Genomic DNA, 97,626 nt, shown 5'->3' on the forward strand with positions numbered 1-97,626 from the left:
AGCGCATCCCCGCCGGTCGCTGGGGCCGACCCGAGGATATCGCCGGAACCGCCGTCTACCTCTGCTCAAACGCCGCAGCCTATGTCCACGGCGCTGTCCTCAATGTCGATGGCGGATGGATGGCGCGTTAAATTATCATACGACTTGTATGATAACTATTGACGACTCATCCTGCTGCCGCATATTGGTCATGCCATCCCCGATGTGAAGGAACCTGAGATGACCCCCGACCAGCTGAAATCTGCCCTTGGCTCTGGCCTGCTGTCCTTCCCCGTCACGCACTTTGATGCCGAGGGGCGCTTTGCGGCGGACAGCTATCGGGCGCATGTGGAGTGGCTGGCGGGCTACAAGGCGCCGGTGCTATTCGCGGCGGGTGGCACGGGTGAATTCTTTTCGCTGACCCCGGCCGAGATCCCCGGCATCGTCGCGGCCGCGAAAGAGGTTTCGGGCGAAACTGCCATCGTCTCGGGCTGCGGATACGGCACTGACATTGCGATCGAGATTGCGCAGTCGGTCGAGAAAGTGGGGGCGGAGGGCATCCTGCTGCTTCCCCACTATCTGATCGATGCGCCGCAGGAAGGGCTTTATGCCCATATCAAGAAGATCTGCCAGTCCGTCGGCTTTGGCGTCATGGTCTACAACCGCGACAATGCCGTGCTGCAGGCCGATACGCTTGCGCGCCTCTGCGATGAATGCCCCAACCTGATTGGCTTCAAGGATGGGACCGGCGATATCGGGCTGGTGCGTCAAATTACAGCCAAGATGGGCGACCGGCTGATGTATCTGGGTGGCATGCCCACGGCCGAGTTGTTCGCAGAGGCCTATCTGGGAGCGGGCTTTACCACCTACTCCAGCGCGGTGTTCAACTTTGTGCCGAGTCTGGCCAATGAATTCTACGCAGCCCTGCGCGGCGGTGACCGGGCCACCTGCGAGCAGATCCTGAATGACTTCTTCTATCCGTTCATGGAGATCCGCAACCGCGCCAAGGGCTATGCCGTCTCGGCCATCAAGGCGGGCGTGCGCCTGCAGGGGTTTGCCGCCGGTCCCGTCCGCTCGCCGTTGAAGGATCTGACCGGGCCTGAGGAAGAGATGCTGGCCGCCCTGATCGCCCCTTACCGTCGCTGAGGTTGCCCATGAAGATCACCGCCGTCCGCACCCACCTGCTTGAACACCGGCTTGAGGTTCCGTTTGAAAGCGCCTCGATGCGGTTCGACCGGCGCGCGCATGTGCTGGTCGAGGTGGAATGCAGCGATGGCACTGTCGGCTGGGGTGAATGCCTTGGTCCTGCGCGCCCCAATGCGGCGGTGGTCGCGGCCTATGCCGGCTGGCTGATCGGGCAGAACCCGCTTGAGACCGAACGCCACTGGGCGACGCTTTATAACGCGTTGCGCGATCAGGGGCAGCGCGGGCTGACCGTCACGGCGCTTTCGGGCATCGACATGGCCTTGTGGGATATCAAGGGCAAGGTGCTCGGGCAACCGGTCTCTGTCCTGCTGGGGGGGCGCTGGCGCGAGTCTGTGCGCGCCTACGCCACCGGCAGTTTCAAGCGTGACGGCGTGGACCGGGTTTCGGACAACGCGCAGGAAATGTCGCAGCGCCGGGCCGAAGGGTTTCACGCCTGCAAGATCAAGATCGGATTTGGTTTGGCCGAGGATCTTGCCGTCATCCGCGCCGTACGCGAGGCGATCGGGTCTGACATGCGCCTTATGATCGATGCAAACCACGGCTATACCGTGACCGAGGCGATCCGGCTGGGCCGTGCCGCGGCCGACTATGACATCGACTGGTTTGAAGAACCCGTCGTGCCGGAACAGCTTTCGGCCTATGCGCAGGTCCGCGTGGGGCAGCCCATTCCGGTTGCCGGCGGCGAAACCTGGCACACCCGCTGGGGTCACTGGCAGGCCATTCAGGCCGGGGCCGTCGATATTCTGCAACCTGATATCGCGGGCTGCGGTGGTCTGTCCGAAGCCGTCAAAATCGCGTCGCTTGCCACCCTGCACGGGGTACGTATCGTGCCGCATGTCTGGGGAACCGGCGTTCACATCGCGGCCGCGCTGCAGTTCATGGCGGCCATGGTGCCCGATCCGGTCCGTGTGAACCCCATCGAGCCGATCATGGAGTTCGACCGTACCCACAATCCGTTCCGGCAGGCTGTTCTGACGCGCCCGATCGAGGCGGTGGACGGCGTGGTTGCCATTCCAGACGGCCCCGGCCTTGGCATCGAGGTCAATCGCGATGCGCTGGCCGAATTCCGCATGGGGGATGCCTGATGCTGGTCCGGCAGCTTTCTGGCGATGCACCGGTGCCGCCCTTTCCCAAGGGTGCCACCGATTGCCAGATGCATATGTATCTGCCGGAATTCCCATCTGCCCCCGGTAGCATCCCGCTGCCACCCGGCGCCTTGCCAACCCCGTCAGACTATCGCCGCGTGATGGCATGGCTTGGGCTTGAGCGGGTGGTGATCACCCAGGGCAATGCCCATGGACGCGACAACGCCAACCTATCGGCCTGCCTTGCCGTGATGGGCGACTGCGCGCGCGGTGTTGCCGTGATCGATGGCACGACGTCCGAGTCCGAGATTGAACGGCTCTCACAGGCGGGGGTCGTCGGCGCGCGGATCATGGATCTGCCGGGCGGCGCTGTCGGCCTGTCGGAACTGGAAGAGGTTGATGCGCGCGCCCATGCTGCTGACTGGATGTTGGCGGTGCAGTTTGACGGATCTGACCTGCTGACCCATCTGCCGCGCCTCGCGAGTCTGAAATCCCGCTGGGTGCTGGATCACCACGGCAAGTTCTTTCGCGGCACGACGCCCGACGCCCCCGAGGTTGAGGCGCTTTTGCGTCTGATTGACGGCGGGCGCTGCTGGTTCAAGTTTGCCGGGGCCTATGAAAGCTCGCGCATGGGCTGGCCATTTGAGGATGTCGCGGCGCCCTCGCGCCGGATCGCCGCGCATGCGCCCGAACGGATCGTCTGGGGAACCAACTGGCCGCATAACCTGATGCGGGCCACCGCCGACTATCCAGATGACGCAAGGCTTGCCGAGCTGACGCTGGGCTGGCTGCCCGAGGGCGCACGCGACCGCGTGCTGACCCAAAACCCATCCGAACTATACGGATTTCCGCCGTCCTAGGCGGCATCAACAGGGGCCGTGGAGGGCCCCGAACAGTGGAGGAAAGACAATGAAAATGATGACGTCACTGCTGGTCTCTGGCGCGGTTCTGGCGGGAACGGCCGCGGGCGCCTGTGAGATCACGCTGCGTTCGGCCGATACCCATCCGGCTGGCTATCCCACCGTCGAGGCGGTGAAGTGGATGGGCGAGCAGGTCAAGGAAAAGTCAGGCGGCCGGATCTGCATCGAGGTCTTCCCGGCGTCTGAGCTGGGCGAGGAGAAGGACGCGATCGAACAGACGCAGTTCGGCGTCATTGACATGGTCCGCGCATCTTTCGGCCCGTTCAACAACCTCGTTCCGGAAACGCAGGTCGTGTCGCTGCCCTACATCTTCCGGTCGTCCGAACACATGCACAAGGTGATGGATGGCCCCATCGGCGAGGAAATCGCCAAGGGTTTTGAGGCACATGACCTTGTCGTTCTGGGCTATTACGACGGCGGTGCGCGCAGCTTCTACAACAAGGAAAAGCCGATCACCAAGATCGAGGATCTGGCCGGCATGAAGTTCCGCGTCATGCAATCGGATGTGTTCGTGGACATGATGTCGGCGCTTGGCGCAAATGCCACGCCCATGCCCTATGGCGAGGTCTATTCCTCGATCGAAACTGGCGTCATTGACGGGGCTGAAAACAACCCGCCGTCCTATGATACCTCGGGCCATTTCGAGGTCGCGAAGTACTACACGCTCGACGAACATCTGATCATGCCCGAGGTGCTGGCACTGTCGAAGATCACCTGGGACAAGCTGAGCCCCGAGGATCAGGCGCTGCTGCAAGAGGTAGGCAAGGCATCGGTCCCGGTGATGCGGGAACTCTGGGCCGCCAAGGTCAAGGAATCCGAGGCCAAGGTCGAGGCCGCCGGCGCGCAGATCGTCCGCGACATCGACAAGGCCCCCTTCATCGCCGCGATGGAGCCGGTCTATGCGAAATATGTGACCACGCCTGAACTGCAGGATCTGGTCGCCCGCATCAAGGCAACCGAGTGATCTGACCGCCGCGGCCCGCAATGGCCGCGGCCCTTTCTTTCGGGGAACCCCAATGCGTGACTTCCTGCTCGCGGCAGAGCGGCTGACAAGCCGGCTCGCCACCGCCGCGCTATACATCGCGGGCGCGGGACTTGTGCTGATGACGGTCATCGTCTTTGCCCAGGTCTTTGTGCGCTACATCCTGAACAACAGCCTGCACTGGGCTGAACCGCTGGCCGTACTGATCATGGGCTGGTTCATTTTCCTCGGCGCCGCCGTGGGCATCCGCGAGGGATCGCACCTGTCGTTCGACGTGGCGCTGCACTATGCGCCGGGATGGATGAAATCGGTGTTCCATACGCTGTCCGACATTGCCATCGGGGCCTTTGGCTTCGGGATGGTCTGGTATGGCTGGCTGCTGGCGGAAAAGGCAGCCTCGAACGTCATTCCCGGCATCGGCCTGTCGCGGGCCTTCGACTTCGCGCCGATCATCGGTGGCGGGGTGATCCTTGTCCTGTTCACGCTGGAGCGGATCCTGCGGCGGGCGGTCGGACTGCAGACGCTGCGCTTTGGCGATCTGGTCGAGGAGTAAGAGATGGAACTGTTTATCCTTTTTGGCTCTTTCGTCGGCCTGCTGCTGATCGGAACGCCGGTCGCCTTCTGTCTGGGCATCGCGAGCTTTGCGACGGTGCTGTATCTCGGCCTGCCACCGGTCGTGGTTTTTCAGCGGCTGAACTCAGGCGTTTCGGTCTATGCGCTGATGGCAATCCCGTTCTTCATTTATGCGGGCGACCTGATGGTGCGGGGCGATATCGCGCGGCGTCTGGTTGCTTTGGCCGGGGCGCTGGTGGGGCATCTGCGCGGGGGCCTTGGGCAGGTGAACATCCTGACCTCGGTCATGTTCGGGGGGGTGTCGGGGTCGGCCACGGCGGACGCCTCGGCCGTGGGCGGCATCATGGTGCCGCAGATGAAGGCCCGCGGCTATGACGTGGACTATGCGGTGAACGTGACCGTGACCGGGGCGATCATCGCGCTGATGATCCCGCCGTCGCACAACATGATCATCTATTCGATCGCGGCGGGCGGAAAGCTTTCGATTGCCGATCTGTTCACCGCCGGCATCCTGCCCGGCCTTCTGCTCGCGCTCAGCCTGATGGTTGCCGCGTGGTGGGTCGCCCGCAAACGTGGCTACCCGACAGAGCCTTTCCCCGGTTTCGCTGTTCTGGGGCAGATGTTTATTTCGGCGGTTCCGGGGTTGATCTTGATTGCGATCATCTTTGGCGGCGTGCGCTCGGGCGTCTTCACCGCCTCGGAAAGCTCGAACATCGCCGTGGTCTATGCGCTTCTGGTCACGCTTCTGGTCTATCGCACGCTCAGCTTTTCGGAGTTTGTCGAGGCCACCTTTGGCGCGGTGCGAACGACGGCGATGGTGCTGATGGTGATCGGCTCTGCCGCCTGTTTCGGCTGGCTTCTGGCCTATCTGCGGGTGCCGACCCAGATGATTGCCTTCCTGCAAGAGGTGTCGACAAACCCGTTCGTGATCCTGCTTCTGATCAACATCACCCTGCTGATCCTTGGCACGTTCATGGACATGTCGCCCCTGATCGTGATCACCACGCCGATCTTCCTGCCGGTTGCGCAGGCCTTCGGTGTCGATCCCGTGCATTTCGGGGTCATCATGATCCTGAACCTCGGGATCGGGCTCTGCACACCGCCCGTGGGGTCGGTCCTCTTCGTGGGCTGCGCCGTGGGGCGGATCGGCATCGGTCAGGTGATGCGGACGATCTGGCCCTTCTATGGCGCCTGCTTTGTCACGCTGATGCTGGTGACCTACATCCCGGCTCTGTCGCTTTGGCTTCCGGCCGCGTTCAAATGATCGCCTGAGGCCCCTGCGGGGGCCTCATTCCCGTTCCAGCATGGCGGCCTGTTCCGGCTCATCCAGCCGCATCAGTCCGCCATGTCTGCTTTTCTCGACCCGACGCAGATGGTCGCGGGGGGAAAGGCCAAGGGTGCGCTTGAACATCCGCGAAAAGTAGTAGGGGTCAACATAGCCCACCTCTGCCGCCGTGGCCGAGACAGACATGCCCGATTCCAGATGGTGCATCGCGCGCTCCATTCGCTTGAATTCCTGATACTTGCGGGGCGTCCGGCCCACTTTCTTCTGGAACTCACGCAGAAAATAGTCCGGGTTATAGGGTGCCGCGGCAACGGCCTGGGCTGCAATGTCAGGTAGGGTGGGGTTGGCCGAGATCATGGTGGCGGCCTTCATCACGGCCAGATCCAGCGCATCGGCGCCTTCGGGCTGATAGGCGGCTGCACCACGCCAGCCCAGAAATGCATCCTCGATAAAGGCGATCAGCAGCACCATGAACAGATGGTGCTGGCCAAGCGTCACGGATTCGGGCGGCGCGCTCTGCCGGTAGTGGCGCACCAGCGGCTCCAGCAGCGGCCAGCGGCCAAGGCGCAGATGCGGGCGCAGCTCCATCTGGCTGATCAGGTCATGACGGCCAAAGATCTCAAGCGTGAAATGCTGCGCCACGCCGCGATAGACCGCAGGCCCGTCATTCCATCCCTGAAAACGCTGGCCGCGGGTAATCAGCATGGCGTCACCCGGTAACATGGTGCGCGGCACGCCATCGATCAGGTAGCGACCCTCACCCTCGATGCAGATCACAAGGTCATCGACCGGGTTCGACTTGTCGATCGCCCAGGTCTGCGAATGTTCCATCCGGATCGCCGATCGCGTCAGCGTCAGGTTCAGCGCAGCCGGGGGGATCGCTGACAGGATGCCACCTTCGATTTCGTCCATCTTTTTCCCCCTGTTTGTCAATTCATAGTGGCGCCGAATTCCGGTTAAGTCATCGTCATACACGCAGACGCGAACCGCAATTCGAGGGAGGAGTTCGGGACGTCGCCGCGCGGTGTGATCGCCGCGAGGGGGCGCCCGGACCGGGAGCTTCACTTGACCATGAACCTGACACGACGGCCCGCGCGGCGCGTCCCCGGATGGGGGTGCGCATGAAGGGCCAACGCTTTCTCGGGCTGGCTTATCTGGCCCCCTACATCATCGGCCTGCTGGTCTTTACCGCCGTGCCGTTTCTGGCATCGCTGTATCTGAGCTTCACCGACTATGACCTATTGTCGGCGCCCGAATGGGTGGGCTGGGACAATTTCAAGAAGCTGTTCACGCGCGATCGGACCTTCTGGAAATCGCTGAACGTGACGCTGCTTTATGTCTTCATCACGGTGCCGCTGAAGCTGGCCTTCGCGCTGTTCATCGCGGCCATCCTGAACTACCGGCTGCGCTTCATCAACTTCTTCCGCACGGCGTTCTATGTGCCCTCCATCCTGGGCGGTTCGATCGCCATTGCGGTGCTGTGGCGCTACATGTTCGCGTCCGAGGGGCTGGTGAACATGGCGCTTGGCACCGTGGGGCTGGTGCCGGTCGACTGGTTCGGTGATCCCGGCAATGCGCTGTTCACGATCACGCTTCTGCGCTGCTGGCAGTTCGGGTCCGCGATGGTGATCTTCCTTGCGGCGCTGCAATCGATCGACAAGTCGCTTTATGAGGCCGCGGCGATCGACGGCGCATCCAAGACGCGGATCTTCTTCTACATCACCCTGCCCCTGCTGACGCCTGTGATCTTCTTCAACCTGATCATGCAGATGGTGCAGGCGTTCCAAGAGTTCAACGGCCCCTACATCATCACCCAGGGCGGGCCGCTCAAATCGACCTACCTGCTGCCGCTCTACATCTATGACGAGGCCTTCAAGAAGTTCGACATGGGCTATGCCTCGGCCATCGCATGGGTGCTGTTCGTCATCATCATGGTCCTGACCCTGATCGCCTTCTGGTCATCGAAGAAGTGGGTCTATTACGCAGGCGACAAGCGGAGCTGAGCCATGGACATGCAAGCCTTCAACGATGCTCAGGCCGCCCGTCGTGCCCGCCTGATGATGCTGCAACAGTCGATCCGCTATGTGCTTCTGTTCGCGGTCGGTCTGGTCATGCTTTACCCGCTGATCTGGCTGGTTGGTGCCAGCTTCAAGACCAATTCCGAGATCTTTGCCGGGGCAGGGTTCCTGCCACGCAATCCCACGCTCGATGGCTATATCCACGGCTGGCAGACCTCGACGCCCTATACCTTTGGCCGGTTCTTCTGGAACTCGTTCCTGATTATCCTGCCCAAGGTGATCGGCACGGCGATTTCCTGCACGCTGGCGGCCTATGCCTTTGCACGGTTCGACTTTCCGTTGAAAAAGGTGTTCTTCGTCAGCGTGATCGCGATCCTTCTGCTGCCCAACGTGGTGACGCGCATCCCGCAGTACATCCTGTTCCGCGACTTTGGCTGGCTGGATACCTTCCTGCCGCTCTGGGTTCCCTCGGCACTGGCAGGCGATGCCTTCTTCGTCTTCATGCTGGTGCAATTCCTGCGCTCGCTTCCCTCTGACATGGAAGAGGCGGCCCGCGTGGACGGGGCAAACAGCCTGCAGACGCTTCTCTACATCGTGGTGCCGATGCTGGCGCCCGCGCTGATCTCGGTCTGCCTGTTCCAGTTCATGTGGACCATGAACGATTTCCTCGGGCCGCTGATCTACCTGTCGTCCGTCGACAAATACCCGGTGAGCCTCGCGCTCAAACTTTCCATCGACACAACCGAAGCCTTCGAATGGAACCGCATCCTTGCCATGTCGGTTCTGACCATCGCGCCCGCGCTGATCATCTTCTTCGCGGCCCAGCGGTACTTCATCGAAGGCATCTCCGCAGGGGGGGTGAAAGGCTAATGGCACGCGTTCAACTGAATAACCTGGAAAAGATCTATGGCGGCGGGGTCAAGGCCGTGCATGGCATCGACCTTGATATCGAAGATGGCGAGTTCATGGTTTTCGTCGGCCCCTCGGGCTGCGCCAAATCGACCACCCTGCGCATGGTGGCAGGGCTGGAAGAGATCACTGGTGGCGAGGTCATCATCGGTCAGACCCGCGTGAACGACCTGCCGCCGGGCAAACGTTCGATCGCGATGGTCTTCCAGAACTATGCGCTGTATCCGCATATGAAGGTGCGGGGGAACCTCGCCTTCGGGCTGAAGATCGCCGGCAAATCAAAGCCCGAGATCGAGACGGCCATTGACGATGTGGCCCGCATTCTTGAGATCGAGCCGCTGCTCGACCGCCTGCCCAAGCAACTTTCAGGCGGTCAGGCGCAGCGGGTGGCCCTGGGCCGGGCGCTGATCAAGAAGCCGGGCGTCTTTCTGTTCGATGAACCGCTGTCGAACCTCGATGCCAAGCTCAGGGCCAGCATGCGGGTGCGGATCACCGACCTGCACCGTCGCCTCAAGGCCGAGGGCCTGTCCTCGACCGTCATCTACGTCACCCACGACCAGACCGAGGCGATGACCATGGGCGACCGAATCTGCGTGATGCAGGCCGGGCGCATCATGCAGGTGGCCACGCCGAAAGAGCTCTATAACCACCCGGCCAACCTCTTTGTCGCGGGCTTCATCGGCAGCCCCGAGATGAACCTGCTGGAAGGCCATCTCGACGGCTCCGACTTCGTGATCGGCGCGCAGCGCCTGACGCTGGGTGCCGAAGTGCAGGCCCGACTCGCATCCCGTCCGGCGGATGCCGTTCTCGGGGTCCGCCCCCAGCATCTGACCATCGCCGACGACGGGCTTGAGGCGCGGCTCACCCATGCTGAGTTCATGGGCCATGAGGTCTATCTGCACGCCGCTCTGGAAGGGCAGAAGATCGTGGCCGTCGTGGGCGCGGCTGAATACGAGGCGCTTGGCCGGGCCGAGGTGATCCGTCTGCGGCCAGACACCCAACACCTTCACGTCTTTGACAAAACCGATGGCCGCAACGTCTCGCTGCGAGGGGGCAGCGCCACGGCCTGAACCCAGAAAGAGGAGGAATACCCATGAAACGGAAACTGATTGGTGCGGCCCTTGCGGGCACCATGCTGGCCCAGATCTCGCCCGCCGGTGCTGACGAGTTGCGCATGGCATGGTGGGGTGGCGACAGCCGCCATGTGGCCACGCAAAAGGCGCTGGAGTTGTGCGGCGCGAAGCATGGCCACGTCATCAAGGGCGAATTCACCGGCTTTGACGGATATCTGGAAAAGCTGACCACCCAGATGGCGGGCAGCACCGAGGCCGACATCATGCAGGTGAACTGGCCCTGGTTGCCGCTCTTTTCAAAGGATGGCACGGGCTTTGCCGATCTGCGGAACCTCAAGCCGCTGGATCTGACGCAATGGTCCGAGGAAGATCTCGCCGCGGGGTCGATGAGCGGTGTGTTGCAGGGCCTGCCGGTGTCAACGACCGGGCGGGCGTTCTTCTTCAACACCACCACCTTTGAAAAAGCGGGCGTGCCGATCCCCACCACCTGGACCGAGTTTTTCGAGGCGACTGCATCAGTCAAGGAAAAGCTGGGTGCCGATTACTACACCTTCAACGCGGTGAAAGAGACCGCGCAGCTTCTGGTCACGCTCGCCGTGGTTCAGAAGACTGGCAAGGATCTGGTCGACCCGGCGACCAACCGCGTCGCATGGACGCCCGAGGAGCTGGCCGAGGGCATCAGCTTCCTTGGCAAGCTGGTCGAAACCGGCGCGATCCGCTCGCAAAAGCAAGAAGCTGCGGATGGCAACGTGAACCTCTTTGAAAAGCCCGATTGGGCAGCGGGCAAGATCGCCGGGTCTTATGAGTGGGATTCGACCTATTCCAAGTACGCCGATCCGCTGGCCGAAGGGCAGGTCCTGAAACCCGTTCCGATGCTGAAGCTCGATGGTGCCGTGACCGACGGGGTCTACCGCAAACCCTCGATGGTCTTTGCGATCTCGAAGAACTCGAAGAACCCCGAGGCCGCAGCGCAGATCCTGAACTGCCTGCTCAATGAACCCGAAGGGATCGACGCGCTTGGCACTTCGCGCGGGTTGCCCGCATCCAAGGCCGCCGCGACCCGCTTGGCGAATGAAGGTGAGCCCGAGGTGCGCGCCGCCAACGAGATCGTTATGGCGGCTTCTGGGCCGCTGGTCTCGCCGTTCAACGAGCACCCCGAAATCCGCGGCCTGTTCATCGATACGCTGGAAGAATTTGCCTACGGCCAGATCGATGCGATGGCAGCGGCAGAGCAGATCATCGACGGCACCAACGACGTGCTGGCCGATTTCGACTGACAGACCGTCGCCGCGCCGGGCGCTGTCGGGCGCGGCTTCCCCAGGAAAGACTGATGATGCCTCCGATCCTCCTTGCCGCAACCGCGCGCATGGCCGCCCTCCTGCTGCCTGTGCCCGGCGCGAAGTATGACCTGCCCATGGCGCTGGACTGGCGCCTGACGTCTGCGGGCAGTGAACGTCTTGGCCGTGTAGCAGAGGCCGTGCTTGTGCTGCATGACCTTCTCCCTTCATGCGCCTATCGGCTGGAGGTTGAAGGGATGGGCGAGGTCACGTTCACAACGGCTGCCTGCGCCGGTGTCGTGTGCCCGGAAGGCCTGCTGGAGGGAGCTGACGTGGCGGATGCGGGGGCCGCACGTTCCAATGCTGCGGCTTTTGCTGCGGCGATTGCCGCAGTTCCGCCGGGTGGTACGTTGATGCTTCCGGCTGGCATCTGGGTCACGCTGCCGGTGTCGCTGCGCAGCGACATGACCCTGCATCTGTCTGAAGGCGCCGTGCTGCAGGCACCGTCCGTGCGTGAGGGCTGGCCGATCCTGCCGGCGCGCGATGCAACCGGCCAGATGCTTGGCAGTTGGGAGGGGGTGCCCGAGCCCTGTTTTGCGGCCCCCCTTCATGCCATCGGCGCGACCCGTCTGATCATCGAAGGCGCAGGGGTGATCGACGGCGCGGGCGCGCTTGGCGACTGGTGGACCTGGCCCAAGGGCACGCGGGATGGTCCCCGGCGTCCACGCGGGCTGCATCTGGTCAACTGCCGCGATGTGACGCTGATCGGGTTCGGGGTCCGCAACGCGGCCTCATGGACAGTCCATCCCCAGGGCTGCGACGGGCTGCGCGCCATCGGGTTGCGGATCGAGGCCCCGGCGGACAGCCCGAATACCGATGGCTTCAACCCCGAAATGTGTCGCGATGTTGACATCACCGGGGTTCGCTTCTCGGTCGGCGACGACTGCATCGCGGTGAAGGCGGGCAAGCGTGGCCCGGCGGGCGAGGCCGATCACCTGCGCGAAACGCGCGGCATCCGCGTGCGGCACTGCCTGATGGAGCGCGGCCATGGCGGGCTGGTCATCGGCTCGGAAATGTCAGGGGGCGTGCACGACGTCTCCATCGAGGATTGCCAGATGCGCGGCACCGACCGTGGCCTCAGGCTGAAGACCCGGCGCGGGCGCGGGGGCGCGATCACCGGTATCACGATGCGGCGCGTGCTGATGGAGCGGGTGCAGACCGCCATATCTGCCAACGCCCATTATCATTGCGACGCCGATGGCCATGACGCCTGGGTGCAGAGCCGTGCCCCCGCAGCAATCGGCGCAGGCACGCCTGCAATTGACGGGATCACTGTCGAGGATGTCACCATCGACGGCCTCTCGCACGCGGCAGGCTGTTTTCTCGGGCTGCCCGAGGCGCCCATTCGCAACGTCGTGATCCGCAACCTTCACATCCGTTGGCTCGACCCCGAGGCGCATCCCACGCCGCCCGTCATGGCCGACTGCATCCGGCCGATGCGTCACGAGATGATCGTGGCCGAGCACGCCGAAATTGACTGCGACGCGCCGGGACTTTTGTCCGCCGCACCGGTCACCCTTCCAGACGATGAGCACGCCATGACCCTGATAGCCTATTTTGACCGCTACTGCGACGACTACCGCCCCTACAAGGGCGGGGCATGGTGCTATGAGGATGGATGCATCTATCGTGGCCTCATGCTGCTGTCAGAGGCGACGGGTGATCCGCGCTGGAAGTCCCATCTTCATCGATTGGCCGATGCCCAGATCGGGGCAGATGGGCAGCTTGCGGGCTATGACGCCAAAGAGTTCAACATCGACAACGTCCTGTCTGGGCGCATCCTGCTGCCGCTTGCGCGCGAGACCGCCGACCCGCGCTATTGGGCGGCGGCAGAGCGGCTGATCGGGCAGCTCGACAGCCATCCGCGCATTCGGGCGGGCAACTACTGGCACAAGCTGCGCTATCCGCATCAGGTGTGGCTCGACGGGCTCTACATGGCCCTGCCGTTCCAGATCGAGTATGGGCTTGCGGCTGGCGAGGCCGCGCGCATTTCAGATGCGTTGTCTCAGTTTTCCACGGCGCTTGCGCTGACCGAGACGACGGGCGATCTGCATGTGCATGGCTATGACGAAAGCCGCGCTCAACGCTGGGCTGATCCGGTCACGGGCCGGTCCCCCGCCGTCTGGGCGCGCGCGATGGGCTGGCTTGCCATGGCGCTGGTGGATGCGCTGGTGCTTCTGCCCGAAGATGCCGCGACCAGACCCCTGCGTGCCCGCACCCGCACGATCCTTTCGGCCCTGGCGCGCCGGCAGGCACCCTCGGGCCTTTGGCCGCAGGTTCTGGATGCTGACGCACTGGAGGGCAATTACGAGGAGAGCTCGGCCTCGGCGATGTTCTCCTACGCCTTGCTCCGGGCCGCGCGCCTCGGTCTTGGTGAGGGGGAAGAGGCTGCACACTGGCGCGCGGCGGGGCAGCGTGCCCTTGATGCCCTGACATCAACCCGTCTGGCCGAGGTGGACGGCACCCTGCGCATGACGGGGATCTGTCATGTCGCGGGCCTGGGCGCGCTTTCTGGGCCCTATCGCGACGGATCACCGGGTTACTATCTGACCGAACAGATTGTTTCCGATGACGCCAAAGGGGTTGGCCCCTTGATGATGGCCTATGCCGAGGCGATTCGTCTGTAAACGCGCCGCCCAGTTTGCATCGGGCCGCCCATCGTGGCGGCCCGTTTGGCGTTCCAGTTGCCATGCAGGATCGCCAATATTCCCACTTTGCGCCCTATTGTTGCCGATTTCTGCCGGGAAAAAGGCGTTGGTTAATAATGTTCTGTTTGGCGCTTTTGCCGTTTGTGGGGTCGCCCGTCGCGCCCGTTTGGTCGCGTGCGGAAAAGGTGGAGTTCGAAAATGGTCCAGGCCGGGTATACCGAGGACGCCGACATGTTCGGGCAGGCGCTTGATGAACTGCCGCCCGGCACGCCATTGCTTCACGGCCAATACACGATTGCGCGGTTCATCAACAGCGGTGGCTTCGGCATCACCTATCTTGCCAAGGACAGTCTCGACCGCGACGTGGTCATCAAGGAATGCTACGTCGATGCATTCTGTCGCCGCACCAGAACCATTGTCAGTGCCCGGTCACGTGCCCACCAGAACGAGATGAAGTCGATCATTCGTCACTTCATCCAGGAGGCGCGCAGCCTGTCCAAACTGCGGCATCCGAACATCGTCGGCGTGCATCAGGTGTTTGAGGACAACGACACGGCCTATATGGCGATCGATTTTGTGAACGGTCGCGATCTGGCGGATATCATCGACGATCCTGCGACCAGTCTGCCGCCCGGTCAGGTCGTGATGATGACGCGCAAGCTCTTGTCGGCGGTGGGATATGTGCACGAGCATGGCCTGCTTCACCGCGATATCTCGCCTGACAATATCCTTCTGAATGCTGAAGGCGAGCCGGTGCTGATCGACTTTGGCGCCGCACGCGAACATGTGCCTGAGAGCGGTCGCAAACATTCGGCACTGCGCGTTGTCAAAGATGGCTACTCGCCACAGGAATTCTACATCGCAGGCAGTGAGCAAGGACCGTGGAGCGACCTCTACGCCCTTGCTGCCACGCTCTACCACCTGATCAAGGGCGAGGCGCCGGTCAATGGGCAAGAGCGTCTTGCCGCCATCGCCGATCAGCGCCCTGATCCCTATGCCCCGCTCACGGGGAAGATCGAGGGCTATCCCGCAGGCTTCCTCGAAGCCATCGATCAGGCGATGAACACCAAGCCTTCGCGCCGCCTGCAATCTGCGGCCGAGTGGCTGGACATGATCGATGGCAAGGCGGCACCGGCGCCTGAAAAGGTCGTGGCATTTGCGCCGTTGATTGATCATGAAGAGCCGGTCGCGGCGCCCACCCAAGGGAAGGGCCGTGGGAAGCTTGCAGGGATTCTGGCCGTTGCAGCGGTCGCGGTCGCCGGTGGTGTGGGCTACGTCATGTTGGGCTCGGGCGATGTACCGCCAGTGCCGGGGCAGAACGCCAAGGTGGTTGCCGTGGCCCCTGCCGCGCCAGCGCCCAAGCCCGCATCGACGGCGCCTGCTGTCGCACCCGCTTTGACCGAGCCCCCGGCTGTGCCGAAACCGGCAGCGGTCGCCGTGCCCGCCGAACCAAAGGCTGCATCCGGCACACCCGAAGCCGCGCCGGCCAGCGCAGCCAAGACAGAGACCGCCGCGGCTGCTGCGCCGACGGCGTTGCCCGAACTGGCCGCCACCCCCGTTGCGTTGCCTGCGGGCACCCCGGCTCCTGCGGCACCTGTCGCCGCCGTCGAGCCGACCCCCGTGCCGGTGGCAGAGCCCGCCCCCCCGAAGGCGCCCGAGGCTGTTGCCGAGACGGCGCCCGTGGTTTCGCTGCCCGCGCCGCCGCTTGGCCCGGTACTTGAACAACAGATCACGCTGGCGCTGTGGGATATCGCACTTCCCTTCGACTATGTTGAAACAACCGAGGACAGTGCCACTGTGGCGATGATCAGCGCTGTTCATTCCGGTATCGACCAGGCGGTGGTCGGCCGATGGCTCGCTGAGGGCGTGGAGATCGACGCCGTGAACGGAACCGCGCTGTCGCCGGAAGAGCCGTTCTCGACCCAGATCCTGAACGCCATGAAGATTGATCCCGATGGCTATACCCGCGTCGGCGTTCGCTACAAGGCGCCCGGCGCCGCGATGCCGGAACTCGGCCTGCTTGCGGTGCCGGTGGTTCAGCGCCTTGGCCTTGCCGATGGCACCATGCTGGAGGCACGTCGCGATGGTGCAGGCACCGCGCTTGTCGTGACGGATGCGGCACCCTCGGAGACTGGCTTGCGGACGGGTGACGTGCTGCGCAGCGAAGCTGACACCGGCATCATGATTGAGGGATCCGAGACGCTGGAGGAGGTGCTGAACAGCCTTGTCGCCAAAAACATCGGCACCGCCCGGTTCGAGGTGACGCGCGATGGCGCGCCCGCGATTGCCACCTATTCACTCGCGCGGCGCGGATGACACCTGCCCGCTGCGGCGCGGGTCATCGGTGCCATCCTGCAAGACGTCAACTGATTTGGCCCGCTGATGCGAGCCTGACAAGAATCGACTGAAAGGACCAACGGATGCGGCTTTACGCGAAGATCTCGGGCATTGCGGCGGGGCTCATCTGTGCCTCAACCCTCGCCTCTCAGGCACAGGTCGCCTGCGAGCAGTATCGCGCCACGGTCGGCGATACCCTGTTGGGAATCGCGATGAAGGCCTATGGCACCAAGGAGTATCAAAAGATCTACGGTGCCAACCGCGAGGCAATCGGCTCAAACCCTGACCTTCTGCGTGTGGGGACGCTGATAACAATTCCATGCGCCGACGGCAGTCTGCCTGCGACGGCCGAACAGAAGGCGCCTGATGCCGAGACCATCGCCGCGCAGGCCGCCCGTGTGGCAGAGCAGACCAAGGCGCAGGAGGCAATGCCGATCACGCTGATCACCGGCAACGGATTTCTGCCCTTTACCGACGAACGCCTGCCGGGGCGGGGCTTGTTCACCGAACTGGTCGAGACCTCTGTCCTGCGCGCGGATGCCAAACAGAAGCTCAACGTGATCTTCATCAACGACTGGGCCTCGCATCTGGATACGCTTCTGCCGCTGATGGCCTTTGACGGCTCGTTCCCCTGGACGAAGCCCGATTGCAGCCAGCCTGCCGCACTCTCTGCCGATGATCGGTATCGCTGCGAAAACTACAACTTCTCTGAGCCCTTCTATGAGGTGGTTGACGGGCTCTTCTCGCGCAAGGGCAGCGGCTTTGCCGAAGCGCTGAGCCATGATGAGCTGAAGGGCACCCGCATTTGCCGTCCCGAAGGTCTGTCGACCGCCCATCTTGCCTCGGTCGGTCTGGCAGAGCCTGATGTCACCTTCCTGCGTCCTGAGCGCGTTGCCACTTGTTTCGAGGCTCTGATGGCGGGGCAGGTCGATATCGTTGCCGTGGAATCCCAGCAGGCGACAGGCACCATCACCATGATGAAACTGCAGGACGAGGTTGTTGAAAACCCGAACCTCGGCGAGGTGAATGCGCTTCATGTCGTCGTGCACAAGCAGAACCCGCGCGGGCGCGAAGTGCTGGATGTTCTGAACGCGGGCCTCGGCAATATGCTCGAAAGCGGCGAGTGGTATGACATCGTTTCGGGTGCGTTGAAACGGCAGGATGCGCTGCGCGTCAACTGATCGACGCAGACCGGGCATTGCCGAAATCAAAAGGCCCCGCGAGGGGCCTTTTCATTTGTCAGAGGGTGAAGATCCGTCGCCAGGCGGCGTGGATTGCGGCACAGTCCTCGGGCGCGTGCACAAAGATTGCAAACTCATCATTCGCCCATGCGGCCGAGACAGAGCCTTCATCGGCCAGTGCCTTTTCCAGAATGATCAATCGCGGGGCCTCGCCCGACTGGTCGGCGCTGCGATAGGCACTTTGCATGCGCTGGCGCTGTGCCTCGGCGATCGGGCGCAGGCGGGCGAGCAAGGCCTGATCGTCGGCATGGCCGATCCAGGCCCCGCCCGACCAGAACAGGCACGCCGAATACTGCGGCTCACAGGCTTCGATGAACATCTGCACCGGGCTTGATGCGCGGTCGACCATAAGCATCTCGGCCAGCGCCTCACCCGAGATGCCGACACTTGCGGCAGACACCGATGCATCGGGATGGCTGCAGTCGACCGTCAGAACCCGCTCAGGCGCGCACAGCGCCACCAGCGCTTCAGCCAGCGCCTCGAAGGCGTTGCTGTCATCGGGTGAGAGCGGCTGGCCCAGCGGTGCCCCTGCAGCCACCAGATCGGGAGAGGCAGAGGTCAGCAGCAAGATCCGGCGCCCCGCCACCGTCATGACGAGACGACTGTCGCCCGTCTGAAACTCAAGCTGGCGTTTCAGGATCGTTGTATCCACTTCGGCCAGAAGGGCTGCCAAGGGCGGTGGGTAGACCCCGTTTGACAAGACCCGAAGGCCCTCGCGAAAGATCGGGCGCTCGGCTCCGAGGACGCTGAGTTTGCGAAGGATCGAGCCGATGTCTGTCATTTCCGGAACACTTCAAGGTCAGAGAAGGGGGATCAGTCTGCCGCAGCAAGACGGCTTAGGGTGGCCTGCGCCGCAGCACGAAACGCTGGCAGATCGAGCGAGGGGTTACAGATGCAGATCAGCACGTCATCGGGGTGTTTGTCGGCACGCAGGATCACACGGATCTCGTCTGCCGTGCAAATCATGGCCGCCTGCGGAGAGAGGCCACCCTGCGCTGCAAGCGTTGCGGCAGCGTCGGCGCACAGGCGGTTCAGCGCATGCTGTTCCAGTGCGGCATCCGAATTCGTGACCAGCACCATGCCCGCGCCGATGTCGGCGAAGGCAAGCGTCGTGCAGTCGGGGAATTGCCGCTGCAACAGATCCAGGTCTTCCGAAGGCATCAGGGCATGTCCCGCCACAGCATCCGCAGAAGACGGGCTTAGCGCAAAAAACCCTTTTTGCATAGCCTCTTGCGGGTGTTGACGCGGGGCGACCATCGCAGTTTACCGGAACAGTCGGCGGATCAGGTCGCCTGCCCCGGACGCGGGCTTTGGTTCGATGCGATCGACAGGTGTCGTCAGCACCAGCGCCGGGCGTTCCTCGCGAATGGGGCGTGGGGTCTGCGGTGGGCCAACCGGCTTCACGCGGCGGGGTACGATGCGACGGGGCATTGTATCCACCGCATCATGCGTGGCACTGACGGGTGCGACTGCCGCGGGACGGCGCAGCACGATGGTATTGCCTGCGCGCGCGGGCGGCTCGAGTGTTGCAGTGCGGGGAGGTGCCTCCGCCTGCCACTCGCGCTGCCGGGAGATGGGTGCAGCCTCTGCCATGGCCGAGGGTGCATCATGACCGGCGCGGGCGATGATATCCATCAGCGCGCCAGAGAAGGCCTCGGCGCCGCACGCCTGCCATTGATCCGCGTCGGTCGCCTCGATCGCCTGGATCAGCGAGATCGGGCAGGTCTCGGCAAAGAGCCCCGCCGTTTCGCGCGCCAGACGGGCGCAGACGCGGGCGCGGTCATTCTCGGTTGTCAGCTTGTCAAAGCGGGTCACCAGCAACAGGCTGTTCTTGCGGACGTCGTCGGTGATCCGCTCCCACACGGCCGCTTCCGACTGGCGCCAGGCTTGCGTGGCATGGGTGCACCACAGCACGCCATCCACCTCTCCCAGCATCCTTTCCCAGACCTCGGACGCCATGTTCGGGTCTGAGATCCCAGGAAAATCGATCAGGTCGCACTGGTCAAGGATCTCGGCATCGAAGGCGAGCTTGACGTAGAGGGTATCCTCCAGCGGAACCTCCTCCAGCCGATCCAGAGAGACCGGATGCTCTGTCCCGTCGATCGCCACCCGATAGGGCTCGGCATCGCCCGCGCTGATCCAGACCGGGGGCAGGCGCGTGGCCGTTACCTTCTCGGGCAGGGCGCGACGACCGAGCAGCAGGTTGGAGAGCGTGCTCTTGCCTGCGCTGAACTCGCCCATGATGGCGATGCGGGGTTTGCGTCCGTTGGGGTGGGCATCTTTCATGCCGCAGTTCCTTCGCGCGTGGTCAATTCTTCTGCTTCGATGTCGGCGTCTTCGGCCCAGGACAGCTCGTCATAGAGCAGGTCCAAGAGCCCGGCCCGTTCGGCTTGCGACGAGATGCCGAAAAGCGAGCGCAGGTCGTGCATGCTCAGATGAGCCTTGTCGACAAAGTCCATCAGGATGGCGCGCTGCTCGGCCAGAAAGTCGGCCAACCGGGCGATTGCGGCCTGCCGTATCTCGGCGGCTTGCCGGTCTTTCAACTCGGCGATGATCGGGGCGGTTTCGGCTGCGATCAGGTCGTGAAAGCCACTGGCGTAGGCACGGTAGCCACGCCGCTTGCGCCACCAGCTTTGCCAGAGCGAGGTTTGCAGATCGAGCACGATGGTCGCACCCAGCGAAACCGGAGCGGGAACTTCAACAGGGCCGGGCGGTGTGACGGTGAAGCCGTCAACCTCTACCGCAACCGCCTGACGATAGGCCTGTGCCAGACGATTGGCCGTGGCGCCATAGACAGCCACGCACGTGCTGCCGAGGTTCTTGCGCAGGACCTGATGGCTGGTGCGCAACAGCATGCGCAAACCATCGGGGCTGTATTTCCAGACCTGATCCTCGCCCTTTTGCTCCAGATGTTGCAGCAGGGATTCGAGGGCACGATCCAGAAAGCGCGCATGCGACTGCTCGACCCGTGCGGCAAAGGCAGCAAACACGCGATCCAACTCGGCATTCAGGTGCTGGTGCGCCTCTGCCTCAACCTGATCAAGAAGGGCGGCGAGCGGGCCAGGCGCCATCACGTCGATCGCGTTCCCATCGAGGCGCATCGAGGCGACGCTGGTGGTGGCGCGCAGCCCCGAGACAATATTGCGCGCACGCTTGCGGATATGGGCGAGGAAGCGGGTTCCCGTATCCTCGGCAATCCGCTCGGACAGACATTCCAATAGCGCGGGCATGCCGGACATCTGCCAGATGACATCGCGCCGCGTAGGGTCCGCCCCTTGCAGGCCCGGTGTAACCGCAGCGAAGGCGCGCAGCGTCTCGGCGCTGTCGCGGGCCATGGCGCCAAACCCGCCGCCAAGGGCCATGTTGGCCCAGTAGGCACTGCCAAAGACGATAGCGGGGTCTTTAGGCCCGTTCAGCCGTTCAAACGTCGTGAGGATGCTGTTGCGGATATCGGGAAGCTGGCTTGCCGGGTCAGAAAGCTCGTCAATGCGGTTGACGAAGATCACGATCCCCTTCGACTTCAGTGTCGAGATCAGCCGGATCAAACCCATGTCGACCGAGCTCAGTGCTTGCGATGCCGACAGCACCACAACGCACAGCCGGCTGTCGCGCAGCGATTTGATCGTGATCTGTTCGCGCATCAGGAAGGTGTCGTTCACGCCGGGCGTGTCGCGCAAACAAAGTGGCACTGGCAGCGAAGGCACCTTCAGGTAAAGGTCGGCCGATTTGGTGATATCGGCAAAGCGGCCCTGCTGATCGGTCTGGCCGTATCCATCGAAGTCATCGCCGAGACAGACATAGCGCTGCACAAGATCATCATCGAGATGTCCGTAATCGTGCCGTTGGCCCAGAAGCAGTTCGAACCGGCGGCCAAGGCGCGCGCGTGTTTTCTCCCGCATCTCGGCAATCTGGTCGTGGATCTTCTGCAGCTCTTCGTTGGCGCCCGCGCGGGCGGAAAGCTCGCCAATGCGCCCGCCGTACGACACCAGATGATCCCATTCATCGCCGTTGAAGAACTGGAACGATGCAACCGGCGCACCTTCGGCCTGCCGTTCGTTCACATGCAGCGAGGTCACGACAGAGGTCCAGGGGTTCACGTCTGCCGGCAGCAGTCCCGGCCGCCCCACCATTGCATTGACGAGCGAGGTTTTGCCCGACTTGATCTGCCCAACCATCGTGATGCTTGGGGCATGCGCATCGAGCTCGGCGATCAGACGCGCGACCTGCCGTTCCGTGGCGGGATCGCAGAGCATGCCCAGATCGCCCAGCGTTTCGCGCAGCTCGGCCATCTCGTGCCGAAGCGCAACAAGCCTGCCAAGGCCAGACTGCATGAGATCCGCAATTTCGGCACGCGGTGCGCCCGGTATTTCCGAATTGACGTTCATGTCTGTCTCCTAGTCCTTCAACAAGGCGTTGCCGCGGGCTGGGCCTTTGGCATGACGCGGGACCGCAATGGGCACTGTTACAATCACAAGGTCGAACGCGGGGCCGTATGACCCCGCGCGGGGTTCAGGTCTGGGCCATAGGGGCGCCAAATCTGGCTGCGGGCGTAAAGGCTGCGGGGATGGCCACCTCTGACCGCGCCAAGGCTGTCTCGATTTCGTGCTTCAGCTGGATGAGAAGGCTCAGGCTTTCGCCAAGTGTGGCAGGTCCGCCTTCCAGCTGCATCAACTGCACCAGATCGGCTGCGTCAAAGGCCGCCTCGCGCAACTCTACAAGGCCGGGCGCGCCCGAGGGGGCACCATCCAGATGGTCGCTGATCCATTGCACAAGTGCTGCGGTATCTTCCGCCAGACGGGCGAGCCCTGAGGCGCCTGCAGCCCGCATCGTCGCATCGGCCTCGCGACCGTGCCGTGCGATGCGCCCGAGGGCAGGCTCGCAAATCTCGCGCAGCGCCGTCCCCTTTTGCGGAACCACTGGCCGAGCGGGAACAACAGGCTGCGGCGTGTGGGTTGCTGTGGCGGGTCTGGGCGACGGGCGGCGGGGCTGCACGATCTTTGGTGCCGGGGAGGCAAGCGGCTCTGTCAGGATCAGCGGCGCGGGCTTTGGCGCGGGGGCGACAACGGCCGCTGCCGAGGGGGCGGCGACCTTCGCCTGCACCGGCTGGCCAAACTGATGCAGCACAAGCTCGGCCCTGTCGCGCGCGGCATCGCGCCCCATGTCGATATCGCGCATGATGGCGGCAATCAGCGCGCGGCCACCACTGCGTGTCAGCTGCTCCCGGTCGATGCTGCCATCGGCGCGGCGTGCGGCAATAGCCTCGGTTGTGGCAATCGCCAACACATGACGGAACTGATCGGCGCCCGCGCGCAATTGCGCTAAGGTCGGATCAAGCGTGCCATTCGCAACCAGCGTGTCTGCCTTGGTCAGCAGAAGATAGGCGTGATCCTGCATCGCCTCATCCACGCCGGACCAGACGAGCCGCTCGCCCGCGCCAAACCGCTGCGTGCACCACAGTGCGATGTCGGTACGGCCGACAGCCCAGGACAAGGCGCGCTCGACCTCGGCCTGTTCGGACGGCAGGGCAAGTTCCATGACGCTGATCTTGCGCAGGGCCGGAAGCGGAAGCTCGATCCGCACAAAACGCGGCGAGAGCGAGGCGACCGTGGCGGCATCAAAGGCAGCCATCCGGCGCTCGCGGCCATCGGGCAGGGTGCAGATGCAGCAGGCGGTGTCCCCCCACACGACCTCGATCGTCGGAAGATTGCGCACCGGTGCAAGGGCCGAGGCCCCGATCAACAGGTTGACCAGCGTCGACTTGCCTGACCCGGGCGGGCCCATCACCGTCAGCCGAACAGGCTGGGTCAACTGCCGCACCAGCGTCTCGACATGGGGCGCCTGCGCCGGGGGAATGGTCCCTTCGGCGAGATGCGCACCCAGGGACTGGGCCAACTGTTGAAGCGCCTCTTCAGCCACGGCTTGCCCCCCCGGCAACACGACGGAAGAACACGGCCTTGCCGTCTTCGGTGCCAACGGCCTGTTCGCGCGCGGCGGGCTGTTGCAAGCCGCCGCCAAGCGGCACGATGCGCGTGGCACCTGCGCCGGTTTGATCGATCAGATCGGTCGGCTTCTTGCGGATCGCCTGCGCAATCGGCTTGATGTGATTGAGCTTGATGACAGCGAAGGAAATGTTGTCCTGATCCGGGCAGTCAAGTTCGTGCAGTGCCGCGAGCAGATGCTCGGCGATTTCCGCGCTTTTGCGGCGACGATACTTGTAGAGGATCTTTTCGATCTTCCCGTCTTCAAGGTACTGCAGCCCGTCGCTGGAGACCACGACGATATCGCCGACTTCAAGCGTCAGCGGCTTGACCGGGCAATCGGTGCGCGCAATCCGGTCGCCGTAGATGACCGAGGTCAGGCAGTTCCGGTCCGGGTGGTTGCGGGCTGTTTCGGGGTCAATCATGCCCTGGCGCATCATGTGGTCGATTTGCGGCGCCATGGAATGGTCTTCGTTCACTTGCCGCAGCTTGCCGCCGCGCATGTGATAGAGCGGCGAGTCCCCGATCGACATCCAGTACATCCGGTTCTCGACCATCACGAGCGCGACCAGTGTCGCACCCATGCCGCGCGTGCACGGGTTGTCCGAGACATAGTCGCGAACACAGATGTTGGCGTTCATCGCGGCGGCCGCGAGGTATTTCGGGATCTCGCCCTCCAGTTCGCAGAAGTTCGCACTCTCGAACTTCAGGTCGCTGAAGACTTCGGTCACCACGATCTTCGAGGCGACGTCACCGGCGGCATGGCCACCCATGCCATCGGCCAGCACCGCCAGCCCGATATCGGTGCCGGTGGGAAAGTCGGTGACGATGGCGTCTTCCTGGTAGTCTCGGCCGCCCTGGCAGATTGCCGAGGCCACGTCAAAACGCGGCTCAGGCGATCTCCACATTCTCGGACTCCCCTTGCGCGTCGTCAGACCAGTTGAAGCTTGCGTCGCACAGTCCGACAAAGCGCAGAGTTGTTTCGCCCAGGCGGATCAGGTCGCCGTTCTTCAGAACTTCGTTGCTGATCACCGGCTTGTCGTTCAGGCGAACGATGTTCGACTTGCCACCATGGCCCAGATAGAACTGGAAGCTTTCGGGATCATAGACGATCGCGGCATGGTTGCTGCGCGAGATCGAGCTGTCGCCGAAGTCGAGACTGATGGCCTGATCCTCGCCGCGACCGATCTGCGACATCCCAGCCTGAAGCGTGAAGGATTCGCCGCGGCCCGGCCCCTTGACCACCACGATCCAGCCAACCGGAAAACGGGTGCCTGCCGAGGGGGCATCGACGGGATTGCTGAACAGATCGACCACACGGCCGTCGGATTTGTCAAAACCCAGCAGCCGCGTCTTGGCGCGGGTCTTGCGCACGGGGCCTGCCAGCACACGACCAGACGTCTCAGCCGTATCGGTAGGGGCAGGGATCGCAGGAGCTGCGTCCATATCCCAGATGCTAGCTGGCGCGGCTGGCGCCTCCTGGGGCTCGGCCGAGGGTTCGGGCCAGCTTGAATTCAATTGCACCTGACGGGTCAGCACGGACTGATCCGGGGTTGGTTCGGACTTGGATGCGAGGTCATTGCCCTGCCGCTTTGCGTCAGACCCGCCCCGCCCGAGAAGCTTTCCAAATACACTCATAGTCAACGACCTCCAATTGCATCTGTTGGGAAAGACTCGCGCCAGATCTGTGTCGATTGTATCTTGTCACCATGCCAATCTGTCCAAATCATGGCATTAGTTGGAAGGTTTGCGACCGGCCTTCCCCGCCCGCCAGCACACCGGGCCGCAGAACACCGTGCCCCGCAACAGCGAGGTTGGCGCAGGGGCATTCGAGGCGCATCAGGCTGTGAACAGCCCCCCACGCCGTGCGGCAGGGGGGCTGCCCGGATCAGTTGCTCAGCTTGTTATAATCAGAGAGCGAGGTCGCCACGATGTCGTACCATTCGCCGGTCTTGCGCATCTCGGTCAGGCCCTTGTTCAGCATGGCGATATAGATACGGCCGCGCGGATTGAACTTGGACGTCACCAGACGGAACGAGACGATCTCTGACAGGTTCGGGTTGGCCACGACCTTGTCCATCGCGTTCAGCTTGGTGAAGTTGTCTGTCGCGGTTTCAAGTTCGATCGAATAGATGTCCACCTCGCCCGCCAGCAGCATTTCGGCGCATTCGTTGGGGGTCTTGGGGCGCACGAACTTGACAAAAGGCTCTTTGATGCCGCGCAGTTCCAGCTTGTCGAAGGGCCAGTCGGCTGGGCGGCAGAAGCGCGAGTCCTTGAAGTCCTCATAGGTTTCGGCGGCGGCGTATTTGTTGTCAGGCAGCGTCATGAAGCTTTCGGCAACTTCATAGACCGGCAGCGAGTACTCGAAATCCGTGCAGCGCTTCTGGCCATCAGGCGGCAGGGCGCTGACATTCGAGCAATCGGTCTCGGCCCATGCCACCGAGATGTCATAGGCGCCCGAGGGCAGCAGCGTTTCGATGTGCGAGCCCCAGTCATCAACCCAGGACACTGTGCTTTCGCGGTTGTTGCCGCCGCGCTGCAGGGCGGTGGTGGCGATGCGCACCAGCATGCCCCCGCCATTCAGTGTCTCGTCGGTGAAGGGCTTCCACTCGTTGCCGCTGACAAATTTGAGCGGCGGTTCATAGACATTGCTCTTCTTGGCGGTCGCGGCCTGCTTGGCCTCTTCGGCCTCGATGATCGATGAAAGCTCGGCATCGGCGGACAGACGACCGTCCTTGCAGGGCAGCTTCAGCTCAAGCCCGGCCTTAAGGTTGTTGGGGTTGCCTGCCAGCACCTCGCGGTTCGCGTTGAAGATGATCTGGTAGTCGAAGGTGCCGTAGGCCGCCTGGGCGATGGAGCCGAGGCTGTCGCCATCGCGCACGGTGTAGGGGGCGCAGGCCTCTTGCGCCTGGGCCGCGAACGGTGCGGCAATGGCCATGACGGCACAGGTCACAAACGGGTGCACAGATTTGGAAAAGGTCTTCATGGGGCTGATTCCTCTCGGCGCTCCAGGGATCGTTCCCTGCTATGCCTTCGACCTTCGCTGAAAAATTGTCTAAAGATTGGCGACATTGGGGGAGGAACGGGACATTCATCGCCGAAACCCCGAAACAGCAGCAGAATCTGGGCGCGTCCAATGGATTTGGGGCGCCAAAGGCACAAGTCCCAAGGGTTGTGCTGCCTAATTGATGATCATCCGTGCGATGCGCAGGGTGCAATGATCCGGGCCGCTGCCCTGGCGACTGGTTAATTGATCACAGATTCGCAGCAGTTGTTCGCCTAGATCGGGATTGCGTCGCCATGGCATGAAAAGGCCCGCCCGGACGTGCCGGGCGGGCCAAGGTTCAAAAAGAGGTCGATCAGGCCAGATCGAACCGGTCGGCGTTCATCACCTTGGTCCAGGCGGCGACAAAGTCGCGGACCAGCTTTTCCTTGCTGTCATCCTGGGCATAGACCTCGGCATAGGCGCGCAGGATCGAGTTCGAACCGAACACCAGATCCACGCGGGTCGCCGTCCACTTCACCGCGCCCGACTTGCGGTCGACGATGTCATAGAGGTTCTGGCCCTTCGGCACCCATTTGAACGCCATATCGGTCAGGTTGACGAAGAAGTCGTTCGTCAGCGCACCGACGCGATCGGTAAAGACGCCATGCGCCGTGCCGCCGTGGTTGGTCCCCAGAACCCGCATGCCGCCGATCAGTGCGGTCATCTCGGGTGCGGTCAGGCCCATCAGCTGGGCACGGTCCAGAAGCAGCTCTTCGGCGCTGACAACGTAGTCTTTCTTCATCCAGTTGCGGAACCCGTCTGCCAGAGGCTCCAGCACGTCGAAGGAGGCGGCATCGGTCTGTTCGGCGCTGGCGTCGCCCCGGCCGGGTGCGAAGGGTACGGTGATGTCAACGCCCGCGGCCTTGGCCGCCTGTTCCACACCAAGGTTGCCGGCCAGCACGATCACGTCCGCAAGGCTTGCGCCGGTCGCATCGGCAATCGGCTGCAGGACCGACAGCACACGCGCCAGACGGGCAGGCTCGTTGCCTTCCCAGTCCTTCTGCGGGGCCAGACGGATGCGCGCACCATTGGCGCCGCCGCGCATGTCGGACCCGCGGAAGGTGCGGGCGCTGTCCCAGGCGGTCGTCACCATATCCGAGAGCGACAGGCCCGAGGCCGCGATCTTCGCCTTGACGGCGGCCACATCATAGTCGGTGCGACCTGCGGGGATCGGATCTTGCCAGATCAGATCCTCGGTCGGGACATCGGGGCCGATGTAGCGCGATTTCGGCCCCATGTCGCGGTGCAGAAGCTTGAACCACGCCCGGGCAAAGACATCCGAGAAATAGGCCTGGTCGTCTTTGAACTTCAGCGAGATCTCGCGGTAGATCGGGTCGACCCGCAGCGCCATGTCGGCGTCGGTCATCATCGGGTTGGTGCGGATCGAAGGGTCCTCGACATCGGCAGGCTTGTCGGCCTCGGCGATCGAGATAGGCTCCCATTGGGTCGCACCGGCGGGCGACTTCACCAGATGCCATTCATGGTCGAACAGCATCTTGAAGAAGCCGTTGTCCCATTGCGTCGGATGCGTCGTCCACGCGCCCTCAAGCCCGCTGACCACGGTGTTGCGGCCTATGCCGCGGCCCTTGGTGTTGAACCAGCCAAGGCCCTGATACTCGGGCGCGGCGCCCTCGGGATCGGCGCTCAGGTCGCCTGCGTTGCCGTTGCCGTGGCATTTGCCAACGGTGTGGCCGCCTGCGGTCAGCGCGACGGTTTCCTCATCGTCCATGCCCATGCGGGCAAAGGTCTCGCGCATCTGCGCGGCGGTCGCCAGCGGGTCGGACTTGCCGTTCACGCCCTCGGGGTTCACGTAGATCAGGCCCATCTGAACGGCGGCCAGCGGGTTTTCCAGCGTGTCGGGCTTGGTCACGTCGCCATAACGGCCATCACTGGGGGCCAGCCATTGCTTCTCGCTACCCCAGTAGATGTCCTTTTCCGGGTGCCAGATATCTTCGCGACCAAAGGCGAAGCCAAAGGTCTTCAGCCCGGCTTGTTCGTAGGCGATGGTCCCTGCGAGCATGATCAGGTCAGCCCAGCTGATCTTGTTGCCGTACTTCTTCTTGATCGGCCACAGCAGGCGGCGGCCCTTGTCGGTGTTCACGTTATCGGGCCACGAGTTCAGCGGCGCAAAGCGCTGGTTGCCGGTTGCGCCACCACCACGGCCATCCGTCACGCGATAAGAGCCTGCGGCGTGCCATGCGGTGCGGGCGAACATGCCCACATAGCTGCCCCAGTCCGCCGGCCACCAGTCCTGACTGTCGGTTATCAGGGCACGCACATCGGCCTTCAGCGCCTCGACGTCCAGCGACTTGAGCTCTTCGCGGTAGTTCACATGACCCAGCGGGTTGGTCTTGCTGTCATGCTGGTGCAGGATGTCGAGGTTCAGCGCATTGGGCCACCAATCCATCACCGAGTTGCCTGCGGCGGTGTTCGCGCCATGCATGACGGGGCATTTGCCCGCTGGTTTCAGGTCATTTCCATCCATGTCTCTCTCCGGATCTGGCATTGGTTGCTTGAATGCGACGACGCGAGAAGGACCTCGCTCGCATCCCGCAGAAACCTCCGCAGGCTACGGCATCGGCCAATCGAGAACGGTTCTAACATGCGGGTTCAATAAATGGAATTTGCATTTTCCAATCATTGCGATATGAAAAATTTATGAATGCAATCACAATGCGGCATCTGCGCTATTTTGAGGCCCTGGCCCAGCACGGCCACTTTGGTCGGGCGGCGGAAGCCTGCGCGATCTCGCAGCCTGCGCTCTCGTTGCAGATGAAAGAACTGGAAGAGATCCTCGGTGCCGGGCTGATCGAGCGTGGCGCGCGGCAGATCCGGCTGACCCGACTGGGTGAGGAGTTTGCGCAGCGCACGCGCGAGATCTTGCGCGCAGTAGATGAGCTGGGCGCGCTGGCGCGGGCGACGTCTGGACCGCTTTCCGGGCGGCTCCGCCTTGGGGTGATTCCGACCGTCGCCCCCTATGTGCTTCCGGCGGTCATCCAGCATCTGGCCGCCAGCTTTCCGCTTCTGGACCTGCGCCCGCGTGAGGCGGTGACCCAGCGATTGCTGGACGATCTGACCGAAGGCAAGCTTGATGCGGCGATTATGGCCTTGCCCGCGTCAGGGAGCGCGTTAACCGAATACCCGTTGCTTGAGGAAGAGTTCGTGCTGGTCCGCCCGGTCGCCGACCGCGATAAGCCGGTTCCAAAGCCCGAACATCTGCGCGAAATGCGGCTGCTGCTTCTGGAGGAGGGGCACTGCTTTCGCGAACAGGCGCTGTCGTTTTGCCGGTTGTCCTCTGCCGTGCCGCGTGACCTGATGGAGGGCAGCACCTTGTCCACACTGGTTCAAATGGTCGGCGCGGGGATCGGTGTCACGCTGATCCCGCAGATGGCAGTGGGGATAGAGGCGCGCTCAGCCCCCGTATCGGTTGCCCAACTGCCCCAACCCCGGCCGACGCGGCGCATTGGCATGGTATGGCGACGCACCAACCCGCTTGCCGAACAGTTGGGCGTGATCGCCGGCCACCTGCAGGGGGCCATCGCCCGCGCGGCGGGGCAGGGCTGATCGCCCGAAAGGTTCAGCTTTGGCTTCACCGTCAACGGCAGTCACGGTTCTGTCCTTGGCGGGCACCAAGGAAAGAACCGCGCTGAAGGTGATGGGGTCAGACCTGTTCGGGCGCCCAGTTCAGGAACAGGCCAACGTCGCCGGGCATGCCGTCGGGAAAGTTGATGATCGTGGCCTTCAGGCGAAAGCCCTGGGGCTTGGCGACCTCAAGGTAGCGGTCGTAGAGTTCCTTGGCCTTGCCCTGCAGGGTATCGGGCCATCCCGGCTCGCGGTTGTTGATCGCCCTGCCCGAGTCGGTGCAAAGCTCTGAAGGGAAGGTATAGACCATTGCCTCGAACTTTCCGTTGTTGACCGCGCTCATCACCAGCTTGCGGATCACGGCACGTTCATCCTCGCTGATCTGATCGTGGAGAAAGCTCTCGGTAAACTCGTGCAGCTGCTTTTCCTTGTCGGCCTTCAGCTTTTCAGCCTTGTTGATCTCGTCCAGTTCCTTTTGCAGGATTGCGCGACGCAGCTCGCTTGCGCTGACCACCGGCGATTTATCTTCGCTCATCTCAGTCTCCTTCGATTGAATTCGGTACGGACGCGCGCTTTTCCAGAGATAAGCGCATCGAGACACATGATGTAAAGAATTCCGCACGTGGTTGCGTGTGACATCGGGTGACACGCACCCTCTTGGATCCCGCCCCTCGTCCAGTATCAGAGCGTAGGTTGTTTGCCACATGGCGCAGCCTCGCCTGTCAGAGCCTGCGCCAATCCGTCGCGGTCCATCGAGGCCGCCCACAGGTGCGCGACGGGCAGCCGCGCTATCCCGCACCCTTGGGCACTGGCAGACTGCCCGCGCGATAGGCCGACCAGTCGGTGATATCGGGATAATGCTGACGCCGCCATGCTCTGACCCGAGGGTTCATCAAACGTCGCCAGAGTGGCGGCACCATGGCGAGCGCGGTCATCGGCGGATAGCCTGTCGGCAGTTGGGGAGACAGATCGTCATGCGTCTGCAGCAGCGGAAAGCGCCGCATCGGGTGCAGGTGGTGATCGGCATGGCGCTGCAGGTTGATCAGCAGAAGGTTTGACACCCGATGCGTCGAATCCCAGCTGTGCTGCGGGCCGACCGGCTCGTACCGACCCGCTCCCAGATGGCGTCGGGTCAGCCCGTAGTGCTCGACGTAATTTGTCAGTTCAAGCTGCCAGACCGCGACGAAAGCCTGAAAGGCAAACAGCCCGACCCCGGCCCATCCGCCAAGGCCAAAGGCCAGCCCGAGCGCCCCCGCCTGCAGCGCCCCATAGCGCCAGAAGGGATTGCGCCGGTGCCAGGCCGGCAGGCCGCGCCTCGCCAGCATCGCTCGCTCGGCCCGCCATGCCGATCCCGGACCGCGCCACAGGACGCGGGCAAAGAAGCGATGAAACCCCTCATTGTAGCGCGCGGTCACGGTATCTCGTGGGGTGCCGACATGGGGGTGATGGACCAGCAGATGCTCGGTCCGGAAGTGAGAGTAGAGCACCATCGCCATCAGCAGATCGCCCAGCCAGCGCTCGGCCCGGCTTGGCTTGTGGAAAAGCTCGTGCGCGTAAACGATGCCCACTGTTCCGGTGGTGACGCCGATCCCGAACATGACCGCAAGTTTCTCATGCCAGGGAAAGTCTGCCAGATGGGTCAGATACCAAATCCCGCCATAGACGAGCAGGGCTTGGATCGGAAACCAAGCCCAGGTCAGAGCGCGAAACCAGAAAAGCTCGGTATCGGCCGTATCGGGATCAGGGTTGGTCAGATCACGCCCAAGGATCAGGTCAAAGATCGGCATGGCAACCCAGCCCCACAGGGGAATTGCGGCAATCCACCAGCCGCCATGGGCTATGGCCATCAGCACCAGAGGCACGAAAGTCAGCGTGATCCAATAGGGCCATGCGGCCGGGGGCGGGGTGCGGCTCATCGGGGTGTGCTCTCGCGCGGGGTGAGGGAAAGCCAGACGCCGTCGCGCCCGCGCACCGTCAACTGGGCGACCGGCATGGGCAGACGGTCCTCCACCAGCGCGACGCGGAAACTGCGCAGGATCATCGACAGGATCAATGTACCCTCTGTCATGGCAAAGGCTGCGCCGGGGCAGACCCGCGGACCGGCCGAGAACGGGATATAGGCCTTGCGCGCGGCCTCGCGTCCCTCGGGACACTCCCAGCGGGAAGGATCAAATCCGTCAGGGTCCTGCCAGATGCGTTCGTGGCGGTGCAGGTGCCACGGGCTGATGACGACCTGCGCGCCCTTTGGGACCGGGCGGGCACGGAAAGTCGCAGGCTGTGCCGCCTCACGCAGATACATGGGCACGGGCGGATAGAGCCGCATCGTTTCGCGGAATACCGCGCGCGATGCTTTCAGTTGCGCGACCATCGAGAAATGGATGCGTTCCGGATTGATGACGTCCAGTGCCTCGGCCGCCACGCGATCCTGCCACTCGGGCGCCAGCGCCATCAGATACAGCGCCCAGCCAAGCGCCGCGGCACTGGTCTCGTGGCCCGCCAGCAGGAAGATGCCCACCTGATCGGCCATTTCAGCGGGTGTGAACCGGCTGCCGTCCTGCGGGTCAGGGGTCGTCATGATGCGCGTGGCAAGATCATCGGGCGCGGTGCCTGCGGCAACCTCTGCCGCGCGCCGGTCAACCAGACTGCGGATCAGCGTCCGGATCTGTTGCGCCGTTTGTCGGGTGGCGCGCGACCGCCACCGTGGCACCCACCGTGGCACCCACCGGGGCAGCGGCAGCAGCGAGCCCGAGTTGACCAGCGGGCGCGATGCCTGATGGGCGCGGAAGGCATGGAACACCGCCGTTGCCGTCGTATCCTCGACCGGGATGGAAAAGAGCGCACGGAAGATCACGTCCAGCGCGACATGGCTGGTCAGAGGCTCGACATCTAGCGGGCGACCATCGGCGAGCGGTACCAAACGGCGCACAGCAGCCACGGACGCTTCCCAGATCGCAGGAAAGACCTCTCGCAGGCGGCCGCTCTCGAACGCCGGGTCGATGATGCGGCGCTGGCGCTGCCATTCCGCGCCATTGGTGATGAAGATCGATTGGCCCAGAAGCGGCGACAGCCCCTCGTGCAGACGGCGGGACTTGGGGAAGGTCTCGGGCTCTTGTACCAGCACCCGGTCAACCAGATCGGGGTCATTGCACAGGAACGAGGTGAAGAACGGCGTCCGATACTCAGCCATCCATGCCCGGTAGAGCCGCGCAGGTTGCGCCGAGAGGACGTCGCGCCTGAACATCCGGAGATAGCAAAGAAGGGACACCCGCTCGGGTCTCGGAGCAGGCTTTACTGGCCTTGGCGCGGCATGTGGACATGCCGGCCGGCGATCGGTGGCAGGGCCAAGGTCCTTCACCTGTGTTCCATCACCTTGCAACTGCATCCCATGGCGTCGGCACCTCTTGCGGTACGGGTTTGGTCTTTGGCACCCCTGCCCCTACAGGGCGCGACGAAAAGCTTGCGGCGATTTTCAGGGGAAGACAATCGGCAACGCGAAGTGCGAATACGCCTCGCGGCGGGTCGCTTTATAGCCTGACTGTCAGCCCAGGACCTTTCGGCCCCTGCATACATGGCAATTGCCGGAAGGAAAGGTTAAGGTTGATAACTGGCTGACGCCGCAATCCCAAGAATTCGTTACGGAAACCGACATGAAAGCAGAGTATGCCGCCCTTGTCAGACGCTCGCTTCTGCTGTCCTCGGCGCCCGAGCCCGTCGTCAACACCATGCTGGATGAGGCGCGCGTCCGCAATTTCTCGCGTGGTGCAACCATCTTTCTGCAGGGTGAGCGTGCGAGCGCGATCTATCTTGTGGCCGATGGTTGGGTAAAGCTCTACCGCATCGCGCCAAATGGGGCCGAGGCGGTCGTGGGCGTCTTCACCAAGGGCTCGTCCTTTGGCGAGGCAGTGGCATTCCGGCACGACACTTACCCGGTCGCCGCCGAAGCCGTGACGGATTGCACCCTTATCCGCATCGAGGCCGACAGCTTCTTGCGCCAGATCCGCGACAACCCCGAGGTTGCAATTGCGGTTCTGGCCTCGACGTTTGTGCATCTGCACAGCCTCGTCGCGCAGATCGAGCAGTTGAAAGCGCAGACAGGCGCGCAGCGGGTGGCCGAGTTCCTGCTGGAACTTGCCCCGTGCGAGAGCGGTGCCTGTGAGGTGACGCTGCCCTACGACAAGGTGCTCATCGCCGGTCGTCTGGGCATGAAGCCCGAAAGCCTGAGCCGGGCGTTCGGGCGGCTGAAGGATCATGGGGTGGTCATCCGGCAGAACGTGGCGCAAATCTCGGATATCGCGCAGCTGCGCGATTATGTCGAGGAAGACCCCGCGCTGGCCTGGTCACGCTGAGGGCAGGATTGAAAGTCCGATCAGAAGGGCGATGAACAGCCCGAGCACCAGCGAGAAGCCGCGCGCGATTTCAGGCGCCAGTGCGAGCTGCAGGTAGTAGTTCAGGATGACGTGTCCCTTGAGCCCTGCCAGGGGCAGGACGGCCGCCGCCAGCCAGCGCCCATCCAATCCGCTGGCCGCGACGAGCGTGGAAAGTGCGGAGAGCCCGACGAGGATGATCCAGGCGCGTGTAACGGTCATAGCAGATAGACCACCGGAAAAAGCAAGACCCAGACCAGATCAACCATGTGCCAGAAAGCGGCGCCGGTCTCGACCGCGCGTGGCCGGGCGAGGATGCCGACCAGCGCCAGCAAGACGATACCCGCCAGCACATGGGCCGCATGAAACCCGGTCAGCAAGATGTGGAATGTGAAGAAGGCGTGGGTTTCAAAGCTGATGCCCGCGGCGGCAAGGTCCGCGTATTCTGATGCCTTTAGCACCAGAAAGACCATGCCGAGTGCCGCTGCCGGCGCGAGCAGGGTGCGCATGCGGGCAATCCGCCCGGCCTCAACCGCTTGCACCGCAAGCGCGGCAAGCCAGCCGGACGTGACCAGAGCAATGGTGTTGATGCCGGCGCCTACGCGATGCAGATGCGACTGCGCCTCGGCAAATCCTGTCGGATCGGTGATGCGCAGGGCCAGAAAGGCGACCAGACCGGCCCCGAAGACCAGAAGCTCGGACACGATCAGGACCCACATCATGAACTCGCCCGGCAGCTTGTCGAAGGGGTCAGGGCGGTCGGGCGCTTGTGCGGATGGCGAGGCCGGGGGCGCGTCGCCCCCCGGACCCCCCGAGGATACTTGGGAAAAGGAGAGAGAGTGGAGTGCGGTCATCCGACCACCAATTGCCGGTAGATTGAGGGCAGGGCCTGGGTCAGCTTTTCAGGGTCGGGGATCAACGCAAAGCCGCCTTGCCCGAAGATGCGCGGGAACCAGCTTTTGCCGTCACGGTCTACGGTAATGCCGAAGACCGCGTGGCCGGTGCGGCGGGCCTCTCTCACCGCCATCATGCTGTCCTCGATGCCGTGGCGCCCCTCGTAGTGATCCAGGTCGTTTGGCTTGCCATCGGTGATCACGAGCAGCAGGCGCCGCTTGCGCGCCTGGTCGGCCAGCCCGCGCGAGACGTGGCGGATCGCGGCGCCGAGGCGGGTGTAGTGACCGGGGCGAAGGGCCGCGATGCGAGCCTCGACCTCTGGCCCCATCGGCTCGCCAAAGCCCTTGGCCTCTTGCACGAAGACGCGCTGGCGCTTCAGCGAGGAAAAGGCGTGGATCGCAAAATCGTCGCCGGTGGCATCAAGCCCCCAGGCCAGCGCGGCCAGCGCTTCGCGTTCCACGTCGATGACGCTGCGCCCGCCGTGACCGTGGCCGGGAATCGCGCTTTCCGTTGAACGTGAGACATCGAGCAGGATCGAGACGGCGAGGTCTCGGCGTTCGGGTCGGGTCTGGCGCCAGACTTTGTCAGTTCCCTCACCGCAGGCATAAAGATCGACCCGCGCGCGGACTGCACGCTCCGTATCCAGTTCGTCGCCGTCCGGGTGGCCAGGGGTCGAGACGAGGCTGGGACGCAAGGCCTCGAACTGGCGGCGGACGGCACGGATGCGTGCGCTGGCACGCGGGTCGTCCTGAAACGGGGGCGTGGCGGTGCTTGCGTCAATCCGGCTGTGCAGAACCCTGGCATGGGCAGGAAGATAGCTTGCAGTGCGCACATCCCATTCAGGATAGGTGGCAATGCCTGAAAGCGCCTCGCGATCCACGTCTTCGGGAGCGAGGTCGAGGTGCAGCTTCAGGCGGGTGGCGGGGGCCTTCGAGATCTGGCCGAGGCCGATCTCGTCCATGTCGTCGGCGGCCTTCTTGGCATCTTCGGAATCGTCATCCTCGATGCGTCGGTTGAGGTTGGCGAAATCGGCCCAGGACAGGATGGCCTCGAACTTGTGCAGGATAAAGCTGTCGTTGCGCTCGGCCTGATCGGACTTGCGGCGACGGGCGCGGCGGGTCTTGCTGCCTTCGCCCTCTTCGGGGGTGCCTTCGGTCTCGCGCGTCTCTACCGCGCTGGCAGCCGAGCGGACCTGCGTCCGCAGGTCGGGCCAGAGTGCGACGCCCCGGAAGGGCCGATAGCCGCGCGGTGCACGCGGAATGGTGCGGAACTCGCCCGTGGTGATGGCCTCGCGCAGAAGTCTTGCGCGGCTGGACAGGGGGGCGGGATCGCCCAGCAGGTTCCGGATGACCGCCTCGAGCGTCGCCTCGGCCTGCGGCAGGCGAGGTGTGCGGCGGATGGCCAGCATCGCCGCACAGAGATCGGCATAGAGCGCGCGAAATCCGGGCGCGTCCTGCAGCGTGTCGCGCACCATGGCCTGTCCGGCGGCAAGTGCGGCCAGATCGGCGCGCAGCGGGTCGGCTTCGTCGGGGATGGGGCCGGCATGGGCGGCGATCGCCGCAAGCCAGATATAGAGCGCGGTATTCGCCTCGGGCGCGGGGAAGACCGCTAGGCTTTCGGGCAGGCGCAGCGCGGCACCATCAAAGCTGGCGCGCGGCGTGTCTTCGGCCCAGGTACCTAACCGGCGCAGAAGAGACAGCCGGTGGTGGCTGGTCTCGTCGGCGGCGGGCTTGATCTCGACCGCCGGATCCCCGCCAAGACCGCGGAAAAGGACTGCCAGCCGTCCGCCCACCTGCGAGAGGTGGACGCGGGCTCCTTCGTGGACGGGATCAGCGTCCAGACGGCTGGCAAAGGCGTGCCACAGTTTCCCGACGGTTTCTTCGGGTTCCCATGGCTCGAATTCGATCCGTGACATGGCCGGCCTCACCCGAAAACGGCGGTCACAAGATCGCGGAGCCCGGCCTTCACATCCGCATCATCCGTCAGGGGCTCGATCATCGCGGCGCGAATGGCGCGTTCGACCGGCATGCCCCCGGCGATCAGGGTTGCGGCATAGACGACAAGACGGGTAGAGACGCCCTCCTCAAGATCCTGGCCCTTCATGGCGCGCAGCTTGCCCGCAAGGCGGACCAGCGGCTGGACGCGATCTTCTGCAAGGCCGGATTCGCGGGCAACGACCGGGATTTCATGTTCCGGTCGCGGGAAGCTGAACTCCAGCGAGACAAAGCGCTGCCGGGTCGAGGGCTTCAACGTTTTCAGGATGTTCTGGTAGCCGGGGTTGTAGGAGGCCACGAGCAGGAAATCGGGATGGGCTACAAGCTCTTCGCCGGTGCGGTCCACCGGCAGGATGCGACGGTCGTCGGTCAGCGGGTGCAGCACCACGGTCACGTCCTTGCGCGCCTCGACCACCTCGTCGAGGTAACATATCGCGCCTTCGCGCACCGCGCGGGTCAGGGGGCCATCGATCCAGATCGTTTCACCGCCCTTGAGCAGGTAGCGACCGATCAGATCGGCGGCGGAAAGGTCATCATGGCAGGCCACGGTATAGAGTGGCCGGCCAAGCCGTGCCGCCATATGGGCGACAAAGCGGGTCTTGCCGCAGCCGGTGGGGCCCTTCAGCAGCACAGGCAGGCGATGGGCAGCGGCGGCGGCGAAGACATCGCATTCGTCGCCCTGGGCCAGATAGAAGGGGGCATCGGCCCCCCCCTTTGCGTTGAAGGTTCCATCCATCTGCATCACTCCGCAGGGGTTTCAAGGCCGCGCTCGATGACTTCCTTGCGGGGCATCGTCACGGCGTAGATGAAGAGGATCGCGCCCAAGACCACCGCCACGCCCGAGCCGAAGCGCATCGCGTAGAAGATCCAGAGCTGGTCCTGCACGTCCATGTAGGCCTCGCCGTTCACGCGCTGCAGGTGGGTCTGCACGGTGCCCGCAAAGGTCAGCGTGAAGGTCATGAACACCACGCCGCCCGACATCAGCCAGAACGACGCCATGTTCAGCACCTGATTGTACGGGTCACGCCCGCGCAGCACCGGCATCGCATAGCTGATGATCGCAAGGTTGAGGCAGACATAGGCACCATAGAAGGCAAGGTGTCCGTGGGCTGCGGTGATCTGCGTGCCGTGGGTGTAGTAGTTCACCCCGTGCAGCGTGTGCAGAAAACCCCAGACCCCTGCGCCAAAGAAGGCAAGCGTCCCGCAACCGAGGCTCCACAGCAAGGCCGCCTTGTTCGGGTGGTCGCGGCGGCCCTTCCAGACCATGACGAAGGCAAACGACATCATGGCGAAGAAGGGAACGACCTCCATCGTCGAGAAGATCGAGCCGATCCACTGCCAGTAGCCCGGCGTGCCGATCCACAGGTAGTGGTGGCCGGTGCCCAGGATGCCCGAGAAGAGCGCGAGCGCGGCGATGACGTAGAGCCACTTTTCAACCACCTCGCGGTCAACGCCCGTCAGCTTCAGCATCAGGAAGGCGAGGATCGAGGCCATCACCAGCTCCCACGTGCCTTCCACCCACAGGTGCACGATGTACCACCAGTACATCTTGTCCAGCGCAAGGTTGTCGGGGTTGACGAAGGCAAAGAGGAACAGCAGCGACAGGATCCACAGACCCAGAAGCAGGATGTTGGTGATCGCGGTCTTCTTGCCTGCCAGCACCGTCATCGAGATGTTGTAGAGGAAGATCAGCGCGGCGACGACGATGCCCACCTTGACCCAGCGGGGCTGTTCGATGAACTCGCGCCCCTCGTTGCCCAGCACAAAGTTGCCGTCAAAGAGGTTGAAGAGGTAGGTCACGACCACGCCTGCGGTGCCCAGCACGAAGATGGCCAGTTGCAGATAGGCCAACATCGGCGAGTGGATCTCGCGCTCGGATTCCTCGGGGATCAGATAGTAGGCGGCCCCGAAGAAGCCCAGCAGCAGCCAGACGACGAGGCTGTTGGTATGCAACATGCGGCCCACGTTGAAGGGCAGGATCTCGGCCAGGAAGTTGGGCGAAATGTAGATATAGCCTAGAACGAGGCCCATTGTGACCTGCACGGCAAACAGCGCCATGGCAACGGCGAAATAGGCCAGCGCGATCTTTTGCGTTTGGTATTTCATGGTGGTTCTCCTCAGCCCGCGTCATTCGGCGGCCAGTCCTGCGCGCGGATCGTGTTCGTCCACAGCAGGAAATCGGCGATTTCGCGGTATTCGTCGTCCGTCAGTCCGAAATTCGGCATCTGGCGGCGGCCTTCGATGCCTGTTGGCATCGCGTCCATCCAACCCTTCAGCGCGGTGAACGCCCCTTCATGATCGCCCGGCTCGATGCCCCAACGGGTCATCACATTAGCGAGCTCTGGTGCGAAATAGGCGCCTTCGCCGAGAATTGTGTGGCAGTTGATGCAGGCGTGCTTTTCCCAAAGCGCCTTACCCTTCGCGACGCTTTCGGTCAGCGTGGCGCGGTCGGTCGAGGTGTTGACGATATAGAGGTGCGAATGGGCTGTCAGACCCACGAAGATAAGAATGAAGAACAGTGACCCGCCGTAGAAGATGTTCCGGGCCATGCTCTTGGTCATGACTTCGCGCATGGCGATTGGTCCTTCCCTGAGCGGTTTCAGTCACTCTTCTGTGAAGAACTGGCCAGAGTCGGGCCTTAACAAAAGTCAACCTTGCGACGTGGAATTGCCGCATGCCACCTCGAGCCGGGAATCGGGAAAGCGCGCCAGCGTGCTCTCGATGCCGGCGCGGTCGAGCAGGCAGAATGCGGTGGACAGCGCGTCAGCCAGAGCGGCCTGTGGGGCCGAGACCGAAACCGTGGTCCAGCGGGCGGTTTCGCCCTGTGGCCCAAGAATATGGGGATGGCCTGCCCCGATCATGGTGCCCATGGGCGAAGAGGTCGAAAGCGCGCGGTCCGTCAGTGCGGCAAGGTCAATCCGCCTTCCCTCCGGGTCGGTGATGGCGGCGGTCCAGGCGCGTCCGTCCGGGTGCTGGCCGAGGGCTGCGATCTCGCCCATGTCGATCAGCGCGCGATCAAACCCTTCGCTGCGCAGGATGACCGCGATCCGGTCGGCTGCCCAACCCTGGGCAATGCCATTCAGCGTCAGCGCCTGTCCCCGGTCGAGCCGGATTTCGCTGGCGGATACCTGCACCCGGCCAAACCCGATGACCGAACGCGCCGCCGAGATGTCCCCCCCGCCTGCCAGCGCACGATAGAGCGGCTGCACCGTTGGATCAAAGACGCCCCCCGTTGCCCGATGAACAGCTGCCGACAGATGCAGCACCTGCAGCAGATCGTCCTGCGGAAAGGTCAGCCGGCCATCCCGGTTCAGGCGGGTCAGTGCCGAGTCGCGGTGCAGGCTGAAGATCGCGTCCAGCCGGGAAAGCTCGGCCTTTACCCGACGCAGGGCGTGGGCGGACTGCGCGGTGGTCGCGCCCACCAGCCGCAATCCCAGGGACGCGCCGAATCCCGTCCCGTTCCAGACCGTCTCGGCGGCTTGGACGGGTGCGGCCAGGACGGCGGCGGTGATCGCCATGAAACGACGGCGGTTCATCATGGGGGGCTCCCGATTGGCGCGCGCGGCACGCGGGGCCCCCACCAGACGTGCCAGAGGTCCACAAGGTATAGCGCAAACGCCGCGATCCAAAGCGCACCTGCGATCAGAACGGTCGGATCATGCAATCCCGGCAAGGCTGAACCCAGAAACCGGGTCAGTGCGGCGAGTGGCACCAGCGCATAGGCCAGCGCAACCCGACGCGATGCGACAAGCGGGCGCCCGGTATGCCCGAGGCTGGCCCGCGACATGACGGCGAGCGTCATGCCGCCGACCGCGCCGATACCGAGAACATGCAGTGCTGCGATCTCGGTCCCCAATCCAAGGTTTGCAAGACCCAGCAACAGAAGCCCAAGCGCGTTGATCGCGTACGACAGATGCAACGTCCACAGGATCGGTTTACCCAGGGTCCAGACCCCTTTCCAAAGCGCGACCCGGATAAGGCCGGCCACCCCGGCGACGACGGCGACCGCACCGATGATGTGGTCAGGCAAGCTGACAAGGTAGGTCATCGGCAGCGCCATCGCTGCGGCAATGGAAACTGCCGCCAATGGCATCGGGTTCTGGGGCAGGTGGGTCTCGCGCCCTGATTGCACCATTGCATTTCGAGTGAAGCCGGGAGTCACGCGCCCACCCAGGACCATGATCATGCAGCAAAGTGTTACCAGTCCCATCCGGAGCCCAGCCCATGCCGTATCCGTATGGCCCAGCCACTCCAGATGCACCATCAGGTTTGCGATCCAGAATGCCGCAAGGAGGGCCAGAAAGATCATCTGCTGCGGCTTGGGTTTGCGGATGAGCTGGCCGAGGATCTGTGCCCCAAGGAAGGGCGCAAAGGCCAGATCGGCTGCGGCCACCGAGATCAGAGGCACATGACCAGACATCCAGACCGCGAGGCGCCCGGCAAGCCAGATGGACCAGACCGCCGCGATGTAGCGATGTGGCGCCCCCTTCGCCCCGGTCCAGTTTGGAACAGCGGTCAGGAAAAACCCTGCCAGAGCCGCGCCACCGTAGCCAAAGATCATCTCATGCGCATGCCACAGATGTGGGGCAGGCGCCGCAGGCAGATCCAGAGATCCGCCCGCGGCCTGAACGGCAAGCCATGCTTCCCACACGCCCATTGCGATGACGGCATAGAGACCGGCAGCCAGAAAGAAGACCCGGAACCCTTCGGAAAAGAGGCGTTCTAGCGCAGTCATTGTTGGACTCCATCCATGGTCCTCGCACGGCGCTTCAGCACGGGGCACTGCGTGCCATCATTCATGATGACCTGGCAGCGCAGGCAAAGGACACATTCGTTCACATTGATCCGCCCGATCGCGTCAATCGCGCCGACGGTGCACTTCGTTTCGCACATCCGGCATTCGCGGCCGCATTGCGGGCGGCGTTTCAGCCAGTCAAAGATCTTGAGCTTCGCGGGAATTGCGAGGCCAGCCCCCAAGGGGCATAGGTAGCGGCAATAGAACCGCTCTATGAAAAGCCCCGCACAGAGAATGGCCGCGACGAACAGAAGAAATGGCCATGCACGGACAAAGCGCAGGCTGATCGCGGTCTTGAAGGGCTCGACTTCGGCCAAGACCAGCGCGTGGTGCATCGAGTAGAATGACAGTGCAAGGATTGCGACAAACAGCGTGTACTTGATCGCCCAAAGCCGTTCATGCAGGGCTTGCGGCACGGTGATCTGCCGCACCCCCAACCGCACTGCGACGGCATTCGTCAGTTCCTGCAGGGCACCGAACGGACACAGCCAGCCGCAATAGACGCCGCGCCCCCAGAACAGCAGGCCAAGCGCCACAAAGGACCACAGCAGAAAGATGACGGGCTCGATCAGGAAGGTTTCCCAGCGAAAGCCCGTCAGCAACGCATGGATGAAGGCCACCACCTGCACGACCGAAAGCTGACCGTTCAGCCCCATGCCGAGAACCAGAAAGCTGCCGGTCAGGAAGATCAGCCGACCGGCCCGCCACAGTGCGGGGCGGCGGGTGATCCACTCCTGTGCGAAAAGGATCACCGTCAGGGCCACCAGCATCACGACAACCATCCCCGCCTGCAAGCGCTTTTCGGCCCAGATCAACTGCCAGAGCGGCTCGGGTGCCAGTGCAGCCGGCACGAAGGCCTGCGGCAGCGCGACGGAAAGGGTGGTGTCCATGGTGACGGTTGTGCCGTTCGTCGTGGGTCGTCGCGACTGCACGTCGACGGCGAAGGGTCGGCTCGGATCGATGGTGGCGGGCAGCGCAAAGACGCTGATCTCTTTCATCGTGGGGGCATCGGGCAGGGCCAGGCGCTTGACCATGTGATAGCTCTCGGCGGTGGGTTGCCACCGGGTTTCGCCCTGCACGATTGTCAGTCGGTCGAACAGGCCGCTCTGCCGCCAGTCGGTGCCCCGATGCGATTGAACACCCATAGACATCACGATCAGGGCCGCCTCGCCCGAGCCGAGCGCACCAATCACACGGGTGAATTCCTTCTGACCCAAGAGGTTCTGTCCGATCGTGGGTGGATCCAGGATACCGGCCCAAAGGTGCAGGAAATCGCCCGGACCCGGGGGAACGGGAACCTTGGCGCCCGCCAGCGCCCGCGCGGCCTCGTCCATCGTGACGCGCGCCTCGGCAAGCGCGCCCATATCCATCAGGCCGCCCCAGTCGAGAGGCGTGAAGGTCAGCCGGCCAATCCCCTGGGCAGCCAGGATGCCACGCCCTGCTGCCAGCGTGCGGGCGGTGCGCAGGATGCCGTCGCGGATGACCCCGGTCGAGACGGTCGCGCGGCTGATGACGTCGGGCGCATCAGGTGTCGCTGCCTTGGGCGATGCAAGCTCCAGCCCTTCAAAGCCACTGACATAGGCTGCGATATCCTCATCCGAAATTCCCAGCGTCAGTACCGGTTCGTTGTGCTGGACCAGTTGTGCGCCACTGATCCGTCCGGATGGCGTGATGGCGATCAACACGTCGAGCGGTAGCCCGGAATAGCCGACAGATCCGGCGATCTCCCACGTCGAGCCAATGTACGCGACCACCTGACCGTCACGGACCACGTCCCACCCCGGAACACCGGAGTCGATACGACGGATCTGCACAGGGGCAGAAACGCCGGCCAGTTCGGCTGCCTGTGCCTGCGTGGGTGGCGTTATGCCCCGCTCGGCGACCAGGCCCCCGCCGCCGGCCAGAGCGATCCGCACCGATATCAGCAATGTCAGCAGAATGAGGGCGAGTGCGCGCATCGGAATCCCATCGGGCAGCCGGGGCAATCTGCCGGACGGGAACCTTTCGATCCTTAACAAAAGTCAAAGCCTGCCCCGACCTATCACGCGAATGTGTGCGCAGCCTCACCAGCTGAACGGAGAGATACCCATGACACGCCAAGCCCCCAAAGCCAGGACGATCCTGTGGGGCAGTGCCGCCTTGGCCCTTGGACTGCTGACTGCGCCGCTTCATGCGCAGGACAAGCCAAAGGAACATGCCGACGGCCCCGCCGCCGCCTATGAGCCCTCGATGACCACGCTGGGCCAGTTGCAGGTCGAGATCCCGGGCCGCAAGCCCGACGATCCGGTCATGACCCAGGAAGAGTTCCAGAAGGCCACCCAGATCTACTTCGAGCGCTGCGCAGGCTGCCATGGTGTGCTGCGCAAAGGTGCGACGGGCAAGCCTCTGACCACCGATATTACCCGCGTCAATGGCTATGAGTACCTGCAGAGCTTCATCACCTACGGCTCACCTGCCGGGATGCCGAACTGGGGCACCTCGGGAGAGCTGAACGAGGCCGATGTCGACCTGATGGCCCGCTATCTGCTGCTTGAGCCGCCAGCCCCCCCGGAATGGGGCATGCCTGAGATGAAGAACAGCTGGAAGGTCGTGGTCAAGCCCGAGGACCGCCCGACCAAGCAGATGAACAGCCTCGATCTGGAAAACATCATGTCCGTCACGCTGCGTGACGCGGGGCAGGTCGCACTGATCGACGGAAACACGCATGAGATCGTATCGGTCATCGATACAGGCTATGCGGTGCATATCAGCCGTATCTCGGCCTCCGGGCGCTATCTCTTCGTGATCGGCCGCGATGGTCTGGTCAACATGATCGACCTGTGGATGGAAAAGCCCGACACCGTCGCCTCGATCAAGATCGGCATCGAGGCCCGCTCTGTTGAAACGTCAAAGTTCGAGGGCTGGGAAGACAAGCTCGCCATCGCCGGCGCCTACTGGCCCCCGCAATACGTGATCATGGACGGCGCCACGCTCGAGCCGCTGAAGATCGTCTCGACCCGCGGCAATATCTATGACGAGCAGGTCTATCACCCCGAGCCGCGTGTGGCCTCTATCCTGGCCTCGCACTACAAGCCCGAGTTCATCGTGAACGTGAAGGAGACGGGCAAGATCCTGTTCGTCGACTACACCGACCTCAAGAACCTCAAGACGGTCGAGATCGAGGCAGAGCGTTTCCTGCATGACGGCGGCTTTGACAGTACGCACCGCTACTTCCTTGTGGCCGCAAACCAGCGCGGCAAGATCGCGGTGGTGGACACCAAAGAGGACAAGCTGACCGCGCTGATCGAGACGGGCGGCCAGACCCCGCATCCGGGGCGTGGCGCAAACTTCACCCATCCGGTCTTTGGTCCTGTCTGGGCAACCTCGCACCTCGGCGATGAAAGCGTGGCGCTGATCGGCACCGATCCCGAAGGGCATCCCGATCAGGCCTGGAAGATCGTCGACAACTTTTATGCCTTGGGTGGCGGTTCGCTCTTCATCAAGACCCATCCGAACAGCCAGCATCTCTATGTCGATGCGGCGCTGAACCCGGATGCGGAAGTGTCCTCCAGCGTGGCGGTCTTCGACATCTCGACCATGACCGGCGACACTGAGACCGACCCCGAGTTCAAGACCCTGCCGATCGGCGAATGGGCGGGTATCGCAGAAGGTCAGCCGCGCGTCGTGCAGCCCGAGTTCAACAAGGACGGCACCGAGGTCTGGTTCTCGGTCTGGAACGCCAAGGACAAGGAAAGCGCCATCGTCGTTGTGGACGACAAGACGCTTGAGTTGAAGAAGGTGATCAAGGACCAGCGCCTGATCACCCCGACGGGCAAGTTCAACGTCCTCAACACCCAGAAGGACATCTACTGATCCCTGATCTGCCCTCGGGCGGTGCGCCGCCCGAGGGGTCTTTCAAGGTATTCTTTCAGCAAGTCGGGACAGCTAGCCATGAATGACCTTTCCCATGACCGCAGCAAGGGGTGCGTGCATCTGATCGGTGCGGGGCCGGGGGCAGCGGATCTGTTGACGTTGCGGGCGCTGCGGCTGATCCAGTCGGCCGATGTCGTGGTGCACGACCGGCTCGTTAGCCCCGAGATCATGTCGCTGGTGCCCGAAAGCTGCCGACGTCTTGATGTCGGCAAGACCTCGGGCTTTCACGCGGTGCCGCAAGAGCAGATCAACGCCATTCTCGTGGACCTCGCGCAGCAGGGACTGCGCGTTGCGCGGTTGAAGGGGGGTGATCCCCTGATCTTTGGTCGTGGCAGCGAAGAGGCCGAGGCCTGCCGTATCGCGGGCGTGCCCTTCGACTATACGCCCGGCATCACCTCGGCCCAGGGGGCCGCTTCCTCGACCGGTGTGCCGCTGACCCATCGGGGTCTTGCCAGCGGGCTGCGCTATGTGACTGGTCATCGTGCGCGCGACGCCGAGCTTGATCTCGACTGGGCCTCGCTTGCCAGCACGGACACGACGCTCGTCGTATACATGGGCGTGGCGAACATTGCCGAGATCGCGCGGCAGTTGATGGCCCATGGTCTGCCCGCTGACTTGCCGGTGCTGGCCGTCGCCTCGGCCACCACCCCGCGCGAGATGCGGGTGCTCTCCACGCTTGCGACCATCGCCGCTGATACGTCGGATGCCCGGCCCGAAGCGCCTGTGCTGTTCATCATCGGCCATGTCGTGTCGCTTTACCGGCCCGAGGCGGTGGCCCAGACGGGCCAAGGGATCATGGTCCATGCCTAGCGCATTTCTCCTGATGCTCGTGCTTTCCTGCGCCCCGGCCATGGCAGATGTGCCGCCCGAGCGCGCGGTCGCGCTGAAGCATATGGTGACGCAGGACTGCGGGTCATGCCACGGGCTGACGCTGAAGGGCGGGCTTGGGCGCCCCCTGACCGCCGAGGCGCTGGCCCATGCCGAGCCCGACGGTCTGGCCACAATCATCCTCGACGGCATCCCCGGCACCGCCATGCCGCCGTGGCGCCCGCTTCTGACCGACGACGAGGCGCTGTGGATTGCCCAATACCTCCTCAAGGCCAAGGACCCTACGCAATGAAATGCGCGCTTGCCGCCCTTATGATGTTCTGCCTGCCCTTTGGCGTAATGGCCCAGACGACCGGGGGTATGGCCACGGGTGATCTGGGCCTCGTGATCGAACGCGCAAGCGGAAGCCTCGTCGTTATCGACCGCTCTGATCGTGCGGCCATCGGCCGGATCGAGGGGCTGGGCGATCTGTCGCATGCCTCGCTGACCTATGGGCCGGATGAGCGCTTCGCCTATGTCTTTGGTCGCGATGGCGGTCTCTCCAAGGTCGACATCCTTGAGCGCAAGGTGGTGGCCCGCACCATTCAGGCCGGAAACTCCATCGGCGGGGCGATCTCGGATGATGGCCGTCTGATTGCGGTATCGAACTATGAACCCGGCGGGATCAAGGTGTTCGATGCGGACACGCTGGAGCTGGTCGCCGACATTCCCGCCGCAGGCAAGACCGTGGGCTTGGTCGATGTGCCCGGACGCCGCTTCGCCTGGGCGGTCTGGAACACGGGCGAGGTGTTTCTGGGCGACTTCTCGGGCGCAAAGCCCGTAGTGCGCATGATCGGCAACGCGGGCGCCAACCCGTTCGACGCGGTGCTGACCGACGATGCGCACACCTTTCTGGTGGGGCTGTTCGGCGAAAAGGGCGTGACAGCCTTTGACCTGTGGTCCGATGCGCCGGAGCCGCAAAAGTTCCTGACTGACTACGGCAAGACGGGTGAGGACATGCCGGTCTACAAGATGCCGCATCTGCAAAGCTGGGCCTTTACCGAAGGGCAATACGCGCTGCCCGCCGTGGGCCGACATGAGGTGCTGTGGGTCGATCGTGAAACGCAGGCGCAGGTCGCAAGCACGCCGGTGCATGGCCAGCCGGTGTTCATCATTGCACAGCCCGCCTCGCCCTTCGTCTGGGTTAACTTCGCCACGCCCCTGAACGACGTGGTGCAGGTGATCGATTCCCGCAGTCATCAGGTTGTTGCCACCCTGAACCCCGGCAAGGCGATCCTTCACATGGAGTTCGCCCCGCGCGGGGCCGAGGTCTGGATCAGCTCGCGCGACGACAACCAGGTGCTGATCTACGACACGCGCACCCGAATGAAACTGGCCGAGGTTCCGGCCGCCGCGCCCTCGGGGATCTTCTTTACCGCGCGCGCGCATCAGACGGGGCTTTAGGCCATGATCGGATTTGACCCTATCGACACGCGTCTTCTGGATGAATTCCAGCGCGGCTTCCCACTGGACACGCGCCCCTTTGCGCGGATCGGCGTTGATCTGGGACTTAATGAGACCGACGTGATCGACCGGCTTGCGTGCCTTGCTGCGGCAGGTGCCGTGGCCCGCGTGGGGGCGACAGTTCGGCCAAACACGGCGGGGGCCTCAACCCTCGCGGCTCTCGCTGTGCCCGACGGCCGGATCGATGAGGTTGCAGCCCTTGTGGGCGCCGAGTCAGGCGTGAACCATTCCTACCAGCGGGAGGCAGACTGGAACCTGTGGTTCGTGGCAACCGCCGGAGATGAGCGCGCATTGGCGCAGTCACTGGCGCGCATCCGTAAGGCCACTGGACTGCGACTTCTGGATCTGCGGCTTGAGCGGGCGTTCAACATCGACCTGGGATTCCGCCTGTCGGGTCAGCAGGTGGCGATGGGGCTGCCTCACACGGCGCGACCAGAGGTGTTGCTGCCGGATGACCGGCCGCTTCTACATGCGCTGTCACAGGGGCTCGATCTGGTGCCTTCGCCCTATGCCGCACTTGCCCTTCGCCTTGGGCGCAGCGAGGCTCAGGTGCTGAACCGGATCGGCCGCCTGATTTCGGCGGGCATCATTTCCCGCATGGGCGTGATCGTCCGTCACCGCCCCCTTGGCTGGACGGCCAATGCGATGGTGGTCTGGGATCTGCCCGAGGCGCGGATCGATGCGGCCGGGCACGCGCTGGCCGGACATGCGGGCGTGACGCTGTGCTATCGCCGCCGCCGCGTGCCGGGCGTCTGGCCCTATGCACTTTATTGCATGATCCACGGAAGAAGCCGCTCCGCAACGCTTGAGGTGCTGGAGGCCGCCCGGCATTTGCCCGCCTTGCAGGGCGCGGCCCACCGCGTTCTCTTCTCCACACGCTGCTTCAAGCAATCTGGTGCCCGCCTGTCGGAGGCCGCATGAAACGCGCACCCCTCCCCCCAGGCTCTCTCGACAACACGGACTGCAGGGTTCTGAACGCATTGCAGGATCGCCTGCCCATAGACCACAGCCCCTTTGCCGAGGTGGCCGGACCACTTGGCCTGACAGTGGACGAGCTGATCGCGCGCATCGCGCGACTGCGCGAGCTCGGTGCGATCACCCGTTTTGGGCCGTTTCTTGATGCAGCCGCGATGGGGGGGGCCTTCTGCCTCTGTGCGATCTCGGTGCCCGAGGCCCGATTTGATGAGGTCATGACTTTGGTCAATGCCCATCCCGAGGTCGCCCATAACTATGAACGCCAGCATCACCTGAACATGTGGTTCGTCCTGGCTTGCGAAAAGCCCGAAGGAATCGCCCGGGTGGCCAAGCGGATCGAGGCTGAGACAGGTCTTCACGTCCATCTCTTTCCGAAACTGAAAGAGTTCTTTATCGGCTTCCGGGTCACCGCATGAGTATCGACGCCATCGACCGCAAGATCATCGCCGCGACGGCAAGTGGGCTGCCGCTGGTGCCCCATCCTTTTGCCGAGGTCGCAAGCTGGATCGGGTTGCAGGAAAACGAGGTGATCGCGCGAATGACGCGCATGCAAGACGTCGGCATCATTCGCCGTATCGCGGTGGCGCCCAACCACTATGCACTTGGCATGGTCGCCAACGGCATGAGTGTCTGGGACGTCGATGACAGTGATGCCGAGAGGCTCGGCGCGCGTGTCGGCGCGCTTGAGTGTGTCAGCCACTGTTACCTGCGCCCGCGCAGCCTGCCCCAATGGCCCTATAACCTGTTTGCCATGATTCACGGCCAGACCCGAGACGAGGTCGAACGCAAGCGGGCCGGGATTGCCGACTTGCTCGGCTCATCCTGCCGCGGTTCGGACGTGCTTTACTCCACGCGCATCCTGAAAAAGACCGGCATGCGCCTTTCCGAGGGAGGTTGAGACATGTTCCGCCTGACCCAGTACATGCGCGAGCTGGTGGCGCCCACGCCGGCGCGCCTTCGCGCCGTCGCCAGGGGCGTGAAGCCCGTGGTGATCTGGAACCTCACGCGCCGCTGCAACCTGCGTTGCCGGCATTGCTATACCACCAGCGCCGATGTGCCCTTTCCGGGCGAGTTGACCCATGAACAGGCGATGGCGGTGGTGGATGATCTGCAGAGCTTTGGCATCCCCGCCCTGATCCTGTCGGGGGGCGAGCCGCTGAGCCGGTTCGATTTCTTCGAGATTGCCGCCCGCGCGCGCGATCTGGGCTTCCGCCACCTGTCACTTTCCACCAACGGGACCAAGGTGGCCGCACATATCGACCGTATTGCAGAACTCGGCTTCGACTATGTCGGCATCTCGCTCGACGGGATCGGGGCGATGAATGACTGGTTCCGCGGTGTCGATGGGGCCTACTTCGAGGCGCTGCAAGGTGTGCGGGCCTGCAAGGCGCGTGGCGTGAAGGTGGGCCTGCGCTTCACCATCACCGAGGACAACGCCTCGATGCTGCCCGCGATGCTTGACCTGTGCGACAATGAGGGGGTGGACAAGTTCTACCTCAGTCACCTTGTCTATGCCGGGCGCGGCGACAAGCACAGGGGAGAAGATACCGCCCACCGGTGCACGCGCGACGCAATGGATCTGCTGATCGACCGCGCATGGTCTGCCGTTTCGCAGGACCAGCCGCTGGAGATTGTGACCGGCAATAACGACGCCGATGCCGTCTATTTCCTGCAATGGGTCGAGCGGAACTTCGATGCCGATCGTGCCGCCCATGTGCAGACGCATCTGGCTGCCTGGGGCGGAAACTCCTCGGGGCTGGGCGTCGCCAATATCGACCCACAGGGCAAGGTGCACCCCGACACCTACTGGTCCGACTATACGGTGGGTTCGGTCAAACAGGTGCCGTTCAGCGCGCTCTGGACCGGCGATGACCGAATGCTCGCCACACTGCGCCAGCGCCCCCGCCCGCTGAAGGGCCGGTGTGGTAGCTGCGCGTTCAAGGAGATCTGCGGCGGCAACACACGCATCCGCGCGCTGCAGGTCTCGGGCGACCCTTGGGCCGAGGACCCGGCCTGCTACATGACCAATGCCGAAATCGGGGTGGATGAGGCCGCACGGCTGGTTGTCACCCCCTTCCGTGGAAAGAGCCATGATCCGGTGCACCAGTTCTCATAACCTGCGCCTGACCGGTGCAGCGCTTGTCCTGATGGCCTGCTCAGCGGCGGCCGGGGCTGCGCCGGACGGGGCGATGATCTTTTCCGACCTTTGCGCCGCATGCCATTCTGAGACACGACTGGGCGGGACCGGGCCTGCGCTCATCCCTGAAAGTCTTGGCCGGCTGAAGGGCGAAAAGCTGCAAGCCGTGATCGCCAAGGGTCGCCCGATGACGCAGATGCCGGGCTTTGCGCAGACGCTGTCTGTGTCAGAGATCGCGGCGGTGGCAGACTATGTGTCCGCGCCGCTCGCGAAGGCGCCAGTCTGGGGAGTAGCCGAGATCGAGGCCACGCGTAGCCTGCGCGACGACTATACCCCCACCACGGCCCCGGTTTTCATGGCCGATCCGATGAACGTGACACTGGCGGTCGAAACCGGCGACAGCCATATCTCGGTGCTGGATGGCGATACATTTGCCGTGCTCGACCGGTTCGAGACACCCTTCGCCGTACATGGTGGCCCGAAGTTCAGCCCCGACGGGCGCTACGTCTTTGTGATGTCGCGCGATGGATGGGTGCAGAAATACGACATCTGGTCGCTGCACGAAGTGGGCCGTGCGCGCGCGGGGCTGAACAGCCGCAATATCGCGATGAGCCACGATGGCAAATGGCTGGCAGTGGCCAACTATCTACCAAAGACGCTGACCATTCTGTCGACGTCGGATCTGTCGGTCGCAAAAGTCATCGAGGTTGAAGGGCGCGACGGCACAGCATCGCGAGTGTCGGCAGTGTATCAGGCGCCAGAGCGCAAGTCTTTTGTCCTCGCGCTCAAGGACGTGCCAGAGATCTGGGAAGTTGCAACCGATCCCGAAGCCGGACCATTTCACGATGGGTTCGTCCACAGCCACGAGGCCGGGATGGAGGAAGCGCTCGGGGCCGAAAAGGGGCTGTTCGCCCGCCGCAGGATCGCAGTGACCGCTCCGCTGGACGACTTCTTCTTCGACCCTGGCTACCGCAACCTGATCGGCGCGAACCGTGAAGGGGAAACCGGCGTCGTGGTAAACCTCGACGTCGGGCGCGAGATCGCAACTCTGCCCTTGCCGGGGATGCCTCATCTGGGATCTGGCATCTCGTGGATGCGCGACGGTCGGCGGGTCATGGCGGTGCCGCACCTGAATGAAGGCCGCATCAGCATCATCGACATGACGGACTGGAGCCTTGTGAAACGCGTGGAAACCAGCGGGCCGGGGTTCTTTTTGCGCAGTCACGAGGGCACGCCCTACCTTTGGGCCGATGTGTTTACCGGCCCCCACAAGGGCGAGATGCACCTGATCGACAAAGAGACACTCGAGGTGGTCAAGGTGATCACACCCGAGCCGGGCAAGACCGTGGCCCATACCGAATTCACCAGGGACGGCAGCCGGGCGCTGGTATCCATATGGGAAGATGACGGTGCGGTCATCGTCTTTGACACCAAAACGCAGACTGAATTGATGCGACTGCCGATGCGCAAGCCTTCGGGGAAATACAATGTCTGGAACAAGATCACCTTCGAAGATGGCACCAGCCACTGAATCGCTATTGAAGCTTGGATTAATCCTTTGGCCCTTTGCCACAGGGGCGGTTGCGATCAACCTGTTCTTGCTTGGCCTGATCGGCGTCTCGATGGGTCTGCCTCCGGTCACGCCGATCCACGCGCTGATCTGGTCGATCCCTCTGGGCATTCCGGCGACATGGGGCTTTGCGGTCTGGATCCGCAGTCTGATCCGCGAGGCGGAAGGGCACAGCGCCCGCTGAACTACCCTTGACGATAGTCAAGGAGAGTGGGCTGAAAACAGGGCACCATGCAGCCATGCAAAGCCTGATGCGTGTCTTCCTTGTGCTCTCGATGTCGCTCGCGCTTGCGCTTTACGGCGCGGCACTGGCGACGCCTGCAACAGGGCCGATGACAGAACTGGTCATCTGTGGCGAGGACGGGGCCGAGACGATCCGACTGGACGCCGCAGGCAACCCGGCAGAACCGACGTCCCAGTGCTGCAAGTGTCAAAGCTGTCTTGCAGCTGTCGATGCTTTTGTCCCGCAGCAAGCGTTCGCCCTAGCCGCCCCTGACCTGTCGTCCCGCACCCTGACGCTTGGTGCCGGGCACGTCCTCTGCACCGATCGCGCACTTTTTCCGATGCCTCGCGGCCCCCCGGCCGTCCCCAGTGCCAGAATGAGCCGGAATTCCATTGGCGCCGGGTCTGTCTTCGTTTCGCTTGAGTTTGGTCAAGTGAGTCGCGGGTGGATCGTGCGACCCCTCGGGCACTTCACTGAGGTCGCCCGATGATGAAACTTGTCCGCCTGCTCCTTCTGGTCATTGTGACCGCTTGGCTTCCCGTGCTGCATGCTTCGCCCGCCGCGGCCGAGCCTGTGCTGGCGAAATACCTTGACCAGATGCAAGCCGCCGAACTGGTGCCAGGAGCCGAGGCCTTTGGTCCGATCCGCGCTGATGCGGCTGTGGCGCCGGTTCTCAAGGGCGGCGAGACGATCGGCTGGGCTTTTGTCACATCAGACTTTGTTGGGACAACCGGCTATTCGGGCAAACCCATCCACACCATGGTTGCCGTCGACGATGCGGCGAAGATCATCGGCGTGCAACTGGTCAAGCATTCCGAACCCATCGTCCTGATCGGGATCCCGGATGCCAAGATCAAGGCGCTGGTCGGGGCCTATGTCGGGCTTGATCTCGTGGCCGAGGCGAAATCGGGTGGCGCCAGCCATGAGGTCGATATCATCTCGGGTGCGACGGTCACTGTGATGGTGATTGACGACTCGATCGTGCGGTCAGGACTGAAGGTCGCCCGCGTGCTGGGTCTTGGCGGTCTTGCGCGCGAGGCCGCCAGCACTGGTCCTGCGTTCGAGATCAACACCGAGGCGAAAGCCCCATCGGACTGGATGACGATGGAGGGGGACGGCACGCTGCGCCGTCTGTCGCTGGATGTGGGGCAGGTAAACGCCGCCTTTGCCGCGATGGAAGACAAGCGCGCCGCCGAACGCGCCATGACTGAGGCACCGGAGACGACCTTTATCGAGATGCAGACCGCGCTCGTCTCGGTCCCTGCGATCGGCAAGGCCCTGCTGGGCGAGCCAGAGTTCGCAAACCTGCAGGGCTGGTTGGCCGAGGGTGATCAGGCGATCATGGTGGCAGGACGTGGGCTCTACAGCTTCAAGGGCTCGGGCTATGTGCGCGGCGGCATCTTCGACCGGATCGTGTTGATCCAGGACGATGTCTCGGTGCGCTTCCGCGACAAGATGCATCGCCGGCTTGTCAGCATCGCTGCCGATGGCACCCCGGATTTCACCGAGATGGATCTGTTCAAGATCCCCGCCGACACCGGCTTCGATCCCGCAAAGCCGTTCCGCCTGCAACTGCTTGTCCAGCGCGAGGTCGGGCCGATTGAAAAGGTCTTCACGACCTTTGATCTGGGCTACCAACTGCCGCCGCAGTACCTGCGCGCCGTCGCCCCGCCGCCCGCAGCCGAGCCTTCGGTGGCCGAGGCCGTTGCGGCGCAGGACGAAGGATCAGCACAGGCCGAGTTGTGGAAGAAGATCTGGCTGGGATCGAAGGCCGAGATCGTCGTGCTAGGCGTCATGCTGGTGGTCCTGACGGTGGTGTTCTTCTTCCAGAGTTTTGCGACGCGCAATGCGCGCGCCTTTTTCTGGTTCCGCATGGCCTATCTGACGGTGACGCTGGTCTTTCTGGGCTGGTACGCCAATGCGCAGCTCTCCGTGGTCAACCTGATGGCGCTCTTCGGGGCGTTGGTGACGGGTTTCAGCTGGCAGGCGTTCCTGCTTGATCCGCTGACCTTCATCCTGTGGTTTGCGGTGGCCGCGGCGCTCTTGTTCTGGGGGCGAGGGGCCTACTGCGGATGGCTCTGCCCCTTTGGCGCGCTGCAGGAACTGACCAACCGCATGGCGCGTCGTCTGCACGTGCCGCAGTGGACGTTGCCTTGGGGCCTTCATGAACGGCTCTGGCCCGTCAAATACATGATCTTCCTCGGTCTTTTCGGCGTCTCGTTGATGAGCGTGGAACAGGCCGAGCATCTGGCCGAAGTCGAGCCCTTCAAGACCGCGATCATCCTGAAGTTCGTGCGCGCCTGGCCCTTTGTGGCCTATGCGGCGGCGCTGCTGCTGGCAGGGCTGTTCGTCGAGCGGTTCTATTGTCGCTACCTGTGCCCGCTGGGTGCGGCGCTGGCGATCCCGGCCCGCATCCGCATGTTCGACTGGCTGAAGCGCTACAAGGAGTGCGGCAACCCCTGCCAGTCCTGCGCCAACCAGTGCCCGGTACAGGCCATCCACCCGACCGGTGAGATCAACCCCAATGAGTGTGTGAACTGCCTGCACTGCCAGGTGCTTTACCAGTCGAAAACCATCTGTCCCGTCGTCATCAAACGCCTGAAGCGGCGCGAGACGGTGGGCGCGGCCCCCGAGATTCTGGGCAAGCCCCCGACGGGGCACCCGAACGCAGCCCGATAAACAGTCTTCCACCTGAAAGGAGTTCCATCATGGAAACCGAACACAAGACAGGGATCAGTCGCCGCATGCTGCTTGGCGCCACAGCCGGAGGCGCGGCGCTCGCCGGCGCGACTGGTGGTCGTCTGGCGCTCGGAGGCGGTGCGCTTGGCCTTGCGACGGCCGCCGGCACCGGTGCGGCACTTGCCTCGACCGGCAGCTTCAACGTGGCGCCGGGGCAACTGGATGAATACTACGGCTTCTGGTCCTCGGGCCAGACCGGCGAGATGCGTATCCTCGGCATTCCCTCCATGCGCGAGCTGATGCGCGTTCCGGTTTTCAACCGCTGCTCGGCTACCGGCTGGGGTCAGACCAATGAATCGATCCGCATCCACCAGCGGACGATGACCGAGAAGACGAAGAAGCTGCTGGAAGCGAACGGCAAGAAGATCCACGACAACGGCGACCTGCACCACGTCCATATGTCGATGACAGAGGGCAAGTACGACGGCCGCTACCTGTTCATGAACGACAAGGCCAATACCCGTGTGGCGCGCGTGCGTGCCGACGTGATGAAATGCGACGCCATTCTGGAGATCCCGAACGCCAAGGGCATTCACGGCATGCGCCCGCAGAAATGGCCGCGGTCGAACTACGTCTTCTGCAACGGCGAGGATGAAGCGCCGCTGGTGAACGACGGCAGCACCATGACCGACGTGAAGACCTATGTGAACGTCTTTACCGCCGTCGATGCCGACAAGTGGGACGTGGCGTGGCAGGTGCTGGTTTCGGGCAACCTCGACAACTGCGATGCCGACTATGAGGGCAAGTGGGCCTTCTCCACCTCGTACAACTCGGAAATGGGGATGAACCTGGCGGATATGACCGCCTCGGAGATGGACCATGTGGTCGTCTTCAACATCGCCGAAATCGAAAAGGCCATCGCCGATGGCAGGTTCGAAGAGGTGAACGGCGTCAAGGTGCTGGACGGCCGGAAAGAGGCCAAGAGCCAGTTCACCCGCTATATCCCGATCGCGAACAACCCGCACGGCTGCAATATGGCGCCGGACAAGAAGCACCTCTGCATCGGGGGCAAGCTTTCGCCCACGGTCACCGTGATCGACGTGACCAAACTTGATCCGCTGTTCACCGACAATGCCGATCCGCGCAGCGCCGTGGTGGCCGAGCCGGAACTGGGCCTTGGCCCGCTGCACAACGCCTTTGACGGCAAGGGCAATGTCTATACCTCGCTCTTCCTCGACAGCCAGGTGGTGAAGTGGAATATCGAAAAGGCCATTCAGGCCTTCAACGGTGAAAAGGTCGATCCGATCCTCGACAAGGTCGATGTGCAGTATCAGCCTGGTCACTTGAAGACCTCGATGGGTGAGACGCTGGATGCCGATGGCAAGTATCTGGTCTGCCTTTGCAAATTCTCGAAAGACCGATTCCTGAACGTGGGCCCGCTGAAGCCGGAGAACGATCAGCTGATCGACATTTCGGGCGACAAGATGGTGGTCATCCACGACGGTCCAACCTTTGCCGAGCCGCATGACGCCATCGCCGTCCACGCCAGCAAGATGACCGGCATCAAGTCGGTCTGGGACCGTCAGGACGCGATGTGGGCTGAAACCCGCAAGCAGGCCGAGGCCGATGGCGTAAACCTGGATGACTATCAGGACACCGTGATCCGTGACGGCAACAAGGTGCGCGTCTACATGTCGAGCCAAGCGCCGCAGTTCGCGCTGGAGGAGTTCACGGTCAAGGAAGGTGACGAGGTCACGGTTATCATCACCAACCTCGACGACATTGACGACCTGACCCATGGCTTCACCATGGGCAACCATGGCGTCGCGATGGAGATCGGGCCGCAGCAAACCTCGTCTGTGACCTTCGTCGCCGGATCGGCAGGGGTCTACTGGTTCTACTGCCAGTGGTTCTGCCATGCCCTGCACATGGAGATGCGCGGACGGATGTTCGTGGAACCGAAAGGCGCCTGACCATGAAGCGGCTTGCCCTTGCCCTTGCACTGCTTGTCGCCCCGATGGCGGGGGCGGCGGAGCGGCATGTCCCGCCGGGGCAGGGCAGCCTTGCCAGCGCCATCGCCGGGGCTGCTCCCGGCGATGTGCTTGTGCTGACCGACGGGGCCTACACGGGCCCCGTCACGATCGACCGGCCGCTGACGGTGCGGGGCGCGCGCGGCGCCGTCGTGGACGGGCAGGGGCACGGCTCGGTCATCACCATCACTTCGCCCGATGTGACGCTTCAGGGCTTTGCCGTCACCGGATCGGGGGCGATGAACCAGCAGCTTGACGCGGGCGTGAAGATCCTCAAGGGCGCCGACCGCGCAGTGATCGAGAACCTGCTGCTGCAGGACAACATGCACGGCATCGACGTGCATGGCGGTCGCGACGTGCGGGTGGCGAACAACGAAATCATCGGCCGTCAGAACGCCCGCATGAACGAGCGTGGCAACGGGATCTACATCTGGAACAGCCCCGGCACGGTGGTCGAGGGCAATTCGGTTCGATATGGGCGTGATGGGATCTTTTCCAACACGTCGCGCAAGGGCACCTATCGCAACAACCTGTTCCGCGACCTGCGTTTTGCCGTGCACTACATGTACACGCACGACTCCGAGGTCTCGGGCAACATCAGCATCGGCAACCATCTGGGCTTTGCCATCATGTTCTCGGATCGCGTGCAGGTTCTGAACAACCTTTCGCTCGGTGACCGCGAGCACGGGCTGATGCTGAACTATGCCAACAGTGCCGATGTGTCAGGCAATCTCGTGCGTGGTGGTGCGAAGAAGTGCCTGTTCATCTACAACGCACACAAGAACCTGATCTACGACAACCGCTTTCAGGACTGCGGGATCGGGGTGCATTTCACCGCGGGGTCCGAACGCAACGTGCTGACCGGAAATGCCTTCCTGTCGAACCGCGAGCAGGTGAAATACGTCGGCACCCGCCATGTCGAATGGAGTTTCGAAGGGCGCGGCAACTTCTGGTCCGACCATCCGGCATTTGATCTGAATGGCGACGGTATTGCCGATGGGGTCTTTCGCCCCAATGACCTGATGGACCACATCCTGTGGTCGCAACCCGCCGCCGCCCTTTTGACCGGCGCCCCGGCGGTGCAACTGATCCGCTGGTCGCAGGCCAGCTTCCCCGCGACACTCCCTGGCGGCGTAACGGACAGTTACCCGCTGATTGCCCCGCTCGATATTCCCGTACCGGCCGAGATCCTCGCTTATGAGGCCGAGGCGGCAGGGCGTTGGGCGAAAGGTGATTACAATGACATCGACCCTGAAAATCTCGTCACTCACTAAGCGCTTCGACGGCGTCGCCGCCCTGACCGACGTGTCGCTGACGGTGGCGCCGGGGCAGCGCGTGGCCCTGCTGGGGCATAATGGTGCCGGCAAGTCGACGATGATGAAGATCATCCTCGGGCTGATCCCCGCCACCTCGGGCAAGGTTGAGGTGCTGGGCGCGGCGCCGGGTTCCGCCGGTGCGCGCGCAGGCGTGGCCTATCTGCCGGAAAACGCAGCCTTCCATCCCGCGCTGACGGGCGAAGAGCAGTTGCGCCACTACCTTCGCCTGCGCGGCGAAAGCCCGTCGCAGGCGCTGTCGCTGCTGGGTCGCGTGGGTCTTGGCCATGCGGCGCGGCGGCGCATAGGTACCTATTCCAAGGGGATGCGCCAGCGCGTGGGCCTTGCGCAGGCGCTGATCGGGCATCCGAAATTGTTGGTCCTGGATGAACCGACGAGCGGGCTTGATCCGGTGTCGAGGCGCGACTTCTACGCGCTTCTTGACGGGCTTGCAGCCGAGGGGGCGTCGATCCTTCTGTCGTCACATGCCCTGACCGAGGTCGAGGCGCGCACCGACCGTATCCTGATCCTGGCGCGCGGTCGTCTGGTGGCAGAGGGCACGCTGGCGGATCTGCGCCGCGTGGCCGCCCTGCCGGTTGCGATGACGGTCACGGCACGAAACGGCTACGCCAATACGCTGGCCGAGGCCTTGCCTGGCGCCCGGATCGATGCCGCAGGCCTGCTGCACCTGACCTGCGCACAGGAAAGCAAGCTCTCGATGCTGGCCCGCATTGCCGATTTCGGGACGAAGGTGGCGGATATCGATGTGGTCCCGCCCAGTCTTGAAGACATCTACAGCCACTTCAGCCAGAGAGAGGGGCAATGATGCATCGTATCCTTGCGACCGCGGGAACCGAATTCCGTATTGCGCTGCGCAATCGTTGGGTTGCCATCGCCATCGTGCTGATGACGCTGTTCGCGCTGGTGCTTTCCGCCGCAGGCTCGGCGCCTACGGGCGGGCTGGGCGTTGACCGACTGTCGGTTACCGTCGCCTCGCTGACCTCGCTTGCCGTCTATCTGGTGCCGCTTCTGGCCCTGCTGATGAGCTTTGATGCCATCGCAGGAGAGGTCGAGCGCGGTACGCTGCCCCTGCTGCTGACCTATCCGGTCGCGCGGGTCGAGATCGTTCTGGGCAAGCTCGCGGCCCATGTCGCGATCCTCGCGTTGGCTGTGGGAGTAGGCTACGGTATCGCGGCGGCGGCGGCGCTGGCGGTCGATCCCGATGCGATGGCAGGGCTGCCGGCGTTGTGGCGTCTGGGCTGGACCTCGGTCCTGCTGGGGGCGACCTTCCTCGGCGCAGGCTATGCACTTTCGGCGCTGGCAAGGCGGCCATCGGGTGCGGCGGGGCTGGCGATCGGGCTATGGCTTGGGCTGGTGGTGCTCTATGATCTCGGGCTGCTGGCGGCGGTCGTCGCCGATGATGGCGGCTGGTTCACCACAGATCTGTTCCCGGTCGCGCTGCTTGCCAATCCGGCCGATGCGTTCCGCCTGTTCAACCTTTCGGCATCCGACGCGACGGCGGCGGCTTCGGGCGTTGGTGGCGCCGCTGCGGCGATCCCGCTGTGGCAATCGGCGCTGTCGGTGGCGCTCTGGCCACTGGTCGCGCTGGCCCTTGCCACGAGCGCTTTCCGCAAGGTGACGCCATGAAGCGCGCGCTGATCCTGATGCTGATGCTCGTCGCATGCCGTGAAGAGGTCGCCCAGGCGGTCGATCCGGTCAGGTTGACCGACGAGGCGATCGGGCACTATTGCCAGATGAACCTGACCGAACATCCCGGCCCCAAGGCGCAGGTGCATCTTGATGGTTTGCCCGGTGCGCCTCTGTTCTTCAGCCAGGTACGCGACGCCATCGCCTATTCGCGCCTGCCCGAGCAAAGTCACACCATTCTTGCCATATGGGTCAATGACATGGGTGCGGCGGGCGCGACATGGGAGGAGCCGGGCGCGGCAAACTGGATCGACGCGCGGACTGCGTACTATGTCGTGGGGTCGACGCGCGAAGGTGGCATGGGCGCGCCCGAATTGGTCCCGTTTTCGGATGCCTCGTTCGCCCGGGCCTTCGCCGATCAGCACGGCGGCGCCGTGATGGATCTGTCCAAGGTGCCGGATTCTGCGGTGATCGCACCGGTTGCGGATGTCGATCCGGCGGGGGATTCCACGGATGACGACGATTTCAAAGGCCGCCTGCGCGCCTTGTCGCAGCGAAACGAGGGGTAAGACCATGTTGAACCGGCGCAGATTTCTGACCATCTCGGCGGCGGCAGTGGCCTTGCCGCGACGAGCCGCCGCTTCACCTCATGTATGGACCGGCGCGGCCATGGGTGCACGCGCGACGATCCGGATCACCCATCCTGACGCCGTGGCGATCACGACACGCGCGGCGACCGAGATTGATCGGCTGGAAGGCGTGTTCAGCCTTTATCGCCCCGACAGCGCGCTAGCCCGGCTCAATGCCGCCGGTCGGCTGGATGCGCCGCCGTTCGAACTGCTCGAATGCCTGACGCTGGCCGGGTCGGTCCATGTGGCGAGTGGCGGGTTGTTCGATCCGACTGTGCAACGCCTGTGGGAAACCTGGGCTGAGGCTGCGATCGCCGGCCGCCGTCCCACGCAATCCGAGATCGAAGCCGCGCTTGCCCTGACCGGTTGGAGCCGCGTTCGCGTCGATACCGGTGCGGTCGTGATTGAGCCCGGAATGGCGCTGACGCTGAACGGCATCGCACAAGGCTATGTGGCAGATCGTGTCGCGGCCCTGCTGGAGGCCGAGGGGTTGTTCGACGTCCTGATCGATACAGGAGAGCTTCGCGCCTTGGGCGGCAGGCCCGGTGGTGGCGTCTGGCCCGTCAGGCTGGCGCAAGGCGGCGAGGTCGGGTTGCAGGGGCGGGCACTGGCCACCTCGGCCCCGCTGGGGACGACCTTCGACCCCGAGGGGCGGTGCGGCCATATCCTCGATCCTCGCACGGGTCAGCCGGAACCCTCGGCTTGGCGCGCCGTTTCAGTCACCGCGCCACAGGCCGCACTGGCCGATGCGCTGTCAACCGCCCTTTGCCTGACGAAAGTCAAGGCCGAGGCAGACGCCGTCTGCGACCACTTTGCCGATGTGACGATCGAATCCCTTCTGCCTGCATGAAAGGACATGCCATGCTGTTGCGCACTGCCATCCTCATTTCCATGTGTCTGGCGGTTCCCGCCTATGCCGGCGACGCCGCCAAAGGCGAGGCCGACTTCAAGAAGTGCAAGGCCTGCCACTCGATCATCGGGGCAGACGGCACGGATATCCAGAAAGGCGGCAAGACCGGCCCGAACCTCTTCGGCATCGTTGGCAAGCCCGTCGCCTCGTCGCCCGATTTCAAATATGGTGAGGGGATCCTTGAGGCCAAGGAAAAAGGTGTCGTCTGGAATGAGGCGCTGGTCGCCGAATATGTCGCTGACCCCGGCGCTTTCCTGAAGAAGGTGACGGGCGACGACAAGGCCAAGACCAAGATGACCTTCAAGCTGACCAAGGGTGGCGAGGATATGGCCGCTTATCTGGCGACGCTGAAATGATGCGGAATTGCAGTGCCGGGGCGGGGCGACACGCCCGGCACTGCGGTTCAACCTTGCCTGCGGTGTAGGGACATCAGCTGCGCCACCTGCGCCTTGAACCCTTCGGTCGCCGCCGCATCCCCGGCGAGATGTCTTTGCAAGTGATATCGAAACATGGCGTCCAGCTGCAGATAGAACGTCATCGCTTGCTCATGTGGCAGCCCGAGGCGCCCAAACAGACGTCGGACAAATTCGACCATATCGGCCTCGATCTCGGCCACAACCGCCTCGAACCTGCGCTCGAACATCGCCTGTGTGCGGATGTCGTACCACAGGCGATGCGCGTGCGCGTCCCGCCCGATCGCTTGCGCGAGCCGCTCGATCAGTGCGGCGAGGGCTGCGCCATCGGGCATCTCTGCGTCAAGAATATCACCTATCTCGGCAAGAAAGCCTGCCTTGTAGCGGCGCAGACAGAAATCCATCAGCGCGGCCTTGTCGGCGAAATGATAATGCAGTGTTCCAACGGCGACACCACATTGGGCTGCAATGTCGCGCAGGCTGGTCTGGGCATAGCCCAACTGCTTCAAGACCTCGATTGCCGCATCAGCGATATCGTCCTTGCGGGCGCGGCGGCGGTCGACCTTTTGCAGACCGTCGGAATGTTTGGGCAGGGCGTGCGTCATCCGCGCAGGGCATTCAGCAGGATGCGGGGCAGCTTGAACCAGCGGGGGCGGTGCTGAAAGCTGGTCAACAGCCTGCCGATGACATGCTGGCGGCGGTTGGTGACGAACCATGGCGGACGCGGCAGGAAATCGGGCCGACCGTGGAGGATCGACCTCGGGAAAGGCCGCCAGGGGCCGGTGATGACCGTGCGCTCAGGCCGGTCAAACATGACGCTGTTATGGGCAAAGCCGATGCCGCTGCCGACATCGTCGAGCCTGTGGCCGGGGAAGGCCCCCCAGGGGCAGGCCGCGATCAGGAAGGCGAGCCCGGTCCAGGCATTGATCGCAATCGCGCCATAGCGCAGGCCGCCCACCATCTCTTCGAACCGCCGCCTCCCGATCTGCTGGATTGTGTCGGGGTGGATCAGGATATTGGCGCCAAGGGTGCCGTGCAGCGCCTCGTTCGCATGGCGAATGGCGCGCAGCAGATAGTCGGCCGGATCGGTCCCGCCAATCTCGTGGGTAGACAGAGCAGGGGCAAAGACCTCGGTCTGGGTGAACGAGGGATCCGATGACGCATCGACCGGGACAACCACACAGGCGGGTGCTGCGCCGCGATCAAACCGTTCTGCCTGTGTGCCGTGGGCTGCAAATCCTGACATGCGGGCTTCGGCGCCGGGGTAATAGGCCGGGCGCGGCGGCAGGGCGCGCATCACCTCGCGCACCTGTCCCATCAGCGCTTCCGTCAGCGACCAGTCCTTGGGCAGGATCAGCATCTGGCAAGCAATGCAGTTGAAGCCCGAGTTATGCAGCTTTTGCGTCGCGATATGCTCGGCCTGAAAGCGCAGATCTGCCGCAGTCCAAGGCCCCGGCACCACGATGGTCGGGCAGACCGCGCCCAGTTCAGAGGTGACGCGCTTTGTGATCCTCGGCGTACCTGCGGCCTTGTTCGCAATCCCCTCGGGCCCCGGCCCCCAGACGATGACATCATGTGTCGCCGCCGCGCCCGTGATGTGGATCTCGTCGACAAGGGGGTGATTGCAGAGATAGCCTCCGACATCGCCGCCGCCCTTGACGATGCGCAGGGCATTCAGGCGGATCAGCGGACGCAGCGCAGCCTCGAGATATTCGGTCAGGTAGTCGTTGACCGGGTTCATTTTCAGGATCACCACCTGATGCTCGTTGAAAAGCTTGTGGAACACATCAAGGGGCGCGATGGACGCGATATTGCCCGCGCCCAGAACCAGCGCAACCTTGCCGCGCCTCCCGTCTGCGGGGGTGTCATAGGCCGTGGCAGTGTGGTCGGGCAGAGTATCGACGGTGATGCCCGGCTCCATCCAGACCTCGGCTGTAACACCGGAAAAGAGCACACGTTCGCGCAGATCCTGCGGCAGCACGCGCACCGCCAGCTGGCCCGTTGCCGTCTGCCGCTTTCTGAGTGGGGTGAGGAAGGCCTTTCCGGGCATGGCAGACAGGGTGCGGATCAGCGCATCGCAGGCCGTGAGCAGCGCATAGGGCCCCGAGGTCCATTCCTCGCCCAGATAACGCGAGCCGGCGGGAAGCCCCTTGTGCCGTCCGGCGGTGTCCACCCAGCCTTCGGCCACCTGCATGACGTGGTCGCGGATCTCGCGCAGCACGGCGATGCGGGCGGCATCCGGCGATTGGGCCCAGTCATCCTTCGCCCCCGCCAGATCCGCCAAGGCAGATTCGAGCGCGGCAATTTCGGGAATGGGGGCATGCGTGTTCATCGGGCGGTCTTTCCGGTCTCTTGGCGGATCATGTCGGCCGCACGTTCGGCGATCATGATCGTCGGGGCATTGGTGTTTCCGCTGATCAGCGTCGGCATGATCGAGGCATCGACAACGCGAAGCCCCGCCACACCGCGCACCCGCAGCGCAGGGTCAACAACCGACCTGTCATCCACGCCCATCCGGCAGGTTCCGACCGGGTGGTAGATTGTGTCGGCGCGGGCGCGGATGTGATCTTCCCATTCCGCGTCGGACATGCCGGCGTGCCGGCCAAACAGGTCCTTGTGGCGATACCGCGCCATGGCGGGGGCCGAAAGGATGTCTTGCGCCATTCGGGCGCCCTTGATCGTCGTCGCAAGATCCTGCGGGTCTGACAGGTAGCGCGGGTCGATGCCGGGGGCGGCCAGCGGATCTGCGCTTTGCAGGAAGACCTCGCCCCGGCTATGGGGGCGTAGCGCGCAGACATGCAGGCTGTAGCCATAGCCGGGATGTAGCTTGCGCGCATGGTCGTCGACGATGCCGATGACGAAATGCATCTGGATGTCAGGGCGGTCAAGCGCCGGGTCGGTTTTCAGAAAGGCCGCACCCTCGGCAAAGGGCGTGGCGATCATCCCGGTGCCGTCGTGGCGCCAGCGGCGGATGTGGCCCAGGATGCGCCGCGCGGCGGCAAACCCGATCCCGAAGGTGTCGGTGTCGCGCGTCTTGCAGGCCAGAATGACATCCAGATGGTCCTGCAGGTTCTGGCCAACGTCGGGAAGGTCGTGGACCACCGCCAGCCCATGGCGCCGGATTTCGGCGGCTGGCCCGATCCCCGAGAGCATCAGAAGCTGGGGTGAGACGAGAGCCCCGGCTGCCAGTATGACCTCACGCCGCGCGGTGACGCGACGATCCGCCCCCTTGTGGCGATAGGCCACGCCGGTCGCGCGGCGTCCCTCCATCACAATGCCTGTGGCATGTGCGCCGGTGATGACCCGCAGATTGGACCGCCCGCTCATGACCGGCAGCAAATAGCCTGCGGCAGCCGAGCAGCGTTCGCCATTGCGCGCCGCATCGTGGAACTGCGTGACCTGATAGAGGCCTGCGCCTTCATGCTCGCCTGTGTTGAAATCCAGCCGTTCGGGGTGGCCGCATTCGGTGGCTGCCTGCACGAAGGCCCGGCTGATCGGTCGCGGAGACTTCTGGTCAGACACATGCAGCGGACCATCCGCGCCATGATGGGCGTCGGCGCCATTCGCGTTGTTTTCAGACTTGCGGAACCAGGGCAGGCATTCGTCCCAGGACCATCCGGTGCAGCCTAGCGCCGCCCAATGATCATAGTCCGCGCGGTGGCCGCGGATGTAGAGCATCGCATTGATCGCGCTTGAACCGCCAAGCGCCCGGCCACGCGGCTGGTAGCCCCGCCTGCCATTCAGGCCGGGTTGCGGCGTCGTGTGATAGGCCCAGTTGGAGATCCGGCCGTAGCCCGGCAGCATCCCCACCGCGCCCGCCGGCGCGCGGATCAGGATGTGATCCCCGCGTCCCCCGGCCTCAAGCAGACAGACGCGGCAGGCTGGGTCCTCGCTGAGGCGTGCGGCCAGCGTTGCCCCGGCCGAACCGCCGCCGACGATGACAAAGTCGAAATCCTGCGCGTCCATGCCGCGTGCCTCTTCCCCCTCCGGCGCGCCTTGGCACCATCCGAGCGCGAGCACAGCACTTACGCTGAACAACTGTCCAGAATTTTATTGCAGGCAAGTCTTGTGACGTTGCGGCGGATGAAATGGGCGGACCAATGGCCCGCCCGGTGGATCATTCGCCGCGTGGATAGCGCTGGTTTTCCTCCAGCACATTCAGGTCCATGTGATTGCGCATGTAGCGCTCGGACGCGCGCTGCAGCGGTTGATAGTCCCAAGGGAAGTAGGCGCCATTGCGCAGCGCGTCATAGACAGCCCATCGCCGTGCCTGGCTTTCGCGCACATCGGCATCAAATGCAGCCAGATCCCAACGTGCCATCGCCTGCGCGGCCAGCCGTTCAAGCGTCGCGGCATGTTCGGGGTCGGCGGCGAGGTTCACCAGCTCATGCGGGTCAGTCTCCAGGTCGTAGAGCATCGGCGGGTCGACCGCGCACAGCATCAGCTTCCAGCGGCCATCCCGCAGGCACACGGTTGGCGCCACTGTTGACTCTGCCGCATACTCCATCGGGACCGGTGCGCGGTCAGCACCTTTGGCCACTGGCGTCAGATCGACGCCGTCCGTCCAGCGCGAGAGGGTGGAGATGTCGATGCCCGCCAGCGCCGCCAGGGTGGGCGCCACATCAAGGGTGGAAACCGGTGTGTCGATCCGCCCCGGCGCCCATCCGGGTGCCGCGATCATCAACGGAACGCGGGCCGAGCCTTCAAAGAAGTTCATCTTGAACCACAGGCCCCGCTCCCCAAGCATGTCGCCGTGGTCCGAGACAAAGAGGATCGCGGTGTTGTCGGCCATCCGGCCCCGCTCCAGCACATCAAGGATATCGCCGATCTTCTCATCGATGTAACTGATCGAGGCGAAGTAGCCCTGCCGGGCGCGGCGCACCTGTTCGGGTGTGATGTCAAAGGCGCGGAAGTCACAGGATTCCAGAATCCGGCGTGATTGCGGGTCGTGGTCCTCGAAGGCGAGGGGGGGGACCTCGGGCTCAAGCGCGGGGCTTTCCTCATAAAGGTCCCAGAACCGGCGGCGCGCGACATAGGGATCATGCGGATGGGTGAAGGAGACGGTCAGGCACCATGGCCGCCCGTCCTGCCTGCGCGACAGGTCATAGAGCTTGCGGGTCGCGTGATAGGCAACCTCATCGTCATATTCCATCTGGTTGGTGATCTCGGCGACTCCCGCCCCGGTGACCGAACCAAGATTGTGATACCACCAGTCGATCCGCTCGCCTGGCTTGGTGTAATCAGGGGTCCAGCCAAAATCCGCCGGATAGATGTCGGTCGTCAGGCGCTCCTCAAAGCCGTGCAGCTGATCGGGGCCGACGAAATGCATCTTCCCGGCAAGCGTGGTCGCATACCCCGCGCGGCGCAGGTGATGGGCGAATGTCGGAATGTCCGATGCGAATTCGGCCGCGTTGTCATAGACACGGGTCCGGCTTGGCAACTGGCCGGACATGAACGAGGCACGCGCAGGCGCACAGAGCGGGCTCGCGGTATAGGTATTGGCAAAGCGCACCGATTGCCGTGCCAGCCGTTTCAGATTCGGTGTGTGCAGGAAAGGGGCCGGACCATCAGGGAACAGTGTCCCATTGGCCTGATCCACCATGATGACGAGGATATTGGGGCGGTTGTCCATGGTCCGGCCTGTCGTCTTCAGAGTCCGAGCGCGGCCTTTACCGCCGCCTCGCCGGGCTGTCCGTCCAGCGTGGTCACGCCATCAAGCCAAGGTCCCAGCACTTCGGGATGGGCCTTGATCCAGGCGGTCGCGGCCTCACGTGAGTCGGTTCCGCCGAGGATGGCGCCCATCAGCTCGTTTTCCATGTCGACCTCAAACACGAGGTTGGTGAAGAGCTTGGCGGCATTCGGGCAAGCGGCGGGCCAGCCCTTGCGGGCAAGGGTGTGCACCTGCGCCCCACCGAAGTCAGGCCCGAAATAGGCGTCCCCGCCAGACAGGTAGGTCAGGTCGAAGTTCGTGTTCATCGGATGGGGCGCCCAGGCCAGGAACACGATACCCTTGCCGTCCTTCACCGCGCGTTCCACCTGCGCGAGCATCGCCTGCTCGCCCGATTCCACCAGCGTCCAGTCCTTCAGCCCGAAGTCGTTGCTGTCGATCATCTTCTGGATGCTGGCATTCGCGGGGGCACCGGATTCGATGCCGTAGATCGTCTGATCGAACGCTTCGGCGTTCGCGGCGAGGTCGGCGAAGTCCTTCACGCCCGTGGCAGCCGTCGCCGTGGGTACGGCCAGCGTGAACTTGGCCCCGGTCAGGTTCTGCACCAGATGCTCGATGGCATCAGCCTTGGTCAGGTCATCGATGAAGTGCTGTTGGGCGGGCATCCAGTTGCCCAGAAAGACATCGATCTCGCCGTTCTTCATCGACTCATAGCCGATCGGGACCGAAAGCGTCTTGACGTCAGGCGCATAGCCGAGGGCCGAGGCCACGACCGAGGCCACACCATTGGTCGCGGTGATGTCGGTCCAGCCGGGATCTGAAAGCCGGATAGCCGCGCAGGAGGCGTCATCGGCACGGGCAGTCGCGGTTGCAGAGAGGAGAAGTGCCACGGAAAGCCCCGTGCGCAATGCAAATGAAGTGGTCATGCGGGTTCCCTGTTTGATATTTTATTCCCTTATGAGAAATGAGACATGTTGTCCTGAGTAGCCTGATTGTGTTTATGTTTGTCATAAAGAGGGTTTATGCCTTATGCGGCCGGTTGACCTGGGATGGATCAGGGTGTTTGTGGAGGTCGGACGGCTGGGCAACCTGTCGGAGGCGGCTGCGCGCCTGAACATTACCCAACCCGCCGTCAGCTATCAGATCCGCCGCGCCGAGGCAGAGTTCGGCTGCACCCTGCTACGCCGCCGAAGCCGCGGGGTGGACCTGACGCCGGAGGGGCGTGCCTTGCATGACATCCTGTCCCGCAGCGTCATGCAGGTGGACGATCTGGCCGCGGCCCTGCGGTCCGCACCAGCGCGCCGGGGACTGCAGCTTTATACCGACTACGCCTTTTCAAGCCTGTGGCTGATGCCACGTCTGCACCATTTTCGCGCGGCCTTTCCGGGGATCGAGTTGCAGATCGTGGCGGTTCAGCACGTCGACGCAAAGGCGCTTGGCGAGGGCGAGATGGCCGTGGTCTTTGGTGCCCGCAGTGATCTGGGGCCTGACGCGGTGCAATTGATGCCCGAGGTTGTCGTGCCCGTCTGCGCGCCCGCGTTGCGCGATGGACGGGCGGAGGGGGTATTGTCTGACGCGCCGTTGGTGCATCTGGATGCCCTGCAGCAATCGGTCTGGTTTGACTGGGCGAGCTATCTTCGCGCGCACCGCCCGGACCGCGAACTGGCTCGTGCCAAAGGCGAAATGCGGTTCAACACCTACTCGCTGGTGATCGAGGCTGCGCTTGCGGGGCAGGGGGTGGCACTCGGCTGGCGCGGGCTTGTCGACCGGTTGCTGGTCGGTGGGCAGTTGGTTGAAGCCGGGCCGGAACTTGCAATGCCGGACCGCGGATACTTCCTCGTATCGCGCATGCCGCGCGATGCAGGGGCCGAGGCGCTCTGGCAGTGGCTGCTCGCCGAGGCAGAGGTTCCACCATGTGGCTGATGCCCCCGCGCCGCCGGTAGGACGCGGGGGAAAGTCAGGGCGTTACTGCAGATCGCCAAAGGCCAGCCGCAGCCGCTCGACGGCCTGCTCGACGCGGGCGCGGGGCGTGGCGAGGTTGAAGCGCAGGAAGCTCTCGCCGCCAAGGCCAAAGGTGGCGCCGTGGTTGGCGGCGATGCGTGCGCCCTTCTGCACCCGCCCGATAAACTCGGCCGTGGTCATGCCGGTGCCTGCGAAATCGACCCAGGCGAGGTAGGTCGCCTCAAGCGGCATGGAGCGCAATCCGGGGATCGCGTTGACACCTTCGTCAAAGAGCCGCCGATTGCCGTCGAGGTAGCTGGTCAGGGCATCGACCCAGGCCGCGCCTTCGGGGCTATAGGCTGCGGTCGCCATGAACAAGCCGAACGAGTTGGCCGAGATCCCAAGCGCATTCATCCGCGCGGCAAAGCGTTCACGCAGCTTCGGGTCGGGGATGATCACGTTACCCGAATGGGCTCCGGCGATGTTGAAGGTCTTGGTGGTTGCCGTCATCACCACCAGCCGGTCCTGAATATCGGGCGCGGCCAGCGGCATGGGGATGTGCTTCTGGCCCGGAAAGACCAGATCGTGATGGATCTCGTCCGAGACGAGGATCAGGTCATTCTTCACGCAAAAGTCCGCAACGGCGCGCAGCTCGGCTTGCGACCAGACCCGGCCACCGGGATTGTGCGGCGAGCACAGGATCATCATCCGCGTCTTTGGTGTGATCCGTGCCTGCCAGTCGGCGGCATCAAAGGTATAACGGCCGTCGGTCACGTCGAGCGGGCATTCGACAACGTCACGCCCTGCGCCGCGGATCACGCGGGCAAAAGCATGATAGACCGGGGTCATCAGCAGGACGCCATCACCGGGCTGAGTAAAGGCATCGACACAGATCGCTGTGCCATTGACCAAACCATGCGTGGTAAAAATCGCCTCGGTCGGCACCGTCCAGCCATGGCGGGTTTTCATCCACCAGTGGATCGCGGCCAGATATTCGGCGTCATCCCCATAGTAGCCATAGATGCCGTGGGCTGCCATCTTCTCGATTGCACGCTGCACGCAGTTCGGCGGGCGGAAGTCCATGTCGGCCACCCACATCGCGATGCCATCCTCGGCGGAAACGCCATAGAGGCGTTCCATCGTGTCCCATTTCGAGGAATGGGTTCCGACGCGGTTGATGGATTCGTCGAAATCCGGCGCAGGAAAGCCTTGTTTGGTCATGTCGTCCTCTTTGTGTCGCACGCAGCCTAGCGCGGCCAAACCGGGGCGCAAGGCATATGCGGCAGTGTAGCTTTGATGGGATCTGCGGGAAATAATTGCGATGAATTGGGGATAAGTTCGCGGACATGTGTGACTTTACGAGATTTTGTAATTCAATCTCTGCCATTGCGGGGAGTTTATCCTGGTCTATGCCGCCCTCATTGTTCAGCTCAGGGAATCTGTCCCATTCGTCTCCCGCGCCAACCTCGATGCGCGCAGCATTGCGTGGCGCGGGTCAAGCGCGTAAATCAGGGCCATGAAGCGTTCTATCCTGATCCATCCCGACCCGCGTCTCAGAAAGCCCTGCGAGCCTGTGGCGGACATCACGCCCGATATCGTGGCCTTGGCCGACGACATGCTGGAAACCATGTATGACGCGCCCGGCGTGGGTCTTGCCGCGCCGCAGATCGGCGTGATGCGCCGTATCATCGTTCTGGACTGCGCCAAGGACCCGGAACCGCATCGTCCGCTGGTCATGCTGAACCCCGAGATCACCTGGGCATCCGAGGACCTGTCGACCTATGAGGAAGGCTGCCTCTCGATCCCCGAGCAATATGCCGAAGTGGATCGTCCGGCGGAAGTGCGCGTGCGCTGGCTGGCGCTGGACGGCAGCACGCAGGAAGAACAGTTCGCGGGCCTTTGGGCGACCTGCGTTCAGCACGAGATTGACCACCTGAACGGCAAGCTGTTCATCGACTTTCTGGGTCCGCTCAAGCGTCAGATGATCACCCGCAAGATGGAAAAGCTGAAGCGCGAACGCGCGCGGCAGGCTTGAATGGCGCCCCGGCCCTGCCTGCAATGGCCTGACAAACGCCTGCAAACCCCCGCTGCCCCTGTCGAGGCGATCACGAATGATGTGCGCGCGATCTGGCGCGACATGGTCGACACGATGGAGGCGATGCCGGGCTATGGCCTTGGCGCACCGCAGATCGGCGTCATGCTGCGGCTCGCTGTCGTCGATTGCAGCGAAGAGCGGGGACAGGCCGTGCTGATGGCGAACCCCGAGGTCCTGCATGCCAGCGTCCAGTTCCGCGAGCATGAGGAGGCGAGCCCGAACCTTCCCGGCGTCTCGGCCACAATCAGCCGTCCACGCGCGGTCACCGTGCGGTTTCTGAACGCCAACGGCGAGATCGAAGAGCGCGATTTTGTCGGCCTCTGGGCGACCAGCGTGCAGCACCAGATCGACCACATCAATGGCCGGATGTATTTCGACCACCTGAAGCCCCTCAAGCGCAAGATGCTGATCGCAAAGGCCGAAAAGCAGAGGAAGCGCGGATGAGGGTCGTGTTCATGGGCACGCCCGATTTTTCGGTGCCAGTGCTCGAGGCCTTGGCGCGCGCGCATGAGGTGGTCTGTGTCTATTCCCAGCCACCCCGCCCGGCGGGCCGGGGCAAGAAGGATCGCCCCTCGCCCGTGCAGGCAAAGGCCGAAGAGTTGGGCCTGCCCGTTCGTCACCCGATCTCGCTCAAAGGGGCCGAGGCGCAGGCAGAGTTCGCGGCACTCGGGGCTGATGTCGCTGTGGTCGTGGCCTATGGGCTGATCCTGCCGCAGGCGGTGCTGGATGCCCCCCGCCACGGTTGCCTGAACATCCATGCCTCGCTCTTGCCGCGCTGGCGGGGGGCGGCACCGATTCATCGGGCGATCATGGCGGGCGATGCGGAAACCGGCATCTGCATCATGCAGATGGAGGCCGGGCTCGATACCGGCCCGGTTCTGCTGCGCGAGGCGACCCCGATCGGGGCCGCGGAAACGACGGGAGCATTGCATGACCGCCTGTCCTCCATGGGTGCGCGGCTGATCCTTCAGACGCTTGACCATCTCGCCGACCTTTCGCCGCAGCCTCAGCCCGATGCGGGCGTGACCTATGCCAGCAAGATCGACAAGGCCGAGGCGCGCATCGATTGGTCCCGCCCGGCGGTCGAGGTCGATCGGCTGATCCGCGGCCTCTCTCCGCATCCCGGCGCATGGTGCGAGGTTGCGGGTGAGCGGGTGAAACTGCTGGCCTCCCGGCTTGCCGAGGGGCAGGGCGCGCCGGGGGAAGTGCTGGGTGGATTGCGCATCGCCTGCGGCAGCGGCGCGGTTGAGGTCACGCTCGCCCAACGGGAAGGCAAGCGCGCGATGGCGCCCGAGGATTTCCTGCGCGGCTTTGCCCTGCCCGACCGGTTGGGCTGACAGGCCTGCCGCGATTTCCCTTGCCGCCTATGCATGAACCGGCTTTCATGGGCGCATCCGCGCCAAGGCTTGAGACCTGAAATGACCCGTTTTCTGCTGATCCTGATCGTCGGTGCCGCGGCCGGGTTTCTGGCCACGCGGTTCATGCGTGTTCAGACAGATGTCCCCACGACGATCCTGATCGGCATGGCAGGTGCGGCAATCGCGTGGTTCCTGCTGCGGCTGTTCACATTGATCACCGGATCGGGACTTCTTTTTGTGGGGGCAGTTCTTGGCGCAATGGGGCTGATCTGGCTTTGGCGGCAGTATTTCGGCCGGTAAACCGCAGGTCAGTCAGTCAGCCGCTTCAATGCGTCCTTGACACGAAAGCTCTTGCCGCCGGCGGTTTGCCAGAGAAGTTGACCCTGCCAGGCCGAGAACAGGATAGACGCGCTCTCGCGCCCGCGGGCACCGCCGCCCAAACGGATTGCGAGCGCCCTCTCGACCTGCGCCCGCCATGCTTCGGCCCTTGCCCGCAGATCGGGGTCGCGGAAATCGGCGGCCAGCAGCGACAGATCGGCCGATTCCGGGGCATCCGCCCCCAGGGCCTTGAGGAAGGCCTGCGCGCCCTTTGCGGTGAGCGGGGCATCCGCCTCTGCGGCCTCAGTCTCGGCAACCAGCCGGTCCCATGCGTCACTCAGGGCCGCCTTCAGCATCCCCTCGCGCGACCCAAATCTCTGCACCAAAGTCGGGCCTGCGAGACCCGTCGCCTTTGAGATCGATCCGAAAGACACAGCCTTGTCGCCGCCTTCGGCCAAGAGCCTGCGGACCTCGGAATGGACATGCGCGTCAGAGATGATCTTGCGTCGGGCCATGGGTCATTCGTAACCGGATGACGCTGCAATGGAAGCGGAAAATGCCTTCTCGACCGGGGCGTCACGCCGCTCCGCGGCTTTTGAACGGTGCCATGCCTGCGCGGGCCAGTTCATCGGCACGCTCATTCTCGGCGTGGCCCGCATGTCCCTTGATCCAGCGCCAGGTGACCCGGTGGCGCGCTTGCGCGGTATCCAGCCTTTGCCAGAGGTCGACATTCTTGACCGGCTTGCGATCGGCGGTCTTCCAGCCGTTCTTCTTCCAGCCAAAGATCCAGCTGGTTACCCCGTTCTTCACATAGGCGCTGTCGGTCACGACGATGATCTCGGACGGGCGGCTCAGCGCCTCAAGCGCCGAGATTGCGGCAAGCAGTTCCATCCGGTTGTTGGTCGTGTCAGCCTCGCCGCCGTTCAGGGTGCGCTCGCGGACGACTGTATCTCCCTCGCGCGCCAGCAACAGCACGCCCCACCCGCCGGGGCCAGGATTGCCCGAACAGGCACCGTCGGTATAGGCGTAAAGCTCCGGCATCTTCCTCTTGGTCCAAATACCCTCTGGGGAGTCTCCGGCAGGAGACGGGGGCGAAGCCCCCTCTTACCCGCTGCGATCGGCCAATGCCAGCCGTTCAGGCCGCCCGCTCCATAGCCAGCCGCAGCCCCAATGCGGCAAATGAAGCGGCAAAAGCCCGGCGCATCCACACCATCACCCTGGCCGAGCCGAGAATTGCCTGACGGCCCGAGGCCGCAATCCCTGCATAGATCACGAAGGTGAGGAACGTCATGGCCGAGAACCCAAGGCCAAGTTCGACCATCTGCCCAATCGTTGCCCCATGTGCGGGCAGGAATTGTGGAAGAAACGCAACAAAGAACAGCGGCAGCTTGGGGTTCAGGATGTTGAGCAGGATCCCCCGCCAAACAATGCGCCCGACAGGCGCCGGGGCTGCAGGGGAGATGTCCATCTGACCCGTGCCCTTCAGCACTGCCCAGGCCATCCACAAAAGATAGGCGACGCCTGCGTATTTCACCGTCTGGAACAGCAGCGCGCTGGCAAGCAGCAGCGCGGCCAGCCCGGCGAGCGCTACAACCATGTGCAAGACCGTCGCGATGGTACACCCGACCGAGGCCCAAAGCCCGGCGCGAAACCCGCCGCCCAGCGTCATCGACAGCGTATAGACCACGCCGATTCCCGGCGTGATGCAGACGATAAAGGCAGTCAGCAGGAATTCGGGGGACATGGGCCAACCTCTGGATGTTTGCGCCAGACTATGGCCCCGGCGCGAACTGGCAAGCCCTTCATGCCCCGCGTCCCGCTATTCCGCCGCGCGCAGGATGCGGGGTACCTTGAACTCGACATTCTCCTGCGCGGTCTCCACCAGCTCGACCGTGGTGTCGAAACGGGCGCGGAAGGCGTCGAGCACCTCGTTTACAAGCACTTCGGGCGCGCTGGCCCCTGCGGTGATGCCAATGGCGCGAATGCCATCCAGCGCGCGCCAGTCGATGTCCGTCGCCCGCTGCACCAGTTGCGAGTAGCTGCATCCGGCGGCACGGCCCACCTCGACCAGGCGGCGCGAATTTGAGGAGTTGGGCGCCCCGATTACCAGAAGCGCATCAATCTTGCCCGCGATGGCTTTGACCGCCGCCTGACGGTTGGTCGTGGCATAGCAGATATCTTCCTTGTGGGGGCCGATGATCGCCGGGAACCTGGCCTTCAGCGCGGCGACAATCTCGACCGTATCATCGACCGACAGCGTCGTCTGGGTGATGAAGGCCAGCTTTTCGGGGTCGCGCGGGGATACATGCGCCACGTCGGCCACGGTTTCCACCAGCAGCACCTCGCCCTGCGGCAGTTGCCCCATGGTGCCAATGGTCTCAGGATGGCCGGCATGGCCGATCATGATCATCTGCAACCCGTTTTCGTGGTGCCGCTCGGCCTCGATATGCACCTTGCTCACCAGCGGACAGGTTGCATCGACGAAGATCATCTGCCGCGCCTCTGCCGCAGCCGGAACCGACTTGGGCACGCCATGGGCCGAAAAGATCACCGGACGGTCATCGGGCACTTCGTCCAGTTCCTCGACGAAGACCGCACCCTGCGCCTTGAGCGTGTCGACCACAAACTTGTTGTGCACGATCTCGTGGCGCACATAGACCGGCGCGCCCCATTTCGTCAGCGCCATTTCTACGATCTTGATCGCCCGGTCCACACCAGCGCAAAAGCCGCGCGGTGCTGCAAGATAGAGATGCAAAGGGGAGAGCTGGGTCATGGTCGGTGCCTCGTTCGCGTCGCGTCAGAGGTAGGCGTTCGGGCCGGTCAGGTCCAGCCCAAAGACAGAACTCCGGCGGTTGCGGCGGCCAGTGCGGCATAGCGCACGGTCTTGGCAACCCCCACAATCGCCACGAATTGCCAGAGGGGGACCCGCATCATCCCGGCTGCGAGGCAGATCACGTCGCCCAGTGGCGCCCAACTGACGAGAAGCGACCAGCGGCCCCACCGGGCATAGACCGCCTCGGCGCGGGCAAGCTTTTCGGCTGATGGGGCAAAGCGCCCTTCAAGCAGGCGAATGCTGCGACCCAGGCCCCAGGTCACCACCGAGCCCGCAGTATTGGCAAGCCCTGCAACGATCACCATCGTTGGCACCGGCAGTGCCCCCGCGCCCTGCAGTGCGACGAATACCGCCTCGGACTGCATCGGCAGGGGAGTTGCAGCCAGAAAGGCTGCCGCAATCAGGCTGGTCAGAGCAACGATCATGCCGCCATGTTCAACAGAGCGGCGGCAGGAATGCAAACAGGCGCCGCGAAGGGCGCCTGCGTGACTTCGCCGGGCTCGTGGCGGCTTCCCCAAACCTCCACGATCCGCTAGGCCTTACTTGGCCTGAACTTCGATTTCCTCGCGCTCAGGGCGCGGCTCGCGCGGCGGGCGTCCGATCACTTCGCGCAGTTCGTCGAGTTCGATGAAATTGTCGGCCTGGCGGCGCAGTTCATCGGCAATCATCGGCGGTTGGCTGCGGATGGTCGAGACCACTGAGACCCGCACACCTTGGCGTTGCAGGCTTTCGACCAGCGGCTTGAAATCGCCATCGCCCGAGAAGAGCACGATATGATCGACACGGGGCGCGAGTTCCATCGCGTTCACGGTCAGCTCAATATCCATATTGCCCTTGACCTTCCGGCGGCCCTGGCTGTCGGTGTATTCCTTGGCCGGCTTCGTGACCATGCTGAAGCCGTTGTAGTGCAACCAATCCACGAGCGGGCGGATTGGCGAATAGTCGTCGTTTTCCAGCAGGGCAGTATAGTAGAAAGCCCGCAGCAGCTTGCCGCGCCGCATGAACTCTTGCCTGAGTAGTTTGTAGTCGATGTCAAACCCGAGCGCTTTTGCTGCTGCATAAAGGTTTGAACCATCTATGAACAGCGCAAGCCGTTCGTCCTTGTAAAACATAAGTTTTCCCCTCAAATCGTTTCCGGAACAAAATGCGGCAGTCGTGGTGGCAACCTGCCGATACCGTCCCGGAACGCGGATGGATACCAACCGGCAAGCAAATGGCGCAACCTATACTTAAGAGAGTATCACCACGAATGGCGGCTGCAAATCACCCTCTTGTCGCTTTTGGCGCGAACTTGCCGCAAAACGAACATCCCCCGAAAGAAACTGTGCGCGCGGCATTGGATGCGCTTGCCGAGGCCGGTTTCGCGCCGATCGTAACGAGTAGTATATATGTAACCCCTTGCTTTCCCGCAGGGGCTGGTCCCGATTATGTGAATGCCGTGGCCCAAATTAATGGCGCGGGTCAACGGCCAGAGGCAATCCTTGACGTGCTTCACAAGATCGAGGCGCGATTTGGCCGGACCCGTGAATACCGCTGGGCGGGGCGGACGCTGGACCTTGACCTGATCGCGATGGGGGATCTGGTGCTGCCCGATGCGCAGACACATCGCAGGTGGCGTGAGCTTGCGCCCGAAGATCAGGCCAGGCAAGCGCCCGACCAGCTGATCCTGCCGCATCCGCGCCTGCAGGACCGGGCCTTCGTGCTGGTGCCGCTGTGCGATGTGGCGCCGGACTGGCGGCACCCGGTTCTGGGGCTGACGGCGCGCGCCCTTCTTGCCGCCCTGCCTGCTGCAGACGTCGCGGCTGTAAAGCCTTTGTGAGGCTTCGGAACCTGCGAGTGGATTCACCGGATTCCGCCCTTGTCAAGGGTCGTTGTTGGGCTTAAAGAGGCCGTTCCATGCCCCATCCGCAACGGAGTATCCCATGGCCCGCGTGACGGTAGAAGATTGCGTTGACAAGGTCCCCAACCGGTTCGAACTGGTGATGCTGGCCGCGCACCGCGCCCGCGAGATCGCCGCCGGATCGCCGCTGACGATCGATCGGGACAACGACAAGAACCCGGTGGTCGCCCTGCGCGAAATCGCCGAGGAAAGCCAGCAGGCTGACGATCTGCGTGAGCGCATGATCGAGAGCCATCAGACCCAGATCGAGGTCGATGAGCCTGAGGAAGACCAGATGGCGCTTCTGATGGGCAATGGCGACGCCGTTGATAGCCCCGCATCTGACGACATGTCGGAAGAAAAGATGCTGCGCGCGCTGATGGAAGCGAACGGCGAACGCTGAGTTTGTGAAGGGCAGACAGGGATGATCGACGTCGAAGACCTCGTCGCCCTTGTCCGCAATTACAACCCGCGGACCAATGCTGATCTGATCCGTCGGGCCTATTCCTATGGCAAGCGCATGCACGAGGGGCAGTTCCGCAAGTCGGGCGAGCCCTATTTTACGCATCCCGTCGCCGTCGCCGCCATTCTGACCGAGCAGCGGCTGGACGACGCGACCATCGTGACCGCGCTTCTGCACGACACGATCGAGGACACCAAGGCCAGTTACACCGATGTCGCCCGTGAATTCGGCGAAGAGGTGGCAGAGCTGGTCGATGGCGTCACCAAGCTGACCAACCTGCAGCTCACCTCGACCGAATCAAAGCAGGCCGAGAACTTCCGCAAGCTGTTTGTCGCAATGTCGCGGGACCTGCGCGTGATCCTTGTGAAGCTGGCTGACCGGCTGCACAACATGCGCACGATCAAGAGCATGCGCCCCGAGAAGCAGGCCCAGAAGGCGCGCGAGACGATGGAGATCTACGCGCCCCTTGCTGGTCGCATGGGGATGCAGTGGATGCGGGAAGAGCTGGAGGATCTGTCCTTCCGCGTCCTGAACCCTGATGCGCGCAACTCGATCATCCGCCGCTTCATCACGCTTCAGCGCGAGGCGGGCGATGTTGTGCACAAGATCACCGCCGACATCCGGCACGAGCTGGAAAAGGCGCAGATCGAGGCTGACGTCTATGGCCGGGCGAAAAAGCCCTACAGCGTATGGCGCAAGATGCAGGAAAAGGACCTGGCGTTCAGCCGCCTGTCCGACATCTACGGCTTCCGCGTCATTACCACGAATGTGACCGACTGTTACCGGGTGCTTGGCGTGATCCACCAGCGCTGGCGCGCGGTGCCGGGGCGGTTCAAGGATTACATCAGCCAGCCCAAGTCGAACGGCTATCGGTCCATCCACACCACTGTATCGGGTCGCGACGGCAAACGGGTCGAGGTGCAGGTCCGCACCCGCCAGATGCACGAGGTGAACGAATCCGGCGTGGCCGCCCACTGGTCCTATCGCGAGGGCGTGCGGGTTGAAAACCCCTTCGCCATCGATCCGACCCGCTGGGTCACCAGCCTGAACGAGCGTTTGGGCGACGAAGACACCGACGACTTCATGGAGAACGTGAAGCTCGAAATGTACACCGACCAGGTGTTCTGCTTCACGCCCAAGGGCGACGTGATCCAGTTGCCACGCGGGGCGACGCCGCTCGATTTCGCCTATGCGATCCACACACGTATCGGCAATGGTTGCGTCTCGGCGAAGGTTGATGGCATTCGCGTGCCGCTGTGGACCCGGCTGAAGAACGGACAGTCGGTTGAGATCATCACGGCCGAGGGGCAGCGCCCGCAGGCAAGCTGGGTCGATATCGTGGTGACGGGCCGGGCCAAGGCCGCCATCCGGCGATCCTTGCGCGAAGAGGACAGGGGGCGTTTCGTCAAGCTGGGGCAAGAGCTTGCCCGCGCGGCCTTTGATCATGCCGGCAAGAAAGCGACCGACAAGGCGCTTCGCACCGCCGCCAAGATGCTTGGCCTGCCAGACGAGACCGAGCTCTTGGCCCAATTGGGGTCGGCCGAGCTGACCGCGCGGCGTGTGCTTGAGACGCTTTACCCCGAATTCCGCACCGCCCAGCCCGAGGTGGTCGACGCGCTGCGCCCGGTTCTGGGCCTTGCCGCCGACCAGAGCTTCCGCCGCGCCCCCTGCTGCCAGCCCATTCCGGGTGAGCGCATCGTCGGGATCACCCATCGCGGGCAAGGTGTGGTCGCGCATGCGATCGACTGCCCGGCACTGGCGGAATATGAAGAACAGCCGGAACGCTGGATCGACCTGCATTGGCAGGCAGGTCGTCACGCCGCAGTGAACACCGTCACCATTGAACTGACGATTGCGAATGATGCGGGCGTACTTGGTCGTATCTGCACCTTGATTGGTGAGCAGAAGGCCAATATCTCGGACCTGCAATTCGTGGACCGTAAACCAGACTTTTACAAACTGGTGGTCGATGTCGATCTGCGGGATCTGGAGCATCTGCACATGGTGATGACCGCTCTGGAGGCAGAGACCGACGTCGCCCAGATAGCACGGCACCGCGACCTGAGCCGGAAACCCTGATCGCCCGGGGGCAGCAACGTGGTATTCAAACGGCGCGACAAGCGCTCATACGTCAAGATCGCAAGGGACTTCGTCTATCCCAAGGGCGGTTTTCGCCGTGCCGTCCAGTATGTGCTGCACCGCATGCGCCGACTGCCCGATCAGCCGCACCGGATTGCGCGTGGTGTATTTGCTGGCACCTTTGTGAACTTTCCGCCGCTCTACGGGGTGCAGATGCTGTCGGCGGCGGGCCTTGCCTGGCTCTTGCGTGGCAACATCCTGGCGGCGCTGCTGGCGACCTTTCTGTCCAACCCGCTGACCACGCCCTTCATCGCCATGGGCTCGATCAAGCTGGGCCACTGGATGCTGGGCATGGACGTCAAGCTGACCTTCGAGTTTGTCGTTGCCGCCTTTGCCGAGGCCGGTGTCCAGCTCTGGTACAACTTTTGCGCCATGTTTACCGGCGATGTAGCGCATTGGGACAAGCTTATCGATTTCTTCTGGTTCCTTTTCTGGCCCTATACCATCGGCTCGATCATTCCGGGCATCCTGTTCAGTTTCCTGACCTATTATCTGACCATTCCGGCCGTGCATGCCTATCAGAAGCTGCGCGCGTCAAAATCGAAAGAGCGGGCTGAAAAACGCTCCGCGTTGCGGGCGCGGCTGAATGCCGTGCGGCTCGGCTCAAAGAGCGCCACGTCGGGGGATGACGACAGCCCGGGCGCACCGTAAGGTCGGCAGGCAAGGCAGAAGGAAGGTTGCAATGGCGGGTGAACGGCTTCGGCTTGGTGTGAACATCGACCACGTCGCGACAGTGCGCAATGCGCGGGGGTCAGCATGGCCCGATCCGCTGCGCGCGGCGCTTCTGGCCGAGGCGGCCGGCGCCGACGGGATCACGGCCCATCTGCGCGAAGACCGTCGTCACATTCGTGATTCCGACATGGACGCGCTGATGGCGGGGATCGGGATTCCGCTGAACTTTGAATGTGCCGCAACCGATGAGATGAAGGCGATCATCCTGCGCCTGAAGCCACATGCCGTATGTCTTGTGCCCGAGCGGCGGGAAGAGCGGACCACCGAGGGCGGCCTTGATGTCGCGGGCGATGAGGCGCGGCTGCGCGACTACATCACGCCGCTGCGCGAGGCCGGATGCCGCGTCAGCATGTTCATCGGCCATGCGCCCCGCCAGATCGAGGCCTCCGCCCGGATCGGCGCTGCGGTGGTGGAGTTGCACACCGGGCACTATTCAGACCTTCACGCCGAAGGGCGACTGGCCGAGGCGGATGCCGAACTTGCGGCGCTGCGCGAGGGCGCGCGGCTTGCTGCATCCCTTGGGCTTGAGGTGCATGCCGGCCACGGGCTGACCTATGACAATGTGGCCCCGGTTGCCGCGATCCCCGAGGTGCGAGAGCTGAACATCGGGCACTTCCTGATCGGCGAGGCGATCTATCTGGGTCTGGGCCCGGCAATCGAGGAAATGCGCCGCCGCATGGACGAGGCGCGCGGGTGATCCTCGGCATCGGCACCGATCTGGCGAATATCGACCGGATTGCCGCGGTGCTGGAGCGTCATGGCGACCGGTTCCGCTCCCGCGTTTTCACCGATACCGAACAGGCCAAGGCCGAGGGGCGGCCGCTTGCGGTGGCCGCGACCTATGCCAAGCGGTGGGCGGCAAAAGAGGCCTGCTCCAAGGCGCTTGGTACCGGACTGCGCATGGGCATTGCCTGGCGCGACATGGCGGTCACCAACCTGCACACCGGCCAGCCGGTCATGCATTTGACCGGATGGGCCGCCGAGCGTCTGGCGCAGATGCTGCCGCCCGGGCATGAGGCGCTGGTGCACGTGACGCTGACCGATGATCACCCTTGGGCGCAGGCCTTCGTTGTCATCGAAGCGCGCCCATTGGCACGATGACGGAGTTTTGACCCATGCCCCCCTTTTGGCGGTGTGAAACTTGACTCCACCCTTCCCCGCGCGCATGAAGCGCGCCGGAAGACGACCCCGCGCAACGCGCGCAATCATGATGCCCCGTTCATAGCGCGGGAAAGACAGAGAGGCCGCAGATGGCGAGCAAGGAAAAAACGGGTGACAGTCTCTGGGACTGGATCAAGACGCTGTTCTGGGCGTTGCTGATCGCCGGCGTGTTTCGCACCCTGTTCTTTCAGCCCTTCTGGATCCCGTCCGAGTCCATGAAAGACACGTTGCTGATTGGCGACTTCGTCTTTGTGAACAAGATGGCCTATGGCTATTCGCGCTATTCCTGCCCCTTTGCGATGTGCCCGATCGAGGGCCGTATCATGGGGTCTGAACCCGAGCGCGGCGACGTGGTGGTGTTCCGCCATCCGGTGAATGGGTCCGATATGATCAAGCGTCTGATCGGCCTGCCGGGCGACACGATCCAGATGAAGGACGGTGTCCTGTGGATCAACGGTCAGGAAGTGCCGCAGCAACCCGATGGCATCTTCGAAGAGATCTACGAGCCGCAGGGGCCGATGGCGAACCTGCCGCGCTGCGAAAACGCGCCGGTCGGGCAGGGCGGCGTCTGCACCCGCTCGCGCTTTATCGAGACGCTGCCCAACGGGCGCAGCCATTCGGTGCTGAACATCGACAGCAACGGCTATGGCGACAACACGGATGTCTTTACCGTGCCGCCGGGGCAGTACTTCTTCATGGGCGATAACCGCGACAACTCCACCGACAGCCGCTACAGCCAGACGGTCGGAGGCGTGGGCTTCCTGCCGGCAGAGTTCCTGATCGGTCGGGCAGACCGCATCGTGTTCTCGTCGGCCGGTAGCCGGATGTGGTTCTTCTGGACCTGGCGCGCGGATCGGTTCTTCAAGGCGATCGAGTGAAGCTTGCGGCCGATCTCCTGGCCTTTCAAGGCCGCCTCGGGTACCGGTTCCAGCAGCCCGAACTGCTGGTGCAGGCCGTAACGCACGCCTCGCTCTCATCGGTGACGCGACCCGACAACCAGCGGCTGGAGTTTCTGGGCGACCGCGTTCTTGGTCTTGCGATGGCCGAGGCGCTGCTTGCCGCCGACATGTCTGCCGCAGAAGGCCAGCTTGCGCCGCGCTTCAATGCGCTTGTCCGCAAGGAGGCTTGCGCCGATGTGGCGCGAGCGATCGGCCTTGGCGAGGTGTTGAAGCTGGGCCGGTCCGAGATGATGTCGGGTGGGCGGCGGAAAGAGGCGCTTCTGGGTGACGCGATGGAGGCGGTCATCGCTGCGGTCTATCTCGATGCCGGATTTGAGGCCGCGCGCGATCTGGTGCTGCGCCTCTGGGGGCCGCGGATCGGCGCGGTCGAGGCGGATGCCCGCGATCCCAAGACCGCCTTGCAGGAATGGGCGCAGGCCCGTGGGCAGACCCCCCCGGTCTATTCCGCGCTTGGCCGCGAAGGGCCGGATCATCAGCCCGTATTTACAGTAGAAGTGCGCCTCGCTTCAGGTGAAACTGAGACGGCAAAGGCCGGAACGAAACGTGTGGCGGAACAAGCCGCCGCAAAGGCGCTGCTGGCGCGGATGGAGGGCCGGAATGGCTGAACAACGGGCGGGCTTCGTGGCGCTGATCGGCGAGCCGAATGCAGGAAAGTCCACGCTTCTCAATCGCATGGTCGGGGCCAAGGTCTCGATCGTCACCCACAAGGTGCAGACCACGCGGGCGCGCATCCGCGGTGTCTGCATGGAGGGCGATGCCCAGATCGTCTTTGTCGACACGCCCGGCCTGTTTCGCCCGCGTCGCAGGCTGGACCGCGCCATGGTCGCCGCAGCATGGGGCGGGGCGGCGGATGCCGACATCATCGTGCTGCTGATCGAGGCGCATCGTGGCCTGACCGACGGTGTCGCGGCCATCATCGACGCGATGAAGGACCGCATTCCGCAGGGACAGCAAGTGGCGCTGGCGATCAACAAGATCGACCGGATCAAGGCCGAGAACCTGCTCGCGCTTGCCGAAGAGATGAACAAGGCTTTCCCTTTCGTGGAAACCTTCATGATCTCGGCGGAAAAGGGCTATGGGGTCGACAAGCTGCGCGCCTGGCTTGCCAGCCAGTTGCCCGTGGGCCCGTGGTTTTACCCTGAGGACCAGATTGCTGATCTGCCGATGCGCATGATCGCTGCCGAAATCACGCGCGAGAAGCTGACGCTGCGCCTGCACGAAGAGCTGCCCTATCAGCTGACCGTCGAGACCGAGAAATGGGAAGACCGCAAGGATGGCTCGACCCGGATTGACCAGATCGTCTATGTCGCGCGCGACGGGCACAAGGGCATCGTACTGGGCAACAAGGGCGAGACCATCAAGGCGATCGGTCAGGCCGCCCGCGTCGATCTGGCCGAGTTTCTGGATCGTCCCGTGCACCTCTTCCTGCAGGTCAAGGTGCGGCCCAATTGGCTGGAAGAGCCTGACCGCTATTCGGAAATGGGCCTTGATTTCAAGGACGGCGACTGAGCGCCATGCACCCCCGTCTGGCCAGTGATCTGTGGGTCTCTGCCTATCTGGCGCGGCTTCGGCTTGCCGATATTCCGGCCTATGTGACAGCAAAGGGCGATCCGACCTCGGGCGCGGTGGTGGTGAAATGCGCCACGCTTGACGGCGCGGCGCGGGCCTATCAGCGCAGCTATGACCTGATGGCCGATGAACGCACCTGGGTCTTGCTGGCCGAGGGCGAGGAGGCGAAGGTCGATGCCGCCGTCGCCCGTGCCCGGTCCTTTGACCGCGACCTCTGGATCATCGAGCTGGAAGATCGCGCGGGCCGGACGCTCTTGCAGGAAGACGGCCTTCGCGATTGATGCCGGCTTGCCGACGTGCGGCGGGCGTCGGATAGTGCGGGCATGGATTGGCAGGATGAAGGCACGCTGATTTCCTCGCGCCCGCATGGCGAGACATCGGCAATCATCGAGGTGTTCACGGCACAGCATGGACTGCATGCCGGTGTGGTGCGGGGCGGCGCCTCGCGCAAGGTTGCGGCCACCCTTCAGCCGGGTACGCAAGTTGCCGTCGAATGGCGGGCGCGGCTGGACGAGCATCTGGGCGTTTTCACCGTTGAGCCTTTGCGCAGCCGTGCCATGCTGATGGAGGACCGGATCGCCCTCGCCGGGCTGAATGCGATCTGCGCTTTGCTGCGCTTTGCCCTGCCGGAGCGTGAGCCGCATGCGCTGCTGTACGCGCGAACACAAGCATTGCTTGCGGCGATGCAGACTGCAGACTGGCCCGCCGACTACCTGCGATGGGAGATGGCGCTTCTGGAAGAGGTCGGCTTTGCACTCGATCTGACGCGCTGCGCGGCGACAGGCAGCCGTGAGGATCTGGCCTATGTCAGCCCCCGGACCGGCCGCGCGGTCAGCCGGGATGGTGCGGGCGATTGGTCATCCCGGCTATTGCCACTGCCGCCGGGACTGCTGGGGCAAGGGCCCCTTGTCGCAGAGGAGCTCATACAGGGGCTTGCCATCACGGGGCATTTTCTCGGGCGCGAACTGGCAGAGCTGAACCATGGCAAGTCCCTGCCAGAGGCCCGCGCGCGGCTGCTCGATCTGTTGCAGCGGCGCTTTCAATAAAGTTGCCCGCCCCGAAGCTCTCACGGGGCGGGCGGCGCGAACCGCCGGGGCCATCCGGCAAGCCGCTTTTGAACGGTCAGTCCAGCAGGCGGCGTGCGATGACCTGGGCCTGAATCTCGGCCGCACCTTCAAAGATGTTCAGGATGCGCGCATCGCAGAGGATGCGGCTGATCTGATACTCCAGCGCAAAGCCGTTCCCGCCATGGATCTGCAGGGCATTGTCGGCGCTGGCCCATGCGACGCGGGCGCCAAGCAGCTTGGCCATTCCGGCCTCAAGGTCGCAGCGCTTGTCGTGATCTTTTTGCCATGCGCTGAAATAGGTCAGTTGGCGGGCGATCATGATTTCAACGGCCATCATGGCAAGCTTTCCGGCGATGCGCGGAAACTCGATGAGGGCCTTGCCGAATTGCTTGCGATCCTCGGCATAGCGCATGCCGGTTTCCAGCGCCGATTGCGCAACGCCGATCGCGCGGGCGCCGGTCTGGATGCGGGCGGATTCGAATGTCTGCATCAGCTGCTTGAAGCCCTGACCCTCGACCCCACCCAGAAGGTTCTCGCCCTTCACCTTGAAACCATCAAAGCCGAGCTCGTATTCCTTCATCCCGCGATAGCCCAGAACCTCGATCTCGCCGCCGGTCATGCCGGGGGTGGGGAAGGGGGTCTCGTCCGTGCCGGGCGTCTTCTCGGCCAGGAACATCGACAGGCCGCGCCAGTCGGTCGTGTTGGGATCGGTGCGCGCCAGAAGCGTCATCACATGGGTCCGCGCGGCATGGGTGATCCAGGTCTTGTTGCCGGTCACCTCCCAGTCATCGCCCACCTTCACCGCGCGGGTGCGCAGCGACCCAAGGTCGGATCCGGTATTGGGCTCGGTAAAGACCGCCGTCGGAAGGATTTCGCCGCTGGCAAGTTTGGGCAACCATTCGGCCTTCTGCGCCTCGGTGCCACCACAGAGGATCAGCTCGGCGGCGATCTCGGACCGGGTGCCAAGGCTTCCTACACCGATATAGCCCCGCGAAAGTTCTTCGGACACCACGACCATCGAGGCTTTCGACAGCCCAAAGCCGCCGAACTCTTCGGGGATGGTCAGACCGAACACCCCCATCTCGGCAAGGCTTTCGATGATCTCCATCGGGATCAGCTCGTCCTTGAGGTGCCAGTCATGGGCATAGGGGATCACGCGTTCGTCCGCAAAGCGGCGGAACTGGTCGCGGATCATCTCCAGTTCTTCTTCCAGACCGGTTGCGCCAAAGGTGGCGCGGCCATGGTTGTCCCGCATCAGGGCGACAAGTGCGGCGCGGGCGGCTGGTGTATTCCCTTCGGCCATCAGCCGTAGGGCGGCGGCGCCGGGCGCCCAATTCAGGCCGAGATCCGACAGGCGGGCGGTTTCGGTCTGCGACATCGGGATCCCGCCCGAAATCTGCGCCAGATACTCACCAAAGCCGATCTGCAGGATCAGCGCTTCCATCTGGCCAAAGCTGCCCTGTTCGGACAGGCGCGAGGACCAGGCCAGCAACTGCCGCAGGCTTTCGGTATAGGTGGCAAGCCAGCTCAGGCTGTGGGCGGCAAACTGGTGCTCTTCCATCGCTGCGGCCGAGATCTTGCCACCGACGGTGACGCGCGCGCGCAGCGCCTCGCGCGCCTCGACGAACAGGGCCTCCACTTCGGGCAGGGCAGCGGTGGCAAGTGCGGTCAGATCGGAAAGAAGCGGTGTCACGGGCATGGTCTGTCCATCATGCGGCATGGCGATTCCCCAGTATTCTGCGATTGCGAAAGAGGTAGCGACTTTGCAGTCGCAGCGCAAGAAAAATACAAACGAATGGCATTCATTGAATGAATATGTCCATGACGTTTGCGCGACCATGGTCGGATGAGTGAAAAAAAGGCCCCGGAATTCCGGAGCCGCTTCTTCTTTTCACAAATATCCTGGGGGTCTGGGGGCAAAGCCCCCAGCCTTGCATCAGCCGATCGCGGCCGCCTTCACATCGGCGTCGATGAACGGCACATACTGGCCGAAGTTGTCGGCGAACATGCCAACCAACTTCTTGGCCTGTGCGTCATAGGCGGCCTTGTCGGCCCAGGTGTCGCGCGGGTTCAGCAGGATTGTGTCAACGCCCGGCACCGCGACGGGAACCTCGAAACCGAAGTTCGGGTCCTTGCGGAACTCCACCTTGCCCAGCGAACCATCCAGCGCCGCGGTCAGCAGCGCGCGCGTGGCCTTGATCGGCATCCGCTTGCCGGTCCCGTGCGCCCCGCCGGTCCAGCCGGTGTTCACCAGCCAGCAGGTCGCGCCGAACTGGGCGATCTTCTCTTGCAGAAGCTTGCCATAGACCTCGGGCCGGCGCGGCATGAAGGGGGCGCCAAAGCAGGTCGAGAAGGTCGGGATCGGTTCGGTCACGCCACGCTCGGTGCCCGGCGTCTTTGAGGTGAAGCCCGAAAGGAAGTGATACATCGCCTGCGCCGGTGTCAGCCGCGCAATGGGCGGCAGCACGCCATAGGCGTCGCAGGTCAGCATGATCACGTTCTTCGGATGCCCGCCAAGCCCGGTGTCCGAGGCATTCGAGATCGCTTCGAGCGGGTAGGCGCAACGCATGTTCTCGGTCAGGCTGGAGTCGGTGAAGTCAAGTTCCAGCGTTTCGGGATCGAAGACCATGTTCTCGACCACGGTGCCAAAGCGGCTGGTCGTGGCATAGATTTCCGGCTCGGCCTCGGCCGAGAGGTTGATGGTCTTTGCATAGCAGCCGCCTTCGAAGTTGAAGGTGCCCTTTTCGGACCAGCCATGCTCGTCATCCCCGATCAGGGTGCGCGAGGGGTCAGCCGACAGCGTGGTCTTGCCGGTGCCCGACAGGCCGAAGAAGACGGCCGTATCATCCGGATTGCCGATGGCGTGGTTGGCCGAGCAGTGCATCGCCATCACGCCTTTTTCGGGCAGCAGATAGTTCAGCAGCGTAAAGACGGACTTCTTGTTTTCGCCGGCATAGGCGGTGTTGGCGATCAGGATCAGTTTCTTGTCGAAGTTGAGCGCGATCACCGTCTCGGTGCGGCAGCCGTGGCGTGCGGGATCTGCCTTGAACGAGGGGCAGTTGATGATGGTGAACTCGGGCGCAAAGCTGTCAAGCTCGGCACGATCGGGGCGGCGCAGCAGATGGCGGATGAACAGGCCATGCCAGGCCAGTTCGGTCACGACGCGCACGTCCAGCCGGTGCGCGGGATCAGCGCCTGCATAAAGGTCTTGTACGAAATAGTCGCCGCCCTTCATGTGCTCCAGCATATCGGCATGCAGGCGGTCAAAGGCGTCGGGCGCCATGGGGGCATTGTTTTCCCACCAGATGGTGTTTTCCACCGAGGGCGTCCGCACGACAAACTTGTCTTTCGGCGAGCGGCCGGTGAACTGGCCGGTGGTGCAAAGGAACGCCCCACCATTGCCAAGACGCCCCTCGCCGCGACGCACCGCCGCCTCAACGAGCGCCGGTTCGATGTAGTTGTAATAGACGTTGCCCAATCCGCTGATGCCTTGCGTTTCAAGGGTGTGGCGGGGGTTCACGCGTCCATGCGTCATGTGCAAGCTCTCCGGTGCCGCGGCACGCGCGGCGTCTTTCGGTTCACGTCGGCAGCCTGGGCCAAATGACTACCGGTCGCACCCCGGACGACGGGGTCGACAATTGCCCTATAACACGTCGCTTTCAGGATGGAATAGCACGCATCGGGGTGGTTAGCGCAACCATGGACAGGTTAGCGCAACCAATTCCGGCTGGTGGACATCTGGGCCGTTGAGGTGCGGCAAAATGGCCATCTCTGCGCAAATTCACGGCACCCCGACCGCTCCTTGCCGGGCCGATTCGCAGTTTCCTGTTGATTCCCTTGGTGCGAAGGCCGAGAATTGCGGAAAAATTGAATATGAGCAGACAGGATAACAGGACATGGCCAGGATCGCCCTTGTGGACGACGACAGGAATATCCTGACGTCGGTGTCCATTACGCTGGAAGCCGAAGGTTTCGAGGTTGAAACCTATAATGACGGACAATCGGCGCTTGAAGCTTTCAACCGCCGCATGCCCGACATGGCGGTGCTTGATATCAAGATGCCAAGGATGGACGGGATGGATCTGCTGCAGCGCTTGCGGCAGAAGACCTCGATGCCGGTGATCTTCCTGACGTCGAAAGATGACGAGATCGACGAGGTCCTCGGCCTGCGCATGGGCGCTGACGATTACGTCAAGAAGCCCTTCAGCCAGCGTCTTCTGGTCGAGCGCATCCGGGCGCTTCTGCGCCGACAAGAGGCCATCGCCACCAGTGAAGTGGCTGTTACCGAAGAAAACAAGATCATGGAGCGGGGCAACCTGCGCATGGATCCGTTGCGCCACGCCGTAACCTGGAAAGGTAACGACGTGTCGCTAACGGTCACCGAATTCCTGCTTCTGCAGGCGCTTGCGCAGCGTCCGGGCTTTGTGAAGAGCCGCGATCAGCTGATGGATGTGGCCTACGACGATCAGGTCTATGTCGATGACCGCACCATCGACAGTCACATCAAACGTCTGCGCAAGAAGATGCGGACCGCCGATTCCGAGTTTTCCGCCATCGAGACGCTGTACGGCATCGGTTATCGCTACAACGAGGAATGACGGCGCGATATGGGCGTGGCTCAGCGCAGCACGACAGGCAAGGCCGAACCGGTTCGCCGGGGTGAAGTTCTGCTTGGCGAGGACTGGGTCAGCCCCGAGGCGCTGGCCGAACAGGAATTGCGCGCGGGCAAGTCCCGCCGTGGACTGGTGGCGCTGAACCATTCGCCACTCGCACGCAAGATTGTTGTGTTCAACATGCTTGCGATCGTCATCATGGTGGCGGGCGTACTGTTCATGAACCCGTCGCGCAACAGCCTCGTGCAGCAGCGCGAGCGTGGTCTGGTGACAGAGGCCCGGCTTCTGGCAAACTTCCTTGAGGTCGGCATTTCGGGGGCGCGGCTCTCGGATGTGGGCGAACGGCTTCTGGGGCGGGCGGATATCGGCCCCGGCATGGAGGTCCTGATCTTCGACACCGCCGGCCGGACGATCGCGCAGGATCAGGGAGTCGCCCGCGAGATCTCGCGTGAGCGTCAATCAACCCTGCTCACCGATTTTCTGAACCTGATCTGGGATGGCGTTTCCGTAGTGATGGGCGGGGGGAGCGCGCTGGTTGAGGTGCCTGACCGTACCGTCCTTGCCAAGGCGCTGGCGCCAAGGGCAATCACAGGTGACACGCTGATTGATATCGCCCGCGGGCCGACGGGTGGGACCTTGCTGGTTGTGGCAACGCCCATCCGCGATGGCGCGCGCATCGCCGGTGTGGTCACTCTGGCCTCACCCGAAGGCGAGATCGATAACCTTGTCAGCTATGAACGCGAGCAGATCCTGCGAATGTTCGTTATCGCGCTTCTGGTCTCCATCGGGCTTAGCCTTGTTCTGGCCTCGACCATAGCCAACCCGCTCAGCGATCTGGCAATCGCGGCCGAACTGGGCCGGGACCGCGACATGCGCAAGATGGCCCCCGGTCGCGTCCGCATTCCCGACCTGACGGCGCGTCCGGACGAGATTGGCCGTCTGTCCGTGGCGATCCGTGGCATGGTCTCTGCGCTGTATGAACGCATCGACGCCAACGAGCAATTCGCGGCCGATGTCTCGCACGAGATCAAGAACCCGCTCGCATCATTGCGCTCGGCGGTCGCTTCACTGCACCTTGCAAAACGCGACGATCAGCGCGCGCGCCTGCTTGAGGTGATCGACCATGACGTGCGGCGACTGGACCGGCTGGTGAGCGATATCTCCAACGCCTCGCGGCTGGACAGCGAATTGGTGAAGGAAGAGGAAGAAGAGTTCAACCTTCTCAAGACCATCGCGAACCTGTCTGAATATCTCGGCCAGATGGCCGAGGAAAAAGGCGTCGAGTTCATCGCGGATCTGCCCAGTGAGGCGATCGTCACGCGCGGGCTGGAGGGGCGGCTGGCGCAGGTCTTCGTCAACCTGATTACCAACGCCATCTCGTTCTGCGACGAAGGTGACGCCGTCCGGGTCTGGGTGCGCCGTCGCGAAAACCGCGTGCTGGTGGTGGTCGAGGATACGGGCCCCGGTATCCCGGATGAAGCGCTGACCAAGATCTTCAACCGCTTCTATTCCGAACGCCCCTCGGGCGACTTTGGCAACCATTCCGGGCTGGGGCTCGCAATTTCCAAGCAGATCGTCGAGGCGCATGGCGGTGTGATCTGGGCCGAGAATATCCGGCCGAGCAATGCCGATCTGAACACGCCCCCGCTGGGCGCTCGCTTCGTCGTGGGCTTGCCCGTTTGACCGGGTGGCATGGCACCTGCATCCCCCACGGATAATCCATCAGACCGACGGCACGCCAGTTGCGTGGCCGTCGAGGGCAAGGGGCTTCTGATCCTCGGCCCATCGGGCAGCGGAAAGTCTTCGCTGGCGCTTGAAATGATGGCTCTTGGAGCAAAGCTGGTTTCTGACGATCAGGTTGATCTGCGCGGTGAAGGCGGGGCTCTGTATGCCACGGCGCCCGACCGGCTCAGGGGTATGATCGAGGCGCGCGGCATCGGCATCCTGGGCGCCGATCCCATGGATAACGCGCGCATCGTGCTGGCTGTGGACCTTGCTGAAGGTGAACCCGACCGTCTGCCGCCCTTTCGTGAAATCACGATACTGGGATGTCCGATTCCCCTTGTCCTCGGGCGGGGCGCGCATCATCTTTCTTCTGCGTTGTTTCAGTACCTAAAAGGCGGCCGCAGGGCCTGACGGCAAGATGGACGGCATTTCCCTACCTGCCAAGGAGCACGAGCTGGTGTTGGTCACCGGCCCGTCGGGGGCTGGCCGGACCACAGCGATCCGCGCCTTTGAGGATCTGGGTTATGAGGCGATCGACAACCTGCCGTTGAGCCTTGTCTCGCATCTGGTGGATGGACCGCCGTTGGGTCGGCCCATCGCGCTTGGCCTTGATGTGCGCAACCGCGAATTCAACGCCACGGCGGTGATAGAACTGGTCGATCAGCTGACCACCGACCCGCGTGTGCAGCTTTCGCTCCTCTATGTCGATTGCGCGTCGGCCGAACTGATCCGCCGCTATGGCGAAACACGTCGCCGTCATCCGCTTGCGCTGGCCGAAGCTCCGGCCGAGGGGATCGCGCGCGAGATTGATCTTCTGGCGCCAATCCGGGTGCGCGCCGATCATCTGATCGACACATCCGAGATGTCGCCCCACGACCTGAAGGCCGAAATTGCCCACTGGTTCCACCGGGAGGGGACGCCCGGGCTCGCGGTATCGATGCAGAGCTTCAGCTACAAGCGCGGCGTGCCGCGCGGGCTCGACATGATCTTCGACTGCCGATTCCTTCAGAACCCGCATTGGGTGGCCGAACTGAGGCCATTGGACGGGCGCGATGCTGCAGTTGCAAATTACGTTGCGTCAGATGAAAGGCATGCCGAGTTCATCGCGAGGTTGAAGGATTTGTTGCTCTTTCTGCTCCCGGCCCACAAGGCCGAGGGAAAGGCGCATCTTTCGATCGGATTTGGCTGTACCGGCGGGCAACACCGCTCTGTCGCAGTTGCGGAAACCATGGCCAATGCGCTTGCAGAAGCCGGCTGGACGGTGTCAAAACGACACAGGGAACTGGAACGCCGGTCGGCCAATGGCCGGCCTTTGGGATCTGGGTGATCGGGTTTTGATCGGGATCGTCATTGTGGCTCACGGCGGACTGGCGAGAGAGTATCTCTCGGCCGTTGAGCATGTTGTCGGTCATCAGGACTCGATGGTCGCCATCCCGATTGAGGGGGAACCCGACCGCGAGGCGAAGTCAGCCGAGATTCGCGCCGCGGTCGAGGCCGTGGATCAGGGGGATGGGGTTGTCGTCGTGACCGACATGTTTGGCGGATCACCGTCCAACCTGTCGCTGCCGGCCTGTGCCGCACGCAACCGGCGGATCCTGTATGGCGCCAACCTGCCCATGCTGATCAAACTGACGAAATCGCGCGATCTTCCGCTTGCCGATGCGGTGAGCCTCGCCCTCGATGCCGGCAGGAAGTATATCAACAGCCTGGATCTTGGAGCAGAGCCGCCACGAGTGCAGGGAGAGCGGGCATGACCACACGCCAATTGCGGATCGTCAACGAAAAGGGGCTTCACGCCCGTGCATCGGCCAAGTTCGTCGAATGTGTCGAGGGCTACGACGCCCAGGCCGAGGTTACGAAGGATGGCATGACCGTATCTGGCGATTCGATCATGGGCCTTCTGATGCTTGGCGCCTCTCGCGGGACGAGCATAGATGTCAGCACTTCGGGTGCGCAGGCGCGCGAGCTTGCAGATGCGCTGGAACTGCTGGTCGCCAATCGTTTCGGCGAAGAGCATTGAGGCCAAACCCGTGACGACAGACAGCCCGGTCACTGCAACCGCCCCTGCGGAACGCCAGTATGACATGCGACGGCTGTCCTATGCCGGCACCTTCACCAATCCCTTCAAGTCCGGGACCATCCGGACCGTCGAGTGGCTGACTGCCAAGGTCACGCTTCTGCGCCTGATCCGCAAGTTTGAGGCCTCGGGCGCGCCTTTTGGTGTGCCGTTCTGGCCCAAGGCAATCCGGACCATGGGGATAGACATCCAGACCCCGGCCGAAGAGGTGGCGCGCATCCCCGCAACAGGCCCTGTGGTTGTGGTTGCGAACCATCCGCATGGTCTGGTCGATGGCATGATCATGGCCGAACTGGTCGCGCGCGTCCGGGGGGATTTCAAGATCCTGACCCGGTCGTTGTTGACTGGAATCCCCGAGATCGAAGAGTTCATGATCCCCGTGCCCTTCCCGCATGAGGAGAATGCGCGCGAACTCGGCCTGCAGATGCGCAACGAGACGATGGCGCATCTCAAGCGGGGCGGGGTGGTCATCCTGTTTCCTGCGGGCAAGGTCGCGATGTCGGAAGGCTGGTGGGGGCCGGCGGTCGAGGCTGAATGGAACGTCTTTACCCACAAGATGGTGCGACTGTCAGGCGCCACGATCCTGCCGATGCGGTTCACCGGACAGAACAGCCGTGCATTCCTGATCGCGAACAAGCTGTCGGATACTTTGCGCCAGGGACTGCTGCTCTATGAAATCAAGCGCGCCCTCTTCAAGCCGCAGCGCCCCTATATCGGGCATCCGATTCCGGCATCCGAGCTTGAAAAATGGGAAGGCAACCCGCGCGGCTTTCTGGAGTGGTTGCGCGCCCATACACTAAGCTTGGGCGCCTGACCGCTCAGCGCGTGGGCACCGGGGTTTCTCCGCGATAGTCATAGAAGCCGCGCCCCGACTTGCGGCCAAGCCAGCCCGCCTCGACATACTTGGTCAGCAATGGGCAGGGGCGATACTTGGTATCAGCCAGCCCTTCATAGAGGACGTTCATGATCGCAAGGCATGTGTCCAGACCGATAAAGTCCGCCAGTTCCAGGGGACCCATCGGGTGGTTGGCACCAAGCTTCATCGATTCGTCGATACTTTTGACCGAGCCCACGCCTTCATACAGCGTATAAACAGCCTCGTTGATCATCGGGATCAGGATGCGGTTAACGATGAAGGCCGGGAAATCCTCGGCCGAGGCGGCAGTCTTGCCAAGCTTCCTGACCACTTCGTGCATGGCATCCCAGGTGGGCTGGTCAGTGGCGATGCCTCGGATCAGTTCTACCAACTGCATCACCGGCACGGGATTCATGAAATGGAAACCCATGAACTTCTCTGGCCGGTCAGTGCGCGAGGCAAGTCGCGTGATCGAGATCGACGAGGTGTTCGATGTCAGGATCGTGGAGGGCTTCAGATGCGGCAGCAAGGCATCGAAGATCTTCTGCTTGACTTCTTCGCGCTCAGTCGCGGCTTCGATGATCAGGTCCGTCTGGCCCAGATCCGGCAAAGCCAGTGTAGTGCGGATACGGGCCTGTGCGGCAGCCTTCTCTTCGGCGGTGATCTTGCCACGGCTGACCTGGCGGTCCATGTTCTTGTCGATCGTGACCAGCGCCTTTGCCAGGCTGTCCTCGCTGATATCGTTGAGCAGGACATCGAACCCCGCCAGGGCAAAGACATGCGCGATGCCGTTGCCCATCTGCCCGGCGCCGACGACGCCCACCGATTCGATTGCCATGACGCCTACTCCCATTACCGCGGGCAAAGCTTATGCGGCTGCAGCATGTTGATGCAAGGCCGGATCGGCCCGGAAAAATCCTGAAAAACGTCAGGCTTGTGGTGATTGGGCAAGGCATCGTGTTTGCCGGTGCCGGTTGTGAAAAGGCCCGCACCAATGGCGCGGGCCCCATGTGTCATGCTGGTCTGACAGGCCTCACAGTTTCCCTGTGAGTTCCGGGACGGCGGTGAAGAGATCTGCGACGAGGCCGTAGTCTGCGACCTGGAAGATGGGGGCCTCTTCGTCCTTGTTGATGGCGACGATGACCTTGGAGTCCTTCA

General features: G+C 63.4%; 94 protein-coding genes and 1 pseudogene. 57 read left to right on the forward strand and 38 right to left on the reverse strand.

Features of this window, described 5'->3' with window-relative positions:
* The 7 genes from FQU74_RS00005 to FQU74_RS00035 form a co-directional block, all read left to right on the forward strand.
* The coding region (locus FQU74_RS00005; protein ID WP_146284146.1) for an SDR family oxidoreductase at positions 1–131 on the forward strand (131 nt) is incomplete at its 5' end.
* Between the two features lie 88 nt (positions 132–219).
* Positions 220–1,125: a 5-dehydro-4-deoxyglucarate dehydratase gene (kdgD, locus tag FQU74_RS00010; RefSeq protein ID WP_146284148.1), complete on the forward strand. Its 906-nt coding sequence runs from the start codon at positions 220–222 to the stop codon at positions 1,123–1,125.
* Positions 1,126–1,133: 8 nt separating this feature from the next.
* Positions 1,134–2,270 carry a mandelate racemase/muconate lactonizing enzyme family protein gene (locus FQU74_RS00015; protein WP_146284150.1) on the forward strand — a complete coding sequence of 379 codons (1,137 nt, stop codon included), beginning with the start codon at positions 1,134–1,136 and terminating at the stop codon, positions 2,268–2,270.
* Complete coding sequence (locus tag FQU74_RS00020) at positions 2,270–3,130, forward strand: amidohydrolase family protein (protein ID WP_146284153.1); 861 nt, start codon at positions 2,270–2,272, stop codon at positions 3,128–3,130. Before FQU74_RS00015 ends, FQU74_RS00020 begins: the two co-directional genes overlap by 1 nt.
* A 58-nt stretch (positions 3,131–3,188) precedes the next feature.
* Positions 3,189–4,154: a TRAP transporter substrate-binding protein gene (locus FQU74_RS00025; RefSeq protein WP_146284316.1), complete on the forward strand. Its 966-nt coding sequence runs from the start codon at positions 3,189–3,191 to the stop codon at positions 4,152–4,154.
* 52 nt (positions 4,155–4,206) lie between these two features.
* Positions 4,207–4,725, forward strand: a complete 519-nt coding sequence (locus FQU74_RS00030; protein ID WP_146284154.1) for a TRAP transporter small permease — start codon at positions 4,207–4,209, stop codon at positions 4,723–4,725.
* 3 nt (positions 4,726–4,728) lie between these two features.
* On the forward strand, positions 4,729–6,009 hold the full coding sequence (locus tag FQU74_RS00035) for a TRAP transporter large permease (RefSeq protein ID WP_146284156.1): 1,281 nt from the start codon (positions 4,729–4,731) through the stop codon (positions 6,007–6,009).
* A gap of 24 nt (positions 6,010–6,033) precedes the next feature.
* Here the strand turns inward: FQU74_RS00035 and FQU74_RS00040 are convergent, their stop codons facing one another.
* Positions 6,034–6,942, reverse strand: a complete 909-nt coding sequence (locus FQU74_RS00040) for a helix-turn-helix domain-containing protein (RefSeq protein ID WP_146284158.1) — start codon at positions 6,940–6,942, stop codon at positions 6,034–6,036.
* Positions 6,943–7,151: 209 nt separating this feature from the next.
* Between FQU74_RS00040 and FQU74_RS00045 the strand changes: the two genes are divergently transcribed.
* The 7 genes from FQU74_RS00045 to FQU74_RS00080 all read left to right on the forward strand — a co-directional run bounded on the left by FQU74_RS00045 (position 7,152) and on the right by FQU74_RS00080 (position 17,533).
* A complete protein-coding gene (locus tag FQU74_RS00045; protein ID WP_146284160.1) occupies positions 7,152–8,033 on the forward strand; it encodes a carbohydrate ABC transporter permease in 882 nt (293 codons plus the stop codon).
* A gap of 3 nt (positions 8,034–8,036) precedes the next feature.
* Positions 8,037–8,918 (forward strand): carbohydrate ABC transporter permease, encoded by an 882-nt coding sequence (locus FQU74_RS00050; protein WP_146284162.1) that lies wholly within the window; start codon positions 8,037–8,039, stop codon positions 8,916–8,918.
* On the forward strand, positions 8,918–10,027 hold the full coding sequence (locus tag FQU74_RS00055) for an ABC transporter ATP-binding protein (RefSeq protein WP_146284164.1): 1,110 nt from the start codon (positions 8,918–8,920) through the stop codon (positions 10,025–10,027). The genes FQU74_RS00050 and FQU74_RS00055 overlap by 1 nt, the downstream gene beginning before the upstream one ends.
* A 23-nt stretch (positions 10,028–10,050) precedes the next feature.
* Positions 10,051–11,307, forward strand: coding sequence for an ABC transporter substrate-binding protein (locus tag FQU74_RS00060; RefSeq protein WP_146284166.1), 1,257 nt, complete (start codon positions 10,051–10,053; stop codon positions 11,305–11,307).
* A gap of 53 nt (positions 11,308–11,360) precedes the next feature.
* On the forward strand, positions 11,361–13,994 hold the full coding sequence (gene pglA, locus FQU74_RS19470) for a polygalacturonase PglA (protein WP_206664970.1): 2,634 nt from the start codon (positions 11,361–11,363) through the stop codon (positions 13,992–13,994).
* Between the two features lie 219 nt (positions 13,995–14,213).
* Entirely contained in the window at positions 14,214–16,331 is a 2,118-nt protein-coding gene (locus tag FQU74_RS00075) for a serine/threonine-protein kinase (protein ID WP_146284168.1), read from the forward strand.
* 104 nt (positions 16,332–16,435) lie between these two features.
* The gene (locus FQU74_RS00080) at positions 16,436–17,533 is read left to right on the forward strand and encodes a transporter substrate-binding domain-containing protein (protein WP_146284170.1); all 1,098 of its coding nucleotides are present in this window, start codon (positions 16,436–16,438) and stop codon (positions 17,531–17,533) included.
* 58 nt (positions 17,534–17,591) lie between these two features.
* On the opposite strand, the gene FQU74_RS00085 is transcribed toward FQU74_RS00080, so the two are convergent.
* The 9 genes from FQU74_RS00085 to katG all read right to left on the reverse strand — a co-directional run bounded on the left by FQU74_RS00085 (position 17,592) and on the right by katG (position 29,102).
* Positions 17,592–18,374 carry a hypothetical protein gene (locus FQU74_RS00085; protein ID WP_146284172.1) on the reverse strand — a complete coding sequence of 261 codons (783 nt, stop codon included), beginning with the start codon at positions 18,372–18,374 and terminating at the stop codon, positions 17,592–17,594.
* A 32-nt stretch (positions 18,375–18,406) separates the two neighbouring features.
* Positions 18,407–18,754 carry a hypothetical protein gene (locus FQU74_RS00090; protein ID WP_146284174.1) on the reverse strand — a complete coding sequence of 116 codons (348 nt, stop codon included), beginning with the start codon at positions 18,752–18,754 and terminating at the stop codon, positions 18,407–18,409.
* Positions 18,755–18,856: 102 nt separating this feature from the next.
* Entirely contained in the window at positions 18,857–19,879 is a 1,023-nt protein-coding gene (locus FQU74_RS00095) for a dynamin family protein (protein WP_146284176.1), read from the reverse strand.
* A complete protein-coding gene (locus FQU74_RS00100) occupies positions 19,876–21,978 on the reverse strand; it encodes a dynamin family protein (protein ID WP_229704459.1) in 2,103 nt (700 codons plus the stop codon). The genes FQU74_RS00095 and FQU74_RS00100 overlap by 4 nt, the downstream gene beginning before the upstream one ends.
* Positions 21,979–22,102: 124 nt before the next feature.
* Positions 22,103–23,509 (reverse strand): P-loop NTPase family protein, encoded by a 1,407-nt coding sequence (locus FQU74_RS00105; protein WP_146284178.1) that lies wholly within the window; start codon positions 23,507–23,509, stop codon positions 22,103–22,105.
* The gene (locus FQU74_RS00110) at positions 23,502–24,479 is read right to left on the reverse strand and encodes a PP2C family protein-serine/threonine phosphatase (RefSeq protein ID WP_146284180.1); all 978 of its coding nucleotides are present in this window, start codon (positions 24,477–24,479) and stop codon (positions 23,502–23,504) included. Before FQU74_RS00110 ends, FQU74_RS00105 begins: the two co-directional genes overlap by 8 nt.
* The gene (locus FQU74_RS00115) at positions 24,463–25,209 is read right to left on the reverse strand and encodes an FHA domain-containing protein (RefSeq protein ID WP_146284182.1); all 747 of its coding nucleotides are present in this window, start codon (positions 25,207–25,209) and stop codon (positions 24,463–24,465) included. Before FQU74_RS00115 ends, FQU74_RS00110 begins: the two co-directional genes overlap by 17 nt.
* A gap of 250 nt (positions 25,210–25,459) precedes the next feature.
* On the reverse strand, positions 25,460–26,557 hold the full coding sequence (locus FQU74_RS00120) for a LysM peptidoglycan-binding domain-containing protein (RefSeq protein WP_146284184.1): 1,098 nt from the start codon (positions 26,555–26,557) through the stop codon (positions 25,460–25,462).
* Positions 26,558–26,930: 373 nt separating this feature from the next.
* Positions 26,931–29,102, reverse strand: coding sequence for a catalase/peroxidase HPI (gene katG / locus FQU74_RS00125; protein ID WP_146284186.1), 2,172 nt, complete (start codon positions 29,100–29,102; stop codon positions 26,931–26,933).
* A 173-nt stretch (positions 29,103–29,275) separates the two neighbouring features.
* Between katG and FQU74_RS00130 the strand changes: the two genes are divergently transcribed.
* Complete coding sequence (locus tag FQU74_RS00130; protein WP_146284188.1) at positions 29,276–30,181, forward strand: hydrogen peroxide-inducible genes activator; 906 nt, start codon at positions 29,276–29,278, stop codon at positions 30,179–30,181.
* A gap of 97 nt (positions 30,182–30,278) precedes the next feature.
* On the opposite strand, the gene FQU74_RS00135 is transcribed toward FQU74_RS00130, so the two are convergent.
* The 3 genes from FQU74_RS00135 to FQU74_RS00145 all read right to left on the reverse strand — a co-directional run bounded on the left by FQU74_RS00135 (position 30,279) and on the right by FQU74_RS00145 (position 33,440).
* Entirely contained in the window at positions 30,279–30,734 is a 456-nt protein-coding gene (locus FQU74_RS00135) for a histidine kinase (RefSeq protein ID WP_146284190.1), read from the reverse strand.
* A gap of 253 nt (positions 30,735–30,987) precedes the next feature.
* Entirely contained in the window at positions 30,988–32,115 is a 1,128-nt protein-coding gene (locus FQU74_RS00140; RefSeq protein WP_146284192.1) for an alkane 1-monooxygenase, read from the reverse strand.
* Complete coding sequence (locus tag FQU74_RS00145) at positions 32,112–33,440, reverse strand: cytochrome P450 (RefSeq protein ID WP_229704458.1); 1,329 nt, start codon at positions 33,438–33,440, stop codon at positions 32,112–32,114. Before FQU74_RS00145 ends, FQU74_RS00140 begins: the two co-directional genes overlap by 4 nt.
* A 406-nt stretch (positions 33,441–33,846) precedes the next feature.
* On the opposite strand from FQU74_RS00145, the gene FQU74_RS00150 reads away from it, so the two are divergent.
* Positions 33,847–34,545 (forward strand): Crp/Fnr family transcriptional regulator, encoded by a 699-nt coding sequence (locus FQU74_RS00150; protein WP_146284196.1) that lies wholly within the window; start codon positions 33,847–33,849, stop codon positions 34,543–34,545.
* On the opposite strand, the gene FQU74_RS00155 is transcribed toward FQU74_RS00150, so the two are convergent.
* The 9 genes from FQU74_RS00155 to FQU74_RS00195 form a co-directional block, all read right to left on the reverse strand.
* Positions 34,537–34,785 (reverse strand): cytochrome C oxidase subunit IV family protein, encoded by a 249-nt coding sequence (locus FQU74_RS00155; RefSeq protein ID WP_146284198.1) that lies wholly within the window; start codon positions 34,783–34,785, stop codon positions 34,537–34,539. The genes FQU74_RS00150 and FQU74_RS00155 overlap by 9 nt on opposite strands.
* A complete protein-coding gene (locus FQU74_RS00160; protein WP_229704462.1) occupies positions 34,782–35,285 on the reverse strand; it encodes a cytochrome c oxidase subunit 3 in 504 nt (167 codons plus the stop codon). Before FQU74_RS00160 ends, FQU74_RS00155 begins: the two co-directional genes overlap by 4 nt.
* A gap of 128 nt (positions 35,286–35,413) precedes the next feature.
* Entirely contained in the window at positions 35,414–37,372 is a 1,959-nt protein-coding gene (locus FQU74_RS00165) for a nitric oxide reductase activation protein NorD (protein ID WP_146284200.1), read from the reverse strand.
* Positions 37,373–37,380: 8 nt separating this feature from the next.
* Entirely contained in the window at positions 37,381–38,187 is an 807-nt protein-coding gene (locus FQU74_RS00170; RefSeq protein ID WP_229704457.1) for a CbbQ/NirQ/NorQ/GpvN family protein, read from the reverse strand.
* A gap of 5 nt (positions 38,188–38,192) precedes the next feature.
* Positions 38,193–39,557, reverse strand: a complete 1,365-nt coding sequence (locus tag FQU74_RS00175; RefSeq protein ID WP_146284204.1) for a cbb3-type cytochrome c oxidase subunit I — start codon at positions 39,555–39,557, stop codon at positions 38,193–38,195.
* Positions 39,558–39,568: 11 nt separating this feature from the next.
* Entirely contained in the window at positions 39,569–40,024 is a 456-nt protein-coding gene (locus tag FQU74_RS00180) for a c-type cytochrome (protein WP_146284206.1), read from the reverse strand.
* Between the two features lie 75 nt (positions 40,025–40,099).
* Entirely contained in the window at positions 40,100–40,990 is an 891-nt protein-coding gene (locus tag FQU74_RS00185; protein ID WP_229704456.1) for an FAD:protein FMN transferase, read from the reverse strand.
* The gene (locus FQU74_RS00190) at positions 40,987–42,186 is read right to left on the reverse strand and encodes an NnrS family protein (RefSeq protein ID WP_146284208.1); all 1,200 of its coding nucleotides are present in this window, start codon (positions 42,184–42,186) and stop codon (positions 40,987–40,989) included. The genes FQU74_RS00185 and FQU74_RS00190 overlap by 4 nt, the downstream gene beginning before the upstream one ends.
* The gene (locus FQU74_RS00195; protein ID WP_146284210.1) at positions 42,183–44,204 is read right to left on the reverse strand and encodes a NosR/NirI family protein; all 2,022 of its coding nucleotides are present in this window, start codon (positions 44,202–44,204) and stop codon (positions 42,183–42,185) included. The genes FQU74_RS00190 and FQU74_RS00195 overlap by 4 nt, the downstream gene beginning before the upstream one ends.
* Before the next feature lie 130 nt (positions 44,205–44,334).
* On the opposite strand from FQU74_RS00195, the gene FQU74_RS00200 reads away from it, so the two are divergent.
* From FQU74_RS00200 to FQU74_RS00285, 18 genes are all read left to right on the forward strand, one after another.
* Positions 44,335–46,098, forward strand: coding sequence for a nitrite reductase (locus tag FQU74_RS00200; protein WP_146284212.1), 1,764 nt, complete (start codon positions 44,335–44,337; stop codon positions 46,096–46,098).
* 78 nt (positions 46,099–46,176) lie between these two features.
* On the forward strand, positions 46,177–46,968 hold the full coding sequence (gene cobA, locus FQU74_RS00205) for a uroporphyrinogen-III C-methyltransferase (protein ID WP_146284214.1): 792 nt from the start codon (positions 46,177–46,179) through the stop codon (positions 46,966–46,968).
* Positions 46,961–47,278 (forward strand): c-type cytochrome, encoded by a 318-nt coding sequence (locus tag FQU74_RS00210; RefSeq protein WP_146284223.1) that lies wholly within the window; start codon positions 46,961–46,963, stop codon positions 47,276–47,278. Before cobA ends, FQU74_RS00210 begins: the two co-directional genes overlap by 8 nt.
* Positions 47,275–48,429 carry a cytochrome D1 domain-containing protein gene (locus FQU74_RS00215; protein WP_308423087.1) on the forward strand — a complete coding sequence of 385 codons (1,155 nt, stop codon included), beginning with the start codon at positions 47,275–47,277 and terminating at the stop codon, positions 48,427–48,429. Before FQU74_RS00210 ends, FQU74_RS00215 begins: the two co-directional genes overlap by 4 nt.
* A gap of 3 nt (positions 48,430–48,432) precedes the next feature.
* Positions 48,433–49,410: a siroheme decarboxylase subunit beta gene (gene ahbB / locus FQU74_RS00220; RefSeq protein ID WP_146284225.1), complete on the forward strand. Its 978-nt coding sequence runs from the start codon at positions 48,433–48,435 to the stop codon at positions 49,408–49,410.
* Complete coding sequence (locus FQU74_RS00225) at positions 49,407–49,880, forward strand: Lrp/AsnC family transcriptional regulator (protein WP_146284227.1); 474 nt, start codon at positions 49,407–49,409, stop codon at positions 49,878–49,880. Before ahbB (FQU74_RS00220) ends, FQU74_RS00225 begins: the two co-directional genes overlap by 4 nt.
* Positions 49,877–50,362, forward strand: coding sequence for a siroheme decarboxylase subunit beta (gene ahbB, locus FQU74_RS00230; protein ID WP_146284229.1), 486 nt, complete (start codon positions 49,877–49,879; stop codon positions 50,360–50,362). The genes FQU74_RS00225 and ahbB (FQU74_RS00230) overlap by 4 nt, the downstream gene beginning before the upstream one ends.
* A 3-nt stretch (positions 50,363–50,365) precedes the next feature.
* Positions 50,366–51,580 (forward strand): heme d1 biosynthesis radical SAM protein NirJ, encoded by a 1,215-nt coding sequence (gene nirJ / locus FQU74_RS00235; protein WP_146284231.1) that lies wholly within the window; start codon positions 50,366–50,368, stop codon positions 51,578–51,580.
* A complete protein-coding gene (locus FQU74_RS00240) occupies positions 51,555–53,132 on the forward strand; it encodes a nitrite reductase (protein WP_146284233.1) in 1,578 nt (525 codons plus the stop codon). The genes nirJ and FQU74_RS00240 overlap by 26 nt, the downstream gene beginning before the upstream one ends.
* Positions 53,116–53,355: a hypothetical protein gene (locus FQU74_RS00245; protein WP_146284235.1), complete on the forward strand. Its 240-nt coding sequence runs from the start codon at positions 53,116–53,118 to the stop codon at positions 53,353–53,355. The genes FQU74_RS00240 and FQU74_RS00245 overlap by 17 nt, the downstream gene beginning before the upstream one ends.
* Positions 53,356–53,883: 528 nt before the next feature.
* Positions 53,884–56,073, forward strand: a complete 2,190-nt coding sequence (locus FQU74_RS00250) for a NosR/NirI family protein (RefSeq protein WP_146284328.1) — start codon at positions 53,884–53,886, stop codon at positions 56,071–56,073.
* A 29-nt stretch (positions 56,074–56,102) separates the two neighbouring features.
* On the forward strand, positions 56,103–58,046 hold the full coding sequence (nosZ, locus tag FQU74_RS00255; RefSeq protein ID WP_146284237.1) for a TAT-dependent nitrous-oxide reductase: 1,944 nt from the start codon (positions 56,103–56,105) through the stop codon (positions 58,044–58,046).
* Between the two features lie 2 nt (positions 58,047–58,048).
* Positions 58,049–59,377: a nitrous oxide reductase family maturation protein NosD gene (locus tag FQU74_RS00260; protein WP_146284239.1), complete on the forward strand. Its 1,329-nt coding sequence runs from the start codon at positions 58,049–58,051 to the stop codon at positions 59,375–59,377.
* Positions 59,343–60,242 carry an ABC transporter ATP-binding protein gene (locus FQU74_RS00265; protein ID WP_146284241.1) on the forward strand — a complete coding sequence of 300 codons (900 nt, stop codon included), beginning with the start codon at positions 59,343–59,345 and terminating at the stop codon, positions 60,240–60,242. Before FQU74_RS00260 ends, FQU74_RS00265 begins: the two co-directional genes overlap by 35 nt.
* Positions 60,242–61,063 (forward strand): ABC transporter permease, encoded by an 822-nt coding sequence (locus tag FQU74_RS00270; RefSeq protein WP_188781611.1) that lies wholly within the window; start codon positions 60,242–60,244, stop codon positions 61,061–61,063. The genes FQU74_RS00265 and FQU74_RS00270 overlap by 1 nt, the downstream gene beginning before the upstream one ends.
* Complete coding sequence (locus FQU74_RS00275) at positions 61,060–61,632, forward strand: nitrous oxide reductase accessory protein NosL (RefSeq protein WP_146284245.1); 573 nt, start codon at positions 61,060–61,062, stop codon at positions 61,630–61,632. Before FQU74_RS00270 ends, FQU74_RS00275 begins: the two co-directional genes overlap by 4 nt.
* Positions 61,633–61,636: 4 nt before the next feature.
* Positions 61,637–62,542: an FAD:protein FMN transferase gene (locus FQU74_RS00280; RefSeq protein ID WP_188781609.1), complete on the forward strand. Its 906-nt coding sequence runs from the start codon at positions 61,637–61,639 to the stop codon at positions 62,540–62,542.
* 11 nt (positions 62,543–62,553) lie between these two features.
* Positions 62,554–62,958 (forward strand): c-type cytochrome, encoded by a 405-nt coding sequence (locus FQU74_RS00285; RefSeq protein WP_146284247.1) that lies wholly within the window; start codon positions 62,554–62,556, stop codon positions 62,956–62,958.
* A gap of 47 nt (positions 62,959–63,005) precedes the next feature.
* Here FQU74_RS00285 and FQU74_RS00290 read toward each other — a convergent pair whose 3' ends face one another.
* The 5 genes from FQU74_RS00290 to choX form a co-directional block, all read right to left on the reverse strand.
* Positions 63,006–63,620: a TetR/AcrR family transcriptional regulator gene (locus FQU74_RS00290; RefSeq protein ID WP_158635493.1), complete on the reverse strand. Its 615-nt coding sequence runs from the start codon at positions 63,618–63,620 to the stop codon at positions 63,006–63,008.
* Entirely contained in the window at positions 63,617–65,347 is a 1,731-nt protein-coding gene (locus tag FQU74_RS00295) for an aldehyde dehydrogenase family protein (RefSeq protein ID WP_146284251.1), read from the reverse strand. Before FQU74_RS00295 ends, FQU74_RS00290 begins: the two co-directional genes overlap by 4 nt.
* On the reverse strand, positions 65,344–66,981 hold the full coding sequence (locus tag FQU74_RS00300; RefSeq protein WP_146284253.1) for a GMC family oxidoreductase: 1,638 nt from the start codon (positions 66,979–66,981) through the stop codon (positions 65,344–65,346). The genes FQU74_RS00295 and FQU74_RS00300 overlap by 4 nt, the downstream gene beginning before the upstream one ends.
* Positions 66,982–67,132: 151 nt before the next feature.
* Positions 67,133–68,647 carry a choline-sulfatase gene (betC, locus tag FQU74_RS00305; protein ID WP_146284256.1) on the reverse strand — a complete coding sequence of 505 codons (1,515 nt, stop codon included), beginning with the start codon at positions 68,645–68,647 and terminating at the stop codon, positions 67,133–67,135.
* Between the two features lie 17 nt (positions 68,648–68,664).
* Positions 68,665–69,609, reverse strand: coding sequence for a choline ABC transporter substrate-binding protein (gene choX, locus FQU74_RS00310; protein WP_146284257.1), 945 nt, complete (start codon positions 69,607–69,609; stop codon positions 68,665–68,667).
* A gap of 103 nt (positions 69,610–69,712) precedes the next feature.
* Here choX and FQU74_RS00315 point away from each other — a divergent pair, with 103 nt between their 5' ends.
* Positions 69,713–70,606: a choline sulfate utilization transcriptional regulator gene (locus tag FQU74_RS00315; protein ID WP_146284259.1), complete on the forward strand. Its 894-nt coding sequence runs from the start codon at positions 69,713–69,715 to the stop codon at positions 70,604–70,606.
* A 42-nt stretch (positions 70,607–70,648) separates the two neighbouring features.
* Here the strand turns inward: FQU74_RS00315 and FQU74_RS00320 are convergent, their stop codons facing one another.
* Positions 70,649–71,845: a MalY/PatB family protein gene (locus FQU74_RS00320; protein ID WP_146284260.1), complete on the reverse strand. Its 1,197-nt coding sequence runs from the start codon at positions 71,843–71,845 to the stop codon at positions 70,649–70,651.
* A gap of 295 nt (positions 71,846–72,140) precedes the next feature.
* Between FQU74_RS00320 and def (FQU74_RS00325) the strand changes: the two genes are divergently transcribed.
* The 4 genes from def (FQU74_RS00325) (at position 72,141) to FQU74_RS00340 (ending at position 74,377) form a co-directional block, all read left to right on the forward strand.
* Positions 72,141–72,659 (forward strand): peptide deformylase, encoded by a 519-nt coding sequence (def, locus tag FQU74_RS00325; RefSeq protein ID WP_146284261.1) that lies wholly within the window; start codon positions 72,141–72,143, stop codon positions 72,657–72,659.
* Positions 72,660–73,163: a peptide deformylase gene (def, locus tag FQU74_RS00330; protein ID WP_146284262.1), complete on the forward strand. Its 504-nt coding sequence runs from the start codon at positions 72,660–72,662 to the stop codon at positions 73,161–73,163.
* Positions 73,160–74,056, forward strand: a complete 897-nt coding sequence (fmt, locus tag FQU74_RS00335) for a methionyl-tRNA formyltransferase (protein ID WP_146284263.1) — start codon at positions 73,160–73,162, stop codon at positions 74,054–74,056. Before def (FQU74_RS00330) ends, fmt begins: the two co-directional genes overlap by 4 nt.
* An 81-nt stretch (positions 74,057–74,137) precedes the next feature.
* Complete coding sequence (locus FQU74_RS00340; protein ID WP_146284264.1) at positions 74,138–74,377, forward strand: GlsB/YeaQ/YmgE family stress response membrane protein; 240 nt, start codon at positions 74,138–74,140, stop codon at positions 74,375–74,377.
* Between the two features lie 8 nt (positions 74,378–74,385).
* Here the strand turns inward: FQU74_RS00340 and FQU74_RS00345 are convergent, their stop codons facing one another.
* The 6 genes from FQU74_RS00345 to FQU74_RS00370 all read right to left on the reverse strand — a co-directional run bounded on the left by FQU74_RS00345 (position 74,386) and on the right by FQU74_RS00370 (position 78,340).
* A complete protein-coding gene (locus FQU74_RS00345) occupies positions 74,386–74,910 on the reverse strand; it encodes a TetR/AcrR family transcriptional regulator (protein WP_146284266.1) in 525 nt (174 codons plus the stop codon).
* Positions 74,911–74,971: 61 nt separating this feature from the next.
* Positions 74,972–75,436: a ribonuclease HI gene (gene rnhA, locus FQU74_RS00350; protein WP_146284268.1), complete on the reverse strand. Its 465-nt coding sequence runs from the start codon at positions 75,434–75,436 to the stop codon at positions 74,972–74,974.
* Positions 75,437–75,530: 94 nt separating this feature from the next.
* On the reverse strand, positions 75,531–76,139 hold the full coding sequence (locus tag FQU74_RS00355) for a LysE family translocator (RefSeq protein WP_146284270.1): 609 nt from the start codon (positions 76,137–76,139) through the stop codon (positions 75,531–75,533).
* Positions 76,140–76,214: 75 nt separating this feature from the next.
* Entirely contained in the window at positions 76,215–77,168 is a 954-nt protein-coding gene (gene ispH, locus FQU74_RS00360) for a 4-hydroxy-3-methylbut-2-enyl diphosphate reductase (RefSeq protein WP_146284272.1), read from the reverse strand.
* A gap of 47 nt (positions 77,169–77,215) precedes the next feature.
* Positions 77,216–77,653, reverse strand: coding sequence for a YqaA family protein (locus FQU74_RS00365; protein ID WP_146284274.1), 438 nt, complete (start codon positions 77,651–77,653; stop codon positions 77,216–77,218).
* A gap of 114 nt (positions 77,654–77,767) precedes the next feature.
* Positions 77,768–78,340 carry a LabA-like NYN domain-containing protein gene (locus tag FQU74_RS00370; protein ID WP_146284276.1) on the reverse strand — a complete coding sequence of 191 codons (573 nt, stop codon included), beginning with the start codon at positions 78,338–78,340 and terminating at the stop codon, positions 77,768–77,770.
* A 137-nt stretch (positions 78,341–78,477) separates the two neighbouring features.
* On the opposite strand from FQU74_RS00370, the gene folK reads away from it, so the two are divergent.
* The 11 genes from folK (at position 78,478) to recO (ending at position 87,176) form a co-directional block, all read left to right on the forward strand.
* Positions 78,478–79,047, forward strand: coding sequence for a 2-amino-4-hydroxy-6-hydroxymethyldihydropteridine diphosphokinase (gene folK, locus FQU74_RS00375; RefSeq protein ID WP_146284278.1), 570 nt, complete (start codon positions 78,478–78,480; stop codon positions 79,045–79,047).
* Between the two features lie 103 nt (positions 79,048–79,150).
* Complete coding sequence (gene rpoZ, locus FQU74_RS00380) at positions 79,151–79,510, forward strand: DNA-directed RNA polymerase subunit omega (RefSeq protein WP_146284280.1); 360 nt, start codon at positions 79,151–79,153, stop codon at positions 79,508–79,510.
* Between the two features lie 21 nt (positions 79,511–79,531).
* Positions 79,532–81,649 (forward strand): RelA/SpoT family protein, encoded by a 2,118-nt coding sequence (locus FQU74_RS00385; protein WP_146284282.1) that lies wholly within the window; start codon positions 79,532–79,534, stop codon positions 81,647–81,649.
* Between the two features lie 18 nt (positions 81,650–81,667).
* Positions 81,668–82,360: a DUF2062 domain-containing protein gene (locus FQU74_RS00390; RefSeq protein ID WP_146284284.1), complete on the forward strand. Its 693-nt coding sequence runs from the start codon at positions 81,668–81,670 to the stop codon at positions 82,358–82,360.
* A 31-nt stretch (positions 82,361–82,391) separates the two neighbouring features.
* Entirely contained in the window at positions 82,392–83,138 is a 747-nt protein-coding gene (locus FQU74_RS00395; RefSeq protein ID WP_146284286.1) for a pyridoxine 5'-phosphate synthase, read from the forward strand.
* On the forward strand, positions 83,135–83,542 hold the full coding sequence (gene acpS, locus FQU74_RS00400; RefSeq protein ID WP_146284288.1) for a holo-ACP synthase: 408 nt from the start codon (positions 83,135–83,137) through the stop codon (positions 83,540–83,542). The genes FQU74_RS00395 and acpS overlap by 4 nt, the downstream gene beginning before the upstream one ends.
* A gap of 149 nt (positions 83,543–83,691) precedes the next feature.
* A complete protein-coding gene (gene lepB / locus FQU74_RS00405) occupies positions 83,692–84,480 on the forward strand; it encodes a signal peptidase I (RefSeq protein WP_146284290.1) in 789 nt (262 codons plus the stop codon).
* On the forward strand, positions 84,477–85,166 hold the full coding sequence (gene rnc, locus FQU74_RS00410; RefSeq protein ID WP_146284292.1) for a ribonuclease III: 690 nt from the start codon (positions 84,477–84,479) through the stop codon (positions 85,164–85,166). Before lepB ends, rnc begins: the two co-directional genes overlap by 4 nt.
* Positions 85,159–86,070, forward strand: a complete 912-nt coding sequence (gene era, locus FQU74_RS00415; protein ID WP_146284294.1) for a GTPase Era — start codon at positions 85,159–85,161, stop codon at positions 86,068–86,070. The genes rnc and era overlap by 8 nt, the downstream gene beginning before the upstream one ends.
* Positions 86,071–86,075: 5 nt before the next feature.
* Positions 86,076–86,411, forward strand: coding sequence for a DUF1491 family protein (locus tag FQU74_RS00420; RefSeq protein WP_146284296.1), 336 nt, complete (start codon positions 86,076–86,078; stop codon positions 86,409–86,411).
* Positions 86,412–86,453: 42 nt separating this feature from the next.
* The gene (gene recO, locus FQU74_RS00425; RefSeq protein ID WP_146284298.1) at positions 86,454–87,176 is read left to right on the forward strand and encodes a DNA repair protein RecO; all 723 of its coding nucleotides are present in this window, start codon (positions 86,454–86,456) and stop codon (positions 87,174–87,176) included.
* A gap of 76 nt (positions 87,177–87,252) precedes the next feature.
* Here the strand turns inward: recO and FQU74_RS00430 are convergent, their stop codons facing one another.
* Positions 87,253–88,917: an acyl-CoA dehydrogenase family protein gene (locus FQU74_RS00430; RefSeq protein WP_146284300.1), complete on the reverse strand. Its 1,665-nt coding sequence runs from the start codon at positions 88,915–88,917 to the stop codon at positions 87,253–87,255.
* 216 nt (positions 88,918–89,133) lie between these two features.
* Complete coding sequence (locus FQU74_RS00435; RefSeq protein WP_146284302.1) at positions 89,134–90,732, reverse strand: phosphoenolpyruvate carboxykinase; 1,599 nt, start codon at positions 90,730–90,732, stop codon at positions 89,134–89,136.
* 361 nt (positions 90,733–91,093) lie between these two features.
* Between FQU74_RS00435 and FQU74_RS00440 the strand changes: the two genes are divergently transcribed.
* The 7 genes from FQU74_RS00440 to FQU74_RS00470 are packed head-to-tail and all read left to right on the forward strand — an operon-like array spanning position 91,094 to position 96,426.
* A complete protein-coding gene (locus FQU74_RS00440; RefSeq protein ID WP_146284304.1) occupies positions 91,094–91,795 on the forward strand; it encodes a response regulator transcription factor in 702 nt (233 codons plus the stop codon).
* A 9-nt stretch (positions 91,796–91,804) separates the two neighbouring features.
* Positions 91,805–93,493 (forward strand): sensor histidine kinase, encoded by a 1,689-nt coding sequence (locus FQU74_RS00445; RefSeq protein ID WP_146284306.1) that lies wholly within the window; start codon positions 91,805–91,807, stop codon positions 93,491–93,493.
* A gap of 9 nt (positions 93,494–93,502) precedes the next feature.
* The gene (locus tag FQU74_RS00450; RefSeq protein ID WP_146284308.1) at positions 93,503–93,946 is read left to right on the forward strand and encodes an HPr kinase/phosphorylase; all 444 of its coding nucleotides are present in this window, start codon (positions 93,503–93,505) and stop codon (positions 93,944–93,946) included.
* A 7-nt stretch (positions 93,947–93,953) separates the two neighbouring features.
* Positions 93,954–94,862, forward strand: a complete 909-nt coding sequence (gene rapZ / locus FQU74_RS00455; RefSeq protein ID WP_373289058.1) for an RNase adapter RapZ — start codon at positions 93,954–93,956, stop codon at positions 94,860–94,862.
* A 7-nt stretch (positions 94,863–94,869) separates the two neighbouring features.
* Complete coding sequence (locus FQU74_RS00460) at positions 94,870–95,289, forward strand: PTS sugar transporter subunit IIA (RefSeq protein ID WP_146284334.1); 420 nt, start codon at positions 94,870–94,872, stop codon at positions 95,287–95,289.
* Positions 95,286–95,555: an HPr family phosphocarrier protein gene (locus FQU74_RS00465; RefSeq protein ID WP_146284310.1), complete on the forward strand. Its 270-nt coding sequence runs from the start codon at positions 95,286–95,288 to the stop codon at positions 95,553–95,555. Before FQU74_RS00460 ends, FQU74_RS00465 begins: the two co-directional genes overlap by 4 nt.
* Positions 95,556–95,565: 10 nt before the next feature.
* Positions 95,566–96,426 (forward strand): lysophospholipid acyltransferase family protein, encoded by an 861-nt coding sequence (locus FQU74_RS00470; RefSeq protein WP_308423085.1) that lies wholly within the window; start codon positions 95,566–95,568, stop codon positions 96,424–96,426.
* 4 nt (positions 96,427–96,430) lie between these two features.
* On the opposite strand, the gene FQU74_RS00475 is transcribed toward FQU74_RS00470, so the two are convergent.
* Both FQU74_RS00475 and FQU74_RS00480 read right to left on the reverse strand, forming a co-directional pair.
* Positions 96,431–97,306 (reverse strand): 3-hydroxybutyryl-CoA dehydrogenase, encoded by an 876-nt coding sequence (locus FQU74_RS00475; protein ID WP_146284314.1) that lies wholly within the window; start codon positions 97,304–97,306, stop codon positions 96,431–96,433.
* Positions 97,307–97,501: 195 nt separating this feature from the next.
* Positions 97,502–97,626: pseudogene (locus FQU74_RS00480) on the reverse strand (electron transfer flavoprotein subunit alpha/FixB family protein); the annotation flags it as partial.

This window comes from Gemmobacter aquaticus, assembly GCF_007859075.1.
GTDB lineage: Bacteria > Pseudomonadota > Alphaproteobacteria > Rhodobacterales > Rhodobacteraceae > Gemmobacter > Gemmobacter aquaticus.

Excerpts from the sequence above, each read along its gene's own strand:
- kdgD (WP_146284148.1), top strand. The coding sequence starts at position 220 with ATGACCCCCGACCAGCTGAAATCTGCCCTTGGCTCTGGCCTGCTGTCC.
- FQU74_RS00015 (WP_146284150.1), top strand. The coding sequence starts at position 1,134 with ATGAAGATCACCGCCGTCCGCACCCACCTGCTTGAACACCGGCTTGAG.
- FQU74_RS00020 (WP_146284153.1), top strand. The coding sequence starts at position 2,270 with ATGCTGGTCCGGCAGCTTTCTGGCGATGCACCGGTGCCGCCCTTTCCC.
- FQU74_RS00025 (WP_146284316.1), top strand. The coding sequence starts at position 3,189 with ATGACGTCACTGCTGGTCTCTGGCGCGGTTCTGGCGGGAACGGCCGCG.
- FQU74_RS00030 (WP_146284154.1), top strand. The coding sequence starts at position 4,207 with ATGCGTGACTTCCTGCTCGCGGCAGAGCGGCTGACAAGCCGGCTCGCC.
- FQU74_RS00035 (WP_146284156.1), top strand. The coding sequence starts at position 4,729 with ATGGAACTGTTTATCCTTTTTGGCTCTTTCGTCGGCCTGCTGCTGATC.
- FQU74_RS00040 (WP_146284158.1), bottom strand. The coding sequence starts at position 6,942 with ATGGACGAAATCGAAGGTGGCATCCTGTCAGCGATCCCCCCGGCTGCG.
- FQU74_RS00045 (WP_146284160.1), top strand. The coding sequence starts at position 7,152 with ATGAAGGGCCAACGCTTTCTCGGGCTGGCTTATCTGGCCCCCTACATC.
- FQU74_RS00050 (WP_146284162.1), top strand. The coding sequence starts at position 8,037 with ATGGACATGCAAGCCTTCAACGATGCTCAGGCCGCCCGTCGTGCCCGC.
- FQU74_RS00055 (WP_146284164.1), top strand. The coding sequence starts at position 8,918 with ATGGCACGCGTTCAACTGAATAACCTGGAAAAGATCTATGGCGGCGGG.
- FQU74_RS00060 (WP_146284166.1), top strand. The coding sequence starts at position 10,051 with ATGAAACGGAAACTGATTGGTGCGGCCCTTGCGGGCACCATGCTGGCC.
- pglA (WP_206664970.1), top strand. The coding sequence starts at position 11,361 with ATGATGCCTCCGATCCTCCTTGCCGCAACCGCGCGCATGGCCGCCCTC.
- FQU74_RS00075 (WP_146284168.1), top strand. The coding sequence starts at position 14,214 with ATGGTCCAGGCCGGGTATACCGAGGACGCCGACATGTTCGGGCAGGCG.
- FQU74_RS00080 (WP_146284170.1), top strand. The coding sequence starts at position 16,436 with ATGCGGCTTTACGCGAAGATCTCGGGCATTGCGGCGGGGCTCATCTGT.
- FQU74_RS00085 (WP_146284172.1), bottom strand. The coding sequence starts at position 18,374 with ATGACAGACATCGGCTCGATCCTTCGCAAACTCAGCGTCCTCGGAGCC.
- FQU74_RS00090 (WP_146284174.1), bottom strand. The coding sequence starts at position 18,754 with ATGCCTTCGGAAGACCTGGATCTGTTGCAGCGGCAATTCCCCGACTGC.
- FQU74_RS00095 (WP_146284176.1), bottom strand. The coding sequence starts at position 19,879 with ATGAAAGATGCCCACCCCAACGGACGCAAACCCCGCATCGCCATCATG.
- FQU74_RS00100 (WP_229704459.1), bottom strand. The coding sequence starts at position 21,978 with ATGAACGTCAATTCGGAAATACCGGGCGCACCGCGTGCCGAAATTGCG.
- FQU74_RS00110 (WP_146284180.1), bottom strand. The coding sequence starts at position 24,479 with ATGTGGAGATCGCCTGAGCCGCGTTTTGACGTGGCCTCGGCAATCTGC.
- FQU74_RS00115 (WP_146284182.1), bottom strand. The coding sequence starts at position 25,209 with ATGAGTGTATTTGGAAAGCTTCTCGGGCGGGGCGGGTCTGACGCAAAG.
- FQU74_RS00120 (WP_146284184.1), bottom strand. The coding sequence starts at position 26,557 with ATGAAGACCTTTTCCAAATCTGTGCACCCGTTTGTGACCTGTGCCGTC.
- katG (WP_146284186.1), bottom strand. The coding sequence starts at position 29,102 with ATGGATGGAAATGACCTGAAACCAGCGGGCAAATGCCCCGTCATGCAT.
- FQU74_RS00130 (WP_146284188.1), top strand. The coding sequence starts at position 29,276 with ATGAATGCAATCACAATGCGGCATCTGCGCTATTTTGAGGCCCTGGCC.
- FQU74_RS00135 (WP_146284190.1), bottom strand. The coding sequence starts at position 30,734 with ATGAGCGAAGATAAATCGCCGGTGGTCAGCGCAAGCGAGCTGCGTCGC.
- FQU74_RS00140 (WP_146284192.1), bottom strand. The coding sequence starts at position 32,115 with ATGAGCCGCACCCCGCCCCCGGCCGCATGGCCCTATTGGATCACGCTG.
- FQU74_RS00145 (WP_229704458.1), bottom strand. The coding sequence starts at position 33,440 with ATGTTCAGGCGCGACGTCCTCTCGGCGCAACCTGCGCGGCTCTACCGG.
- FQU74_RS00150 (WP_146284196.1), top strand. The coding sequence starts at position 33,847 with ATGAAAGCAGAGTATGCCGCCCTTGTCAGACGCTCGCTTCTGCTGTCC.
- FQU74_RS00155 (WP_146284198.1), bottom strand. The coding sequence starts at position 34,785 with ATGACCGTTACACGCGCCTGGATCATCCTCGTCGGGCTCTCCGCACTT.
- FQU74_RS00160 (WP_229704462.1), bottom strand. The coding sequence starts at position 35,285 with ATGATGTGGGTCCTGATCGTGTCCGAGCTTCTGGTCTTCGGGGCCGGT.
- FQU74_RS00165 (WP_146284200.1), bottom strand. The coding sequence starts at position 37,372 with ATGTCACGGATCGAATTCGAGCCATGGGAACCCGAAGAAACCGTCGGG.
- FQU74_RS00170 (WP_229704457.1), bottom strand. The coding sequence starts at position 38,187 with ATGGATGGAACCTTCAACGCAAAGGGGGGGGCCGATGCCCCCTTCTAT.
- FQU74_RS00175 (WP_146284204.1), bottom strand. The coding sequence starts at position 39,557 with ATGAAATACCAAACGCAAAAGATCGCGCTGGCCTATTTCGCCGTTGCC.
- FQU74_RS00180 (WP_146284206.1), bottom strand. The coding sequence starts at position 40,024 with ATGCGCGAAGTCATGACCAAGAGCATGGCCCGGAACATCTTCTACGGC.
- FQU74_RS00185 (WP_229704456.1), bottom strand. The coding sequence starts at position 40,990 with ATGATGAACCGCCGTCGTTTCATGGCGATCACCGCCGCCGTCCTGGCC.
- FQU74_RS00190 (WP_146284208.1), bottom strand. The coding sequence starts at position 42,186 with ATGACTGCGCTAGAACGCCTCTTTTCCGAAGGGTTCCGGGTCTTCTTT.
- FQU74_RS00195 (WP_146284210.1), bottom strand. The coding sequence starts at position 44,204 with ATGCGCGCACTCGCCCTCATTCTGCTGACATTGCTGATATCGGTGCGG.
- FQU74_RS00200 (WP_146284212.1), top strand. The coding sequence starts at position 44,335 with ATGACACGCCAAGCCCCCAAAGCCAGGACGATCCTGTGGGGCAGTGCC.
- cobA (WP_146284214.1), top strand. The coding sequence starts at position 46,177 with ATGAATGACCTTTCCCATGACCGCAGCAAGGGGTGCGTGCATCTGATC.
- FQU74_RS00210 (WP_146284223.1), top strand. The coding sequence starts at position 46,961 with ATGCCTAGCGCATTTCTCCTGATGCTCGTGCTTTCCTGCGCCCCGGCC.
- FQU74_RS00215 (WP_308423087.1), top strand. The coding sequence starts at position 47,275 with ATGAAATGCGCGCTTGCCGCCCTTATGATGTTCTGCCTGCCCTTTGGC.
- ahbB (WP_146284225.1), top strand. The coding sequence starts at position 48,433 with ATGATCGGATTTGACCCTATCGACACGCGTCTTCTGGATGAATTCCAG.
- FQU74_RS00225 (WP_146284227.1), top strand. The coding sequence starts at position 49,407 with ATGAAACGCGCACCCCTCCCCCCAGGCTCTCTCGACAACACGGACTGC.
- ahbB (WP_146284229.1), top strand. The coding sequence starts at position 49,877 with ATGAGTATCGACGCCATCGACCGCAAGATCATCGCCGCGACGGCAAGT.
- nirJ (WP_146284231.1), top strand. The coding sequence starts at position 50,366 with ATGTTCCGCCTGACCCAGTACATGCGCGAGCTGGTGGCGCCCACGCCG.
- FQU74_RS00240 (WP_146284233.1), top strand. The coding sequence starts at position 51,555 with ATGATCCGGTGCACCAGTTCTCATAACCTGCGCCTGACCGGTGCAGCG.
- FQU74_RS00245 (WP_146284235.1), top strand. The coding sequence starts at position 53,116 with ATGGCACCAGCCACTGAATCGCTATTGAAGCTTGGATTAATCCTTTGG.
- FQU74_RS00250 (WP_146284328.1), top strand. The coding sequence starts at position 53,884 with ATGAAACTTGTCCGCCTGCTCCTTCTGGTCATTGTGACCGCTTGGCTT.
- nosZ (WP_146284237.1), top strand. The coding sequence starts at position 56,103 with ATGGAAACCGAACACAAGACAGGGATCAGTCGCCGCATGCTGCTTGGC.
- FQU74_RS00260 (WP_146284239.1), top strand. The coding sequence starts at position 58,049 with ATGAAGCGGCTTGCCCTTGCCCTTGCACTGCTTGTCGCCCCGATGGCG.
- FQU74_RS00265 (WP_146284241.1), top strand. The coding sequence starts at position 59,343 with ATGACATCGACCCTGAAAATCTCGTCACTCACTAAGCGCTTCGACGGC.
- FQU74_RS00270 (WP_188781611.1), top strand. The coding sequence starts at position 60,242 with ATGCATCGTATCCTTGCGACCGCGGGAACCGAATTCCGTATTGCGCTG.
- FQU74_RS00275 (WP_146284245.1), top strand. The coding sequence starts at position 61,060 with ATGAAGCGCGCGCTGATCCTGATGCTGATGCTCGTCGCATGCCGTGAA.
- FQU74_RS00280 (WP_188781609.1), top strand. The coding sequence starts at position 61,637 with ATGTTGAACCGGCGCAGATTTCTGACCATCTCGGCGGCGGCAGTGGCC.
- FQU74_RS00285 (WP_146284247.1), top strand. The coding sequence starts at position 62,554 with ATGCTGTTGCGCACTGCCATCCTCATTTCCATGTGTCTGGCGGTTCCC.
- FQU74_RS00290 (WP_158635493.1), bottom strand. The coding sequence starts at position 63,620 with ATGACGCACGCCCTGCCCAAACATTCCGACGGTCTGCAAAAGGTCGAC.
- FQU74_RS00295 (WP_146284251.1), bottom strand. The coding sequence starts at position 65,347 with ATGAACACGCATGCCCCCATTCCCGAAATTGCCGCGCTCGAATCTGCC.
- FQU74_RS00300 (WP_146284253.1), bottom strand. The coding sequence starts at position 66,981 with ATGGACGCGCAGGATTTCGACTTTGTCATCGTCGGCGGCGGTTCGGCC.
- betC (WP_146284256.1), bottom strand. The coding sequence starts at position 68,647 with ATGGACAACCGCCCCAATATCCTCGTCATCATGGTGGATCAGGCCAAT.
- choX (WP_146284257.1), bottom strand. The coding sequence starts at position 69,609 with ATGACCACTTCATTTGCATTGCGCACGGGGCTTTCCGTGGCACTTCTC.
- FQU74_RS00315 (WP_146284259.1), top strand. The coding sequence starts at position 69,713 with ATGCGGCCGGTTGACCTGGGATGGATCAGGGTGTTTGTGGAGGTCGGA.
- FQU74_RS00320 (WP_146284260.1), bottom strand. The coding sequence starts at position 71,845 with ATGACCAAACAAGGCTTTCCTGCGCCGGATTTCGACGAATCCATCAAC.
- def (WP_146284261.1), top strand. The coding sequence starts at position 72,141 with ATGAAGCGTTCTATCCTGATCCATCCCGACCCGCGTCTCAGAAAGCCC.
- def (WP_146284262.1), top strand. The coding sequence starts at position 72,660 with ATGGCGCCCCGGCCCTGCCTGCAATGGCCTGACAAACGCCTGCAAACC.
- fmt (WP_146284263.1), top strand. The coding sequence starts at position 73,160 with ATGAGGGTCGTGTTCATGGGCACGCCCGATTTTTCGGTGCCAGTGCTC.
- FQU74_RS00340 (WP_146284264.1), top strand. The coding sequence starts at position 74,138 with ATGACCCGTTTTCTGCTGATCCTGATCGTCGGTGCCGCGGCCGGGTTT.
- FQU74_RS00345 (WP_146284266.1), bottom strand. The coding sequence starts at position 74,910 with ATGGCCCGACGCAAGATCATCTCTGACGCGCATGTCCATTCCGAGGTC.
- rnhA (WP_146284268.1), bottom strand. The coding sequence starts at position 75,436 with ATGCCGGAGCTTTACGCCTATACCGACGGTGCCTGTTCGGGCAATCCT.
- FQU74_RS00355 (WP_146284270.1), bottom strand. The coding sequence starts at position 76,139 with ATGTCCCCCGAATTCCTGCTGACTGCCTTTATCGTCTGCATCACGCCG.
- ispH (WP_146284272.1), bottom strand. The coding sequence starts at position 77,168 with ATGACCCAGCTCTCCCCTTTGCATCTCTATCTTGCAGCACCGCGCGGC.
- FQU74_RS00365 (WP_146284274.1), bottom strand. The coding sequence starts at position 77,653 with ATGATCGTTGCTCTGACCAGCCTGATTGCGGCAGCCTTTCTGGCTGCA.
- FQU74_RS00370 (WP_146284276.1), bottom strand. The coding sequence starts at position 78,340 with ATGTTTTACAAGGACGAACGGCTTGCGCTGTTCATAGATGGTTCAAAC.
- folK (WP_146284278.1), top strand. The coding sequence starts at position 78,478 with ATGGCGGCTGCAAATCACCCTCTTGTCGCTTTTGGCGCGAACTTGCCG.
- rpoZ (WP_146284280.1), top strand. The coding sequence starts at position 79,151 with ATGGCCCGCGTGACGGTAGAAGATTGCGTTGACAAGGTCCCCAACCGG.
- FQU74_RS00385 (WP_146284282.1), top strand. The coding sequence starts at position 79,532 with ATGATCGACGTCGAAGACCTCGTCGCCCTTGTCCGCAATTACAACCCG.
- FQU74_RS00395 (WP_146284286.1), top strand. The coding sequence starts at position 82,392 with ATGGCGGGTGAACGGCTTCGGCTTGGTGTGAACATCGACCACGTCGCG.
- lepB (WP_146284290.1), top strand. The coding sequence starts at position 83,692 with ATGGCGAGCAAGGAAAAAACGGGTGACAGTCTCTGGGACTGGATCAAG.
- era (WP_146284294.1), top strand. The coding sequence starts at position 85,159 with ATGGCTGAACAACGGGCGGGCTTCGTGGCGCTGATCGGCGAGCCGAAT.
- FQU74_RS00420 (WP_146284296.1), top strand. The coding sequence starts at position 86,076 with ATGCACCCCCGTCTGGCCAGTGATCTGTGGGTCTCTGCCTATCTGGCG.
- recO (WP_146284298.1), top strand. The coding sequence starts at position 86,454 with ATGGATTGGCAGGATGAAGGCACGCTGATTTCCTCGCGCCCGCATGGC.
- FQU74_RS00430 (WP_146284300.1), bottom strand. The coding sequence starts at position 88,917 with ATGCCGCATGATGGACAGACCATGCCCGTGACACCGCTTCTTTCCGAT.
- FQU74_RS00435 (WP_146284302.1), bottom strand. The coding sequence starts at position 90,732 with ATGACGCATGGACGCGTGAACCCCCGCCACACCCTTGAAACGCAAGGC.
- FQU74_RS00440 (WP_146284304.1), top strand. The coding sequence starts at position 91,094 with ATGGCCAGGATCGCCCTTGTGGACGACGACAGGAATATCCTGACGTCG.
- FQU74_RS00445 (WP_146284306.1), top strand. The coding sequence starts at position 91,805 with ATGGGCGTGGCTCAGCGCAGCACGACAGGCAAGGCCGAACCGGTTCGC.
- FQU74_RS00450 (WP_146284308.1), top strand. The coding sequence starts at position 93,503 with ATGGCACCTGCATCCCCCACGGATAATCCATCAGACCGACGGCACGCC.
- rapZ (WP_373289058.1), top strand. The coding sequence starts at position 93,954 with ATGGACGGCATTTCCCTACCTGCCAAGGAGCACGAGCTGGTGTTGGTC.
- FQU74_RS00465 (WP_146284310.1), top strand. The coding sequence starts at position 95,286 with ATGACCACACGCCAATTGCGGATCGTCAACGAAAAGGGGCTTCACGCC.
- FQU74_RS00475 (WP_146284314.1), bottom strand. The coding sequence starts at position 97,306 with ATGGCAATCGAATCGGTGGGCGTCGTCGGCGCCGGGCAGATGGGCAAC.